At 53.9% G+C, this 114,609-nt stretch carries 113 protein-coding genes and 1 pseudogene (1 of these 114 cut by a window edge); 40 read left to right on the top strand and 74 right to left on the bottom strand.

Going from position 1 to position 114,609, the window contains the following annotated elements:
• The 14 genes from OGV75_RS19400 to OGV75_RS19335 all read right to left on the bottom strand — a co-directional run.
• A protein-coding gene (locus tag OGV75_RS19400; RefSeq protein WP_286481056.1) for a terminase crosses the window boundary here: on the bottom strand, positions 1–73 show its 5' portion. 1,403 nt of this gene lie to the left of the window's left edge; 73 of the gene's 1,476 nt are visible here — the first part of the coding sequence; it begins with the start codon at positions 71–73; its stop codon lies beyond the left edge, outside the window.
• Positions 70–666, bottom strand: a complete 597-nt coding sequence (locus OGV75_RS19395; protein WP_286481055.1) for a terminase small subunit — start codon at positions 664–666, stop codon at positions 70–72. The genes OGV75_RS19400 and OGV75_RS19395 overlap by 4 nt, the downstream gene beginning before the upstream one ends.
• A gap of 56 nt (positions 667–722) precedes the next feature.
• The gene (locus OGV75_RS19390) at positions 723–1,052 is read right to left on the bottom strand and encodes a hypothetical protein (protein WP_286481053.1); all 330 of its coding nucleotides are present in this window, start codon (positions 1,050–1,052) and stop codon (positions 723–725) included.
• Positions 1,053–1,129: 77 nt separating this feature from the next.
• A complete protein-coding gene (locus OGV75_RS19385) occupies positions 1,130–1,468 on the bottom strand; it encodes a hypothetical protein (RefSeq protein WP_286481051.1) in 339 nt (112 codons plus the stop codon).
• Positions 1,461–1,742, bottom strand: a complete 282-nt coding sequence (locus OGV75_RS19380; RefSeq protein ID WP_286481050.1) for an ASCH domain-containing protein — start codon at positions 1,740–1,742, stop codon at positions 1,461–1,463. The genes OGV75_RS19385 and OGV75_RS19380 overlap by 8 nt, the downstream gene beginning before the upstream one ends.
• Positions 1,735–2,481, bottom strand: coding sequence for a hypothetical protein (locus OGV75_RS19375; RefSeq protein ID WP_286481049.1), 747 nt, complete (start codon positions 2,479–2,481; stop codon positions 1,735–1,737). The genes OGV75_RS19380 and OGV75_RS19375 overlap by 8 nt, the downstream gene beginning before the upstream one ends.
• Positions 2,478–2,897, bottom strand: coding sequence for an HNH endonuclease (locus tag OGV75_RS19370; RefSeq protein ID WP_001229302.1), 420 nt, complete (start codon positions 2,895–2,897; stop codon positions 2,478–2,480). The genes OGV75_RS19375 and OGV75_RS19370 overlap by 4 nt, the downstream gene beginning before the upstream one ends.
• A gap of 1 nt (position 2,898) precedes the next feature.
• Entirely contained in the window at positions 2,899–3,285 is a 387-nt protein-coding gene (locus OGV75_RS19365) for a hypothetical protein (RefSeq protein WP_286481048.1), read from the bottom strand.
• A complete protein-coding gene (locus OGV75_RS19360) occupies positions 3,282–3,782 on the bottom strand; it encodes a hypothetical protein (RefSeq protein ID WP_286481047.1) in 501 nt (166 codons plus the stop codon). Before OGV75_RS19360 ends, OGV75_RS19365 begins: the two co-directional genes overlap by 4 nt.
• Positions 3,783–3,843: 61 nt before the next feature.
• Complete coding sequence (locus tag OGV75_RS19355; RefSeq protein WP_286481046.1) at positions 3,844–4,188, bottom strand: DUF1064 domain-containing protein; 345 nt, start codon at positions 4,186–4,188, stop codon at positions 3,844–3,846.
• 117 nt (positions 4,189–4,305) lie between these two features.
• Positions 4,306–5,091 carry a replication protein P gene (locus tag OGV75_RS19350; protein WP_286481226.1) on the bottom strand — a complete coding sequence of 262 codons (786 nt, stop codon included), beginning with the start codon at positions 5,089–5,091 and terminating at the stop codon, positions 4,306–4,308.
• Positions 5,088–5,858 (bottom strand): DnaT-like ssDNA-binding domain-containing protein, encoded by a 771-nt coding sequence (locus OGV75_RS19345; protein ID WP_286481045.1) that lies wholly within the window; start codon positions 5,856–5,858, stop codon positions 5,088–5,090. Before OGV75_RS19345 ends, OGV75_RS19350 begins: the two co-directional genes overlap by 4 nt.
• 15 nt (positions 5,859–5,873) lie before the next feature.
• Positions 5,874–6,074, bottom strand: coding sequence for a hypothetical protein (locus OGV75_RS19340; RefSeq protein WP_052930708.1), 201 nt, complete (start codon positions 6,072–6,074; stop codon positions 5,874–5,876).
• A 147-nt stretch (positions 6,075–6,221) separates the two neighbouring features.
• Positions 6,222–6,455, bottom strand: a complete 234-nt coding sequence (locus OGV75_RS19335; protein WP_001278768.1) for a hypothetical protein — start codon at positions 6,453–6,455, stop codon at positions 6,222–6,224.
• Positions 6,456–6,610: 155 nt separating this feature from the next.
• Between OGV75_RS19335 and OGV75_RS19330 the strand changes: the two genes are divergently transcribed.
• From OGV75_RS19330 to OGV75_RS19280, 11 genes are all read left to right on the top strand, one after another.
• Complete coding sequence (locus OGV75_RS19330; protein WP_286481043.1) at positions 6,611–7,207, top strand: helix-turn-helix domain-containing protein; 597 nt, start codon at positions 6,611–6,613, stop codon at positions 7,205–7,207.
• Between the two features lie 224 nt (positions 7,208–7,431).
• The gene (locus tag OGV75_RS19325; RefSeq protein WP_015971070.1) at positions 7,432–7,581 is read left to right on the top strand and encodes a hypothetical protein; all 150 of its coding nucleotides are present in this window, start codon (positions 7,432–7,434) and stop codon (positions 7,579–7,581) included.
• Between the two features lie 4 nt (positions 7,582–7,585).
• Positions 7,586–7,888, top strand: a complete 303-nt coding sequence (locus OGV75_RS19320) for a hypothetical protein (RefSeq protein WP_286481041.1) — start codon at positions 7,586–7,588, stop codon at positions 7,886–7,888.
• Positions 7,885–8,784 (top strand): YqaJ viral recombinase family nuclease, encoded by a 900-nt coding sequence (locus tag OGV75_RS19315; RefSeq protein ID WP_286481040.1) that lies wholly within the window; start codon positions 7,885–7,887, stop codon positions 8,782–8,784. Before OGV75_RS19320 ends, OGV75_RS19315 begins: the two co-directional genes overlap by 4 nt.
• Before the next feature lie 9 nt (positions 8,785–8,793).
• Positions 8,794–9,816 carry a recombination protein RecT gene (gene recT, locus OGV75_RS19310; RefSeq protein WP_023972301.1) on the top strand — a complete coding sequence of 341 codons (1,023 nt, stop codon included), beginning with the start codon at positions 8,794–8,796 and terminating at the stop codon, positions 9,814–9,816.
• A gap of 48 nt (positions 9,817–9,864) precedes the next feature.
• On the top strand, positions 9,865–10,113 hold the full coding sequence (locus OGV75_RS19305) for a helix-turn-helix transcriptional regulator (RefSeq protein ID WP_015971066.1): 249 nt from the start codon (positions 9,865–9,867) through the stop codon (positions 10,111–10,113).
• A gap of 109 nt (positions 10,114–10,222) precedes the next feature.
• Complete coding sequence (locus OGV75_RS19300; RefSeq protein ID WP_016046630.1) at positions 10,223–10,522, top strand: PerC family transcriptional regulator; 300 nt, start codon at positions 10,223–10,225, stop codon at positions 10,520–10,522.
• Positions 10,515–10,673: a DUF1317 family protein gene (locus OGV75_RS19295; protein ID WP_286481038.1), complete on the top strand. Its 159-nt coding sequence runs from the start codon at positions 10,515–10,517 to the stop codon at positions 10,671–10,673. Before OGV75_RS19300 ends, OGV75_RS19295 begins: the two co-directional genes overlap by 8 nt.
• Positions 10,670–11,320: a hypothetical protein gene (locus tag OGV75_RS19290; protein WP_286481037.1), complete on the top strand. Its 651-nt coding sequence runs from the start codon at positions 10,670–10,672 to the stop codon at positions 11,318–11,320. The genes OGV75_RS19295 and OGV75_RS19290 overlap by 4 nt, the downstream gene beginning before the upstream one ends.
• Positions 11,317–11,964, top strand: coding sequence for an MT-A70 family methyltransferase (locus tag OGV75_RS19285; protein ID WP_286481036.1), 648 nt, complete (start codon positions 11,317–11,319; stop codon positions 11,962–11,964). The genes OGV75_RS19290 and OGV75_RS19285 overlap by 4 nt, the downstream gene beginning before the upstream one ends.
• The gene (locus OGV75_RS19280) at positions 11,961–12,140 is read left to right on the top strand and encodes a hypothetical protein (RefSeq protein WP_000177704.1); all 180 of its coding nucleotides are present in this window, start codon (positions 11,961–11,963) and stop codon (positions 12,138–12,140) included. Before OGV75_RS19285 ends, OGV75_RS19280 begins: the two co-directional genes overlap by 4 nt.
• Here OGV75_RS19280 and OGV75_RS19275 read toward each other — a convergent pair.
• The 3 genes from OGV75_RS19275 to guaB all read right to left on the bottom strand — a co-directional run bounded on the left by OGV75_RS19275 (position 12,137) and on the right by guaB (position 16,690).
• Entirely contained in the window at positions 12,137–13,390 is a 1,254-nt protein-coding gene (locus tag OGV75_RS19275) for a tyrosine-type recombinase/integrase (RefSeq protein ID WP_286481035.1), read from the bottom strand. The genes OGV75_RS19280 and OGV75_RS19275 overlap by 4 nt on opposite strands.
• A 192-nt stretch (positions 13,391–13,582) precedes the next feature.
• Positions 13,583–15,160 (bottom strand): glutamine-hydrolyzing GMP synthase, encoded by a 1,578-nt coding sequence (guaA, locus tag OGV75_RS19270; RefSeq protein WP_016153990.1) that lies wholly within the window; start codon positions 15,158–15,160, stop codon positions 13,583–13,585.
• A 63-nt stretch (positions 15,161–15,223) separates the two neighbouring features.
• On the bottom strand, positions 15,224–16,690 hold the full coding sequence (guaB, locus tag OGV75_RS19265; RefSeq protein WP_019077375.1) for an IMP dehydrogenase: 1,467 nt from the start codon (positions 16,688–16,690) through the stop codon (positions 15,224–15,226).
• A 160-nt stretch (positions 16,691–16,850) separates the two neighbouring features.
• On the opposite strand from guaB, the gene xseA reads away from it, so the two are divergent.
• Positions 16,851–18,224, top strand: coding sequence for an exodeoxyribonuclease VII large subunit (gene xseA / locus OGV75_RS19260; protein ID WP_286481034.1), 1,374 nt, complete (start codon positions 16,851–16,853; stop codon positions 18,222–18,224).
• Here the strand turns inward: xseA and OGV75_RS19255 are convergent.
• The 13 genes from OGV75_RS19255 to OGV75_RS19195 all read right to left on the bottom strand — a co-directional run bounded on the left by OGV75_RS19255 (position 18,221) and on the right by OGV75_RS19195 (position 37,932).
• Positions 18,221–18,436 (bottom strand): zinc ribbon domain-containing protein, encoded by a 216-nt coding sequence (locus OGV75_RS19255; protein ID WP_016157125.1) that lies wholly within the window; start codon positions 18,434–18,436, stop codon positions 18,221–18,223. The two genes, xseA and OGV75_RS19255, sit on opposite strands and share 4 nt — an antisense overlap.
• Before the next feature lie 51 nt (positions 18,437–18,487).
• Complete coding sequence (locus tag OGV75_RS19250; protein WP_286481032.1) at positions 18,488–19,570, bottom strand: Gfo/Idh/MocA family oxidoreductase; 1,083 nt, start codon at positions 19,568–19,570, stop codon at positions 18,488–18,490.
• Between the two features lie 63 nt (positions 19,571–19,633).
• On the bottom strand, positions 19,634–21,175 hold the full coding sequence (locus OGV75_RS19245) for a peptide MFS transporter (protein WP_016157127.1): 1,542 nt from the start codon (positions 21,173–21,175) through the stop codon (positions 19,634–19,636).
• Positions 21,176–21,475: 300 nt separating this feature from the next.
• On the bottom strand, positions 21,476–22,948 hold the full coding sequence (gene der, locus OGV75_RS19240) for a ribosome biogenesis GTPase Der (RefSeq protein WP_046275242.1): 1,473 nt from the start codon (positions 22,946–22,948) through the stop codon (positions 21,476–21,478).
• A 118-nt stretch (positions 22,949–23,066) separates the two neighbouring features.
• Positions 23,067–24,245, bottom strand: a complete 1,179-nt coding sequence (gene bamB, locus OGV75_RS19235; protein ID WP_016153997.1) for an outer membrane protein assembly factor BamB — start codon at positions 24,243–24,245, stop codon at positions 23,067–23,069.
• A gap of 10 nt (positions 24,246–24,255) precedes the next feature.
• Positions 24,256–24,876: a YfgM family protein gene (locus tag OGV75_RS19230; protein WP_016157128.1), complete on the bottom strand. Its 621-nt coding sequence runs from the start codon at positions 24,874–24,876 to the stop codon at positions 24,256–24,258.
• A gap of 13 nt (positions 24,877–24,889) precedes the next feature.
• On the bottom strand, positions 24,890–26,164 hold the full coding sequence (hisS, locus tag OGV75_RS19225) for a histidine--tRNA ligase (RefSeq protein ID WP_016153999.1): 1,275 nt from the start codon (positions 26,162–26,164) through the stop codon (positions 24,890–24,892).
• A 110-nt stretch (positions 26,165–26,274) separates the two neighbouring features.
• The gene (gene ispG / locus OGV75_RS19220) at positions 26,275–27,393 is read right to left on the bottom strand and encodes a flavodoxin-dependent (E)-4-hydroxy-3-methylbut-2-enyl-diphosphate synthase (protein ID WP_286481031.1); all 1,119 of its coding nucleotides are present in this window, start codon (positions 27,391–27,393) and stop codon (positions 26,275–26,277) included.
• Positions 27,394–27,419: 26 nt separating this feature from the next.
• A complete protein-coding gene (rodZ, locus tag OGV75_RS19215; RefSeq protein WP_047358237.1) occupies positions 27,420–28,409 on the bottom strand; it encodes a cytoskeleton protein RodZ in 990 nt (329 codons plus the stop codon).
• Between the two features lie 284 nt (positions 28,410–28,693).
• Positions 28,694–29,860, bottom strand: a complete 1,167-nt coding sequence (rlmN, locus tag OGV75_RS19210; RefSeq protein WP_016154002.1) for a dual-specificity RNA methyltransferase RlmN — start codon at positions 29,858–29,860, stop codon at positions 28,694–28,696.
• 256 nt (positions 29,861–30,116) lie between these two features.
• Positions 30,117–30,548, bottom strand: a complete 432-nt coding sequence (ndk, locus tag OGV75_RS19205; protein WP_003037710.1) for a nucleoside-diphosphate kinase — start codon at positions 30,546–30,548, stop codon at positions 30,117–30,119.
• Positions 30,549–30,684: 136 nt separating this feature from the next.
• Positions 30,685–32,997: a peptidoglycan glycosyltransferase PbpC gene (pbpC, locus tag OGV75_RS19200; protein ID WP_047416426.1), complete on the bottom strand. Its 2,313-nt coding sequence runs from the start codon at positions 32,995–32,997 to the stop codon at positions 30,685–30,687.
• Entirely contained in the window at positions 32,998–37,932 is a 4,935-nt protein-coding gene (locus OGV75_RS19195) for an alpha-2-macroglobulin family protein (protein WP_286453702.1), read from the bottom strand.
• A gap of 207 nt (positions 37,933–38,139) precedes the next feature.
• Here OGV75_RS19195 and sseA point away from each other — a divergent pair, with 207 nt between their 5' ends.
• Complete coding sequence (gene sseA, locus OGV75_RS19190) at positions 38,140–38,991, top strand: 3-mercaptopyruvate sulfurtransferase (protein WP_047358240.1); 852 nt, start codon at positions 38,140–38,142, stop codon at positions 38,989–38,991.
• 222 nt (positions 38,992–39,213) lie between these two features.
• On the opposite strand, the gene sseB is transcribed toward sseA, so the two are convergent.
• From sseB to trmJ, 11 genes are all read right to left on the bottom strand, one after another.
• Positions 39,214–39,990 carry an enhanced serine sensitivity protein SseB gene (sseB, locus tag OGV75_RS19185; protein WP_016157136.1) on the bottom strand — a complete coding sequence of 259 codons (777 nt, stop codon included), beginning with the start codon at positions 39,988–39,990 and terminating at the stop codon, positions 39,214–39,216.
• Positions 39,991–40,060: 70 nt separating this feature from the next.
• Positions 40,061–41,344 carry an aminopeptidase PepB gene (pepB, locus tag OGV75_RS19180; protein WP_016157137.1) on the bottom strand — a complete coding sequence of 428 codons (1,284 nt, stop codon included), beginning with the start codon at positions 41,342–41,344 and terminating at the stop codon, positions 40,061–40,063.
• A 60-nt stretch (positions 41,345–41,404) separates the two neighbouring features.
• On the bottom strand, positions 41,405–41,605 hold the full coding sequence (iscX, locus tag OGV75_RS19175) for a Fe-S cluster assembly protein IscX (RefSeq protein ID WP_003037694.1): 201 nt from the start codon (positions 41,603–41,605) through the stop codon (positions 41,405–41,407).
• Positions 41,606–41,616: 11 nt separating this feature from the next.
• The gene (gene fdx, locus OGV75_RS19170) at positions 41,617–41,952 is read right to left on the bottom strand and encodes an ISC system 2Fe-2S type ferredoxin (RefSeq protein WP_003037690.1); all 336 of its coding nucleotides are present in this window, start codon (positions 41,950–41,952) and stop codon (positions 41,617–41,619) included.
• Between the two features lies 1 nt (position 41,953).
• Positions 41,954–43,804: a Fe-S protein assembly chaperone HscA gene (hscA, locus tag OGV75_RS19165; RefSeq protein WP_047416438.1), complete on the bottom strand. Its 1,851-nt coding sequence runs from the start codon at positions 43,802–43,804 to the stop codon at positions 41,954–41,956.
• Between the two features lie 15 nt (positions 43,805–43,819).
• Positions 43,820–44,335, bottom strand: a complete 516-nt coding sequence (gene hscB / locus OGV75_RS19160; protein WP_016154008.1) for a co-chaperone HscB — start codon at positions 44,333–44,335, stop codon at positions 43,820–43,822.
• A gap of 108 nt (positions 44,336–44,443) precedes the next feature.
• Positions 44,444–44,767 (bottom strand): iron-sulfur cluster assembly protein IscA, encoded by a 324-nt coding sequence (iscA, locus tag OGV75_RS19155; protein ID WP_003835203.1) that lies wholly within the window; start codon positions 44,765–44,767, stop codon positions 44,444–44,446.
• Positions 44,768–44,787: 20 nt separating this feature from the next.
• Entirely contained in the window at positions 44,788–45,174 is a 387-nt protein-coding gene (gene iscU / locus OGV75_RS19150) for a Fe-S cluster assembly scaffold IscU (protein WP_002913991.1), read from the bottom strand.
• A 25-nt stretch (positions 45,175–45,199) separates the two neighbouring features.
• Complete coding sequence (iscS, locus tag OGV75_RS19145) at positions 45,200–46,414, bottom strand: cysteine desulfurase (RefSeq protein ID WP_016154009.1); 1,215 nt, start codon at positions 46,412–46,414, stop codon at positions 45,200–45,202.
• Positions 46,415–46,581: 167 nt separating this feature from the next.
• A complete protein-coding gene (iscR, locus tag OGV75_RS19140; RefSeq protein ID WP_005120405.1) occupies positions 46,582–47,073 on the bottom strand; it encodes a Fe-S cluster assembly transcriptional regulator IscR in 492 nt (163 codons plus the stop codon).
• 217 nt (positions 47,074–47,290) lie between these two features.
• Positions 47,291–48,022, bottom strand: coding sequence for a tRNA (cytosine(32)/uridine(32)-2'-O)-methyltransferase TrmJ (gene trmJ / locus OGV75_RS19135; protein ID WP_016154010.1), 732 nt, complete (start codon positions 48,020–48,022; stop codon positions 47,291–47,293).
• Positions 48,023–48,140: 118 nt separating this feature from the next.
• Here trmJ and suhB point away from each other — a divergent pair, with 118 nt between their 5' ends.
• Positions 48,141–48,944, top strand: a complete 804-nt coding sequence (gene suhB / locus OGV75_RS19130; RefSeq protein ID WP_046275219.1) for an inositol-1-monophosphatase — start codon at positions 48,141–48,143, stop codon at positions 48,942–48,944.
• Positions 48,945–49,028: 84 nt separating this feature from the next.
• Here suhB and OGV75_RS19125 read toward each other — a convergent pair whose 3' ends face one another.
• Positions 49,029–50,009, bottom strand: a complete 981-nt coding sequence (locus OGV75_RS19125; RefSeq protein ID WP_049041547.1) for a nickel/cobalt transporter — start codon at positions 50,007–50,009, stop codon at positions 49,029–49,031.
• A complete protein-coding gene (locus OGV75_RS19120; RefSeq protein ID WP_279262830.1) occupies positions 50,000–50,638 on the bottom strand; it encodes a DUF1007 family protein in 639 nt (212 codons plus the stop codon). The genes OGV75_RS19125 and OGV75_RS19120 overlap by 10 nt, the downstream gene beginning before the upstream one ends.
• Positions 50,639–51,058: 420 nt before the next feature.
• On the opposite strand from OGV75_RS19120, the gene OGV75_RS19115 reads away from it, so the two are divergent.
• From OGV75_RS19115 to csiE, 7 genes are all read left to right on the top strand, one after another.
• Positions 51,059–52,042 (top strand): autoinducer 2 ABC transporter substrate-binding protein, encoded by a 984-nt coding sequence (locus OGV75_RS19115; protein ID WP_003037665.1) that lies wholly within the window; start codon positions 51,059–51,061, stop codon positions 52,040–52,042.
• A 103-nt stretch (positions 52,043–52,145) separates the two neighbouring features.
• Entirely contained in the window at positions 52,146–53,654 is a 1,509-nt protein-coding gene (locus tag OGV75_RS19110; protein ID WP_016154014.1) for a sugar ABC transporter ATP-binding protein, read from the top strand.
• Positions 53,647–54,636 carry an ABC transporter permease gene (locus OGV75_RS19105; protein ID WP_008785467.1) on the top strand — a complete coding sequence of 330 codons (990 nt, stop codon included), beginning with the start codon at positions 53,647–53,649 and terminating at the stop codon, positions 54,634–54,636. The genes OGV75_RS19110 and OGV75_RS19105 overlap by 8 nt, the downstream gene beginning before the upstream one ends.
• A 1-nt stretch (position 54,637) precedes the next feature.
• Entirely contained in the window at positions 54,638–55,591 is a 954-nt protein-coding gene (locus OGV75_RS19100) for an ABC transporter permease (RefSeq protein WP_003037658.1), read from the top strand.
• Between the two features lie 17 nt (positions 55,592–55,608).
• Positions 55,609–57,246 carry an FGGY-family carbohydrate kinase gene (locus OGV75_RS19095; RefSeq protein WP_003847100.1) on the top strand — a complete coding sequence of 546 codons (1,638 nt, stop codon included), beginning with the start codon at positions 55,609–55,611 and terminating at the stop codon, positions 57,244–57,246.
• Complete coding sequence (locus OGV75_RS19090; RefSeq protein WP_047358248.1) at positions 57,243–57,842, top strand: KpsF/GutQ family sugar-phosphate isomerase; 600 nt, start codon at positions 57,243–57,245, stop codon at positions 57,840–57,842. The genes OGV75_RS19095 and OGV75_RS19090 overlap by 4 nt, the downstream gene beginning before the upstream one ends.
• 247 nt (positions 57,843–58,089) lie before the next feature.
• Positions 58,090–59,367: a stationary phase inducible protein CsiE gene (gene csiE, locus OGV75_RS19085; protein WP_047358249.1), complete on the top strand. Its 1,278-nt coding sequence runs from the start codon at positions 58,090–58,092 to the stop codon at positions 59,365–59,367.
• Here csiE and OGV75_RS19080 read toward each other — a convergent pair.
• From OGV75_RS19080 to OGV75_RS19065, 4 genes are all read right to left on the bottom strand, one after another.
• Positions 59,362–60,510 carry a 3-phenylpropionate MFS transporter gene (locus OGV75_RS19080; protein ID WP_016154017.1) on the bottom strand — a complete coding sequence of 383 codons (1,149 nt, stop codon included), beginning with the start codon at positions 60,508–60,510 and terminating at the stop codon, positions 59,362–59,364. The two genes, csiE and OGV75_RS19080, sit on opposite strands and share 6 nt — an antisense overlap.
• Positions 60,511–60,597: 87 nt before the next feature.
• Complete coding sequence (locus OGV75_RS19075) at positions 60,598–61,440, bottom strand: aldose 1-epimerase (protein WP_046275224.1); 843 nt, start codon at positions 61,438–61,440, stop codon at positions 60,598–60,600.
• Complete coding sequence (locus OGV75_RS19070; RefSeq protein ID WP_046275225.1) at positions 61,440–62,879, bottom strand: sugar porter family MFS transporter; 1,440 nt, start codon at positions 62,877–62,879, stop codon at positions 61,440–61,442. The genes OGV75_RS19075 and OGV75_RS19070 overlap by 1 nt, the downstream gene beginning before the upstream one ends.
• Before the next feature lie 72 nt (positions 62,880–62,951).
• The gene (locus tag OGV75_RS19065; RefSeq protein ID WP_286481029.1) at positions 62,952–66,218 is read right to left on the bottom strand and encodes a DUF5107 domain-containing protein; all 3,267 of its coding nucleotides are present in this window, start codon (positions 66,216–66,218) and stop codon (positions 62,952–62,954) included.
• Between the two features lie 114 nt (positions 66,219–66,332).
• Here OGV75_RS19065 and OGV75_RS19060 point away from each other — a divergent pair, with 114 nt between their 5' ends.
• Positions 66,333–67,526, top strand: a complete 1,194-nt coding sequence (locus tag OGV75_RS19060; protein WP_046275227.1) for an ROK family transcriptional regulator — start codon at positions 66,333–66,335, stop codon at positions 67,524–67,526.
• Positions 67,527–67,529: 3 nt separating this feature from the next.
• Here the strand turns inward: OGV75_RS19060 and hcaR are convergent, their stop codons facing one another.
• Positions 67,530–68,423 (bottom strand): DNA-binding transcriptional regulator HcaR, encoded by an 894-nt coding sequence (gene hcaR, locus OGV75_RS19055; RefSeq protein ID WP_046275228.1) that lies wholly within the window; start codon positions 68,421–68,423, stop codon positions 67,530–67,532.
• Positions 68,424–68,558: 135 nt separating this feature from the next.
• Here hcaR and hcaE point away from each other — a divergent pair, with 135 nt between their 5' ends.
• From hcaE to hcaD, 5 genes are read left to right on the top strand one after another with little or no spacing between them, the layout of a single operon-like run.
• On the top strand, positions 68,559–69,920 hold the full coding sequence (gene hcaE / locus OGV75_RS19050) for a 3-phenylpropionate/cinnamic acid dioxygenase subunit alpha (RefSeq protein ID WP_046275229.1): 1,362 nt from the start codon (positions 68,559–68,561) through the stop codon (positions 69,918–69,920).
• Positions 69,917–70,435 (top strand): 3-phenylpropionate/cinnamic acid dioxygenase subunit beta, encoded by a 519-nt coding sequence (gene hcaF, locus OGV75_RS19045; protein WP_016154024.1) that lies wholly within the window; start codon positions 69,917–69,919, stop codon positions 70,433–70,435. The genes hcaE and hcaF overlap by 4 nt, the downstream gene beginning before the upstream one ends.
• Positions 70,435–70,755: a 3-phenylpropionate/cinnamic acid dioxygenase ferredoxin subunit gene (hcaC, locus tag OGV75_RS19040; RefSeq protein ID WP_016154025.1), complete on the top strand. Its 321-nt coding sequence runs from the start codon at positions 70,435–70,437 to the stop codon at positions 70,753–70,755. Before hcaF ends, hcaC begins: the two co-directional genes overlap by 1 nt.
• Positions 70,752–71,564, top strand: coding sequence for a 3-phenylpropionate-dihydrodiol/cinnamic acid-dihydrodiol dehydrogenase (hcaB, locus tag OGV75_RS19035; RefSeq protein ID WP_019077395.1), 813 nt, complete (start codon positions 70,752–70,754; stop codon positions 71,562–71,564). Before hcaC ends, hcaB begins: the two co-directional genes overlap by 4 nt.
• Positions 71,565–71,573: 9 nt before the next feature.
• On the top strand, positions 71,574–72,776 hold the full coding sequence (hcaD, locus tag OGV75_RS19030) for a phenylpropionate dioxygenase ferredoxin reductase subunit (RefSeq protein WP_046275231.1): 1,203 nt from the start codon (positions 71,574–71,576) through the stop codon (positions 72,774–72,776).
• Between the two features lie 78 nt (positions 72,777–72,854).
• On the opposite strand, the gene glyA is transcribed toward hcaD, so the two are convergent.
• The gene (gene glyA / locus OGV75_RS19025; RefSeq protein WP_003835277.1) at positions 72,855–74,108 is read right to left on the bottom strand and encodes a serine hydroxymethyltransferase; all 1,254 of its coding nucleotides are present in this window, start codon (positions 74,106–74,108) and stop codon (positions 72,855–72,857) included.
• A gap of 326 nt (positions 74,109–74,434) precedes the next feature.
• On the opposite strand from glyA, the gene hmpA reads away from it, so the two are divergent.
• Together hmpA and OGV75_RS23690 are read left to right on the top strand one after the other, a co-directional pair.
• A complete protein-coding gene (hmpA, locus tag OGV75_RS19020) occupies positions 74,435–75,625 on the top strand; it encodes an NO-inducible flavohemoprotein (RefSeq protein WP_286481028.1) in 1,191 nt (396 codons plus the stop codon).
• 3 nt (positions 75,626–75,628) lie between these two features.
• A pseudogene (locus OGV75_RS23690) lies at positions 75,629–75,724 on the top strand (hypothetical protein); the annotation flags it as partial.
• Here the strand turns inward: OGV75_RS23690 and glnB are convergent.
• The 5 genes from glnB to purL all read right to left on the bottom strand — a co-directional run bounded on the left by glnB (position 75,721) and on the right by purL (position 84,098).
• Entirely contained in the window at positions 75,721–76,059 is a 339-nt protein-coding gene (gene glnB, locus OGV75_RS19015; protein ID WP_002914032.1) for a nitrogen regulatory protein P-II, read from the bottom strand. The pseudogene OGV75_RS23690 and the gene glnB sit on opposite strands and share 4 nt — an antisense overlap.
• A 60-nt stretch (positions 76,060–76,119) precedes the next feature.
• On the bottom strand, positions 76,120–77,454 hold the full coding sequence (glrR, locus tag OGV75_RS19010; protein WP_304412487.1) for a two-component system response regulator GlrR: 1,335 nt from the start codon (positions 77,452–77,454) through the stop codon (positions 76,120–76,122).
• Positions 77,454–78,197, bottom strand: a complete 744-nt coding sequence (qseG, locus tag OGV75_RS19005) for a two-component system QseEF-associated lipoprotein QseG (RefSeq protein ID WP_049041523.1) — start codon at positions 78,195–78,197, stop codon at positions 77,454–77,456. The genes glrR and qseG overlap by 1 nt, the downstream gene beginning before the upstream one ends.
• 22 nt (positions 78,198–78,219) lie before the next feature.
• Positions 78,220–79,650 carry a two component system sensor histidine kinase QseE/GlrK gene (gene qseE / locus OGV75_RS19000; protein ID WP_049282310.1) on the bottom strand — a complete coding sequence of 477 codons (1,431 nt, stop codon included), beginning with the start codon at positions 79,648–79,650 and terminating at the stop codon, positions 78,220–78,222.
• Between the two features lie 560 nt (positions 79,651–80,210).
• Positions 80,211–84,098 carry a phosphoribosylformylglycinamidine synthase gene (purL, locus tag OGV75_RS18995; protein WP_200014408.1) on the bottom strand — a complete coding sequence of 1,296 codons (3,888 nt, stop codon included), beginning with the start codon at positions 84,096–84,098 and terminating at the stop codon, positions 80,211–80,213.
• A 257-nt stretch (positions 84,099–84,355) separates the two neighbouring features.
• On the opposite strand from purL, the gene mltF reads away from it, so the two are divergent.
• On the top strand, positions 84,356–85,906 hold the full coding sequence (gene mltF, locus OGV75_RS18990; RefSeq protein ID WP_200014406.1) for a membrane-bound lytic murein transglycosylase MltF: 1,551 nt from the start codon (positions 84,356–84,358) through the stop codon (positions 85,904–85,906).
• A 48-nt stretch (positions 85,907–85,954) separates the two neighbouring features.
• Here mltF and tadA read toward each other — a convergent pair whose 3' ends face one another.
• From tadA to murQ, 4 genes are read right to left on the bottom strand one after another with little or no spacing between them, the layout of a single operon-like run.
• Complete coding sequence (tadA, locus tag OGV75_RS18985) at positions 85,955–86,452, bottom strand: tRNA adenosine(34) deaminase TadA (protein ID WP_200014404.1); 498 nt, start codon at positions 86,450–86,452, stop codon at positions 85,955–85,957.
• Positions 86,453–86,509: 57 nt separating this feature from the next.
• A complete protein-coding gene (gene yfhb, locus OGV75_RS18980; protein WP_200014402.1) occupies positions 86,510–87,145 on the bottom strand; it encodes a phosphatidylglycerophosphatase C in 636 nt (211 codons plus the stop codon).
• Positions 87,146–87,148: 3 nt separating this feature from the next.
• Positions 87,149–88,513: a PTS transporter subunit EIIC gene (locus OGV75_RS18975; protein WP_016157168.1), complete on the bottom strand. Its 1,365-nt coding sequence runs from the start codon at positions 88,511–88,513 to the stop codon at positions 87,149–87,151.
• A gap of 9 nt (positions 88,514–88,522) precedes the next feature.
• The gene (gene murQ / locus OGV75_RS18970) at positions 88,523–89,416 is read right to left on the bottom strand and encodes an N-acetylmuramic acid 6-phosphate etherase (protein WP_016154044.1); all 894 of its coding nucleotides are present in this window, start codon (positions 89,414–89,416) and stop codon (positions 88,523–88,525) included.
• Positions 89,417–89,533: 117 nt separating this feature from the next.
• On the opposite strand from murQ, the gene OGV75_RS18965 reads away from it, so the two are divergent.
• Entirely contained in the window at positions 89,534–90,382 is an 849-nt protein-coding gene (locus OGV75_RS18965; protein ID WP_016154045.1) for a MurR/RpiR family transcriptional regulator, read from the top strand.
• Between the two features lie 55 nt (positions 90,383–90,437).
• The gene (locus tag OGV75_RS18960) at positions 90,438–90,698 is read left to right on the top strand and encodes a YfhL family 4Fe-4S dicluster ferredoxin (RefSeq protein WP_003037590.1); all 261 of its coding nucleotides are present in this window, start codon (positions 90,438–90,440) and stop codon (positions 90,696–90,698) included.
• Positions 90,699–90,738: 40 nt separating this feature from the next.
• Here OGV75_RS18960 and acpS read toward each other — a convergent pair whose 3' ends face one another.
• The 12 genes from acpS to rseD all read right to left on the bottom strand — a co-directional run bounded on the left by acpS (position 90,739) and on the right by rseD (position 100,377).
• Positions 90,739–91,119: a holo-ACP synthase gene (gene acpS, locus OGV75_RS18955; protein ID WP_016157171.1), complete on the bottom strand. Its 381-nt coding sequence runs from the start codon at positions 91,117–91,119 to the stop codon at positions 90,739–90,741.
• Positions 91,119–91,850 (bottom strand): pyridoxine 5'-phosphate synthase, encoded by a 732-nt coding sequence (pdxJ, locus tag OGV75_RS18950; protein ID WP_016157172.1) that lies wholly within the window; start codon positions 91,848–91,850, stop codon positions 91,119–91,121. The genes acpS and pdxJ overlap by 1 nt, the downstream gene beginning before the upstream one ends.
• Before the next feature lie 15 nt (positions 91,851–91,865).
• Positions 91,866–92,594 carry a DNA repair protein RecO gene (gene recO / locus OGV75_RS18945; protein WP_016154047.1) on the bottom strand — a complete coding sequence of 243 codons (729 nt, stop codon included), beginning with the start codon at positions 92,592–92,594 and terminating at the stop codon, positions 91,866–91,868.
• 132 nt (positions 92,595–92,726) lie between these two features.
• Positions 92,727–93,632 carry a GTPase Era gene (gene era / locus OGV75_RS18940; RefSeq protein ID WP_003037581.1) on the bottom strand — a complete coding sequence of 302 codons (906 nt, stop codon included), beginning with the start codon at positions 93,630–93,632 and terminating at the stop codon, positions 92,727–92,729.
• Entirely contained in the window at positions 93,629–94,309 is a 681-nt protein-coding gene (rnc, locus tag OGV75_RS18935) for a ribonuclease III (protein ID WP_003037579.1), read from the bottom strand. Before rnc ends, era begins: the two co-directional genes overlap by 4 nt.
• Positions 94,310–94,578: 269 nt before the next feature.
• Positions 94,579–95,553, bottom strand: coding sequence for a signal peptidase I (gene lepB, locus OGV75_RS18930; protein ID WP_016154048.1), 975 nt, complete (start codon positions 95,551–95,553; stop codon positions 94,579–94,581).
• 15 nt (positions 95,554–95,568) lie between these two features.
• Positions 95,569–97,368 (bottom strand): translation elongation factor 4, encoded by a 1,800-nt coding sequence (gene lepA / locus OGV75_RS18925; protein WP_286481026.1) that lies wholly within the window; start codon positions 97,366–97,368, stop codon positions 95,569–95,571.
• Positions 97,369–97,583: 215 nt separating this feature from the next.
• Positions 97,584–98,048 (bottom strand): SoxR-reducing system protein RseC, encoded by a 465-nt coding sequence (gene rseC / locus OGV75_RS18920; RefSeq protein WP_094761041.1) that lies wholly within the window; start codon positions 98,046–98,048, stop codon positions 97,584–97,586.
• A complete protein-coding gene (gene rseB / locus OGV75_RS18915) occupies positions 98,045–99,001 on the bottom strand; it encodes a sigma-E factor regulatory protein RseB (RefSeq protein ID WP_016154050.1) in 957 nt (318 codons plus the stop codon). Before rseB ends, rseC begins: the two co-directional genes overlap by 4 nt.
• The gene (gene rseA / locus OGV75_RS18910) at positions 99,001–99,651 is read right to left on the bottom strand and encodes an anti-sigma-E factor RseA (RefSeq protein ID WP_019077408.1); all 651 of its coding nucleotides are present in this window, start codon (positions 99,649–99,651) and stop codon (positions 99,001–99,003) included. The genes rseB and rseA overlap by 1 nt, the downstream gene beginning before the upstream one ends.
• A 31-nt stretch (positions 99,652–99,682) precedes the next feature.
• Entirely contained in the window at positions 99,683–100,258 is a 576-nt protein-coding gene (gene rpoE / locus OGV75_RS18905; protein ID WP_003037573.1) for an RNA polymerase sigma factor RpoE, read from the bottom strand.
• Positions 100,255–100,377: a rpoE leader peptide RseD gene (gene rseD, locus OGV75_RS18900; RefSeq protein WP_223306697.1), complete on the bottom strand. Its 123-nt coding sequence runs from the start codon at positions 100,375–100,377 to the stop codon at positions 100,255–100,257. Before rseD ends, rpoE begins: the two co-directional genes overlap by 4 nt.
• A gap of 305 nt (positions 100,378–100,682) precedes the next feature.
• On the opposite strand from rseD, the gene nadB reads away from it, so the two are divergent.
• Complete coding sequence (gene nadB, locus OGV75_RS18895) at positions 100,683–102,305, top strand: L-aspartate oxidase (protein WP_047358259.1); 1,623 nt, start codon at positions 100,683–100,685, stop codon at positions 102,303–102,305.
• On the opposite strand, the gene trmN is transcribed toward nadB, so the two are convergent.
• Positions 102,290–103,027: a tRNA(1)(Val) (adenine(37)-N(6))-methyltransferase TrmN gene (gene trmN, locus OGV75_RS18890; protein WP_016154053.1), complete on the bottom strand. Its 738-nt coding sequence runs from the start codon at positions 103,025–103,027 to the stop codon at positions 102,290–102,292. The genes nadB and trmN overlap by 16 nt on opposite strands.
• A gap of 130 nt (positions 103,028–103,157) precedes the next feature.
• Between trmN and srmB the strand changes: the two genes are divergently transcribed.
• Positions 103,158–104,486 (top strand): ATP-dependent RNA helicase SrmB, encoded by a 1,329-nt coding sequence (srmB, locus tag OGV75_RS18885; protein WP_016157176.1) that lies wholly within the window; start codon positions 103,158–103,160, stop codon positions 104,484–104,486.
• Positions 104,487–104,598: 112 nt separating this feature from the next.
• On the opposite strand, the gene grcA is transcribed toward srmB, so the two are convergent.
• Complete coding sequence (gene grcA, locus OGV75_RS18880; protein ID WP_003037563.1) at positions 104,599–104,982, bottom strand: autonomous glycyl radical cofactor GrcA; 384 nt, start codon at positions 104,980–104,982, stop codon at positions 104,599–104,601.
• Positions 104,983–105,299: 317 nt separating this feature from the next.
• Here grcA and ung point away from each other — a divergent pair, with 317 nt between their 5' ends.
• Positions 105,300–105,989, top strand: a complete 690-nt coding sequence (gene ung / locus OGV75_RS18875) for a uracil-DNA glycosylase (protein WP_016154055.1) — start codon at positions 105,300–105,302, stop codon at positions 105,987–105,989.
• A 33-nt stretch (positions 105,990–106,022) separates the two neighbouring features.
• Here the strand turns inward: ung and OGV75_RS18870 are convergent, their stop codons facing one another.
• On the bottom strand, positions 106,023–107,102 hold the full coding sequence (locus tag OGV75_RS18870; protein WP_080860011.1) for a tRNA/rRNA methyltransferase: 1,080 nt from the start codon (positions 107,100–107,102) through the stop codon (positions 106,023–106,025).
• A 207-nt stretch (positions 107,103–107,309) separates the two neighbouring features.
• Here OGV75_RS18870 and trxC point away from each other — a divergent pair, with 207 nt between their 5' ends.
• From trxC to OGV75_RS18840, 5 genes are all read left to right on the top strand, one after another.
• Positions 107,310–107,729, top strand: coding sequence for a thioredoxin TrxC (gene trxC, locus OGV75_RS18865; protein ID WP_003037559.1), 420 nt, complete (start codon positions 107,310–107,312; stop codon positions 107,727–107,729).
• A 69-nt stretch (positions 107,730–107,798) separates the two neighbouring features.
• The gene (gene tapT / locus OGV75_RS18860; RefSeq protein WP_286481025.1) at positions 107,799–108,497 is read left to right on the top strand and encodes a tRNA-uridine aminocarboxypropyltransferase; all 699 of its coding nucleotides are present in this window, start codon (positions 107,799–107,801) and stop codon (positions 108,495–108,497) included.
• A gap of 36 nt (positions 108,498–108,533) precedes the next feature.
• The gene (locus tag OGV75_RS18855; protein WP_016157179.1) at positions 108,534–111,194 is read left to right on the top strand and encodes a bifunctional acetate--CoA ligase family protein/GNAT family N-acetyltransferase; all 2,661 of its coding nucleotides are present in this window, start codon (positions 108,534–108,536) and stop codon (positions 111,192–111,194) included.
• Positions 111,195–111,308: 114 nt separating this feature from the next.
• Positions 111,309–112,664, top strand: a complete 1,356-nt coding sequence (pssA, locus tag OGV75_RS18845; protein ID WP_003835350.1) for a CDP-diacylglycerol--serine O-phosphatidyltransferase — start codon at positions 111,309–111,311, stop codon at positions 112,662–112,664.
• Between the two features lie 44 nt (positions 112,665–112,708).
• Positions 112,709–113,032, top strand: coding sequence for a YfiM family lipoprotein (locus OGV75_RS18840; RefSeq protein ID WP_016157180.1), 324 nt, complete (start codon positions 112,709–112,711; stop codon positions 113,030–113,032).
• On the opposite strand, the gene OGV75_RS18835 is transcribed toward OGV75_RS18840, so the two are convergent.
• Positions 113,029–114,327, bottom strand: coding sequence for an MFS transporter (locus tag OGV75_RS18835; RefSeq protein WP_016154060.1), 1,299 nt, complete (start codon positions 114,325–114,327; stop codon positions 113,029–113,031). The genes OGV75_RS18840 and OGV75_RS18835 overlap by 4 nt on opposite strands.
• Between the last annotated feature and the right edge of the window lie 282 nt (positions 114,328–114,609).

Genomic DNA, 114,609 nt, shown 5'->3' with positions numbered 1-114,609 from the left:
CCAGCGGGTCATACGTAAACGAGGCAATATCCTCTACTAGCTGCTCTTCCGGCGACATGGCTGCGGCTGTCATTCTTCACCACCAGCCTGCTCTTTGACGCGGCGGCGCGCGGCAGCCATGCGGTCGGCGATGGTTACGGTGCCGGAAACCTCCAGGCGCTCTTTGAACGCATTGACGTCGACGTGCTTACCAATCAGCTCGAGATTCTTAACCTTGTCAGGCCATTTGATTTTTTTGAGGATGGTCTCTATCGAATCCTCGTTCATGTTCATGATGGTTGAGGAAAGGTCGAACCCACTGAGCGTGGTACGCCAGATTTTCGGCCACTCGCGGATAGGTTTCAGGCTGCCGTCGTCGTTCAGGATATCCAGCACATCCATCTGGTCGATCTCCACCAGGCGCATGAGGACATAGTCAGCGCTAACACGGTTTCGCTTGTTGCGCTCCTCCATCAGTTCAGCGATTCGTTTCTGGATTCTTTCATCCCGCATCATCACGCTGGCTTTGACGGCTGCCGTATTAGGCGAAAATCCTGCGTCAATCGCCGCCTGAGACTGATTTTCAGGTGACTTAATGTAGGACTGGCAGTAAGCCTCCTGCATCGCTGTAAGAGGCTTATATTGCGTTGATTTGCGTTTGTGGTTTTTTGGTGTCGCGGGCATCATTACCACCTGAGTAATTTTATTACCATGAAGGTAATACTATCACGCCCGCGCAGATGTTACATGACTGGTATCGGGTCTGACCGCTGATTGTCCACGCGGTTCAGAAAGTGGGTCACCACGCCGTGCACTGTCGTGTCGTCCAGAGCTTCTCCTTCCAGTGCTTCACCATCAGGAGTGATCAGCGCCTTGCCCTGCACAATGGCGAACTCCGTGCGGCCGCAATATGAAATCAGCACGGTGTCACCCGGATGTGGTTTATGCGAAACATTGATGATTGCGTATCCAGCTGACGTCTCGATGGTGCGGCAGTTGCCGTCGTAGCCGCAAAGGCTGGTAATGGTTAGAGTTGCTTCTGCGTAGTCTTTTGCCGGAGATGGAAAGCCCATAATGGAACCTCACACAAAAATACTGTACATTTAAACAGTATAACCATGTGAGGATTTAGTCAATATGCCGTGACCTGTCACACAGAAAGTTTCGTTTCATGCCAGCCCTGCGTTACCCAGCACGCCGAATCACCGGAGCACGGGCAGGACTTAACCGGCAGCGCGTCGCCGCACTTCCCGCACTGGTTGGCGCTGATAGCTTTGATGCGGTTACGCACCCGGGCATCATCCTGGCGGATCAGCAGCGCGATATACTCGCTCAGTTCGTATGGCTCCCGGCCCGGGCGGCGAACGGCGCAGTTCCGCGCCAGCATCTCCATTTCCTGCTCGTCGATAACAAGTTCCAGCTTGCGTTCACCAGCTTCCGCCTGGCGTGCGCGCTGCGCGGCTTTGCGTTCTGCTGCGGATTTAGGCATCGATATTCACCTTGATAGCGAACACTTTCACAGGTTTGTCACCGAAGTGAGGATGCGTTATCACCTTAATTTCGTATCCGTCATACGGGACGTCAATTCTGCGACTGAAGTCGTCGCGATTCGGATATCCCTTTGTGATAATCAGGCGGTCATACTCGCGGAACATAATTCGCTTATTCCAGTAGTCATTACACAGGCGATACTCTTCCGTTTTCTCTCCTGACTTCATCTGGTCGAAGTATTCACCGTTAACTGCCAGTTGCAGGTTAGCCATTCTTCACCTCCTGCTGTGGTGCTGCTGGATATGCGCTACCAATCTGTCCCGGATCGTTGCTTCTGGCGCATGCATTCTGGTGGTCATTGGCATGCGGACAGCGCTTGTTTCCGCAGTCAGGGCAAACGACAAATCGCATGTCACTCATCGTCACAGGGCGGCAAGTGCGACACCAACAATCTGGAGTTGCCGGGGAGTTGCCAGCCTGAAGCATGGCGGCGCGGCAGGCGTTAAATCCATAGATATATGCACCTTCTTTCGTCAGCGCTTTGACGTATGTAGGAGATTCTTTGCATTCATCCGGCACTACCGGCTCTCTAGGCTTTCCCTGGCTATCTGACGGCGCTAAAGGTGCATTTCTCAGTGCAGAGGACAGCATTTCAATATCTGGCTTCGGCAACATGGATTTGAATGCTGCGATATTGGCATCATGCTCTGCTCGCTGTTCCGGCGTCATGGATTCCAGTTCAGTGTAATAGTCAGAACGGCGTCGCAATGCGTCCAGCACGCACTGAGTGCGCACGCCTTTACCGAATTTAAGACCGGGTTCCAGAAATACTGGGCATGGCAGCGTTTCAGGTATTTCCAGCACCCCAGCAATCACCTTCACAGCATCAGCAATTGCGTAGCCGAGATTACCCCCGTCGCTTTGTGCTACTGCTTTGCTGAGTATTTCGCTTATCTGGTGCAGGCGTTGGAGTGATACAGGACCGTGCGCCGGGTGGTTGTTAGTTGTCATGCTGACGCTCCTTCTTGATATTTTTCAAACCAGAACACAACCGGCTTTTCGACAACTTCAACCAGGCCAAATCGTTCAGCGGTGCGGAAGTTGACGCTATATGCGCGAGCACGTTCAGCCTGCCGCGTAATTTCTTCCCGGAACAAGTCCACGCTGAATGTAGCTTTAAACAGGTTGCACGGCGCACAAGCAGGGAACAGATTTTCGATAGCATCATTCTCAGGTCGCCAGAATTCCCCCGTTGCAACAGTACGCCGGGTTCCATTGGTCTGGCGTTCGCCGAATTCCCACTTCCGCAATGCAGCCTCAACATGGTCAGCATGCCAGCCTTTCTCTGGTAGTTCGCATCCGCAATAAGCACAGCGGCCGCCAAACTTCATGCGTAGCTCTGCTCGTTGTTTTTTCGTCAGTGCCATCTCACTCCCCCTTCACGCTAATGCCAGCGGCGATTGCTGATTCGTCATATGCGCGTTTAGCAGCGTTAAGGATTGCTGCCAGTGGCGTATAGCCGCCATCCATTCGGATTGTGTTGTGGATGGTCGCCATTGTGTCACGCAATTTGCTGTGGCTCGCTGACAGTTCTGCTATGCGCTTCTCATAGCGAGCACCAACCGATACGGCTTTATGGAAGGCTTCGCACCACGCGGACGATTGCGCTTGCGCCTTCTCCAGCTCATCCAGCAGCGCAAGCACAGCTTCTGGGCTAGCTTCATCCTGCCATGCGTCGGACGTATCACTGACTGAGCGAAGCATGATTTCTTCCTGCGCCGCTTCACGCAGCGCCTGTTTGTTGAGTGCTGTCATTGGGATGCCTCCAACTTCAATTCGTCAGAAAATTTCTGCAACTCACTGATGATTGCTTCTGTTTTATCCGGATTACATTCGTTACGAATAATCCACTCTATGCGACCGATGAAGTCAGTACGCGCCTGATACCGCACTTCAGCCAGGAAAGCATCGGTAGCTGGGCAGATTGTTTTGAGTTCTTCCTCACAGGCGTCGATAGAGTCATGAAAAATCTCTCCATGCTCCTCAAACAGGCGGTCATCGGTTGCATTGGCCCAACCCCTTGCCAAAGCCTTCAGCCCCGCATTCTCCGCAGCCAGCTCCCTGCACTTGCTCTCGGCGTTAGCGAACTGTACTGCCTGCGCGTTACCTAGCACCAGTTGCACTTCAAGCTGCGTCGCCAGATCGCTAATCAGTTGCGCCAAACTGCGCGCGTCGACAGCACCGCATGATGCTTTCAGTTCAGCAGCGCGCTCATGTCCTAACTTCGCTAACTCAATGATATTGCTTCCCATTATTACCCTCGCTTACCCGTATAAGTTATTGATTAAGTTGATAACTAAAAGGATCATCGATTTAGAATTCTTCGATGCTCCAGCCGCCACCCGATTTCTTTGGCTTAACCGTTACCCCGATGATGCGAAACGGGTACTGGTCTGCTGCGACTTTGGTTTTCACCCTGGCGTCGTCGGTCCAGAAACCTTTCACCTCGTGCAGTTCCATCTCACCGGTGGTTAGCATCACTGCGAAGTCCGGCGTGTAGAACGTGTTATCAGCCAGGCGCAGCTTGATACCTTCGAACCGGTACCAGGCGATTTCCCCTGCGTGCTTACGCATCTCAAGGTGCTGGCTGTATGCCGATTCGGTTTTATTCATCTGGCCTGTCTTGAGCCTTCCGAGCGCCTGCAACTGCCTTTTCATGATTTACCTCTCAGGTAATTTAAAACCACAAATGAGTTAATTTCAATAGCAATGCGCATATTTTATTACCTTTTTGGTAATTCAATAGATGTAAAAAAATGCGCTACTGCGCCGGTATTACTTGATGAGTCCTGCTTCCTTCCCTCGCCTGTATTCCTCCATAAGCCACTGCGCCGGTGTTATCCCTCCCAGGGTGGCTGCGTTCGGCATGCATCCAAAACTTCGCCCTGGTGGATGGTAGGCGTTACCTGATACTGTCGGTGGTGTGCTCATTGGTTCTGGCTTGGCCTGTATGCTGAGTATTGGATCCGGAATCTGGTGACCGGATGCCACTTTTGCCGACCATTCATCCAGCAGCTTGCGAGCATGCTTCTCAACTTCAGCCTCACTCAGCTGGCGCTGGTACATCGCTCGGCGGGTATCGCAAACTATCCAGTACATGACAGGGTGGCGCCACGGGAATCTCTCTGGCCCACCAGGCTGGAGACTTTTCTCTTTGGCGTAGCGGTGAAACTCACCCATCACGTCATCGATGCTGATCCCCAGCACCATCTTGCTGTCTTTGCACCACTTGATGAATTGCCCGGGCGAAGGCCAGAACGGTGATTCACTGGCGCGGGCATGGCGCATTCCTGCAGATACCTGCTCACGGGTACGCACTCCACCCTCTGCAAATGCAGCGATCCACTGCTGCTTTGCTGCTGTCTCCTGTGCCGGAGTCTTCAGGTTGGTCTGCTCAGCTGCCGGGAATAGCTGCTTAAGCTGTTTAAAAAGGGCATCCACAAGGCGCTCTGCCGTGATGTTCACAACGTTGTCGCTACCTGCATATTGACGGTCTGAACCGGTTAAGTGAGCGATAGCCTCACCGTCTCGGTTCTGGATGGCGGTAAATACGTTATTCACAGGAAATCCTCCCACGCCTCTGGACTGTTCCAGTGCGGTACGTTGTTTTCAGGTGATGTCAGTTTGTTCTGTCTGCTGATTTGCAGTCGTCTGGCAAGTTTTTGCTCCCATTGCGCATGGTGGAAAGCCTTACCCTCGGCCATCCAGTAAACCCTGAACTCTGCAAGCTCCTGCGGTGTTGGCTGGTAATCCAGGTTAATACCCTGCAGAGATGACACCCGGAGAAAATCATCCGATGGTGACCAGTGCTCATGCATGACAAATTTCCCGAATTGCCCCAGTCCACCAGGAGGGACAAAGTTGTTAATCACGGCGTTGTTGGCGTCAGTCCTCTGAGGCACTAACCCCCCAGTTTTATCGCCCCTCTCCTTCTCTTGGTTATATGACTGGTTAACTGATAGGTTCTGCATCCCGTTTTTGGGATCATTCAACTTCCCGTTTTTGGGATCATTCAACTTCCCGTTTTTGGGTATATTCCCAATTTTGGTAACATTACCGTTTTTGGGTATGTTTAAAGAGAAAACCCGGACCCTTCTTGTTGCCCCTTTTCTTTCTCCTGTATCTGAAATTAACCCCATACCGATGAGCGAAATCAGCCCTGCCTGAATAGTTTTTTTATTCAGGCTTGTATCAGTAACGAGTCGTTCGATGCTTGGATAACACAGGTTATATTCATCGGCTCGATCAGCCATCGAGAGCAGGATGAGTTTCAGTGATGAGCTGCCTGGATTTGTTTTCCATGCCCACTCTGTTGCGTGTCTGCTCATGGTAAATACCTATCGTCAGCTTGAATGTTGCAGGCTGGCTTCAGCCATGAGCTGCTTTATTTCTGCCTGGCGGCGCAGGCTTGTGTTGATTGCGCACGTAACGCAGTGCCCGTTGTAAACGTAGCGCTCACTGTCATGACCATGCTTACACTGTTTGCCGGTGTAATAACGCTTAAGACCTGCCTTTGCAGCGTCAAGGCGAGTAATAATCTCCATTGCACAACCTCATTAACGTTTACTATTACGATGATTTTGATGCAGGAAGAAAAAAAGATCAACCGTATATGGTTTTTTATTACCAGAAAGGTGTTTTATGCAGGAAGGAGCCGCCAGGGGATGACGGCATTGATGGGTTCAGAGGGATTATCGGTCGTAGAAGAAGAGCACTAATTCAGGTTTAGACTTTGTCCATTCACGGGAGCGACATGCTTTAAAAAGACCTTCCATCAGACGCTTACCAGGCATCTTACGGCGTCCAGTCAGGTGCGTCTGGATGTAATGACTGGTGGTACCGGCTTCAACTGCAAATGCTTCACGCTCATCAGGAGACAGCCCCAGCCAGTGCTTTTTGAAATCAAATTTTTTTTCGTCACTCATATTTTGCTTATCTCAGCCTGTCTATTCATATCTGAATTATTACCTTTCTGGTGAAAAAATCAATGATTATTACCATTATGGTAACTTTACCTTTATGGTAATATTCATTTAAATTTAGAAGGTTAGGTAATAATAAATGGGCAAATACAATAGCTATGAAAAGTATTTATGACATAAGACGCAAAAACCTTAACGAAATCATTCGCAGGGATTTCGATGATACCCAGTTACGTTTTGCAGAACGGGTGAAGCGTTCGCAGAACCTGGTAAACAGATGGTGTACTGGTATCAAAAATATCGGACCGAATGCCGCGCGTATTATCGAAGAAGCAGCCCGCAAAGAAAAGTTCTGGCTCGATGTTGATCACGAACTGGACGCAGTACAGGCTGATATCTTTATTCCGTCCGCTGAAGATGGCGAATGGACTGTAGAGAAGCAGGCCGCCGCCACGCTCAATGCCTGGATGAGAAAGAACAGTGAAATGACATCCGAAAAGAAAGTTGCTGTTGCAGCTGGCATTGGCCCGGCCACAGTTAACCGGATTATGAAAGCGGAAGTCAGCACAACTATCGGCGTTCTTTCCTCCCTGGCGCGCGCGTTCGGGCATGAAGCATACGAGATGATTATTCCCGTCGGCGCACCTGGTGTTATCGACTATGACCACCGGATGTATGCAGCTCTGCCACAGGAAGAGAAAAACAAGATCACCTCATTCATCAACTTCGTGTTTGAGCAGAACAAAAGCAAGTAATCCCCCGCCATTCTGACGCTTTACCAGCCCAATGGCGGTAGGCTCACGCCTCACTCAATTACCAAAATGGTAATTTTTTCTCGTCATACCTATTGACACAATCACTTTTTGATCTGATTATTACCAAAAAGGTAATACAAGAGCGCATTGCTCAGGCAGAAACCACCACTTCGTGGCTTTCCTGTATCTACAAGTATTACCAAAATGGTAATAGAGAGGTTCATATGCAGTGGAAAGTCATTAACGGTTGGTACTGCGTTACAGCTTGCGGGCTGATGAGCTGGAAGTTTCGCACGCTGGGTGAGGGCATGAAATGGGCATTTACCAACAAGGTTGCGCACGAAGTCGCCAACGATAACGGGATATGGGGGTGAGCAAGTGAACACACAACAGATTAACAATCTGAACAATATCGCGGCCATGTTCAGCAATGACTATCAGTTGTCATCTGAACTGTATGACCGCCACGTTGAGCTGATTGATGCAGTCAGCCTCTCCGACATGGATGAGACGTTCGATCGTTCGCTTCTTCGTGCTGGCGTTCGACGTGAAATTCTGGAAGCGGCAAAAGAAAGTTGCGAGTTCGAAGAACTGATGTCGTCAGTCAAGCGTGAGCTAACCGGCATCATCGCCAGGATGGATATGGCTGACAAAATCGACAGCGCGAGGACAGCGGCATGATGCAGAACGCCGGAAACATGGACAGAACCAAATACCTCGGCGGCAGCGATGTCGCCGGTATTCTCGGGATTAGCCCGTGGCGCACTCCGCTTGAGGTTTATCTGGATAAGGTTCAGCCACGCATCAAGCCAGTAGATCATTCAAAGCAGAAAGTTTTCACGCGTGGACAACGTATGGAGCCATACGTTATCGACCTTCTTTCTGAAGAGACAGGCCTCGAAATTATTCATCGTGGCAACCGTTACATCCACCGCGACTACGGTTTTATCGCAGCAGAGATCGATGCAGAAACGGCTACCGGCGAAAACATCGAGATAAAAACGGTTAGCCCGTTCAAGGCTAAGGAATGGGGGGAAGTTCAGACAGATGCGATCCCAGTTCATTACACGGCTCAGGCCATGCATGGCCTGATGGTTACCAATAAACAGGTATGCGTCTTCGGTGTGCTGATTGGCGGTGATGATTTCCGTATCTATCGGGTTGAGCGGGACGAAGAAACTATCCAGGCCATTCTGGAGAAAGAGGTCGCTTTCTGGGACCGGGTGAAAAACCTAAACCCGCCTGAGGCCACTACCGTAAGCGATATCTCTCTGATGTTTGAGAAGGATGCCGGATCCAGCATAGAGGCTGATGGAAAGGCACTAGCGCTGTTCAACGACCTCCGCGACATGAAATCACGCTACAAGTCGCTGGGCGAAGAAATTGCCGTTTCAGAAGAGAAGTTGAAGTTGTACATGCAGGAGCACTCAATTCTGACGCTGGACGGTAAGACGATCTGCACATGGAAATCTCAGGTAAGCAATCGATTCGACCAGAATTTATTCCAGGTTGAGCACCCTGAACTGTACGAAAAATTCAAAACATCAACGACATCACGCGTATTCAGAATGAAGTAAGGAGAAAAAATGTCTACCAACGCACTTAAGGCAGCAGCGACAGGAAATCAGGTTGCACAGCATAACGAGAAACCAACCACACTGGCAGGACTTCTCGCAGATCCAAAAATTAAGGCTCAGATGGCGCTGGCTCTTCCAAAACACATGACCGCTGACCGCCTGGCGCGCATCGCCACCACTGAGATCCGAAAGATTCCAAAACTGGCAGCATGTGACCAAGCAAGTTTTCTCGGGGCAATTATGCAATGTGCTCAGCTTGGACTGGAACCGGGCGGCGCTCTTGGCCACGCGTACCTGATACCGTTTGACAAGCGCCAGAAAGTTAATGGCCGCTGGGAAACAGTATCGACAGAAGCGCAGCTGATTATCGGATACCGCGGGATGATTGACCTTGCCCGCCGCTCCGGGCAGATCCTGAGCATCTCAGCGCGTACCGTCCATGCAAACGACAAATTCAGCTACTCATACGGCCTGGATGAAACTCTCGAGCACTCACCCTGCGAAACTGGTGACCGCGGTGAACTGACTCATGTTTACGCAGTTGCGCGACTGAAAGATGGCGGTGTCCAGTTCGAAGTAATGAGCCGGGCAGACGTTGAAAAGGTTCGCGCCCTGAGCAAAGCAGGAAGTAGCGGACCATGGGTTGACCACTTCGATGAGATGGCAAAAAAGACGGTGATCCGCCGCCTGTTCAAATACCTGCCCGTCTCTATCGAACTGCAAAAAGCTGTTGTGATGGATGAACGCGCGGAAGCCGGCCTGAGCCAAGATAACGCAGCAGTTATCACCGGTGAGTATTCCGTTGTTGATGATGAGCAGCATAGCCTGGCGGTAGTTTCTGACTCTGATCGCGAAGAAGCTCGGGAATACGTTAGCGCAATCCTGAACAGCCTGGATTCTTCCGCAGCAGATGCCAAGGCGATGTTTAAGCGTGCCGAAGAAGAGATCAACGCCATGGCTGAAAAGCTAGGTGACGAATACCACCAGGGATTCATGACGACGCTTAACGATATGCGTCCCGAATTCGAATAACACCACCGTGGCGCCGCGGCGCCACACCTGCAACAAAGAGAGGTATTTATGAAAGGTGCATTAGGCAAGAAGGAACTCCTGGCGGTGGTGCCATTATCAATGAGCACTATCGACAGGCTGGAAAGCGCGGGCGAATTCCCTAAGCGCTGGTACATCACAGATAAACGCTGTGCATGGACACAGGAAGAAGTTGAACACTGGCTGGAAGAAAGAAAAGCGGCAAGTCCTGAAAAATTCCAAGGAAAAAAGCCGCCGGTTGATCAGCGTGTTTACCGCCCAGTAAGTAACGCCGCATGACAGCGCTGATCAGGCACTGGGAAAAATGGTCAGGATGGTACTTATTCCTGACCGCCGTTTCCGCCTGGCTGTATCTGCTGGCGGTAATTTTCAGAGAAGGCTGGATCCGATGAGCAAATTAACCCGTCTTGAAAAGTATCACCTGAACTATGTGTCTCAGCGTCAGGCTTCAAAGGTTGTCGCCGTAACTCCGGCAGCGATGGAGGTAGAAAAGCGCGCTGTTGAGCGTGAATCGAAAGGCCAGTACCGCATTGCAGCCAGACTATGGTTGCTGTGTATGGATGTAGCGGTCGGTGAAGTGGAGCGCGCCAGAATAGCGATACGCCGTGATCAGTGCATATCAAAAGGTAACGGCCTGCGCCGTGGCGAATATGCAGGGATCGGATGTCGCGGGGTAGTGTATGACTAACCCGCACGACAATATCAGCGTCGGAAGTATCACACTGGTTTATTCATCTCTTCGTTGCGGATGGATTGTGCCAGGAAGAAAGGTTATCAAAAACCCATTAAAGGCTCAGCGCATTGCTGAGCTGATGAACAGTAAGAAGGTGGCGGCATGAAAGAGCGCGGAATGATTTTTAACGCTGAAATGGTGAACGCGATTTTATCCGGCCGCAAGACGCAGACGCGCCGCCCGGTGAAGCCGCAGCCAGAACTGACTGAGAGATCCGGTTTTTCGTGGAATGGCGCTGTGTTTGGTTCTGGCAGCGATGACCGTGAAACCAATCGCAATTTTGCTCATGTTAAATGCCCGTTTGGTAAACCCGGCGATCGCATTTGGGTTCGGGAAACTTGGTCCGAAGCTGGTGCTGGCGCGCCAGAGTTAAAACTTTACCGCGCAAACTACCCGGATCACGTCCCGGCACACTACGAAAACGTACCTGCCGCCGAGAATATCCACTGGACCCCATCAATCCACATGCCGCGCTGGGCAAGCCGAATTCTGCTGGAAATTACCAACGTGCGGGTAGAGCGGTTGAACAGCATTAGCGAGCAGGATGCGTTAAGCGAGGGAATAGATCGCGAGAGATTGGAAGAGTCCCAGGATAATTACGACTGTATTGCTGACCACAATATGACAGGAAGACCAACGGCAACAGGCGCATTTAAGTACCTGTGGGAATCAATCTACGGAGAAGAGAACTGGCAGGCCAATCCATGGGTCTGGGTAATCGAATTTAAGCGCATTGAAGGCGGTGCGGCATGAACGGTAAATACACTCTTATTTATGCTGATCCTCCCTGGACATATCGCGACAAAGCAGCCGACGGCGAGCGCGGCGCCGGGTTCAAATATCCGGTTATGAACGTGCTGGATATCTGCCGCCTGCCAGTGTGGGATCTGGCTGCCGAAGATTGCCTTCTGGCTATGTGGTGGGTTCCGACTCAGCCGGTTGAGGCGTTGAAAGTGGTCGAAGCGTGGGGATTCAAGCTGATGACAATGAAGGGGTTCACCTGGCACAAGACGAACAAGCACAAAGGCAACAGCGCGATCGGAATGGGCCACATGACCAGGGCGAACAGCGAAGACTGTCTGTTTGCAGTTCGCGGAAAACTTCCTGCCCGCATGGATGCTTCTATCTGCCAGCACGTCACGGCACCGCGCATGGAGAACTCGCGGAAGCCGGACGTGATCAGGGAGAAACTGGTGCAACTGCTGGGCGATGTACCGCGTATTGAGTTGTTCGCTCGCCAGTCGTCGCATGGTTTTGATGTTTGGGGCAATCAGTGCGACGGTCCAGCGGTGCAACTGCACCCTGGATATGCGATGGATATCGCAGGAATGGCGAATTCATTAAAAAACGCCCCGCTATCACCATCAGATAATCAGGGGCGGGAGCGTGCAGCATGACCATGTTCAATGAGGCGGAGTTAATCCGCCAACTGGAAGAGCAACGCGCTGTGATTGTGCAGAAAAGTGCTCAAGTTAACTGGTTGCAAACTGAAAACAGTGTCTTGCACAAGAAATGCGAAGAACTGCAAATGACAGTTGATCTACAGCGAGAATTTATACAATCCAGAAATTAATCACCTTCACTCATCCATCGCTCAAACTTCGAAGGGGAGAACGGAACCAGATCGGTGTGCTCCCCGTTAATCCATGAATCAACCATATCCGCCCACTGCTGCAACATGTAGGCGCGCTGCCTGGCGTACTCCGCTTTGTTGTATACCGCACGCACTCCCTTTTGCTCATGCGCCAGCGCCTTTTCAATCCAGTCAGATGGATAACCAGCCTCATGCAACAGCGTGCTGGCTGTGCGGCGAAGATCGTGCACAGAGAATTCATCAAGATTCCCGCCAGCCTTGCTTACCGCTTCGACGGTGGTATTGATCAGCCTGTTCAGTGCGCCATTGGATAACGGCTTGCTAACCGAATAGCGACCGGGCAAAAGGTAATCACTTCCACCAGCGCACATCTGCAGGCCAACAATGAGATCCTGCGCCTGCTTTGGCAGATAGATAACGTGCGCCCGGCTTCCCTTCATACGGTCTGACGGTATGGTCCACGTCCATTTTTTGAAATCAACCTCTTCCCATGTGGCGTGGGTGAACTCACTTTTGCGAACCAGGGTAAGCAGCACCAGTTTTAATGCCAGTTTCATTGTGGCCATAGCCCCGATATTATCCAGCGCCCGGAAGAATACGCCGATCTCTTCAGGTTGCAGCGTGCGGTCGCGCGGCTTGAACATGGCTATAGATGAAGGCTTGATATCAGCAGCAGGATTAAACAGACCATGTCCGCGATCATTAGCGTGACGGTATACACTGCTGATTATTTCTCTGGCTTGCACTGCCGTAGCCCGGCCGCCACGTTCAACAATGCGATCGCACAGGTCACGCACCATGCCGGTGGTTATCTCAGCCATCATTTTGTTACCCAACACCGGCATGATGTCGCGTTCGATAACGGCCTGTTTCATCGCCCGGGTACTGTCAGCCAGAATAACGTGCTTCATATAGCTGTCGGTATGTACCGCGAATGTCTCAGCACCACGGATCTTTTTGATACCGTCACGTTTCGCCGCGGCTGGCGACTGCCCTGCCTTTAACAGTTTTTTGGCAGCAATGAGTTCTTCTCGTGCTTCTGCCAGGCTGATACCGTCACGACCGTACTGACCGATGACCAGCGTTTCCCGGCGCCCGTTAATGCGGTAGTCGTACCGGAAAGAGACAGAGCCGGAAGTAAGCACAGCAACATACAGCCCGTCACGATCCGAAACCTTATACAGTTTGTCCTGCGGCTTGAGGTTTTTCAGTTTGGTATCAGTAAGCACAATTCACCCGTAAAGCATCCATGGTTTGACGGTATGAAGAGTATACCTTTAAGGTAATACCGTCACCTGTACCGATGAAAAAAGTGAGATAGAGTGAATAGATATGATGTGATATAAAGAAAAACCCTCTGTAAAAACAGAGGGTTGATTGCATAACTGAATAGAAATGATTAGCTGTGAGTTAGCTGTACATCATTCCCACTCAATCGTAGCTGGCGGCTTACCGCTGATGTCATACACCACGCGGGAAATACCGTTAACTTCGTTGATAATGCGGTTAGAGACGCGGCCTAAGAAGTCATACGGCAGGTGCGCCCAGTGCGCGGTCATAAAGTCGATGGTTTCAACAGCACGCAGGGAAACAACCCAGTCGTACTTACGGCCATCGCCCATGACGCCAACGGAACGTACTGGCAGGAACACGGTGAACGCCTGGCTCACTTTGTTGTACAAGTCAGCGTTGTGCAGTTCCTCAATGAAGATAGCATCCGCACGGCGCAGCAGGTCACAGTACTCTTTCTTCACTTCGCCCAGCACGCGTACGCCCAGACCCGGACCCGGGAATGGGTGACGGTACAGCATGTCGTACGGCAGACCCAGTTCCAGACCAATCTTACGCACTTCGTCTTTGAACAGCTCACGCAGCGGTTCAACCAGACCCATCTTCATCTCTTTCGGCAAACCGCCCACGTTGTGGTGAGATTTGATGACGTGCGCTTTACCCGTGGCAGAAGCCGCGGATTCGATCACGTCCGGATAGATGGTTCCCTGCGCCAGCCACTTAACGTCTTCCAGCTTCAGCGCTTCTTCGTCGAAGACTTCCACGAACACGCGGCCGATGATTTTACGTTTAGCTTCCGGATCGTTCTCGCCTTTCAGCGCGTCCAGGAAACGCTTTTCACCTTCAACATGAATGATGTTCAGGCCGAAATGGTCGCCGAACATATCCATCACCTGCTGAGCTTCGTTGAGACGCAGCAGACCGTTGTCGACGAACACACAGGTCAGGTTTTTGCCAATCGCACGGTGCAGCAGCATCGCGGTGACGGAGGAGTCAACGCCGCCGGAGAGGCCGAGGATCACTTTATCAGTGCCAACCTGCTCACGAATGCGGGCAACGGCGTCATCGATAATTTTTGCCGGGGTCCACAGCGCTTCACACTGGCAGATGTCGCGCACAAAACGCTCCAGCATGCGCATCCCCTGACGGGTGTGGGTAACTTCCGGATGGAACTGCACACCGTAGAAACGTTTTTCCTCGTGCGCCATGATGGCAAACGGGCAGTTGTCGGTGCTGGCAACGGTCACGAAACCTTCCGGAATAGCGGTCACTTTGTCGCCGTGGCTCATCCACACGTCCAGCAGTGGTTTGCCGTCTGCGGTCAGAGAGTCTTCAATACCGCGGATCAGCGCGCTGTCGGTCTGAACTTCAACCTGCGCATAGCCGAATTCACGTTCGTTAGAACCTTCAACATGACCACCGAGCTGCATTGCCATAGTCTGCATGCCGTAGCACACGCCGAACACAGGCACGCCCGCAGTGAAAACGTATTCCGGCGCACGCGGGCTGTTTTCTTCAGTGGTGCTTTCCGGACCACCGGAAAGAATGATACCGCTTGGGTTGAATTCGCGAATTTGTGCTTCCGTAACATCCCACGCCCACAGTTCACAATAGACGCCCAGTTCACGTACGCGACGAGCAACCAGCTGAGTGTACTGAGATCCGAAATCAAGGATGAGAATGCGATGTTTATGAATATTGTCTGTCATTGACGCTAATTCCGAGGCAAGTGAAACAAATTCGCCCGGCATATAGCCGGGCGCGGAAACTTATCAGGAGCCCATGCGGTAGTTAGGGGACTCTTTGGTGATGGTCACATCGTGAACGTGACTTTCCTGAATACCCGCACCGCTGATACGTACAAACTCTGCTTTTGTTCGCAGCGCGTCGATAGTACCACAGCCGGTCAGACCCATACAGGAGCGCAGGCCACCCATCTGCTGGTGAATGATCTCTTTCAGGCGACCTTTATACGCAACGCGACCTTCGATACCTTCCGGGACCAGTTTGTCAGCGGCGTTATCGCTTTGGAAATAACGGTCGGAAGAACCTTTGGACATCGCGCCCAAAGAGCCCATACCACGGTATGATTTGTAAGAACGGCCCTGATACAGTTCGATTTCGCCCGGAGATTCTTCAGTCCCCGCCAGCATAGAGCCAACCATCACTGCAGAAGCACCCGCAGCGATCGCTTTTGCGATGTCGCCGGAAAAACGAATACCGCCATCGGCAATAACCGGAATACCAGTGCCTTCCAGCGCTTCAACGGCGTCAGAAACGGCGGTGATCTGCGGTACACCTACGCCGGTAACGATACGGGTAGTACAGATGGAGCCTGGGCCGATACCGACTTTAACAGCGCTGCAGCCGGCTTCCGCCAGCGCGCGAGCGCCTGCACCAGTCGCAACGTTCCCCCCGATGATCTGCAGATCCGGGTATTTAGCACGAGTTTCACGGATACGCTGCAGTACGCCTTCTGAGTGTCCGTGAGAGGAGTCAATCAGCAGAACATCCACGCCAGCGGCAACCAGCGCGTCAACACGCTCTTCGTTACCCGCACCTGCGCCTACAGCAGCCCCTACGCGCAGACGACCATGCTCGTCTTTACAAGCGTTAGGTTTACGTTCCGCTTTCTGGAAATCTTTAACGGTGATCATGCCGAGCAGATGGAAGCTGTCGTCAACAACCAGCGCTTTCTCGACGCGTTTTTCGTGCATTTTGGCAAAGACAACATCGCGTGCTTCGCCTTCACGAACGGTCACCAGACGCTCTTTCGGCGTCATGTAGACGCTAACCGGCTGATTCAGATCAGTCACAAACCGTACGTCACGACCGGTGATGATGCCGACCAGTTCGTTATCTTCAGTCACTACCGGGTAGCCTGCGAAACCGTTACGCTCGGTCAGTTCTTTTACTTCGCGCAGAGTGGTGGTTGGCAGTACGGTTTGTGGGTCGGTCACGACGCCAGATTCGTGTTTCTTCACGCGACGAACTTCTTCCGCCTGGCGCTCAATAGACATGTTTTTGTGGATAAAACCGATGCCGCCTTCCTGAGCCAGGGCAATTGCCAGGCGCGCTTCCGTCACGGTGTCCATTGCTGCGGAGAGCATAGGAATGTTCAGGCGAATGGTTTTCGTCAACTGGGTGCTGAGATCAGCAGTATTCGGCAGAACGGTAGAATGAGCGGGAACGAGGAGGACGTCGTCAAACGTCAGGGCTTCTTTTGCGATACGTAGCATGGGCAATATCTCACCTGGGAGGTTATTAAATATTGCCGCGGCATTATACAGAGCGTAACCGATTGCATCCACACTTTTTTGCAAAAAAACCTTGCGCTCCTCTGTGAGCATGTTACTTTCGACTGAATAACTTGCTGATTTAGAATTTGATCCCGCTCACATGTTATCCTCTCAGACCACCTCAATTTTTACCGTAAGCCGCCTGAATCAGACGGTTCGTTTGCTGCTTGAGCAGGAAATGGGACAAGTGTGGATCAGCGGTGAAATTTCGAATTTCACTCAGCCGTCCTCCGGTCACTGGTATTTCACGCTCAAAGATGACACCGCTCAGGTACGCTGCGCGATGTTTCGCAACAGCAATCGCCGTGTAACGTTCCGACCACAGCACGGTCAGCAGGTACTGGTACGCGCCAACATTACATTGTACGAGCCGCGCGGCGACTATCAGATAATTGTTGAAAGCATGCAGCCAGCGGGCGAAGGATTGCTGCAGCAAAAATATGAGCAACTCAAGGCCAAACTGCAGGCTGAAGGGCTATTCGATCAGCAGTTCAAAAAAACGCTGCCTTCACCGGCCCACTGCGTCGGGGTAATCACCTCTAAAACCGGCGCCGCGCTGCACGATATCCTCCACGTCCTGAAGCGTCGCGACCCTTCCCTGCCCGTTATTATCTACCCGACCGCAGTCCAGGGTGATGATGCGCCAGGGCAGATCGTTCGGGCCATTGAACTGGCGAACGCGCGGGGCGAGTGCGATGTGCTGATCGTCGGGCGCGGCGGCGGCTCGCTGGAAGATTTGTGGAGCTTTAACGACGAACGTGTTGCACGGGCGATCTTTGCCAGCCGCATTCCAGTCGTCAGCGCCGTCGGCCATGAAACCGATGTCACTATTGCCGATTTTATTGCAGATTTACGGGCACCTACGCCGTCGGCGGCGGCAGAAATTGTCAGCCGTAATCAGCTTGAACTGCTGCGTCAAATACAGCATGGTCAGCAGCGTCTGGAGATGGCGATGGACTACTACCTCGCCAATCGTACTCGTCGATTTACCCAGCTTCATCACCGCTTGCAACAGCAGCATCCGCAACTGCGTCTGGCCCGTCAACAGACCGTGCTGGAACGACTGCGTCAGAGAATGAACTTCGCACTTGAGAATAAGATTAAACAGGCAAATCAGCGTCAGCAGCGCATGCTGCAGCGTCTGAATCAGCAAAACCCGCAGCCGCGTATTTACCGTGCGCAAACACGCATTCAGCAACTGGAATACCGCCTGGCGGAAAATATCCGTGCGCGTTTAAGCGAACAGCGCGAGCGTTTTGGCAACGCGATTACCCATCTTGAGGCAGTCAGCCCACTGGCCACGCTGGCCCGCGGTTATAGCGTGACGACCGCAAAAGAGGGTGAAGTGCTGAAACAGACTAAACAGGTTACAGCAGGTGATGTGCTCACCACCCGCCTGTCTGACGGATGGGTGGAAAGCGAAGTGAGAGCTGTCACGAAGACAAAGAAAACACGCAGGAAAAAACAGGATTAAAGCGGCACAAACGCCACGCGTTTCTTCGAGATAAGGCCATGACCGTTCTGGCAGAAATAATCCACCGCGCCACAGGCTTTAAGCACCTGCAGCGGCTGATTGCACTCCGGGCAGTGCGCTTCTAACTGAATATCTTTATTACAGTTATCACAGTGCGCCATACCGTTTTGCGGCTCCAGCTCTGCATGACAATCCGGGCAAATAATAGACATAGCGACTCCAGTACAGGGATCCATTACTGCGCTGAGTTTAACACGATGCGTTTAATGCCGCCCGCGTAACTGCTGCTGTAACGTTAACAGGCACTCCACTTCCTCCAGCCTGCGCTGCGTCGTGCGGCTCACTTCCTGTGGGCTGCGTTCAAACAGACTTTGCGCGCCCAGAATATGCTCCGCCAGACAATGGGCATATACGCTACCAGGCAGACTCCAGCGTTGTACAACATCACCGTCAATCAATTCGAGCACATCCTCGACACCACGGCGATCATGGCTAATGACACGACCATCGCGCAGACAAAGGCGCAAGCCTTTTTGTCCGCCAGCCGGCCCCGCGTATTTATTCAGCCAGATGTCCAGCGGAATGCCGCTAATCTGTCCCTGCAGATGCGCCTCTCCTTCTGCTGTGGTCAGGTCGCCCTCTACAATATTACGTCCCAGACAGTCTTTAGCGCTTTTCACCTGCAAGGTCATACTGTCATTACCGCCCAGGTAACGCACTGTTTCACGCAGCATTGCCAGTACATGTGTGCCAATGTCCAGAATCACACCGTCCGGATGACGAAGCTCACGGGTATCCGGCTCACCGGTGGCAAAGTTTAGCGCAATAGGTTCTCCAACAGCGTTAAACCCGCTCGGTTCCTGCAAAAAACCGTCGATTTTAGCAATGTGTGAAAAGTGAGAGACAAGTGCCTGTTGTGGATTATCGCCCTGCCACTGCGCTCCGAGTTTGCCCAACGCCAGCTGCATTGCGCCATTGCGTGCCATCCAATGGTCGAGTGCCAGCACGCGGTTGGCAGCATCCGGTTGAGCCAGCAGCGTTTTCAGTTTTTCAATTTGGGAAAGCGTGGCGACAATAGGCTTTTCGACCACGATACGAGCGATGGGAGCCGCCAGCGCCTGTTCAAGCACATCGAGGTGATGCAGGGATGCGGTGGTAATAAACAGGGTATCAAGCGGCATTGCAAGAAGTTCAGCGAGCGACGCACAGCGTGTCACATCTGCGGGCTGCTTTGCGGGTTGAACATCAAATCCCACACAGCGTAGTGTATCACCGAACATATTACGTAATGCGGGCAAGTATGCCGTTTCAACGACTGCACCAAGCCCAACAAATCCTAACAGCATGCTCTTACCTCGTTAATTGAATAGCCGGGACATAACGTCTGCCCCGGCACAATCGAGGTGTTATCAGGCGCTAGTTGCCGGTTTAGTTTGCGTATTTTCCAGCATGCGACGAATCGGAACAATGAGGATGATCAGTACCGCAGCGCAGATCAGCAGCGCAATCGAGCAACGTGCGAAGAGATCCGGCAGCATATCCAGTTGGTCAGCCTTCACATGACCGCCAATCAAACCTGCGGCCAGGTTGCCCAGCGCACTGGCGCAGAACCACAGGCCCATCATCTGCCCGCGCATTCTTTCCGGCGCCAGCAGCGTCATTGTAGCCAGACCGATCGGACTCAGGCACAGCTCGCCAAGCGTCAGCATCAGGATACTGCCCACCAGCCAAAATGGAGAAACGCCTGCCCCGCCGTTACTGAGAACGTTTTGCGCCGCCAGCATCATCAGACCGAAGCCTGCCGCCGCAAAGAGGATACCGATAACAAACTTGGTGATACTACTCGGGCGAATATTCATGCTTGCCAGCTTCGGCCATGCCCAACTGAATACCGGTGCCAGCAGGATAATAAACAGCGCGTTTATCGACTGGAACCAGACCGCCGGGATTTCAAAATCACCGATCATACGGTTAGTGTAGTCGTTGGCGAACAGGTTGAATGAGGTTGGCTTCTGCTCAAACGCGGACCAGAAGAACGCGGCGGAAACCAGCAGGATAAAGCAGACCAGCAGTCTGGCGCGCTCTTTACGGTTCAGACCGGCAAAGATGAACAGGTAGATAAAGTAGAGCGCAACGGAGGCTGCAATCACGTACACCAGCATGCTGGCAACCGCGACCGGATTAATTACAATCACGCCTTGCGCTATCAGCGTAACGATAACCGCCGCACCGACAGCCAGCGCCAACAGCCACGCTCCCACGCCGTTACGTTTCACTACCGGGCTATTCCAGGTGGAGTCGAGCCCCACTTCGCTGTCGTAGCGTTTCATTGATGGAACGGCAAATACACGGAAAATGATCAACGCCACCAACATCCCGATACCACCGATGCCAAAGCCCCAGTGCCACCCATGGGTTTTAATCAGCCAGCCGGAAATCAGCGGCGCGATAAACGACCCCATGTTGATGCCCATGTAGAACAGCGAGAAACCGCCGTCGCGACGCGCATCGCCTTTTTTATACAGCGTGCCAACCATGACCGAAATACAGGTCTTAAACAGACCGGAGCCGAGCACGATAAACATCAGACCAATAAAGAACAGGTTGTTCCCCATAATGGCGGAGAGCGCAATTGACAGATGGCCGAGGGCAATCAGGATGGAACCGTACCACACCGCTTTCTGTTGGCCGAGCCAGTTATCAGCCAGCCAGCCACCCGGCAGCGCAGCGAGGTACATCGTACCGGCAAAGATACCCACAATCGCCGAGGCATTTTCACGTGCCAGCCCCATGCCGCCGTCATAAACGGTAGCAGCCATAAACAGGATCAGTAACGGGCGAATACCATAAAACGAGAAGCGCTCCCACATCTCTGTGAAGAACAGCGAGCCGAGCGGATAAGGATGGCCGAAGAAAGTTCGGCTTTCTTTTTGATTAACAGAGGATTGCATAATTCTCCCGAAAGTTATGTCGTCGTGTGTGTAAACACCGCGATGTACGCCAGCCAGTTACGTATCTGACCGATTTTTTACATACGGCGAAAATTTATTTAACCATTTGATAACCTAAGGCTAGTTTTGTCTAGTACCAGCCCCCGGACTTTAAGACGAAAACTCGACAAATGTCTACTTTCTTAGATTTAAACTTGGTAAAAAATGAATAGTGATTGACATCGCACGGGCTGAGGCTGGCGATGAAACTTCGAAAAAAAACCCGCGACAAGCACGGGTTTTTATCAGCATCAGCAACGGTTACTTGCTTTTTTTGATGTGTTTTATCAAACGCTTACGTTTACGCATCTGCGTCGGCGTCAGCGTATTGCGTTTGTTCGCAAACGGGTTTTCCCCTTCTTTGAACTGAATGCGGATCGGCGTCCCCATCACATCCAAAGACTTACGGAAATAGTTCATCAGATAACGCTTGTAGGAATCCGGCAGGTCTTTGACCTGGTTGCCGTGAATCACCACGATTGGTGGGTTATAACCACCAGCGTGGGCATATTTCAGCTTCACACGACGACCACGCACCAGCGGCGGCTGATGATCTTCTGCCGCCATAGTCATAATGCGCGTCAGCATCGCGGTGCTGACGCGACGGGTGGAGCTGTCATACGCTTCGCGGACCGATTCAAACAGATTACCCACGCCGCTTCCGTGCAGCGCAGAGATAAAGTGTACACGCGCAAAATCAATAAAGCCCAGACGGAAGTCCAAAGTCTCTTTGACCTGCTCTTTCACTTCCTGCGTCAGGCCATCCCACTTGTTGACCACAATTACAAGTGAACGCCCACTATTGAGGATAAAGCCCAGCAGCGACAGGTCCTGATCGGAAATACCTTCGCGCGCATCAATCACCAGCATCACCACGTTGGCATCTTCAATCGCCTGCAGCGTTTTGATAACTGAGAATTTTTCTACTGCTTCGGTAATTTTGCCGCGCTTACGCACGCCCGCGGTATCGATGAGCACATATTCGCGCTCATCGCGTTGCATCGGGATATAAATACTGTCACGCGTGGTCCCCGGCATGTCGTATACCACTACGCGGTCTTCGCCGAGAATACGGTTAGTAAGCGTGGACTTACCTACGTTCGGGCGACCAACAATCGCCAGTTTGATCGGCAGGTCCTGCGGATTGAAGTCGTCTTCAGGTTCTTCTTCGCCGTTCTCTTCGGCTTCCAGTTGCGCCCAATATTCTGCATCTTCATCCACTTCTTCCAGAGGAGCAACGTCATCCATCCACGGCAGCAGAACATGCTCCAGCAGGCTGAGAACGCCACGACCATGGGATGCCGCGATCGGATAAATTTCACCCAGACCCAGCGAGTAGAAATCGACGACCGCCTGATCAGGATCGAGTCCGTCAGTTTTGTTGGCTACCAGGAACGTCGGTTTCTGGCGCGAACGCAGATGTTTCGCAATGGCTTCATCCGCAGGCATCAGGCCAGCACGCGCATCTACCATAAACAGCACAACGTCTGCTTCTTCGATCGCCAACAGCGACTGTTCCGCCATGCGGGTTTCTACACCGTCTTCGGTGCCATCAATACCGCCGGTATCAATACAGATAAACTCGCGGCCTTCAATTTCCGCACGACCGTACTTACGGTCACGAGTCAGACCCGGGAAATCCGCAACCAGCGCATCTCGGGTGCGAGTTAGACGGTTAAATAACGTGGATTTGCCAACGTTAGGGCGCCCGACAAGCGCGACCACAGGTACCATGTTTAAAGCCTCATTTAATAAATCATCAGACAACGGGCACATTTTTTGCGCCGTTGTTAAAAACAGTAAAACGGCCCCTGCACCAGGAGCCGTTTTTCAAAGCGAGCGGCCGGGACGATTAACGCGTAATAGAGTACAGCGTACCGTCTTTCGCCTGGATCAGCAGTTTACCATCAGCAGAGACCGGCTCGGTCAGGAAACCAGAGCTGTCAACTTTCTGCTGGGCGACAAAGCGGCCATCGTCAACGTTAATCCAGTGCAGGTAGCCTTCGCTATCACCCACGACCAGATTGCCGTTATACAATACCGGGGACGTCAGCAGACGGTGCAGCAGATCGCTTTGCGTCCACAGCGTCACGCCGCCATCGGTGGTTAGCGCCAGTACACGGTCGTTCTGGTCAACCAGGTAGATACGGTTACCGTCGACGATGAAATCATTCACTGAGCCCAGTTCACGTTTCCACATGATCTGGCCGCTGCGCAGATCCAGCGCCGTCAGGTTACCATTATAAGCCAGCGCGTAGACAACGCCATTGACGATAACCGGCGTGGTATCAACGTCGCTCAGACGATCGATTTCCGTTGGACCTGTCGCCTGAGAAATACGCTGCTGCCAAATCATCTGGCCCTGCTGCATCAGCACGGCGCTTACGCGGCCGTTATCACCGCCAACGATAGCTGCGCCAAAGGCGGTCGCTGGGGCAGATTCGCCGCGCAGAGACAGAGAAGGCATGTCGAGGTTAACGGTCCATTTGATGGCGCCGTCTGCTTCGTTCAAGGCCTGCAACTGACCGTTACTGGTGTGAATTAATACCACGCCATCGCTCACAACAGGACGAGACAGCGCTTCACCGGCAACTTTCGTCTGCCATGCGGTGGTACCATCGCTGGTGTTCAGCGCATAAACCTGCGCTTTTTCGCTGCCAATGTAAACATGGCCACCGGACACGGTTACACCGCCAGAAAGCTGTGCAGATGCGCGGGAGAACCAGCCGTCTTTCTCACCCAGATTAACAGACCAGACTTCTTTGCCGTCGTCCGCATTCAACGCCTTAACGACGCCGGCGCGATCGGCTGCATAGACAACGTTATCCGCCAGCGCAGGATGAAGATTGGAATAGAAATCACCAATACCGTTACCTACAGAGGTGCTCCAGTCCGTAGACGGAGTAAACTGGTTTTCAACCACCGGTAATGGGGACATCTTAACGACATCTTCTTCGCCACTAAACAGTGAACAGCCGCTCAATAGGGTAACGGAAAGCAGCCCTGGCAGAAGTAATTTACGCAATTGCATCGGGTCCCTCTCAGATGGACAAATTATTGATTTTCATCTGCATCATTTCGCTCAGAGCAGGAGAGGCATCGCTTTTCACGCCCGCTTCCCATGCGCTACGCGCACCTTGTTTATCGCCTTTGCTCAGCAATGCTTCACCGCGCAGGTCGGCAACAATGGCCGTCCACCCTTCACCTTTAATGGTGTCGAGTGTTTTCAGCGCGGTATCAGCCTGTTTAAGCTGAACCTGAACACGAGCCAGACGCAGATTAATCACCGCTTTGAGATTCTCATCGCTGGTCGCTGCTAAGCCTTGTTGCAGCTGGCTTGCGGCTTTCTCAAGTTCATTTTGGTCAACAAACTGCTGCGCCAGTTCCAGTGAAGCTAACGCGCCGTAGGTATTTTTGTTTTCTGCGGCAAATTTCTCTGCAGCAGGAAGACTATCCGGTTTACCCGCGCTAACCGCAGTCACCGTATTTTGATATGCCAGAGAAGCAGAGCGTGCGGACTCCGTCTGATGGCTGGTCCAGTAACGCCAGCCAACCAGCGCGCCAACCCCTAAAATGACCCCAACAGCCAGCGCTTTGCCGTTTTCAGCAAAGAAGCGTTTTACTGCATCAATCTGGTCGTTTTCGTTCTCGTAAATTTCCACGCTGTCCTTCTCCTTAGCCCAGTAGAGTGCGCAAATGCGCGGCAACGCTATCCTGCGCTACTGCCGTTTGCTCACCAGAGCGCAAATCCTTCACTACAACAGTACCGTCAGCCACTTCGGACTCGCCCAGTACCAGTGCAACGCGGGCGCCCCACTTGTCGGCGCGGGCGAACTGTTTCTTAAAGTTGCCGCCACCGTGGTTTGTCATCAGTTTCACACCAGGAACTTCATCGCGCAGACGTTCTGCAAGCCGCATTGCCACCGACTGCGTATCCGCCCCCGAAGCGACCAGGTATATATCGACAACAGGATCAGCGTTAAATTCCGGATTAACTGCCTGAACTAACAAAACAAGTCGTTCCAGACCCATGGCAAAGCCTACGGCCGGCGTTGCGCGACCGCCAAGTTGCTCTACCAGACCGTCGTAACGCCCACCGGCACACACGGTACCCTGAGAGCCCAGACTGCTGGTAACCCACTCAAATACGGTGCGGTTGTAATAATCAAGACCACGAACCAGACGCTGATTGACGGTGTAGGCAATACCTGCGGATTCCAGCAGTTTGCACAGGCCCGCAAAGTGCTCGCGAGAGTCGTCATCAAGATAGTCGCCCAGCGCAGGTGCGTCGTTGAGCAGCGCCTGTACTTCCGGGTTTTTGGAGTCGAGAACGCGCAGCGGGTTAGTGTACATACGGCGCTTGCAGTCTTCGTCCAGTTTCTCTTTGTGCTGTTCCAGGTAGGCGACCAGCGCATCACGGTAGTTAGCGCGGGCTTCAAGCGAACCAATTGAGTTCAGCTCAAGGCTGACATGCTGAGAAATACCCAGCGCGCGCCACCAGCGAGCGGTCAGCATAATCAGTTCAGCATCGATGTCCGGGCCTTGCAGGCCAAACACTTCGACACCCAGCTGATGGAATTGACGATAGCGCCCTTTTTGCGGACGTTCGTGGCGGAACATCGGCCCGATATACCACAGACGCTGTTCCTGATTGTACAGGAGACCATGTTCGATGCCGGCGCGTACGCAGCCCGCAGTCCCTTCAGGACGCAACGTCAGGCTGTCGCCATTACGGTCCTCAAAGGTATACATCTCTTTTTCAACCACGTCAGTGACTTCACCGATCGCGCGTTTGAATAACGGGGTCTGCTCTACAATCGGCAAGCGGATTTCACTGTAACCGTAGCTGCCGAGCACGTTTTTGAGAGTGCCTTCAATGCGCTGCCAGATGGCGGTTTCGCCAGGCAGATAATCGTTCATGCCGCGAATGGCTTGAATGTTTTTTGCCACGTTTATTCTCTTTATGAATATAAAAATGAACCCTCAGCGCTAACCCGAACAATGCGGGCGCCATGCGGGTTCAATCATACACGGGAAGCACGCCGCTTCCCATCACGTTGTTATTTTTCAAGCTGCTGTACGTCAATACGACGCGCTTCGTCCAGGATACTCGCTTTGGCGCGAATGCGGGCTTCAAGCTGCGTAATCATATCGTCGTTATCGAGTCGATCCTTACGCACGCCGTCTTCATACAGACCGCTTTTCTTGTTACCGCCCGTCACGCCCAGCGTAGAAACCAGCGCTTCGCCAGGACCGTTCACCACGCAGCCGATGATCGAAACATCCATTGGCGTAATGATATCTTCCAGACGTTGTTCCAGCGCGTTCACCGTACCGATAACGTCGAACTCCTGACGCGAGCAGGTTGGGCAGGCGATAAAGTTGATCCCGCGGGCACGAATGCGCAGCGATTTCAGGATATCGAAGCCAACTTTGATCTCTTCCACCGGATCCGCCGCCAGAGAGACACGCAGCGTATCGCCGATCCCTTCGGACAACAGCAATCCTAAACCGATCGCTGATTTTACCGCCCCATTGCGTGCACCACCGGCTTCGGTGATCCCCAAATGCAGCGGTTGATCGATCTGTTTCGCCAGCAGGCGATAGGATTCTACGGCGAGGAAAACGTCAGACGCTTTAACGCTGACTTTGAATTGATCGAAGTTCAGACGATCGAGGTGATCCACATGGCGCATAGCGGATTCCAGCAGCGCCTGCGGCGTCGGTTCACCGTATTTTTCCTGCAGATCTTTTTCCAGCGATCCGGCGTTGACGCCGATACGAATAGGAATATTTTTATCACGAGCGCAGTCCACTACCATGCGAATACGCTCTTCATTACCGATATTGCCTGGGTTGATACGCAGGCAATCGACGCCGTATTCCGCCACCTTCAGCGCGATACGATAGTCGAAGTGAATATCGGCAACCAGCGGGACATTAACCTGCTGTTTGATAAGCTTGAACGCTTCTGCGGCATCCATTGTCGGTACAGAGACACGAACAATATCTGCGCCGACGCGTTCCAGCGCTTTGATCTGATTAACCGTCGCTTCCACATCTGTGGTACGCGTATTGGTCATAGACTGTACGGCGATGGGCGCGCCATCGCCGATCGGCACGTTCCCAACGTAAATGCGTGTCGATTTTCTACGTTGAATTGGAGCCTGGTTATGCATTAAAAAATCTCCCGCATTGCCGTCTGTTACTGAGCCGGTGATTGTTCGGCATTAACGGTCAGACGCGCAACCTGGTTAGTTCTGATAAAACGACTCAGATCGACAGGTTTACCCTGGAACTGAATCTGCACTGCCGCCGGAGCGCCAATTTTCAGTTTGTACGGCGCCTGACCCGTCAGATTCAGATTGCCGTCCTTACGCTGCATACCACTGAACAGTTTTTTTCCGGTCGCATCGGTCACTTCCAGCCAGCAATCGGCGGTAAAGTTCATTACCAGTGCGTTAGGATCGGCTGCTGGGGTAGTGACACCCGCCTGGTCAGTCGGCAGCGGCGCCGCGGTCGCTGGCGCAGCAGTTGCGGTATCGACGTTAGCCTGAGAAGGTGCCACAACGGCATTCTGCTGCGCATCAGCGGCAGGTGCCGGGGTTGCAGCAACATCTGGCGTAGGCGCTGCGTCCGCCACCGCGCCATCGTCTGGAGCCGGAGTAGTACCCTGGCCCGCTGCGGCGCTGGTATCTAACGGTACGTTCTGCGCACCATCTTTACCGGCATTCAGCTCAGCGGAGGATTGATCGGCCATGGTGGTGATCTCTTCCTGCTGCGCTTTATGGTTCTGCCACCACCAGGCTCCCGTCAGTCCGACAACGACAAACAGCACCAGCCAGGTAAAGGTCATTAACCAGCCGTCGCGTTTTTTACGACGCTTACCGAGCGAGAAGCTCTGCATCGGTGCGACTTTGGCTGGGCGAATCGGAGCCTGTTTTTCCAGCCCTGGCAACAGTTCTTCTTCAGGAATATGCACCAGACGCGCATAAGAACGGATATAACCGCGCAGGAATGTTGAAGCGAGATCGGCTGGCGCCTTATCTTCTTCAATATCACGTACCGTGGAGACCTTCAGGCAAAGTCGCTCCGCGACTGCCTGCTGGCTGAATCCGAGTTGTTCACGGGCATTGCGCAGACGAACGCCGGTGGATAGTGCTTCATTTTTGTCGTGCGTGGCTTCAGTATTCATTCGCTACAGCTGCGTAAATTTGGGTTCTGATGCCGGCGAGCCACAATGCTCACCCACACCGCGAAACATCTGGTCAGTTAACCTTCGTCAGACAGTATAAAACGGTCAGACTATCAAAGACAAAACAACGTAAACCTGAGGGCTAAAGGCTTGTTGCGCCGTTACATACTGCCTTAAAGTCGACAAAAACGCACCGTTATTATTGACCTCACGAAAACAACAAAGAACCTCATTTGGCTTACGTTGCACTACGGTACATGAATTATACCGTAGTGCACTCAACATCAAACGGTCTTGATATCGATAGCGTCGCCCTGCATACGCTTACGCAGAGTACGCTTGGTACGGTCGATAACGTCACCCGCCAGCTGACCGCAGGCTGCATCGATGTCATCGCCACGTGTTTTACGCACGATGGTAGTGAAACCATAGCTCATCAACACTTTGGAGAAACGATCGATACGGCTGTTAGAGCTACGGCCATATGGCGCGCCTGGGAACGGGTTCCACGGGATCAGGTTAATCTTACACGGCGTATCTTTCAGCAGCTCTGCCAACTGATGCGCGTGTTCAGTACCATCATTGATGTGATCTAACATCACATACTCAATGGTCACACGACCCTGGTTAGCGTTGGACTTCTCCAGATAACGACGAACCGCGCCAAGGAATGTTTCGATATTGTACTTTTTGTTGATAGGTACAATTTCGTCACGAATTTCATCGTTCGGCGCATGCAGAGAAATCGCCAGCGCGACATCAATCATATCGCCCAGCTTATCCAGCGCAGGGACAACGCCTGAGGTGGAGAGCGTGACGCGACGCTTGGACAGCCCAAAACCGAAGTCATCCAGCATGATTTCCATCGCTGGCACCACGTTGGTCAGGTTGAGCAGCGGCTCGCCCATCCCCATCATCACCACGTTAGTGATAGGACGCACGCCCGTTGCTTTCACCGCACCGACGATTTTCGCCGCACGCCAGACCTGACCAATGATTTCCGACACCCGCAGGTTACGGTTAAAGCCCTGTTGCGCCGTAGAGCAGAATTTACACTCTAATGCGCAACCGACCTGTGAAGAAACACACAGGGTCGCGCGATCGTCTTCCGGGATATACACGGTTTCTACGCGCTGATCGCCAACCGCGATGGCCCATTTGATCGTACCGTCAGAGGAACGCTGCTCTTCCACCACTTCCGGGGCGCGAATTTCAGCCACTTCTTTCAGCTTGTTACGCAGCACTTTATTGATGTCAGTCATGTCATCAAAGTTGTCGCTGCAATAGTGGTACATCCACTTCATGACCTGATCGGCACGAAACGGTTTTTCACCCATATCTTTGAAGAATTCGCGCATTTGCTGACGGTTCAGATCCAGCAGGTTAATTTTTCCATTTTTATTTGGAACCGCAGGAATGACGACTTCAGAGGTGTTAACTAATTCAGACATAATTTTTTCCGGCCTCGTTGTTACACGTTGTGGCCCGTGGAGGGTTAAAAAGAAACGCCCCGGCAAGCGTTCTGCTCTTCCGGGGCGTTGCATTGTACAAAGTCTGGCGCAGGGATGCCACGTTTGCACGAAGCATTAGCGAAAATAATATGTAAATCGCTAATTCCTCTCCAAAGGATTTCGCATCGCAGGAAAGCGGCACGTTCGAGCCTCCCCGAAAGCATAGAAAACTATGCGATGTGAAAGACGCAGGAGATTAGCGCGTGCGCGGGCAAACCTCGCCTTCACCGAAGAAATAGGCGATTTCACGCGCGGCAGATTCAACGGAGTCGGAACCGTGAGTACCGTTCTCGGTGAAGCTATCAGCGTAGTCTGCACGCAGAGTACCCGCCAGCGCATTCGCCGGGTTGGTTGCACCCAGCAGATCACGGTGACGCTGCACGGCATTTTCGCTTTCCAGAACAGAAACAACGATAGGACCGGAGGTCATGAATTCAACCAGACCGTCAAAGAACGGCTTGCCATCATGCTCAGCATAGAAGCCACGCGCCTGCTCAACGGTCAGGTGCAGCATTTTAGTACCGACAATTTTGAACCCTGCTGCTTCAAAGCGCGCAAAGATGCTCCCAATAACGTTTTTTGCCACCGCGTTTGGTTTGATGATGGAAAAAGTACGTTCAATAGCCATGATTACCTCTGAAAAAGATGTTTTGTTGTTGTTTACCTGGCGCGGATTATAAAGAGCATCCCGGCAATTGACTATTGACGAGGATAACATTTCTTTAAAATAAGATGAATTTTAGCAACAAAAATCACCTGGTGGTCTACTGCAACGAAAATCTCACCGTCGCCACCTGTCCGGCGTCATCCATTACCAGCAGTTGATAATCCCCTTTGGTCGCCAGCCGTAGCGTAAGACGGCGTCCGCGTTCATCCAGCCGTTCACCGTTAAGAAACCACCAGCGATCGCCAGTCCCACCGCTGGTTTGTACCGGCAATGAGGCCAGCGCAGAACCGGGTAAACGCTTCACGATCGCGCCATCACGAACCCCTGTCAACTGCAACGGCAGCGAAGCATCCTGCCCCAGCGGCGGACACGTGGCAGAAACCGGCGGTAATCTCGCCCCACGGCGCTCTGACTCCGGCAGCCATGGCTCCAGCGGTAAAGGCCAGACGATTAACGTTTGTTCGCGCGCCTGCGGGCAATCCGCCGCCACACGTTTGCCTTCATCATCCAGCCAGACGGGGAAACGAATGCCACTCACACCCTCCTGTTCGGGCAATAACAACGTGGGCGGCTGGCTGCCCTCCAGCAGCCAGGTTGCCAGACGGCGTCGACAGTTGCTGTCTCCGGGCGCAAGTGACTGCCCGCCCGGCCAGCACACTACGCCGCGGCTAACGGATTCAGGGCGCGGATCCTCCGGCTGATTTGTCCCGCGAGAGAGCAAAAGATTGTTGACCTGATTGAGCAGCGGCACGGCGCTGGCAAAACCAAACTGGCCCACCACCGGCGTACCGTCGGGTCTGCCGGTCCAGATCCCCATCACATAACGGGCGTTAACGCCAATCGCCCACGCATCGCGATAGCCATAACTGGTACCCGTTTTCCACGCCAGCGGAACCACTCTGCTCAGCGCGTTATCCGGCAGCGGTTGCGCTTCGTCAGCCATAATGCGGCGAATAATCCACGCCGCGCCTACCGACATCAACGGACGCTCCAGCAGTGGATCGTCTGGCTGCAGGCGCAGTTTTCCCGCTTTTCCCTGACGGGCAAAGGCACTGTACGCCGCCGCCATGTCTTCCAGTCTGGCCCCTGCCCCACCCAAAATCAGCGACAGATTCGGTGCGGCACCTGCGGGCAGATACAGCGGTAAGCCAATGTTACGTAACGATGCGGCAAAACGCTTCGGGCCATAGGCTTCAAGTACCTGCACGGCGGGTAAATTCAGCGAGCGCACCAGCGCTTCGCTCATACTGACCGGGCCATGAAAACCACTGTCAAAATTCCCTGGTCGATAATCTCCGGTTCGACGCGGCACATCCTGCAACAATGAAGCAGGATGAATTAATCCGTCATCCAGCGCCAGACCATAGATAAACGGCTTCAGCACCGATCCCGGCGAGCGGATCGCATTCACCATATCCACATGGCCAAAGCGGGAGTCGTCATTCATATCTACCGACCCCACCCAGCCACGCACGCTCATATCAGTGTGATCGACCACAATCATCGCCAGCGAACTGCGCGCAGGTAAGCGGCCCTTCCAGTTTTGCGCCAGCTCTTCCAGTTGGCGCTGCAATCCGGCGTCAAGGGTGGTCACGATTTTATCGCTCCGGCTTTTTCCCAGCATCATGCGCGAGAATAACGGCGCTAACTGCGGCATTTGTCTGGGCGCCAGCCAGACCGGTTCTTCGCGTGACTCCTGCACCTGTCTGGCAGGCCAAACGCCCTGCGTCGCCATGCGTTCAAGCACTTTATTGCGCGCCGCTTCAGCGCGGTCCGGCCAGCGGTCCGGGCGCAGACGGCTCGGTGCCTGCGGCAACACGGCCAGCAGCGCGGCATCGGAATAACTCAACTGTGCGGGTGATTTACCAAGGTAGGCCCAGCTCGCAGCACCCACGCCCTGCAGCGTGCCGCCAAACGGCGCACGGTTAAGATATAGCGTCAGGATGTCGCGCTTAGAAAGATGCCATTCCAGCTGCAATGCACGCCAGAGCTGGCGGAACTTGCCGCCGAAAGTTCGCGGGTGGGGATCGAGCAATCGTGCGACCTGCATGGTGAGCGTACTGCCGCCTGAAACGACGCGACCTGAGGAGAGGTCCTGCCATGCCGCGCGCAGCACTGAAAACGGATTGACGCCGGGATGTTTCCAGAACCAGCGGTCTTCGTAGTTGATTAACGCCTCAAGGTAACGGGGGGACACCTCATCAATAGTCACCGGATAACGCCAGATGCCGTCCGCGTCGGCGAAGCGCCATAGCGGCGTACCATCGTAAGCCACCACGACACGTGCCGGATCGACTTCGTGAAGCGGCAGCGGCCAGATTTTATCTGCCGCCCAAACCCCCGCTACCAGCAATAGCGCAACGGCTGCCAGCCAGAGCCAGCAGCCGCGTTTCCCCAACCCGCGCATCATTTACGGTCTGACAATCAAAAGCCCCTCTGTCGCACCGGTCGCGCGCCACTGCGGAACATACATTGACTCCACCTGCGGCACAGGAACCTGATAGGTCCCCGGCGTTACCGCCCGCGCCAGATAGACCAGCGTCACCGGCTGCCCTTCGTTGACCGCTACCGCGGCGACAAAGCGATCGTCACGGAACTCAACGTGCTGGATATCCGCCTGCTGCATCTGATTGAGCAAATTCGCTACCTCGCTGCCGCTGTCCTGCAGGCTGGCGCTGCCGTTGGCCAGATTCTGGTTTTCCAGCTCCAGGCCGGCTGGCAGTAAGTCGACCACCAGCGCATCCGGTACGTTCTGGCTGGCTTTCACCTCCAGCCAGACCAGTACCAGCTCGCCGCTGCGCAGAGAATCCAGCGCTTTGCTGTTCCCGTCGAGCCCCAGGATCTGACGCTCAATGTGCAGGACGTTGCTGGCAGGCGTCGGCGAGGTTTGCGGGTAACCACTCACATCCAGACGCAGCCACAGCGGCAGATTACCGGTATTGATGACGTTCAGCGTAGACAGCGCGTCAGCATCCAGATTACGCGTTTGTGATTTCTCCCCGGCTAACGCCTGTTCAGAGAGTGACGTTTGCGCCTGCCACGAGCCAGGCAAGTCCTGTAACGTACGCGCGGCAAGGAACAGCGCATTGTTTTCCTGAGTAGAGAGCCAGCGCTGCCCAAAGGCCTGTTCTGACAAAGTGTTCAGCAGCGTATTCTGCACGTCAGGTTTAAGCTTGTTCTCTTCCAACAATGCCAGCATCAGCGCGTTGTCACGTAGCTGACTGCCGTAATCCGCCATCCACTGCTGCGCATCACGGCGTGGCGTATTCAGCGCCAGCGTCAACGCTTGTTCACTGCGGTTGGCGTCGCCCATGTTTTTCAGCGCTATCCCCAGTTGCAACAGCGGTAAACCGGAAGCCGCCTGTGCACGACGCTCCCAGATCTCACGCAGCGCGCCGAGCGGGGCTTTCTGCTGACGAGCCAGCACCAGCGCGGCGTAGGCCTGTACGGCAAACCGGCTTGCTGATGCGTCGTCGGTATAGCGAATCGACATCATGCCCGGATCCTGCAAATAGCGCAGCAGCCGCTCGTTACCCCGGTTAATCACCTCTGCCGGAACGCTATAGCCCTGTTCATTCGCGCGAACGAGGAAATCCATCACATACGCGGTCAGCCAGTACTCTTCCGACCCGTTCTTATCCCACAGCGCAAAACCGCCGTTATCACGCTGCATTTGCAGTAAACGAGAGATGCCAATCTCTACTGCCGCACGGCGTTTTTCATCGCTGTCGCCCGCGATACCTAACGCCTTCAACTGCGCGGCATTGGTGTATAAGGATGGGAACAACCCGCTCGCCGTTTGCTCGAGGCAACCGTAAGGGTAAGCTTTCAGTTCACGGATATAGCGCGCCAGATTCAGCGGTGGTTTACCGCTGAACAGCAGTTGTCCCTGCATCGTCACAGGAGAGAAATTCGTCAGTTCTTCGCCCGGAAGCTGCCAGGTTGCGCCCGGCTGAAGTGCGACGCCGTAATTAACAGTTTGCGCCGGGAACGCCGGTCGCACGCCAATTTTCCACTGTTTATGCTGAACAGGCAGCGTTTCACCCGGTAGATTCAGACCGCTAATTTGCGCCTGAATTTCGCCATCGCCAAAGCCCTCCCGCGCACGCACCGGAATAAACAGCGTAGTCCGTACGCCTGGCGCCAGATTCACCGGGGCGGGATCTTGCCCCATCAGCTCCAGTAAACCGCTGGCCGCGAGATTAATAATCAGCGTTTGCGGTTTGTCAGTCAGGTTGGTCACGTCCAGCGTCAGGCGCGAGGTATCGCCCCCCGCCAGAAAGCGCGGCATGTTCAGTTCAGTAATTACCGGCGCGGCGACAATCACTTTGCTTTCGCTACTGCCAAAGTCATCCGCCGTCCAGGCTTGCGCCATTACCCGCAGCTCGCCGTTGAAATCACCAATTGGTAACTTCACCGTACCTTCGCCCTGCTCGTTAAGCGTCACCGGCAGCGCCTGTTGCGCCACGATATTGACGTGATTAACCGGTGGCTTGCCGCCGCGTTTTAACTCATCGCCATCACCACCAAAGCGCAGCGCCGCCAGACGTCCTTGCCCTTCGATCACCTGGCCGTAAATATCATAAATATCCGCGCCATAGCGTTTTTGCCCGAAAAACGCCTGCCACGGATCTGGCGTGGCGTAATCGGTAATGTTCAACACCCCGCTGTCAACGGCTGAGACCAGCACGTTAACCTGTTTTGGCACGTCGCCATTTTTAACGCTGGCTTTAATCTTGACGGTCAACGGCTGATTTGGACGCATTTTCGCCGGACTTTCCAGCTCCAGCGCCAGACGACGGTTTTCATCGCCTAACGGCAAATGCAGTAAGCCGACTGCCCGCTTTGGCGTTGCCGAACGAGACTTGTCGCCAGGACGAACCACCAGCGCGCTGAGATACAAGTCATGGCGATTCCAGGTTTTATCGACCGGGATGGAGATATCAAGACCATCCGTCGGTACGTCTATCTCTTGCCACCACAGCGGGCCTTCGCTGGACTCCACCATCGCGTAACCTTTGCCTGCAGCGGGTGCGGCAATGTGTAGCTTCATGGTATCGCCGGGACGATAGCCGGGTTTATCCAGTTTCAGGGTCACGCGATCGGGACGTACTGTCCCGCTGCCGTCGCTGTTATCCTGCCAGCTATAACCAGCCCAGAAGCGCACGCTGCTCACCGCATCATTCGGAGCTTTCACTTCCAGGCGATAGGCACCCCACTCGACCGGGAAGCTGACTTTACCGGTCTCATCGGCCTTCAGATCCAGGGTCTGCTCACCCTCAACCAGATCTTTTTGATCGAACTGCGATTGCCAGCCCTCGCCTTCAGACCAGTTCCAGTAATAATCACGGCGTTCACGGATCAAACGCACCTGTAAACCGGACACCGCTTTTTTCTCACCTTGCGCATCGGCATACACAATATCAAAAGCGGCATTGCTGTTTTCATCAACGCCAGGCTGATTGACGGTAGTATCGGTGCGGTAGTCATAAACGGCTCTCGCCGCAAACTGCGGACGAATACCTGGCAGCGTATCCGCAGGCCAGATGGCTTGTTCAACCCGACGCGTCACCGGACGGCCACCCGACTCCAGCAGACTGGCTTGCAGAATCACCTGTAACGGAGAATGCGTCTCCTGCCATTGGCTGCTGGTAGTCACTTCGCCGCGACCGTGGTCATCCAGCGTCAACTGAACCTCATCGAGGCTGCGAGAAAGATTTTCTTCAGCAATATTACCAAACTGGAACCCCGGTAATGCCTGCACCGCTTCCCGCAACGGGCGCAGGAAAAGCTGCCCTTGCAGAGCATTACCGTTGGCGGGCGCGCCGTACAGGTAGTAGCCCACCACCGAGAACTTCACTTCATCAGTTGGAGCCAGCGGCATCTTATTGGCGGTGAGATTGAGCGCCATCCGCTCAGGCATGAAATCTTCGACGTGGAAATCCCACATCCGCGACTGGTTGTCGCCAGTATTGGCACGAATATGCCACATGCCGGTTGGCGCGCTGCTGTCCAGCGGCCAGCTAAAGCGATACAGACCGTTTTCCGGCTGGCTCACTACCGAGCGTAACACCTGTCCGTCGGGCTTAACGACCTCCAGCTTCACCGGCTGGTCAGGCAGCGTTTTGCCGTCGCTATCTCGCAGTAATCCGTTGAGGATCACCGTTTCGCCAGGGCGATAGAGGTCACGGGGGCCAAACATAAAGAACTGCTTGCTGTATCCCGGCGCGCCGGCAATATCAAATTCAGCCAGATCCAACGCCGGGAGCTTCAGGTCCAGCAGCGTGGTTTGCCCGTCTTTACGGGCCAGCAATAAGGCCGCGTCTTTATCGGTTTCCAGCTTGACGTGACCCTGCGCGTCGCTGGTAGCCTGCGCCAGTGTCTGCCCTTTTTCGTTGAGTAACGTGACCTCAATACCCTGCTGCGCAGCGCCGTTTTCCAGACTCTGCGTAAAGACATCCAGTTGATTGTAGTAACGGTGCGCAGAGACACCAATGTCACTGAGCGTAAACAGCGTAGCAGCATTGCTGTAGTTATAGTGTCCGGCCTGATTCATCACCGCAATGTAAACACCTGCTTGCTGCAACGGCTTGATATCGCTCAGTGGCAGTAGCAGCTTCTCTCGGGTGTTACGCTCAGGATTGAGGTCAAAGCGTCCGGTATAAACCAGCTCCGCCATTTTCAGCAGATTGTCTGACTCCCAGTTTGACAACGAATTACGGTATTCCCACTGGCTGACAAACGCACCGAGCGACTCAGGCTTCACGCGAAAGAAGTTCACATCCACGCTATTAACGTTAAGGGCCATCACCGGTAACCCTTCAATCACTTTTCCCGGCAGCAGCGAGCCGCGACTAGCGAACCCTACGCTTGGCTGGACGTCGCGGGTGGTAATGTTTTTTTCATAATCGATAGCGAACGTCGCTTTATTCAGCGCCAGTAAATCACGCTCAATGGTAACCACCAGTTCCCGGTTAGGTTCGAGATGGCGTAAGCGTAGCTCTTTTAGATTTGGCGCCAGCTCCCAGGCACCATCCACTTTTCCGCTTTTTTTATCAACAACGTGCACTACGCGAGAAAAATCTTGTTCCGGATCGAGGGGAATGGAAAAGGTCAAAACGAGCGTTGCCACGCCGTCGAGTTGGACCTCTGAGGCATCAAGCAGCGTCAGCGACTTGCCCTGGCTTTGCTGAATCAGCTTTTGTAATTGGGCCTTATCTTTTGCTGGCGCAGTCTGCGGTGCAGGCGCATCAGGCTTCGCAGCCGTCGGTGATTTTTCGTTATTATTATCGCACCCAACCAGTGCCAACATCAGCATACAGGCCGCTACGCGTAAATGTTTCATTTTTCATCCCTGGCCGTAGTGGCCCGTTAGCTACGTAGAACAACTATTATGCGTCAGATTTTCGGCGTTGGAAGCCAGTAACTGTCCTACGTTGTCCTATTTTTTCGTGATTAATGTGGATTCGCCTGACAAATCAGCCTCTTTTACTTGTCGCATTGCACTAAACATCCGACAATTTGCCAAAACCTGGTAAAAATGGAGATGCCTATGACCACCGCCTTTTTTGTCGCTGCCGACTGGCTTGCCGAACACATTGACGATCCGGAAATACAAATTCTTGATGCCCGGATGGCACCTCCAGGACAGGAAGATCGCGATGTTGGCGAGGAGTATCGCGCGGGCCATATTCCTGGCGCAGTCTTTTTTGATATTGAAGCGCTTTCCGACCATACGTCACCGCTACCGCATATGATGCCGCGACCGGAAGCCTTTGCCGTAGCGATGCGCGAATTGGGCGTTCATCAGGATAAACACCTGGTTGTCTACGATGACGGCAACCTGTTTTCCGCGCCACGCGCATGGTGGATGCTGCGGACATTTGGTGTCGAGAATGTCTCCATTCTGGCGGGCGGTCTGGCTGGCTGGCAGCGCGATGAGCTAATGCTCCAAGAAGGAAATGAGGATTTACCGGAAGGTGAATTTAACGTGGCATTTACGCCTGAAGCGGTTGTGCGCGTTACCGACGTACTGCTGGCCAGTCATGAAAAAACGGCGCAGATCGTCGATGCCCGACCGGCTGCGCGTTTTAATGCCGAAGTTGACGAGCCGCGTCCGGGCCTCAAGCGTGGCCATGTGCCTGGTGCGCTTAACGTACCGTGGACAGAGCTGGTTCGTGACGGTGAACTGAAAACTACCGACGAACTGGATGCTATTTTCTTCAGCCACGGCGTAAGCTTTGACCGTCCCATTATTGCCAGCTGCGGCTCAGGCGTCACGGCAGCGGTGGTTGTGCTGGCGCTTGCCACGCTGGGCGTTTCTAACGTCGCATTGTATGACGGCGCATGGAGCGAATGGGGCGCGCGTAACGATTTACCGGTAGAACCGGCTGAGACTCAATAAAATCTGATTTACTCATCTTTTTCACCCACAAAAAAACCGCTCAATGAGCGGTTTTTTTGTGCCAGTCCGGTTCGCGGCCTTTCCAGCAGGCTGTGCTGCTTTAGCAACGCAGGCTCATCGTAGCGAACTAATACTCCCTTTTGAGGGAGAAAAAGCCAACTGAGTTAGCGGCAAAATTATTCAGTGCGCGAGGTATTATCCTTCGTGGCGGATTTCCTTCACTCAGATAATCCGGTTCTGTTTGAAATCGCGCAGGAAACCGCCCCAGCGGCGTTCGTAGAACGGTGCGATGTGCTCAGTGATAAAGTGACTCACGCCCTTCTCACCTTTCTTCACCTGGCAGATATCAATGGGTTCATCACCCGGCAACGTATCGGTCGCGACGCTACCCGCAGCATGGATGATCTCTTCAATATCACCTTCAGCTTCAATACCAATCAGCAGATTCGGCTGGGCTTCCGCACTTTCTTTGATTGAGCAGAGAAATGCGCGTTTTACCGGCTTAATGGTTTTAAACAGCGTGGTCAGTGAGTCAATCATCTGCGCCGGAGGTTCGGCGACTTCAGAAAGGATCAGCGATTCACCACCTTCCAGTACTTCCTGGGTGCTTAGCGGATTACCCTCTTCCCCCATCAGCAGGCTGATTTCACGCGGCATAAACTCTTTGCCGGTCGGCAGTTTAGCGTTGAGAAAGAGCGTTTCGCCAAGCGTCATTTCAAATAGCGTACGCACCGGCATAACGACAAATGCTTGCTCATCTTCAACCGCCTGTTGCAGGGCTTCCAGGGAGGTGAAGAACGGGATCACGGTCGTGCCGTCTTCTTTTTCCCAGTGTTGAAGGTCGAGGGCACTGTCTTCTACTACCGCCTCGCCTTCTGCGGCAGTACCCGGCACCCAGACGGTGGATTCCAGTAAAGTACGGAAAAATGCCGGACGATGCGCAGGCTCTGTCGCTGCTTGCTCCAGCAACGTTTCTAATTCATTTTTTGTTTCGGACATAAGTATCACAAATTGGATGAATACATGTAAGCCGGATAAGCTTAGCGCCATCCGGCAATACAGTCGTGAATTATGCGGTCAGCAGATTCGCGATGGTGCGCACACCCAGACCAGTTGCGCCCGCAGACCACTGCTCAACCGGCGCTTTGCGATAGGTTGCAGAGCAATCGATGTGCAGCCAGCCTTGCTGGTAATTTTCCACGAAATGAGACAGGAAGCCCGCCGCGGTGCTTGCACCCGCTGGGTAGGCCGCACTGCCGGTATTATTCAGCTCAGCAAAATTTGACGGCAGTTGACTACGGTGGAACTCTGCCAATGGCAAACGCCAGAACGGCTCGTTTTCTTGCGCCGCACTTGCCAACAAACGCGCGGCCAGTTGGTCATCAAAGCTAAACAGCGCGTGGTAATCGTTGCCCAGTGCGGTTTTCGCCGCGCCGGTCAGCGTGGCAGCATCAATGATCAATTCAGGTTTTTGCGCGCTGGCATCGATCAGGCCATCGGCCAGTACCAGACGCCCTTCAGCATCGGTATTCATCACTTCAACTTTTTTACCGTTGCGATAGTGAATGATATCGCCAAGCTTAAAGGCATTGCCGCTGATCAGGTTATCCGCGCAGCACAGATACAGCTTCACACGCTTGTTCAGGCCACGGGTGATGGCAAAAGCCAGCGCGCCGGTGACCGTTGCTGCACCGCCCATATCGGACTTCATTGAGTCCATAAATGCGCTTTGCTTGATGCTGTATCCGCCGGAGTCAAAGGTAATTCCCTTGCCAACCAGGCAGGCATAAACTGGGGCTTCTTTGTCGCCAGTCGGGTTGTAATCCAGCGCCAGCAGCACCGGCGGGCGTTCAGAGCCTCGACCCACGGTATGCAGCCCCATGTAGTTCTGCTCGCGCAGATCTTCACCTTTGGTAATACGGTACGAGACGTTGTCGCAGGCCACGCCGCACAGCAGGTCTACCGCGCGTTGCGCCAGCTGTTCCGGGCCCAGCTCTTCTGCAGGTGCGTTAATGGTATCGCGCACCCAGTCAATAATCTTCAGACGGTTATCCAGCTCTTTGCGCTGCGCCTCGTCCAGAGCGGCCCACTCAACTTTGCGGGTGCCTTTTGGTCCTTTGTAACCCTGCCAGAACGCCCAGCTACGTTCGGTATCCCAGCCTTCACCATCCAGTTGGACATGTTTAATACCCAGGCCGTCAATTTTACGCGCGGCGCGCTGGATAAGGCTGAGATCATCTTTTCCGTTCAGGTGCAGGGTAATACCGTCATTATTAATGCTGTATGTCGCCTTTTCACCCCAGCGAGCGTCAGCGGGTTGCGTGGAAAGCGTAATTTTCATGGCTTCTGTCATTTTATTTATCCTTATTTCGCGCATACAGGAAAACGGGCCACCCGTGGGCAGCCCGTTGACTTATTCGGCTTCGTCCAGCCAGACCAGTAAAATGGCCTCAAGGATTTTTTCGTTCGATGCCTGTGGATCATCATCGAACTCTTCCAGGTCACAGATCCATTGGTGCAGATCGGTGAAACGAACGGTCTTGGGATCGAGATCGGGGAACGCGTCGTACAGCGCCTCGCCGATTTCGCGGCTATCGGTCCACTTCAGTCCCATACTACCCTCTGTTAATGCTCACGTGCATGATTGATTGTGTAACGTGGGATTTCGACCACTAAATCGTCCTCGGTTACCCGTGCCTGACAGCTTAAACGGCTCTCCGGCTCCAGTCCCCAGGCTTTATCCAGCATGTCGTCTTCTTCTTCTGTGCTTTCCGGCAAAGAATCAAAACCTTCACGTACGATGCAGTGGCAGGTCGTGCAGGCACAGGATTTTTCACAGGCGTGTTCAATCTCGATACCGTTACGCAGGGCAACGTCGAGAATGGTTTCGCCGGTCTCAGCTTCCAGAACTGCGCCATCGGGACAGAGATCCTGATGAGGCAAAATAACAATCTTTGGCATATTAAACCTCGTCCACGGAATGGCCTTTCAGCGCGCTACGGACGGATTTGTCCATACGGCGAGCGGCGAATTCCTGGGTTTGTTTGTCTACGTTTTTAATGGCTTGTTCTATCGCGTCAACATCGTCACCCTGTGCTACCTCGCTCAAGTGCGCGGCGGCGGTGTCGATAGCCTGACGTTCTGCGGCGCTTAACAGCGCGGCATCAGCGTTCAGCGCACCGGATAAACTCTCCAGTACGCGTGCCGCTTCGACTTTCTGTTCTGCCAGCATACGAGCTTTAACGTCCTGCTCGGCAAAACTCATCGAATCCTGAATCATGGAGGCGATTTCACTGTCGGTCAGACCGTAGGACGGTTTGACCTGAATCGAGGACTCAACGCCGGTGGATTTCTCCATAGCAGTGACGCTCAGCAGCCCATCAGCATCGACCTGGAAGGTCACGCGGATATGCGCGCCGCCTGCCGGCAACGCCGGGATACCGCGCAGCGCAAAACGCGCCAGTGAACGACAGTCCTGCACCAGCTCACGCTCGCCTTGCATCACGTGAATGGACATCGCGGTTTGGCCATCTTTAAACGTGGTGAAGTCCTGCGCGCGCGCCACCGGGATAGTGGTGTTACGCGGGATCACTTTCTCCACCAAACCGCCCATGGTTTCCAGTCCCAGAGACAGCGGGATAACGTCCAGCAGCAGCATTTCGCTGTCCGGTTTATTCCCGACCAGAATATCCGCCTGGATTGCCGCACCGATAGCGACCACTTTGTCCGGGTCGATAGAGGTCAGCGGCGTACGGCCAAAGAATTCACCGACGCGTTCACGTACCAGCGGCACGCGCGTTGAACCACCGACCATTACCACTTCCAGCACATCCTGCGGCTCAACGCCCGCATCTTTCAGCGCACGGCGGCAGGCCAGCAGCGTACGTTTAACCAGTGCGGAAATGAGTTCATTAAAGGTTTCACGGGTGATTTCACCCTGCCATCCCGCCACGTTAACCGTCACAGAATCGGCGTCGCTGAGTGCGATTTTCGCTGCAATCGCGGCATCCAGCAGTTCGCGCTGTACGCGGTTATCGCTGCGATCGGCAACGCCCGCCTGCTCGCGAATATAGTCGGCCAGCAGATGGTCAAAATCGTCGCCGCCCAGTGCGGAATCACCGCCGGTCGCCAGCACTTCGAACACGCCGCGACTCAGGCGCAGAATAGAAATATCAAAAGTACCGCCGCCAAGGTCATAGACCGCGATCACGCCTTCCTGACCGGAATCCAGGCCATAAGCGATCGCCGCAGCGGTCGGTTCGTTCAGCAGACGCAATACGTGCAGGCCCGCCAGACGCGCGGCGTCTTTCGTCCCCTGACGCTGTGCATCGTCAAAGTAAGCCGGAACGGTGATCACTACGCCATCCAGTTCGCCGGACAACGATTCGGTTGCCCGCGCGGCCAGCGCTTTCAGAATGTCAGCGGATACGCGCACCGGATTAAGCAAACCGGCAGCGGTTTCAATCATCGGCAGGCCGTTTTCGCTCGCCTGGAATGAATAAGGCAGATGCGGGTAACGCGCCTGGATATCCGCCAGAGAGCGGCCCATCATGCGTTTTACCGAGCTGACGGTGTTTGCCGTATCCTGCGCTGCATTGGCGCGGGCATCGTAACCGACCGAGTAGCCCTGTTGCTGATAGTGAACCACTGACGGCAACAGGTGGCGACCTTCATGATCTGCCAGCGTTTCGGCCTGGCCGCTGCGTACGGTCGCAACCAGGGAGTTGGTGGTGCCTAAATCGATACCGACCGCCAGACGACGCTGGTGCGGCGCGGCGCTCAGACCAGGCTCACTAATTTGTAATAAGGCCATTTTCGCTTCCGGAAATTAAAAATCGAGCAGTTTTTCTTCGAGTTGTTCTGCACTGCTTCGCAGTTTATCGAGAAAACGCAGCTTACGCACGGTATCTGCCGCTGCGTCCCACGTCTCGCTATCCAGCTGTTCCACCATCAGTTGATGGCGAACGTTGTACATTTCGCTGACGCGTTGCATAAACGCATCCAGCCGTTGATTGTCTTTTGCCTGTTCAATCTCGTCCAGCTCTTCGCGCAGCTCCAGCTGTTCCATCAGAAACGCGGTATCGCGCACCGTGTGCTGCTCGCTGCGGATATCAAAGCCGTGTAAAGACAACAAGTATTCGGCGCGCATCAAAGGATGACGCAGCGTTTGCCAGGCCTGGTTGATAGTGGCGGACTGCGAAACCGCAGCAAGTTGTTCCGCCTGAGAACCGCTGGCGAATTTATCAGGATGATACTGACGTTGCAGATCCTGAAAACGTAGGCTCAGCGCCTGAGTATCGAGCTGATAACGGGCCGGTAAGCCAAAGAGGGTGAAGTAGTCCATAACATTCTCAGGGCATCGATTCTCTGTTGTTCGATGAGGCAAAACCAGAGAGTCAGGTAAAACAAACCCCACGCGCAGGCGACCACGGTGGGGTTATCAGTAAGCGCGTTACACGTGGAAGCTTTCGCCGCATCCACATTCGTCTTTCACGTTCGGGTTAGTGAACTTAAACCCTTCGTTCAGACCTTCTTTGACGAAGTCTAACTGCGTACCGTCGAGGAATTGCAGGCTCTTACCGTCGATCACGACTTTTACGCCTTTGTCTTCAAACACGGTATCTTCAGCCGCCGGCTCGTCAACAAATTCCAGTACATAAGCCATACCTGAGCAGCCGGAGGTTCTCACGCCCAGACGCAGACCAAACCCTTTACCGCGGTTTGCCAGGAAGGTATTTACACGCGCTGCTGCACTGTCGCTTAAGGTAATCGACATAATAAAACCTCAACTCTTAATTATTTTGCTTCACGTTTGCTTTTGTAATCCGCAATCGCGGCTTTAATCGCGTCTTCAGCCAGAATAGAGCAGTGAATTTTCACCGGTGGCAGTTCAAGCTCGTCGGCGATATCGGTATTTTTGATCGCCTGTGCTTCGTCCAGAGATTTCCCTTTTACCCATTCGGTAACCAGAGAGCTGGAGGCAATAGCGGAACCGCAGCCGTAAGTCTTGAAACGCGCGTCTTCAATGATACCCTCATTGTTGACTTTGATCTGCAACTTCATCACGTCGCCACAGGCCGGTGCACCCACCATGCCGCTGCCCACGTTCTCGTCGCTGTTGTCAAAAGAGCCCACGTTACGTGGATTCTCGTAATGATCGATTACTTTTTCGCTGTAAGCCATGATGAATTCTCCTTATCGGTACCGATTAGTGATGTGACCATTCAATACTGTTCAAATCCACGCCCTGTTTGAACATTTCCCACAGCGGGGAAAGGTCGCGCAGGCGGCCAATGGAGTTGCGAACCAGATTGATGGCGTAGTCAATCTCTTCTTCGGTAGTGAAACGACCTAAAGAGAAACGAATTGAGCTATGTGCCAGCTCGTCGGTCATCCCCAGCGCGCGCAGCACGTAGGATGGCTCCAGGCTTGCAGAGGTACATGCAGAACCGGAGGACACAGCCAGGTCTTTCAGCGCCATAATCAGCGACTCGCCTTCAACAAAGTTGAAGCTAACGTTGAGAATGTTCGGTGCGCCCTGCTCGAGGTCACCATTGAGGTACACCTCTTCCATATCTTTCACACCGTTCCACAGACGGTTACGCAGAGTGCGCAGGCGCGCCATCTCGGTTTCCATCTCTTCTTTGGCGATACGGTAAGCTTCACCCATCCCGACTATCTGGTGCACAGGCAGCGTACCGGAACGCATACCGCGCTCGTGACCGCCGCCGTGCATCTGCGCTTCAATACGAATACGCGGTTTACGACGAACGTACAGCGCGCCGATACCTTTCGGGCCATAAATTTTGTGGCCGGAGAAGGACATCAGGTCAACTTTCAGTTGGCTCAGATCGATAGGCAGTTTGCCCACGCTCTGAGTCGCATCAACGTGATAGATGATACCGCGGGCACGGCACATTTCGCCGATGGTTGCGATATCCTGTACCACGCCGATTTCGTTGTTAACGTGCATGATGGAGACCAGAATGGTGTCGTCACGCATTGCCGCTTCAAGTTCTTTCAGGTCGATAATGCCATTACGCTGCGGGGCGAGGTAGGTCACTTCAAACCCTTCGCGCTCCAGCTGACGGCAGGTGTCCAGCACGGCTTTGTGTTCGGTTTTGCTGGTGATGATGTGCTTGCCTTTTTTCTGGTAAAAGTTGGCTGCACCTTTAATCGCCAGGTTATCGGATTCCGTCGCACCGGAAGTAAAGACGATTTCACGCGGATCGGCACCGACCAGATCAGCGATCTGATTGCGGGCGATATCTACCGCCTCTTCAGCTTGCCAGCCGAAACGGTGTGAACGGGAAGCTGGGTTACCAAAGTTTCCGTCCAGGGTCAGACACTGCATCATTTTCTCGGCAACACGCGGGTCCACCGGCGTGGTTGCGGAGTAGTCGAGATAGATCGGTAATTTCATTGCTCTATAAACTCCGTACATCGCTTCAATGCAAGGAACCAGGCAACCGGCTGGATGTACGACCGAGTTAACGGGGCGTCTGGCACCCCGGCCTGATTCTGAAATACTTTTTACGCTTCATCTTTCTGGCTGCCTTGATGCAACCAGAAGATATTGCGTAATTTTTATTAGGCACGCAGTTTGACGTCGATAGCGTCTTGCGTGCGAGTGCTGCGTGGAGCGTCATGTGTGTGCTGGCGACCAGACACATCCAGGACTTCCTGATTATTCACCAGTTCGCCCAACGTAATGTTGTTGAGGAAACCGGTCAGACGATCGCTCAGATCGCGCCACAGCGCGTGAGTCAGGCATTTATCGCCGCCCTGACAACCGCCTTTGCCCTGGCAACGGGTCGCGTCTACAGACTCGTCAACAGCGCTAATCACTTCACCTACTGCGATGCTGCCGGCATCTTTACCCAGCAGATACCCGCCGCCTGGTCCACGTACGCTGGAAACCAGACCGTTTTTACGCAAACGGGAAAACAGCTGCTCCAGATATGACAGGGAAATTCCCTGACGTTCAGAAATATCAGCCAACGGTACCGGGCCCGTTTCGGAGTTGAGCGCAACGTCCAACATTGCGGTCACGGCATAACGCCCTTTTGATGTCAGTCTCATGTCTTACTTAGCCTCAAACTCGCCCCTGCCCGGGGTTTTTTATTGTAAAATGGGGGTATTGCATAGCAGGGGCAAGTCTGACATTCCCGACTAAATCAGTCAACTATTTACTTGACTAATTTAGTCAGGTATTTAACCTTCAGTGCCATTTTCACTTACCGGATGGCGCTTCGCTAATCCGGCCTGGAAATCGTGCAGCCATCCGGCATCAAGACGCTTACTTGCTTTTATTCTGCTGCTCTATAGAAGCTAAAATTCCGCGCAAAATGTTCAGCTCCTGGCTCTCAGGACGCGCACGAGTGAACAGACGGCGCAGCTTGTTCATCACCTGCCCCGGATGTCCTTCGCGGATAAACCCGGTCGACAGCAGCGTTTGTTCCAGATGACCGTAAAAACGCTCTAAATCATCGACCAGCGGATACTCAGCTTCTTCGTATTCTGCGGTCTTGTCGCTTTCCTGCGTTGCCAGCCAGGCCATGCGAACTTCATAAGAGATGACCTGCACCGCCATCGCCAGGTTGAGCGAGCTGTATTCCGGGTTTGCGGCAATGGCGACGTGATAATGGCACTTCTGCAGCTCTTCGTTGGTCAGGCCAACGCGTTCACGTCCAAACACCAGCGCCACCGGCGAGTTCGTTGCTTCAGAGACGCTTTTTAAACCGCATTCACGCGGATCCAGCATCGGCCACGGCAGCGTACGGGAGCGCGCGCTGGTACCCACCACCAGGCTGCAACCCGCCAGCGCTTCATCGAGAGTATCGACGATCTGCGCGCTGCCGATCACATCGCTGGCACCTGCCGCCAGGGCGATGGCCTGGGAGTCCGGTTTAACCAGTGGATTTACCAGCCACAGATTAGTTAAACCCATGGTTTTCATTGCGCGGGCCACAGAGCCCATGTTGCCAGTGTGAGAGGTTTCCACCAGCACGATTCGAATATTTTGCAGCATTGTATTTCTTCGGCTAAAGATTATTCGGGCATATTATCATAAAACGAAGACATATTCCGAACTCGCTGCTATACTCTGCGCCGTTTTCCCGTTCTTTAACATCCAGTGAGAGAGACCGATGCATCCGATGCTGACCATCGCCGTGCGCGCAGCGCGCAAGGCGGGTAATGTAATTGCCAAACACTACGAAACGCCAGACTCTGTAGAAACCAGCCAGAAAGGCAGCAATGATTTCGTGACTAACGTCGATAAAGCCGCCGAAGCGATTATTATCGAAACAATTCGCAAATCTTACCCACAGCACACCATCATCACCGAAGAAAGCGGTGAGCATGTTGGTGAAGATCAGGATGTTCAATGGGTTATCGATCCACTGGATGGCACCACCAACTTCGTAAAACGTCTGCCGCACTTCGCGGTTTCCATCGCAGTACGCATTAAAGGCCGTACTGAAGTCGCCGTTGTTTACGATCCAATGCGTAACGAACTGTTCACCGCAACCCGCGGCCAGGGCGCACAGCTGAACGGCTACCGTCTGCGTGGCAGCACCGCACGCGATCTGGACGGCACCATCATCGCCACCGGTTTCCCGTTCAAAGCGAAACAGCACGCCGCGTCTTACATGAAAATTCTTGGCAAGATGTTTACCGAGTGCGCTGACTTCCGCCGCACAGGTTCTGCTGCGCTGGATCTGGCTTACGTTGCCGCTGCACGTGTTGACGGTTACTTCGAAATCGGTCTGAAACCATGGGATTTCGCCGCAGGTGAGCTGATTGCTCGTGAAGCAGGCGCACTGGTTTGCGACTTCACCGGCGGTCATAACTACATGGCGACTGGCAACATCGTTGCAGGTAATCCGCGCGTAGTGAAAGCCATGCTGGCTAACATGCGTGACGAACTGAGCGACGCGCTGAAGCGTTAATTCAGTACAGCCCGGTGGTGTCATGCTTACCGGGCTTACGTGTTGATACAGGCCGGATAAGGCGAAGCCGCCATCCGGCTTTGATTAAAACGGTCTAATCCCTCGCCCCACCGGCACCGCGCTCACCCACATCACTACCGCAGCAGCAATCAGCACCGCACCACCGGCTAATGCCAGCGTCGTCCAGCCAATCTGTCGCCACAGCACCGGCGCTTTATGTCCGCTAAGTCTCACCGCCAGCGAGCGGAAACTGTGTACCAGCAAAGCCAGTGACGTAATCGTCAAAGAGGTTCCGGCCGCCATCGCCAGCGCCGACGCCATGCCCCAGCTAAAAACGCCAACCACTTTGCTAAACAGTAAAACCATAATTGCCCCGGAGCATGGCCGCATTCCCATAGACAAAACGATCATCAGCCGGGCGCGCCAGTCATCACCGCTTTGCAGCTGTTCAGGATCAGGCAAATGCTGATGCCCACAGCCACAGCCCTCGTGATGCACATGGTGCGGCGTGAAGGCGATAAATTTCGGGCGACGCAGCAACTGGCGCAATTTCTTCAGCGCACGGACGCACAATAAAACGCCCAACACGCCAACCAGCGCATAACTCCCTTTCTCCAGCCAGAAACTACTCATATGTAGCTGTCGCGCAGGCAACTGCAAAATGGTGAGCACCACAACCACCAGCCCGATGGCGACCAGTCCCTGTAATAAAGATGAGGCCAGCGTCAGGCCAATACTCGACCTCAGCTTCGAGGGATGCGTTGCCAGCCAGGTGGTAATGACGACTTTTCCATGTCCTGGTCCCAACGCATGCAGCACGCCATAGAGAAAACTAAACAGCAGCAGCGATCCCCCGGCCTGGGCCGGATTGGCGGCAACGGCTTTCAGCAAACCGCTCATCTGCTGGTTAACGTCGCGCTGCCAGACGACACTCTTCATCATCACCTGCGGCCAGGCCTGCCATAGCCACAGTATGCCGACTGCAGCCAGCAGTAAAAACACCGCCAGCGGCCATAGCGTGAGCCAGCGGCGTCTGGCGGCGCGTTGTTGATAAACTACGGACATTGCAGCGTCACCGTCTGTGCAAACTGTTTACCCAATTCCATATCCTCCGGCGGTGCGTCTTCTTTATCCAGCGACTGCGCAAAGCTCAGCATTTGTTCATTCGGCGTCGGCGTATGTACTGAAATACGGCATTGCTGACTTATGGCCTGCGCCAGCCAGGCATCGCTGTCTTTGTCATAGCTCATATCAACGTAGTAGGTGGGGTCGAAGGTTGAAATGGTATATTTTTGACCGCTCAGCGGCTGAGCTTCCGCCAGCGGCAACACGAACGTCAGCACTGCCTGATGTTCTTCACGCTCCATGCCATATTCCGTCGGCCTGTTTTTAAACTTTACCTTTTTCCCGTCGTGCCACACTTCGGTGAAATAGTGTTGCCCGAGGACGTTGGCCATCACTTCTGCCGCCAGTTTTTTCCAGATCTCATCACCAGGCTTGGCATTTCCCGCATCGTAAAGCAGATCTGCCGAGGTGATTTCATCCATCGTCCAGCGCATTTTTAGCGCGACGAACTGGTCATTCTCGCTCACTATCTCGGTTTTCAAATGGATAAAGCTGTGGGGATGCGCACCTGCGCCAAAGGGCAGGATCGCGAGAAACAACGTCATAATGATACGTTTAACGCCTTGCATGAGTTCTCCACGAGAAAAATCTACACCGCCACAAATAATGATGCCGTGTTTGGCGAAAGTGTGCTGAGGATACCATTGAACGAAAAAATGTTGAGCCCCCTTTTCCGGTATCGATTCAGTTCTCAATTTCAACAATTTCTTCTTCAGCAACATCCTCCCAAATACCTTTTCGTCGCCACAACTTAAGTAAAATGATAACAATTTGTTAATTTATGGTTTCATTTTAATGTTTTGTTAACACTAAATTTAAATCCCTGAGTGTATTTCCGTGCAAATTTAACTAATATTTAACCGTTTATTTTCCATAAAATTACAATAATGGGCATCGATCACATTCACCAAACTTGTAATTCATTCCCTCTTCCATTCGTTGTTAACTTCACGCCGTGACATGTCCTGCCCCCTACGAAAGGTACAACTATGAAATTCAAACTCGCATTACTCAGTGCAACCCTGGTTTCTGCATGCATGTTGTCCGGCACGTCCTTTGCGGCGGAAAAATATGAAATTGCTGTGGTTGCCAAAGTCACCGGGATTCCGTGGTTTAACCGGATGGAAACCGGTGTTAATGAAGCAGCAAAAAAACTGGATGTGAATGCTTACCAGACCGGGCCTTCCACGCCGGATCCGGCACAGCAGGTCAAAGTGATTGAAGATCTGATCGCCAAAAACGTCAATGCCATCATCGTGGTACCGAATGACGCCAAGGTCCTTGAGCCAGTACTGAAAAAAGCGCGCGATAAAGGCATTGTCGTTCTGACGCACGAATCCCCGGATGAGCAAATTGGCCAATGGGATATCGAAACCATCGATAGTGAAAAATACGCGCAGGCCAACGTCGATGAGTTAGCAAAAAATATGGGCGGCAAAGGGGGTTACGCCATCTATGTCGGTTCACTGACGGTGCCGCTGCATAACGCGTGGGCGGATTATGCAATTAAGTACCAGAAAGAAAAATATCCGGAAATGTTTGAGGTCACTTCACGTCTGCCGGTCGCGGAAAGCATCGATAAATCCTACGCCACGACGCTGGACCTGATGAAAACCTATCCACAGATGAAGGGCATTATCGGTTTCGGCTCGCTGGGTCCAATCGGAGCGGGTCAGGCTGTGCAGAAAAAACGCGCCAAAGATAAAATCGCCGTCGTCGGGATCGCAATGCCAGCACAGGCTGCACCTTACCTGATGCGTGGTGATATCAAAAAAGCGCTGCTGTGGGATCCAAAAGACGCGGGCTACGCGCTGGTAACGGTTGCCGATCAGCTGTTGCAGGGCAAAGAAGTTAACGCCGACCTGAGTATCGATGGTTTAGGGAAAGCCGATATCGACACGGAGAAGAAAGTGATCCGCTTTAACAAGATCCTCGAAGTCACCAAAGACAACGCACAATCACTTGGTTTCTAAGGCTTTAGCCAACACCAGGGAACCTTAACGCCGGCCGTCTGGCCGGCGCTATCAACCAAACTAACACTCAGCGTCCATCCGGGCGCTCGCAGGGGTATTGTCCATGGCAGACACCACCGCATTTATCACTCTTGAGAATATCAGCAAACAATTCCCGGGCGTGCTGGCGCTGGATAACGTGAATCTGACGCTGAGAAAAGGCGAAGTTCACTGTCTGGCGGGTCAAAACGGCTGTGGTAAAAGTACCATTATTAAAGTGATCTCCGGAGTTTATCATCCGGAAAAAGGCGCGCAGATTTTACTCGATGGCAAATTGTTCCATCACCTGACGCCGCAGCTCTCTTCCCATTATGGCATTCAGGTTATTTATCAGGACCTGTCGTTGTTCCCTAACTTTAGCGTCGCGGAGAATATCGCGGTCAACCGCTATCTGCCCGGTGGCGATATCTGGGTACGTCGTGGCGCCATGAAGCAGCAGGCGCTGGCAGCCATGAAGCGCATCGGTGTGAACATCGATCCCGATAAAAAGGTTGAAAAACTCTCGATTGCCGACCGACAACTGGTCGCCATTTGCCGGGCGATTGCCGCCGACGCGCGTCTGGTGATTATGGACGAGCCTACCGCCTCACTAACCCGTCAGGAGGTTAATGGCCTGCTACGGGTCGTTAACGAACTAAAAGCTGCCGGAATTTGTGTAGTGTTTGTCAGCCACCGTCTGGATGAAGTGATGGAAGTGGCTGACCGCATCAGCGTGATGCGCGACGGCAAACTGGTGGGCACTTATCCTGCCAGCGAACTCGACAGCCACGAGCTGGCTTTCCTGATGACCGGACAACGCTTCCACTATAGCCCGCTGCCGGAAAGACCCGCTATTGAGCAAGAGCCCCTGCTGGAGCTGCGCAACCTCAGCCGCAGAGGCAAATACCAAAACATTAATCTGTCGCTGCACGGCGGCGAGATTGTCTCCATTGTGGGCCTGCTGGGCGCCGGACGCACCGAACTTTGTCTGAGCCTGTTTGGCATGACGCACCCAGAAAGCGGTGAGATTCGCATTAACGGCCAGCCGGTCACTCTTCGCAATAACCATGATGCCATCAAACATGGGATCGGCTACGTCTCAGAAGATCGCCTGACGCAGGGGCTGATCATGGAGCAGTCGATCTACGACAACACCATCGTCACGGTGTTTGATCAACTGCATACTGGCAGCGGCCTGCTCGATCACCGTAAAGCGCAAAAGCTGGTCGCCGATTTGATCCGCGAGCTGAATATCAAAGTGTCCGATCCACACCTGCCGGTTAAAACCCTTTCCGGCGGTAATGCCCAGCGTATCGCCATTGCCAAATGGGTGGCGACTAATCCCCGCATCCTGATCCTCGACTCCCCTACCGTAGGCGTAGATATCGCCAACAAAGAGGGTATTTACCAGATAGCCCGCGATCTGGCGGAACAGGGTATGGCGGTGCTGATGATTTGCGATGAAATCCCGGAAGCGTATTACAACAGCCACCGCGTGCTGGTGATGCGTCGCGGCAGGCTGGTGGCGGAATTTAATCCTCATCAGTGCCGTGAAGAGGAGATTGCTGAAGTGGTCGAGGTAATCAATGAATAAGATGCATCTCTCCCGTTTAATCGGGCAACATGAGTTTTGGCTGGGCCTGCTGGTTGTGGCCCTTGCCGTTGGGCTGAGCATCAGCACCGATGAGTTCTTGTCTTTGGGGAACCTGACGGATGTGGCTACCAGCTATGCGATTCTCGGCATCCTTGCCTGCGGGCTGTTTGTGGTACTGATTTCCGGCGGGATCGACATCTCATTTCCGGCGATGACCGCGATAGCCCAGTATGCGATGGCCAGTTGGGTTATCGGCCACGGCGGCAACTTCGCGCTGGCGTTAATCATCGCGATTGCGGTGGGCCTGTTGCTTGGACTTATTAATGGCTTCCTGGTCTACTGGCTGCGCGTTCCGGCCATCATCATTACCATCGCCACGTTGAACGTTTACTACGGTCTGCTGGTGTACGCCACCAAAGGCACCTGGCTGTACGGCTTTCCGGACTGGTTTATGAACGGCATCAATTGGTTCTCGTTCACCGCGGCGGATGGCTACGACTACGGCTTGACACTGCCTCTGCTGTGCCTGGCGGCTGTGATCATCTTTACCGCCGTGCTGATGAACTATACCCGTCTTGGCCGTCAGGTTTACGCCATGGGCGGTAATCGTGATGCGGCTTCGCGCCTGGGGCTGAATCTGCTGAAGCTGCATTTCTACGTGTATGGCTACATGGGCATTCTGGCAGGCGTTGCCGCCGTGGTTCAGGCGCAAATCACCCAGTCAGTTGCGCCCAATTCGCTGCTCGGCTTTGAGTTGACGGTACTGGCGGCGGTCGTGCTCGGCGGAACCAGCATGAGCGGCGGACGCGGCACATTAACCGGAACCCTGCTCGGCGTGGTCCTGCTGGCCTTCTTACAAAATGGCCTGACGCTGCTCAGCGTCTCCTCTTACTGGCACACCGTGTTCAGCGGCGCCATTATCCTGGTCAGCATTAGCGCCACGGCCTGGAACGAAAAACGCAAACTGGCAAGGGAGCTTTGAGATGAAAACAATCGCCAGATTTTTACCCGGTGATGCCATCATTCGTCTGCAATGCGTCATTATTGTGGTCGTCGCCCTGGTCTTCTCGGCCCTGCTCGGCAGCCGTTTTTTCAGCGTCGCTAACTTCCAGTCGATTGGCTCGCAGCTGCCAATCCTTGGCATGCTGGCCCTCGGGATGGGCATGACCATGCTGACCGGCGGCATAAACCTGTCGATAATTGCAGGAGCGAATGCCTGCTCGCTGGTAATGGCGGCGATTATCGTCACCCATCCGGATAACCCGTTGTTTCTGGTGCTGGCGCTGCTGGCAGGCGCTGCCGTGGCGGTCGCAATCGGTACGCTCAACGGCGCGCTGATTGCCTGGGTCGGGGTTTCGCCGATTCTCGCCACGCTCGGCACGATGACGCTTATCTCCGGGCTGAATATTCTGCTTTCCAATGGGACAGTGATTTCCGGTTTCCCGACCGCCATTCAATATCTTGGTAACGCCACGATTGCCGGTATTCCGGTAGCGCTGCTGCTCTTTTTCCTGGTGGCAATCCTGCTGTGGGTACTGCTGGAGCACACCACGCTTGGGCGCAGTCTGTATCTCGTGGGTTCCAATGAACAGGCTACCCGCTACAGCGGCGTAAATACCGTCCGGGTACAAATTTCCGTGTACGTGATTTCTGCCCTGCTCGGCTGGGTCGCCGCCATTCTGATGATGGCGAAATTCAACTCGGCAAAAGCCGGATACGGTGAGTCATACCTGCTGGTCACCATCCTTGCCTCTGTCCTCGGCGGCATCAACCCGGATGGCGGTTTCGGGCGCATTATCGGCCTGGTACTGGCGCTGATTGTGCTGCAAATGCTGGAAAGCGGCCTTAACTTGCTGGGGGTCAGCAGCTATCTGACGATGGCGCTGTGGGGCGCGGTGCTGATCCTCTTTATCGCATTACAGAATCGTAAAGCCTGATTTCAGGAGAAAAAATTATGGCAAGTTACTTTATTGGTGTGGATGTCGGAACCGGAAGCGCCCGTGCCGGCGTGTTTGATCTCAACGGCAGAATGGTCGGCCAGGCCAGTCGGGCTATCGAGATTTACCGCCCGCAGGCCGATTTTGTTGAGCAGTCTTCCGATAACATCTGGCAGGCGGTGTGTAACGCGGTTCGCGATGCGATTAACCAGTCAGATATCAACCCAATCCAGGTGAAAGGTCTGGGCTTTGACGCTACCTGCTCACTGGTGGTGCTGGATAAAGAAGGTAAACCGCTGACCATCAGCCCGTCCGGGCGCAGCGAACAGAACATCATTGTGTGGATGGATCACCGCGCCATTACCCAGGCTGAACGCATTAACGCCCTGCATCATCGGGTGCTGGACTACGTTGGCGGCATTATCTCCCCGGAAATGCAAACGCCAAAGCTGCTGTGGCTGAAGCAGCATATGCCCAATACCTGGGCCAATGCGGGTTACTACTTTGACCTGCCCGATTTTCTGACCTGGCGCGCAACAGGCGATGACACACGCTCATTGTGTTCGACAGTGTGTAAATGGACCTATATGGGCCATGAAGACAAATGGGATGCCAGCTACTTCCGCCAGATTGGGCTGGAAGACCTGCTGGAACATGATGCTGCCAAAATTGGTCGCTACGTGAAAACCATGGGCGAACCGCTCGGTCACGGGCTGTCCGCGCGCGCCGCCAGCGAAATGGGACTGATTCCGGGGACCGCGGTCAGCGTCTCGATAATCGATGCCCACGCCGGCACACTCGGTACGCTCGGCGCAAGCGGAGTTTCCGGCGAGGTGGCGGATTTTGACCGTCGTGTCGCGCTAATTGGTGGCACCTCCACCGGACACATGGCAATTTCCAAAGAGCCGCGTTTTATCGGTGGCGTCTGGGGCCCTTACTACTCAGCCGTACTGCCGGAATACTGGCTCAATGAAGGCGGGCAGTCAGCAACCGGGGCGTTAATCGACCACGTTATTCAGTCGCATCCGTGTTACGAAACCCTGCTAACGCAGGCTAAGTCTCAGGGGCAAACCATTTATGAAGTGCTGAATGCGCTGCTGCGTAAAATGGCAGGTGAGCCGGAAGATATCGCCTTTTTGACCCGTGACATGCACATCCTGCCCTATTTCCACGGCAACCGCTCGCCGCGCGCTAACCCCACGCTCACGGGAGCAATCACCGGACTGAAGCTGTCCCGCACGCCGGAAGATATGGCGCTCCAGTACCTCGCAACCATCCAGGCCATTGCGCTGGGAACGCGCCATATCATTGAAACGATGAACCAAAGCGGCTACACCATCGATACGATTATGGCCAGCGGCGGCGGGACGAAAAACCCGATCTTCGTTCAGGAGCATGCCAACGCCACCGGTTGCGCCATGCTGCTGCCTGAAGAGAGCGAAGCCATGCTGCTGGGCGGCGCGATGATGGGGACTATCGCCGCAGGCGTGTTCGACACGTTCCCGGAAGCGATGTCGGCGATGAGCCGTATTGGTAAAACGGTCACCCCGCAGACCAATCGCATTAAGCAGTACTACGATCGCAAATATCGGGTATTCCACGAGATGTATCAGGATCATATGAAATACCGCCAACTGATGCAGGAGGACGCATGAGTGACTCCTGGTCTCAGGCCACCGGCGTATTTCAGCTCTATAGCGATGCCCTCGCAGGTCTGGGACAACATCTGACTGAACCGGTCTGGCAGTCGCTAATGGCGGAGCTGCGCGGTTGCCAGGGGAAAATCGTCGTCACTGGCGTCGGTACATCCGGTATTGCGGCGCGTAAAGTCGCGCACATGCTCGCCTGCGTGGAACGTCCGGCGATTTACCTCAACGCGACGGATGCGGCGCATGGCGATCTCGGTTTTTTACGCGCCGACGACCTGGTCATTATGCTATCACGCGGGGGAAATTCGGATGAACTCACCCGACTGCTGCCCGGACTGGCTGCGAGAAATGTGCCCATCCTGAGCGTGACTGAAAACGCCGACTCAGCCATTGCTAAAGCGTCGAGGCTGGTGATTTCCACCGGCGTCCAGCGTGAGGCCGACCCGTTGAACATGTTGGCCACCACCTCAATTTTACTGGTCCTGGCTATCTTTGACGCCGCCTGCGCCTGTCTGATGAGCGAAAGCGGTTACTCAAAAGAGACGCTATTGTCTGTACATCCTGGCGGTGATGTGGGATTAACGCTGAGCCGCGAGCAGTAACACCAGACCGCGCATTTCCACTCGTCTTCTCAACCCGTCACCCTCAGGCGGGTTTTTTTATGTCTCAATAGAAGATAAAACAGTGAAAAAGCCAGTTAACGCGCTGCGTTCCACTCCTGCTATCTGTTCCGCACGTTAAAAATTCTGTGACGCTCTCCAGCATTCCTGGTGGAAAGCATTCCATTCTCCAAATCTATGAGCAAACTTTAGCTATTCTTATCAAACATACTTACGGGAGATCCTACAGATGATGTCAACGCTTGCTCCACCATCTGTACTTTCCGCTCCCCAGCGCCGTTGCCAGGTGCTGCTGACGCTTTTCCTGCCAGGGCAAATCGCTACAGCTCAAACCTTCAGTAGCCTCAATGGCGTTGATGATGCCACTGTTGAGGAAGATATTATTGGCGCAGGACTCGAAATCCAGCGCTATCACCGACTCGCGATTACCACCGCGCTGAATGGCGGCTATACGATCGAAGGGACCCCGCTAAATCAGCGCCTGTGTCTGTTGCAGTGGCTGCGCCGCGGTCTGCGGATCTGCCCGACTTTCATCGCCCAGCATTTCACACCCGCATTAAAAATGGCGCTGAAACAACAAGGTATCGCGCGTACGCTGTATGACGACACCAATCTGCATGCGCTCATTAATCTGTGCTCCCGGCGCTTGCAGAAGCCGTTTGAGTACCGTGACATCCAGTTCCTGCGCCTGTATTTACAGTATTGTCTGCTACAGCATCACGCGGGAGTCACCCCGGAATTTAATCCGCTCCAGCAACGCTGGGCGCAATCCTGCGCAGAGTATCCGCTCGCGGAGGAAATTGGCCGCCACTGGCAGCGCCACGTCATGCAGAGTGCGCCGCCGGGCGAATCGCTGTTTATGGCGTTGCTGTTCTCAATGCTCCGTATCCCCGACCCAGTGCGCGATAACCACCAGCAGGATCGTCGCCTGCGCCTTGCTATTGCACGGCTGGTGCTGCGTTTTCGCGAGTATGGCAATGTGCGCTTCAGCGATGAGCAAGGACTGAACGATCAGCTGTATATTCACCTTGCCCAGGCGCTTAACCGCAGCGTGTTTGCCATTGGCATTGATAACACGCTGCCGGAGGAGTTCAGCCGACTTTATCCCCGTCTGGTTCGTACTACCCGCGAGGCGATACATGGCTTCGAAGCGGAGTACGATGTGCAGTTTTCAGAAGAAGAGATCGGGCTGGTCGCCGTTATTTTCGGTGCCTGGCTGATGCAGGAGAAGGATTTGCACGAGAAGCAGATTATCCTGCTGACCGGCAACAATGAACAACTTGAAGCGCATATTGAGCAACAGCTGCGCGAACTGACGCTGCTGCCGCTCAACGTAAAACATATGCCGATGCAGGACTTTCAAAAACAGGGTTCGCCGCGCGGAGTCACGCTGATTATTACGCCGTATACCACGCCGCTGCCGCTGTTTTCACCGCCGTTGATTCATGCGGATCTGGCACTTACGCCGCATCAGCAGCAGCAGATCCGCAAAATCCTCGAATCATAACGTTGCAGGCTGCGCCACCACCTTCGGGCGCAGAAAGATTGCCGGTAGCGCCACCAGCGCCATCACCCAGAATACGCCGTTGCCCAGATTCTGGTACAGGTAGCCTGCGAATACGGTCATGATGGCGATGCTGCCGCCCATCGCCACCGCAGAATACACCGCTTGCAAACGTATCACTTCGCTGCCCTGGCGCGTCGCGATATAGCGCATTGCCGCCAGGTGGCAGACGGTAAAGGTTCCGCAATGGAGGATTTGCACCACAATCAGCCACGGTAGCTCAGTGCTCCAGCCCATCAACCCCCAACGGGCCACGCCGCAAACGGCGGAAAGCAGCAGCAAATCGCGCGCGCTAAAGCGGCGGAATAGCTTGTGACTGAGCGCAAAAATAATCACTTCCGCCACCACACCTAATGACCACAAATAGCCCACCGCCGAAGCGGAATATCCGGCAGACTGCCAGTAGATGGCGCTGAAACCGTAATAAGCGGCATGCGCACCTTGCAACAGACTCACGCAGGCCAGAAAACGCCAGCTTTGGGTTATCAACACGCGCCAGGCGGGCCATCCCGCGCTCTCCTGCTGACGGTTTTCCCCTGCTGGCTGCACGCTCGGGCGGATCATCATCCCCAATAGCATCGACGCGACGCCAAGCGACAGCAGGACCAGGATCACCCGATAGTCAAACAGGCTCACCAGCTTGCCGGTCAGCGCAGAGCCAATCACAAAGGCAACGGATCCCCACAGTCTTACCCGACCGTAGTCCATGGTTATCTGTTTTTGCCAGGTGTTGGCCAGCGCGTCGGTCAACGGCACCAGCGGCGAGAAAAACAGGTTAAAGCCGACCATCACCACCATCAGCCACGCCACGTTGGTGCCCGCCCAGAAGGCCAGCGCAAACACCAGCGTCAACAGGGCCAGAATACGTAAAGCGGAGATCAGACGAGAGGGATCGCTTACGCGCGGCGCAATCAGCAAACTGCCGAGAAAACGGGCAATCAGCCCCGCGCCCAGCAGTAAACCGATGGTTTCCGGCGTCAGCCCCAGCCCTTCGAGCCAGACGCTCCAGAAAGGCAGAAAAATACCGTAGCTAAAGAAGTAGGTAAAATAACCGAGCGCCAGCCAGCGCGTGGAATGCAAAGCCATGAATCCCTCCCGTTTGGAGGCGATAGTCTGGCGACAAACGCAGGCTGGCGCAAGAGAGCATTAACAGGCAGATAACATGATTTTGCCCTATTCGACGCAAATCTGCATCGCAAAATGGCAGCGTTCTCCCTGCGCTAAAACCTGCAATCCCGGCTGCCCCTGCATGTGGTGGGCATTCACCGGATGCGTTTGCGGCTCCAGGCACAAGAACTCCTCACCCGACATTCTGAACAGCATCAACCATGGAGTTTGCGCTAAAATCGTGACTTTCATCACATCTCGCTGAATAACGGCCCGCCCGCTCCAGCCAGAATATCCAACGTTCAGCCAGCTATCCTCGCCGTATTGCGCGTACATGAAATCCGCCGCTGGAGGGATTTCACGTTGCCATTCCAGCGGCAGATGCTGTTCCCCCTCCGGCCAGTAGCCGCCGGTGGTGAATTGCGCCGTGCTGTGCTTATCAAAAGCGAAAAACGGATGGAACCCACAGCCATAAATCATCGGCTGTTCACCGCAATGGGTGAGCGTCAACGAGACGTGCAGGCTTGAGGTTTCCAGTTGATAGCAAAGTTGCGCCGTATAGTCATAGCCACAGGGATGCCAACTGCGCAACTGCAGCAAACAACCGCTTTGGGTCACGGTGATAACCTGCCAGCGTTGCAGCCAGCCGTCACCGTGCAGGAAAAAGGTGTCATCTGCGCCATGTTGAGGTAACACCACCTCTTCACCGCGCAGCATAAAACGATTTCCCGCCACCCGATTCGCGACCGGCAGCATCGGGAACAGGCCGCAATCACCGGGCTGCTGACCATGACCTTCGCGTAAAATTGCCTGTTGATGTTGTAACGAAACCAGACTTAATAGCGAACCGCCCTGCGGATCTACGCACATCCGCAGATGTGCGTTTTGTAGCATCAGCAGACCATCCATTAGCGAGCGCTTCGTTGTTGGGCTGATGCGCCAACTTTCGTATGCTGCGCCGCCAGCTGCTCTTCCAGCGCTTCCAGCGTCACGCCTTTGGTTTCCGGAACATTACGCAGAACATACATGAATCCCATCGCGCAAATCACACCGTACAACAGGAAGCTTCCCGACGCGCCCAGACTCGCATTGAGCAGCGGGAAAGTATAGGTCAGCAGGAAGCAGGCAATCCACAGCGCTAGCGTACCGAGCGACATCGCCAGCCCGCGGACGCGGTTAGGGAAAATTTCAGACAGCAGCACCCAGGTCACCGGGGCCAGCGTCAGGGCATAAATAGCGATCGCCGCCAGCACCAGAACCAGAACCGGCCAGCCCATAATGCCCAACCCGTACGCCCCGGCAATCAGCATATAGATAACCGTTAATCCTGACGCCCCGAACAACATCAGTTTACGGCGACCAATTTTGTCTACTAACGGCAGAGCGGCAAGGGTAAAGACCAGATTGATGATCCCTGTCGCCACGATCGATTTTAACGTACCGTTGATGTCGAATCCGGCAGAGGCGAAGATCTCCTGCGCATAGTTGAAAATAACGTTGATCCCACACCACTGCTGGAACACTGCCAGCACCATTCCAATAATCACAATCGGTTTGATCTGCGGTTGTAACAGCGTTGACCACGCGACCTTGTGATTATCTTTTTGCAACGTATGTTCAATCTCTTTCAGCGTTTGACCAGCATATTCCGCCGAACCAATGCGCTGCAGCATGGTACGCGCACGATCGGCTTTGCCTGCTTTCACCAGCCAGCGCGGCGATTCAGGTACAAAGAACATCAGTACCAGGAAAATTATCGCGGGCACTAATTCAGCGCCAAACATCCAACGCCAGCCCGTCTGACCGTTCCAGCTTTCCACAATCGCCTGCTGCGTAGCGCCTGAGGCTACTGGTTCGGCAATCATCAGGTTGATAAGCTGCGCCGCCAGTACGCCAATCACGATAGTGAGCTGGTTAACGGCAACAAAGCGCCCACGCTTTTCAGCCGGACTAACCTCGGCGATATACAACGGGCTTAGCGCAGACGCCAGACCAATCCCCACGCCTCCAACGATGCGATAAACAATAAACATGTCGAAATTACTGGCGACGGCAGTTCCCCAGGCGGAAGCGCTAAAGAGGATCGCCGAGAGAATCAGCGGCATCTTTCGGCCAAACTTATCGGCGCACCATCCGGAAATCAGCGCGCCAAAGATACAACCGACCAAAGCCGAACTCATCGCCCAGCCGGATTGCGCCGGATCGGTAATCGAGAAATAGGCTTCATAGAAGGGTTTTGCCCCACCGATCACCACCCAGTCATAGCCAAACAGTAAACCACCGCAGGCCGCAACCAGGCAGATAGTCCAGACGTAACCAATCTTTAAATGTGTCTGCGCGTTATTCATTATGATTCCTCTTTCAGGGAAACGCAGGGGACAGTAGGTTTCGGGTGAGGTTGCCCCCACCCATTTCGGGTGTTACTGGAAAAGCCTTACGTTAATGGCGTGACGCAGCAGTAATGCCTTGTCATGCGCCGGATTGAGCTGCAGGAGTGCGTCAAGATCGCGCTGGCAAGCAGCACTATTTCCCAACCCCAGATGCCCGAGCACACTGATAAACAGGCAGTGTTGCTGGTGTTTTGCTTGTGCTGAGGTATCCAGTACCACCAGATCGGGTAGCGATACGGCAAAGAAATCGACATCCGGGACATTGTCGCGATGCGATTCAACCCATTGCAGGAAGCTATTAAATAGAGCGTTCGCCTGAGCATCATCGCCAAGTTTTCTCTGCGCCATACCCTGCCAGAAGAGATAATCCACAGGCTGGTCGTTGTAGTAACGGCCAGCATCCAGTGTGCTACCGCCGCGTGTCGCACGGGAGAAGTAACGCTGGGATTCATCAAAACACCCCTGCTGCTGCGCGCAATGTCCCAGTAAATACCAGATATCGTTATCCGTTTGTCCGGGTAAACGCCCCTCCCCGAGGTTTTGCGGGTAGTGCAACGCCTGTTGCAACTGCGCGATGGCGGTTTGCGGGTCGCCGGACTGAATGGCAGCCAGCGCACGATGCATCTGATTCAGCAGATATTGCCCGGTGGCTTTGCCTTCACCACCTTCCCACGGATGGAACACGCGCTCACGTAATACTGCTGCGGCATCGTCGTAACGCCCTAATCCATTCCACAGACTGAGCAGTTCCACCGTCAGATCGTCACGATGGAAGACAATCTCTTTGCTGGCTTCCAGTCGCTGCAGGCGCAGCTCAGCCGGTTGCGCCATCAGCTTCTTGAGATAGTCGAGTTCAAACAGGAAACGGGCATTTTGCGGCTCCAGTGCCACGGCCTGCGACAGATACTGCATCGCCCGCTGCGCATCATGCAGTTTGTTCCAGGCATAGATCCCCAGTAAGCGGTGTACAGGAGCGAAATCCGCTTCCTGCGCAAGGGTAAACTGCCAGCAGGATACCGCTTCGGCATAACGCCGTTTGCTGTACCAGAAACAGCCAAGTAAATAGCGGGCAAAAGCGCTCTGTTCGAGGGTTTGCAGCATCTGCACTTCATCCAGCGTATTGGGGAAACGAACGCGGTTTTGCAGGCATTCGCGGGCACGTTCGATGAAGGGTTGTGGGTTGTCACTTAGCGAGGCGCGCCACAGCATAGGCAGCGTTTCCTGGCTGTCGAGCAGTTCCAGCACGCCACGGGCAGCATCCTTTTGCCCCAATGAGATCAACCAGCCTGCCAGTTCACACGCGTTGGTACCGCGCCGCCCGGTAATCGAGATCAGCGCTTGCGCCGTCGCCTCGTCCTGACAGATGGCCCAGCGCGCATAGTGCAGGGTGTAGCTCAGAGGATAATCAACCAGCTGTTGGCGAATGTAGTCCAGGGCTTGCGGAATGCGATCAAGTTTTGCCAGCGCCAGCGCTTTCAGTCCCATCGCCAGGTTATTACTGCCGTTAAAGCGCAGGCTCTGCTCGACTTTTTCCAACGCGCCAACGTAGTCCTGACGCTTCATCGCCAGACGCGCTAACGACCAGAAAGCCGCATCCCGACAGTTGCCGCTCCAACTGGCCTTATAATAATTATCCCAAGCGCTGTCATTGTCGCCCTGACGTTCCTGTGCGGCGGCCAGCAGCATGCTCGCCTCGCCATCACGCGGATTTTTATTGAGCTTATGCGCCCGTTCCAGCGCCTTACCCGCACAATGCGCCGCCAGCGCCCAGTCTGCGCGGTTTAGCGCCAGCGTCCCCAGGGCCACATTATTGCGGTAATCCAGCGGATCAACATCCAGCGCGCGGCGATAATAATCTTCAGCATAGCGGCTGGCATGGTTGTACTGCTCCAGATGCTGACCAATAAAATAGAGTTCATCGGTATTAGAGAGTGCTTCTGGCTGTGCTGGCGCGACGGCCGCCGAAGGCAGCGGTAACTCTTGCGCGATGTGCTCTTCGTACTGCAAAAGCGTAGCACCATCGGCGTTAGTGACGGTCATTGTCACCCGGGTATGGCCATTGTCTGACACATCAGTCAGCCAGCTCTGTCCCGGCTCCAGAGTGAGTGTATTTTCATAGAATGGCTGCCCGTGTGCGGCAAGCGTAACCTGAACATCGCGTAACGGCGCAATCGCATAAATGCCCACAGAAAGCTGGCGACTCTCACGCACCAGACGAAGCGCCAACTGCGTGCTGGCGTTTTGCACCATACCCAGTTCGCTGTAAGGCAGGAAGTTTTGCACGAAGACTTTCTCTTCGTACGGCGCAAGCCAGGTGAAATCCGGCTGGTTATCGGTAAAGACCCCGGTCATAAGTTCGATATACGGACCGTTGTCATCAGTGAGATTACGATCCCAGGCAACACCAAAGTCGCCATAACCCCAAGTCCACTGTTTTTTCCCTGGCGAAACGTGGTGATCGGCCACATGCAGCAACCCACCGCGCTCGCCGTGATGCCAGGCACCAACAAAATCATAATCAGATTTTTCAGCCATATAGGAGGTCGGCACTGGTACGTTTTTGTAGCGCGAGATATCCACGCCAGCCGAATAGTCCACTTTGTAGTATGTGCCGGTGGCGATGGGAAACGCAGAGACATCGCGCTTACCGTGGTCGAATACCGCCGTCACATCCGGTGGAAACACGCTTTGGTGATCGTCGCCGCCCTTCACCGCCGGATTCGCCCACCATAAGAAGTGGCGCGGGGTAGCGTTACCGTTAAAAACCTTCCCGGTTATCTCGATCAACGCGCGATCCGGATACAGCGTGAATCCGGTCATGACCTGTAAACCACGCATGGGCTCTACCTCGCCCATCCAGACGGTGTATTCGCCCTGCTCACCCTGCTGTTGCGTAAAATCCACCGGCATAAAGGTGGTCGGGCGATGATGTTGCGGCCAGTTAAACTCAATGCCGCCAGAGATCCACGGCCCAAGCAGACCGACCAGCGCAGGTTTTACCACTTCGTTGTAGTAGACGAAGTCGCGCTGCTGCACTTTGTCATACGCTCGATGAATGCGTCCGCCTAACTCCGGCAGCAGCATGATGCGAATGAAGTCATTCTCCATCCATACCGCCTGATAGTCGCGCATTTCACGTTTGCCGGTCAGCGTATCAATCACGCCATAGGGATAAACCGCTCCTGAAGACCCCTGATAAACTCGCTTTTCCAGAAACATTGGGTTGGCGTCTTCTTCACCCGCTGTCCACGTGGGGAGGGTGATCGTTTCCTGCCAAACTTTTACTGAACCGTACATGCCGCGCTCCACTTAATAAACAAAAGTAAAAATTCAACTTGATGCTATTCTGCGGCAGTTAAGTGGCGTTAAAATGCGCAATGCTCACGCAATATAGTTAAGGGAGTTAAGTGAATGCAGCGTTCGGGGTTCAACAACGCCAGGGTACGTCAGGCGAATAAACAGATTTTTTTGTCACATCTGTGGCGAGAAAAGCAGCTCAGCAAGTCACAGCTGGCGCAGCTCACCAGCCTGTCGATCCCGGCGGTTAGCAATATCCTCGAAGAACTGATGGATGAAGGAAGAATCAGCCATTCGCGAGAAACTTTAAGCCAGCGCGGTTTGAGCAGTGGCAGCTATCATTTGCCAGAGAAAGGTGCCTGGACGCTGTGTATCAACGTCACCCCCACCAGCATCACCAGTCAACTGGCGGATGCTCGGCTGGTTGCCGTCGGCGACTGGCAGCATGAAGTCATCAACCCCGAATCGCCAAAAGCGCTGCTGACAGCATTGGCGGCGCACTGGCGGGAATATCGTCGACAATTTCCCGAGGTCACGATTAATCTGGCGCTTGGCGTTCACGGTCAGGTTGATCCGATAACCGGCGCATCAAAAACCATGCCTCAGGCGCCGTGGAAAACACCGGTGGAAATAAAATATCTGCTGGAGGAGATGCTCGGCGTACAGGTCCGGCTGGATAATGACTGCGTGATGCTGGCGCTGGCGGAAAAATGGCAAAACCCGGCGGCTAACGGTGATTTTTGCGTGATTAACGTTGATTACGGTATTGGCTCATCGTTTGTGATTAACGATAACATCTGGCGCGGGAGTCTGTATGGCAGCGGTCAGATTGGGCATACCATCATTCATCCCGATGGGATCGCCTGTGACTGTGGCCGTTATGGCTGTCTGGAAACAGTGGCGTCATTGAGCGCGTTGAAAAAGCAGGCCCGCGTGTGGATGAAATCGCAGCCGACATCCCTTTACGACCCGGAAACGCTCACCACCGACCAGCTTATTACTGCCTGGCAACACGGAGATGTTCGCATTCAGGCCTGGGCCGAACATGCCGCCAGCGCCATCGGCCTGAGTCTTTATAATTTTTTGAATATACTGAACATTAATCAAATATGGTTGTATGGTCGTAGCTGTGCATTTGGCGATAGCTGGCTCAATACGCTGGTACAGCAAACCGGGTTTAATCCGTTCGATCACGGCGATAACCCGCGTGCCAGAGCAACTCAGATAAGCTTCGGTCAGCTTAATCGCCCTCAGCAACTCATGGGAATTGGCTATCTTTATGTCGAATCACAGCTTAGCGAGCTGTAGTCATTACTCCGCCAGGCTCACGGCTAAACGTTCATGCACAGTGGCGATAAAATCGGTCAATGCCGGTTTGATTGGCCCTTTTTTCCACGCCATCAGCAGGGCAATGGTCGGAACATCGCCAACAATAGGCCGAAAAACCACCTGCCCGGTATTAAAATTATTCATATAACCGGGTATCAAAGTCACCCCCAGCCCCATGCCGACCAGATTCATGGTCACCAGAATATTGGTCGCTACCTGCACAATATTGGGCTGGCTTTCCTGCTGCTGAAACCAGTTTTTGACAATCATCGCTAGCGCCCCGGAATAAGCGGGATCGGTACTGACAAAATTTACGCCGTGTAACTGTTCTGCGGAGATCGCTTGCTCATTGGCTAACGGATGGTTCACCGGTAACACCACGACCAGCGGCTCATGAATCAGCTCCAGATAATCCAGCTCCGGGCTGTACACCGGGTGACGCATTAAGCCCACGTCCAGTTCTCCGTTGAGGATCCTTTCTTCCTGTTCGGTGGTTATCAGGCTTACCAGCTCAATGTGTGTATCCGGTTGTTTTAAACGAAATAAGGGCAGCACTTTCGGGAGCAAATTCACCTCAGCGGAAGGGACAAAACCAATAGCGAAATGATTATCTTCCTGCCCCGTTTTACGGGCGCGAACTTTGGCATTTTCCGCCTGCTCAAGGATCGCCAGCGCGTCCTGTAAAAAGCATTCCCCCGCCGCCGTCAGCGCAACTTTTCGCTTATCCCGCACCAGTAACGGAACGCCCACGCAGGTTTCCAGATCGCGGATCTGGCTGCTTAACGACGGCTGAGAGGTATGCAGCTTTTCTGCCGCCCGGGTGAAATTCAGCGCCTGCGCCACCGCCACAAAATAGCGTAAGTGCCTCAGTTCCATGCCCTTCTCCTTGTTATCGAAAAAATGTCTCAACTGGTAGAAATTTACTATTTCACAGATTGATAACTAATCAGCAACATCCTTATGGCACAAAAATAGAAGGTCAATACATCTTATCTTTCAGGATTAAAAAATATGACCACACCCTCAAATTTAGACATCTACCAACTGATCGACACGCAAAACGGTCGTGTAACCCCACGGATTTATACTGACCCAGAAATTTACCAACTGGAGCTGGAGCGCATCTTCGGGCGCTGCTGGCTATTTCTCGCCCACGAAAGCCAAATCCCCAAAGCCGGTGATTTTTTTAACACCTACATGGGCGAGGATGCGGTCGTGGTGGTTCGCCAGAAAGACGGCAGCATCAAAGCGTTTCTCAACCAGTGCCGCCACCGGGCGATGCGCGTCAGCTACGCCGACTGCGGGAACACTCGCGCCTTTACCTGCCCGTATCACGGCTGGTCGTACGGTATCAATGGCGAGCTGATCGACGTCCCGCTGGAGCCTCGCGCTTACCCGCAAGGGCTATGCAAATCGCACTGGGGACTGAACGAAGTTCCTGGCGTAGAGAGCTATAAAGGGCTGATTTTCGGCAACTGGGACACCACCGCGCCCACGCTACGCGATTATCTCGGCGACATCGCGTGGTATCTCGACGGTGTGCTTGACCGCCGCGAAGGCGGCACAGAAATCGTCGGCGGCGTACAGAAGTGGACCATCGACTGTAACTGGAAATTCCCCGCCGAACAGTTTGCCAGCGATCAGTATCACGCATTGTTCAGTCATGCCTCCGCTGTGCAGGTGTTGGGGGCAAAAGACGACGGTAGCGATAAACGCCTCGGTGACGGACAAACCGCTCGCCCGGTGTGGGAAACCGCCAAAGATGCACTACAGTTCGGCCAGGACGGGCACGGCAGCGGCTTCTTCTTTACCGAAAAGCCGGATGCCAACGTGTGGGTCGACGGCGAAGTCTCCAGCTACTACCGCGACACCTACGCGGAAGCTGAACAGCGTCTGGGTAAGGTTCGTGCCCTGCGTCTGGCCGGTCACAACAACATTTTTCCAACGCTTTCCTGGCTCAATGGTACCGCTACGTTGCGCGTCTGGCATCCGCGCGGTCCTGATCAGGTTGAAGTGTGGGCGTTCTGTATTACCGATAAAGCCGCCTCTGATGAAGTGAAAGCCGCATTTGAAAACAGCGCTACGCGCGCTTTTGGCCCCGCCGGATTCCTTGAACAGGACGACTCGGAAAACTGGTGTGAAATTCAAAAACTGCTGAAGGGTCATCGGGCGCGTAATAGCAAACTGTGCCTGGAAATGGGGTTAGGTCAGGAGAGACGTCGTGAAGACGGCATTCCGGGGATCACCAACTACATCTTCTCAGAAACCGCCGCCCGCGGCATGTATCAGCGCTGGGCTGATTTACTCAGCAGCGAAAGCTGGCAGGAAGTGCAGGAAAAAACCGCCGCTTACCAGCAGGAGGTGATGAAATGAGTGCTTTAGTTTCCCTGGAACTGCATCACCGCATTACGCAGTTTCTCTACCATGAAGCCAGCCTGCTGGATGACTGGCAGTTTCGCGACTGGCTGGCACAGCTGGATGACGACATTCGCTATACCATGCGCACAACAGTCAATGCCCAGACGCGCGATCGTCGCAAAGGCGTGCAGCCGCCAACCACCTGGATTTTTAACGACAATAAAGATCAGCTTGAACGCCGTATTGCGCGACTGGAAACCGGAATGGCCTGGGCAGAGGAGCCGCCGTCGCGTACCCGGCACCTGATCAGCAACTGCCAGGTCAGTGAAACCGAAGTGCCGGATGTATTCGCCGTGCGCCTTAACTATCTGCTGTATCGCGCGCAAAAAGAGCGCGATGAAACCTTTTACGTCGGCATGCGCATGGACAAAGTGCGCCGTTTACCGGGCGATGAGTGGCGCTTACTGGAGCGTGAGATCGTGCTGGATCAAGCGGTGATCACCTCCCATAACCTGAGTGTATTGTTCTGATGAGTCGTATTTATGCCTGCCCCGTAGGGGATTTGCCGGAGGGTGAAGCGCTCCGGCTCGACACCTCGCCCGTCATCGCACTGTTCAACGTTGGCGGCGAGTTTTATGCCATTAACGATCGCTGTAGCCACGGTAATGCCTCGATGTCGGAAGGTTATCTGGAAGACGATGCGACGGTGGAATGCCCGCTACATGCCGCCAGTTTCTGCCTGAAAACCGGTAAGGCGTTGTGTTTACCTGCCACCGATCCGCTGACCACCTACGCGGTGTACGTGGAAGGTAGTGATGTGTTCGTTGATATTCCAGAGGACGCGAGATGAGCGATTTACGCGATAACGTGGTCTTTATCACCGGCGGCGGCTCCGGTCTTGGCCTGGCGCTGGTCGAGCGTTTCATTGAGGAAGGCGCGCGGGTCGCCACGCTGGAACTTTCGCCAGCCAAAGTCGCCAGCCTGCGCCAACGTTTTGGCGAACATGTGCTGGCAGTAGAAGGCAACGTCACCTGCTACGCCGACTATCAGCGCGCGGTGGATCAAATTCTGGCGCGCTACGGCACCCTGGACTGTTTGATCGGCAACGCCGGGATATGGGATCACAACGCCTCGCTGGTCAATACGCCAGCGGACGCGCTGGAGAGCGGCTTTCATGAGCTGTTTAACGTCAACGTGTTGGGCTATCTGCTGGGCGCAAAAGCCTGCGCCCCTGCGCTTATCGCCAGCGAAGGCAACATCATCTTTACCCTTTCCAACGCGGCGTGGTATCCCGGCGGCGGCGGTCCGTTGTATACCGCCTCTAAACATGCCGCCACCGGGTTGATTCGCCAGTTAGCCTACGAGCTGGCGCCAAAGGTGCGCGTCAACGGCGTCGGTCCGTGCGGCATGGCGACCGATCTGCGCGGCCCACAGGCGCTGGGCCAGGGCGATACGTCGATTATGCAGTCGCTGACGCCGGAAAAAATCGCCGCCATTTTGCCGTTGCAGTTTTTTCCTGAGCCAGCGGATTTTACCGGCCCGTATGTGATGCTGGCGTCAAAGCGCAACAATCGCACATTGAGTGGCGTGATGATCAATGCCGATGCCGGTTTGGGCATTCGCGGTATTCGTCACGTTGCCGCCGGACTGGATCTCTGAGGAGGCGTTATGAGCCATAAAGTTATCGCTATCGTCGGCGGTGGTCAGGCTGCGGCAATGGCCGCCGTCGCACTGCGTCAGCAAGGATTTAACGGCGAATTGCATCTGTTTTCCGATGAGCCGTATCTGCCCTATGAACGCCCTCCGCTCTCCAAAGCGATGCTGCTGGACGAAAATCCACAGCGACAGCCGATCCTGAACGCTGACTGGTGGCTGGAGAACAACGTACAGCTGCATCTTGGCGTCACGCTGCGTCAGATTGACCGCACCTCGCGCACGCTGATGCTCGCCGATGGTCAGTCATACCGCTGGTCGCAGTTGCTGTTGGCGACCGGGGCCGCCGCCAGACCGCTGCCGCTGCTGGATAAACTGGGCGAACGTTGCTTTACCCTGCGTCACGCCACAGATGCCGAACGTCTGCGCGGTGTCTTGCTGCCGGGCAAGTCGATTGTGATTGTCGGTGCGGGCACCATTGGCCTGGAATTAGCGGCCAGCGCGATCCAACGCGGCTGTCGGGTAACGTTAGTGGAGCTGGCCTCAACGGTAATGGGCCGCAACGCCCCTGCTCCGGTGCGCGACTATCTGCTAAACCGCCACCGACAGGCAGGGGGGCGGGTGCTGCTCAACAGCGCCATTGAGCACGCTGAAGCGGGAGAGTTTCTCTCGCTTACCCTGCAAAACGGCGAGACGCTACAGGCCAATGCGCTGGTTTATGGCATCGGCATCGTGGCGAATGATGCGCTGGCTCGCGAAGCGGGGCTGGAGACGGCTAACGGTATTATCGTTGACTCCGCATGCATCACCTCCGATCCCGCGATTTTCGCCGCCGGTGATGTGGCGATAACGCGCCAGCCCGACGGTTCGTTAGAACGGGTAGAAAGCTGGGAAAATGCCAATAACCAGGCACAGATTGCCGCTGCCGCAATGCTTAATCTGCCGTTGCCGGAGAAGACGCCAGGCTGGTTCTGGACCGACCAATTTAATGACAATCTGCAATTTGTTGGCGGTATGCAAGGGCAAACATGGTTATGTCGTGGCAATCCGGATGACGGCAAGGCTATCTGGTTCCACCTGCGTGATGGGAAGCTAATTGGCGCAGTAGCGCTCAACAACGGACGCGAAGTGCGCGCACTGCGTAAGTTAATTCATTCAGGACGAGTAGTAAGCGAGGAAGCGCTGTGCGATGAAGGCGTAGCGCTGAAGTCGTTGTGATAGCAGCCTGATAAGCGCAGCGCTATCAGGCATTAAAAAAGGCCGCATCAGCGGCCTTTCGTTTTGCGTTAAGCAGAATTACGCGTAAACCGGGAAGCGTGCGCAGATATCCAGAACTTTACCTTTGACGCGCTCGATAACGGCTTCGTCATTGATGTTGTCCAGAACGTCACACATCCAGCCAGCCAGCTCTTTCACTTCCGCTTCTTTAAAGCCACGGCGAGTCACAGCCGGAGAACCGATACGGATACCGGAAGTCACAAACGGGCTCTTCGGATCGTTCGGCACGCTGTTTTTGTTAACAGTGATGTTAGCGCGGCCCAGTGCGGCGTCAGCTTCTTTACCGGTCAGGTTTTTATCAACCAGATCCAGCAGGAACAGGTGGTTTTCAGTACCGCCAGAAACCACTTTGTAGCCACGGTTCAGGAACACTTCTACCATCGCTTTAGCATTTTTAGCAACCTGCTGCTGGTAAACCTTAAACTCAGGCTCCATCGCTTCTTTCAGCGCCACGGCTTTCGCCGCGATCACGTGCATCAGCGGGCCGCCCTGCGCGCTTGGGAACACCGCGGAGTTCAGCTTTTTGTACAGCTCTTCGTCACCGCCTTTCGCCAGGATCAGGCCGCCGCGCGGACCCGCCAGGGTTTTGTGGGTGGTGGTGGTCACTACGTGTGCGTGTGGAACCGGGTTCGGGTAAACGCCTGCGGCGATCAGGCCCGCAACGTGCGCCATGTCAACGAACAGGTATGCGCCAATGCTGTCGGCGATTTCACGCATTTTTGCCCAATCAACAACGCCGGAGTAAGCAGAGAAGCCGCCGATGATCATCTTCGGCTTGTGCTCTTTGGCCTGCTTAGCCATATCTTCGTAGTCAATTTTACCAGACTCATCAATACCGTAAGGGATGATGTTGTACAGCTTGCCAGAGAAGTTAACCGGGGAACCGTGAGTCAGGTGGCCGCCTTGCGCCAGGTTCATACCCAGAACGGTATCACCCGGTTGCAGCAGAGCGGTGTAAACAGCGAAGTTAGCCTGGGAGCCGGAGTGCGGCTGTACGTTAGCGTAGTCAGCGCCAAACAGCTCTTTTGCACGATCGATAGCCAATTGCTCAACGATATCAACGTACTCGCAACCGCCGTAGTAGCGCTTGCCCGGATAACCTTCAGCGTATTTGTTGGTCAGCTGAGAACCCTGCGCCTGCATAACACGCGGGCTGGTGTAGTTTTCGGAGGCGATCAGTTCGATGTGCTCTTCCTGACGTACTTTTTCCTGCTCCATAGCCTGCCACAGTTCGGCATCATAATCGGCAATGTTCATTTCACGCTTTAACATCCGCATCTCCTGACTCAGCTAACAATAGAATTTCGGCCTAAAAAGGCAGTCCCGTTGGACGACGGCGAACAGTATAACCGAATCATTCTTCGATAACAGGTCTTGACAAAGGATTTTACGCAAACGATTACCTTCACGGCACGCAAGGCTTTGGAGAACAAAGGTCTGCTGAATTTCAACGGATTTCTTTTCAGGTTTGTGATGCATATTTTTCACGATGTAACCTTTACAACGCAAAGTTACAAAGAACCATTTACAATGCAGGGGTATTTTTTATAAGATGCATTTGACATACATCATTAAAATTTCAGATAAAGGAAGACCGTATGCTTGACGCACAAACCATCGCTACAGTGAAAGCCACCATTCCCCTGCTGGTTGAAACAGGCCCGAAGCTGACCGCCCATTTCTACGATCGCATGTTTACGCATAACCCAGAGCTGAAAGAAATCTTCAACATGAGTAACCAGCGTAATGGCGATCAGCGGGAAGCGCTGTTTAACGCTATTGCCGCGTATGCCAGCAATATCGAGAACCTGGCGGCGCTGTTGCCTGCCGTTGAGAAAATCGCGCAGAAGCATACCAGCTTCCAGATTAAACCGGAGCAGTACAACATCGTAGGTGGCCATTTGCTGGCAACGCTGGACGAAATGTTCAGCCCGGGCCAGGAAGTTCTGGATGCATGGGGCAAAGCATACGGCGTGCTGGCGAACGTTTTCATCAACCGTGAAGCGCAGATCTACAGCGAAAATGCCAATAAAAATGGCGGCTGGGAAGGTACCCGTCCTTTCCGCATCGTGGCAAAAACCCCACGCAGTGCGCTTATCACCAGCTTTGAATTTGAACCTGTCGACGGTGGCGCAGTGGCTGAATATCATCCGGGGCAATACCTGGGCGTCTGGCTGAAGCCGGAAGGTTTCCCGCATCAGGAAATTCGTCAGTACTCACTGACCCGTAAACCCGATGGCAAAGGCTACCGTATTGCCGTGAAGCGTGAAGACGGTGGTCAGGTTTCCACCTGGCTGCACAACCATGCGAATGTGGGCGACGTCGTTCACTTAGCTGCACCTGCGGGCGATTTCTTTATGGACGTTGCGACCGATACCCCAGTGTCTCTGATTTCAGCAGGCGTGGGTCAAACCCCGATGCTGGCGATGCTGGATACGCTGGCAAAAGCGAATCATACGGCGCAGGTTAACTGGTTCCACGCGGTAGAAAATGGCGATGTACATGCCTTTGCCGATGAAGTGAATGAACTGGGCAAAACGCTGCCACGCTTTAGCGCACACACCTGGTATCGTGAGCCAACCGAAGCCGATCGCGCGAAAGGTGCGTTTGATAGCGTTGGTCTGATGGATTTGAACAAACTGGAAGGCGCAATCAGCGATCCGGCGATGCAGTTTTATCTGTGCGGTCCGGTTGGCTTTATGCAGTTTGCCGCGAAGCAGCTGGTCGGCCTGGGCGTGAAAAACGAGAACATTCATTACGAATGCTTCGGCCCGCATAAAGTCTTGTAATTACTCATGCCTGATGGCGCTGCGCTTATCAGGCCTACGGGATATTGTAGGCCTGATAAGGTGTTTACACCGCCATCCGGCAAGCACGGCGCGGCTTAGATTGCCGCGTCGTCTTCTTCACCGGTGCGAATACGAATCACGCGTGCCACGTCGAAGACAAAAATCTTACCGTCACCGATTTTACCGGTCTGGGCAGTACGAATAATGGTGTCGACGCAGGTATCGACGATGTCGTCGGTGACCACAATTTCAATTTTTACCTTCGGCAGAAAATCCACCATATATTCCGCACCACGGTACAGCTCAGTATGGCCTTTCTGACGGCCAAACCCTTTCACTTCTGTTACAGTCATACCGGTAATGCCGACTTCAGCCAGCGCTTCGCGGACGTCGTCCAGCTTGAAGGGTTTAATAATCGCATCAATCTTTTTCATGCTATTCCTTGAAAAGGTCGCCTGTCTTTTGATCGAATAAAACTAACATAATCCGCAGATTTATTCTTTGAAATCGTTTGCATCCAGCTCATGGCGAGAGAGCAACTTGTAGAATTCGGTGCGGTTGCGCCCCGCCATTCGCGCCGCATGGGTCACATTGCCCTTGGTGATTTGCAACAGCTTACGCAGGTAGTTGAGTTCAAACTGGTTACGCGCTTCAACAAAGGTCGGCAGCGCGGTGTTCTCCCCTTCCAGCGCCTGCTCCACCAGCGCGTCGCTGATCACCGGCGAAGAGGTCAACGCCACGCACTGCTCAATCACGTTAACCAACTGACGCACGTTACCAGGCCAACTGGCGGTCATTAACCGTTTCATGGCATCGGTCGAAAAGGCGCGCACGAACGGTTTGTGTCGTTCAGCAGACTGGCGCAGCAGATGGTTTGCCAGCAGCGGAATATCTTCCGTACGCTCGGCCAGCGCCGGGATCTTCAGGCTCACCACGTTGAGGCGATAGTACAAATCTTCGCGAAATTCCCCCCGTGCCATCGCTTTGGGTAAATCACGGTGGGTCGCGGAAACGATCCGCACATCAATATCGATATCGCGGTTACTGCCCAGCGGCCTGACTTTTCGCTCCTGCAATACACGTAGCAATTTAACCTGCAACGGCGCGGGCATATCGCCAATCTCATCGAGAAACAGCGTCCCGCCTTCCGCGGCCTGAAATAGCCCTTCACGATTGCTCACCGCGCCGGTAAATGCGCCGCGCGCATGACCAAACAGCTCAGACTCCAGCAGTTGTTCCGGCAATGCGCCACAGTTAATGGCAATAAAAGGCTTGTGGCTGCGCGGGCTGGCGTTATGAATGGCCTGGGCAAAAACTTCTTTCCCGGTTCCGCTTTGGCCGTTGATCAATACGCTTACGTCCGATTGCGCCACCATGCGCGCCTGTTCCAGCAGGCGCAGCATCAGTGGGCTGCGGGTGACGATGGACTCACGCCAGCTGTCATCAGCGGCAGGTGCAGACTGTTCCAACGCCCCGTCGATCGCATGGTATAACGCGTCTTTATCCACCGGCTTAGTGAGAAAGCTGAACACCCCTTGCTGAGTCGCCGCAACGGCGTCGGGGATGGAACCGTGAGCGGTGAGGATAATAACCGGCATTCCCGGTTGCACTTTCTGGATTTCAGTAAACAGCTGCATGCCGTCCATTTCATCCATGCGCAGATCGCTAATAACCAGATCCACTTTTTCACGGTTCAGCACTCGTAGCCCTTCCTGCCCGCTTTCTGCGGTTACGACGCTGTAGCCTTCGCTGGTCAGGCGCATTCCAAGTAATTTCAACAGGCCGGGATCGTCATCCACCAGCAGCAGATGCGCGGGCTTACGGCTTATCATGGCGTGACCTCATCGGCAGACGGCGCTGCGCCTTCCTCGTTATCAGGTGGGGTGAGTTTATCGTTCCCGTGCGGCGCATCAGGGTTGTAACTACCGGCAGGTTTGCGCGTGGAAAGCTGGCGTTCAATATCGGTTAGATTCTCCAGCTTGCGGGTCGTGAGATCGAGCTGAGACTGCAAATGTTGCTGCTGCTGACGTAGCGTATCAAGATCGCTGTCTGACGCCTGCTGAAGCTTGCTGTAGCGCATACGCTCTTCGGCCAGTTGCAACTGCAACGTCTGACTGCTGCGCCAGACCTGATACAGCGGGCGTACCTGTGGCGGAATTTGCGGGCTTAATGCGTCGAGGCGCGTAACCGTCTCCCGCCTTTCAGGCGGCGTAATGTTGGCGTTATCAAGCAGGATCCCGCGCCTGAAAGCCCCCTGCCAGGTATCAGGCATCATCGTGCTGGCTTCACTACGCGCCTGTACCGGCATCAGGCGATTGGCGCAATCCATCGCCCGCAGCCAGTACAGCGGATTGGTCTCTGTGGGCTGACCAGACAGCGACCAGATATCGCTACAGTCGGTTGCAAGGTAGTCCGCCAGTTGATGAGGCGGAATTTTCTCCTGCGAGGGGTCGCCGATAATATGATTCACCGCGTTCGGGACGCAGCCTACCAGCGCCAGACACGGCAGGCTTGCGAGGATGACGCGACGGAAAAAATGTCGTTTAAGCATTCGGACAACAACGTATGGCATACTCACCAGACTTAGGTTTATTTTAGTGATTTTTCGCTGCAGATAGCGGCAGTTCTATGCGAAAACAAACGTTTTGCGCATGCTCATCAACCAGATACAGTTTGCCCCGCATACGGCGGATGCAATCTCTGGCAATGCTCAGCCCCAACCCGCTTCCTTTTACCGCCCCTTTTCGCTGATGGCTACCCTGGAAAAAAGGCTCGAAGATCATGGTCTGTTCTGCTTCTGGAATCGGTGTGCCGGTATTCATTACATCAATGTATACCATTGAGCCATGCAAACTGCTGCGGATCCAAATGTTACCGGATTCAGCGCCATAGTGCACCGCATTGGAATAAAGATTGTCCAGCACGCTCATCAATAGCATCGGTTCTGCCAGGCAGGCGTTCACCGCAAGCGCAACATCAGTATGTATCATTTTGGCGCGAGCCGGCAGGCTATGTGCAGAAACAACGCTTTCCACCAACGGCGCGATTTCCACACGTTCAAGCTCAACCTCGTCATCCGCCAGCTTGCGGTTGTAATCGAGCAGTTGCTCAATCAGTTTTTGCAGGTTGCGGCTACTGTCATCGAGAATACCGACCACCTCTTTTTGCTCTGGCGTTAACGGCCCAACGACCTGATCGGCTAACAGCTCGGTACCTTCGCGCATGCTCGCCAGAGGCGTTTTTAGCTCATGGGACAGGTGGCGTAAAAACTGATGTCGTTGCGACTCCAGCCAGGAGAGACGTTCGCTCAGCCAGATAATGCGCTGTCCCACGGAGCGCAGCTCCCGGGGTCCCGTAAATAATACGCTATCGCCCAGCGAGCGCCCTTCCCCCAGACGATTGATCATTTTTTCTATGCCCTTCACCGGACCGATTATCATGCGGGTAAACAGCAACACCATCGCCAGGCTGACAAGAAACAGCACCAGCGCCTGCCAGCCAAAGAACTGCCCACGTTCGGCTATTTCCTGCTGTAGCTGCTGCCCACGAGAAAAGACGACCGTGCGCGTCGCTTGTACCATTTCAGTATTGGCACTGGCGAAAGCGTCCAGCCGCGCCGCCGCCACGCTATCAGGACCACTGTTGGTGCACTGTAACTGCGCGAGATCGTTGAGGTCCTGACGCAGTGCCTGATAAAGCTTGGTATCCGGCAACACACCCGCATGCGCATCCAGCATGTCGCTGTAGCGTTTACGTTGGCTCTGGTAAACCTTAGCCAGCGTTGGGTCATCAAGCACACAGTATTGCCGGTAGCTACGCTCCATTTCCAGCGCGGCATTGGTCATCGCTTCACTGCGTCTGGCGTCAATCAGCGTGGTTTGGTTCGTCAGCGCCGCCTGTGCGCTCAGGGCATTCAGACTTTGCCACGCCTGCCAGGCCAAAACTAACAACGGCAGCAGGATAAGCAAAAATGCCAACGTAACCAATTGACGTAAAGATCGGGGGAAAACAGACCAGCGCTTCAAGGCGTTACTCTCAATGGACAGGAATAGGTTGATGCTAACTGAGGGGAACGTCAGATACAACAAAGCCGGGATTAACCCGGCTTTGTTGTGGAATAAGGCGGTGCCTAACTCGACGTTTCGCCCGAAGGTTGATATGAGCGATGCTAATATCAGATGTTGGACGGCAGGCACCTTGTTGTGCGTCATTCGAAGTTTATGTAGCACGTCCCGAAGGGGCTGACATAAGAAGGTGAATGAGCCACTGGGCTATATTATGCAGCATCTGTGCCAATATTCAAAACACTTTATTAACACAATGATAAATATAGAAAATGTTCTTATTCATATGAAAAATGATTTTGGCTATTTTTCACCCTTACTGTCGCCAATCAGCAACACCTTCAGCACTTAAAAACAAATTCATTGTAAATCATATAATTAAGTGTCTCTTATTGACGACAGCGTCACCCCGCCTATGTCGGGATTTCCCGACACTTAAACGCATTGTCGGATAGCGGCATACAAAATGACAGACAAAAAAAAGCCCCTCACGCAGAGGGGCTTAAGGGTTATCGAGCTGATTACCCGAGCTGTTTACGCGCGTTGCGGAAGATACGCATCCACGGGCTGTCCTCGCCCCAGTTTTCCGGGTGCCAGGAGTTGCTCACGGTACGGAATACGCGTTCCGGGTGCGGCATCATAATGGTGACGCGACCATTTTCAGTAGTAACGGCAGTAATTCCGTTCGGCGAACCGTTCGGGTTAGCCGGGTAGGTCTCGGTCACCTTACCGAAGTTATCAACGTAGCGCAGCGCCACCAGCCCCTTACTCTCCAGCGCGGCCAGATGCGCGCCGTCACGCACTTCCACACGACCTTCACCGTGAGAAACGGCAATCGGCATCATCGAACCAACCATATCGGCAAGCAGTAAAGACGGGCTTTGCGTCACTTCGACCAGGCTGAAGCGGGCTTCAAAACGATCGGAGTGGTTACGCACAAAGCGCGGCCACAGCTCGCTTCCCGGGATCAGTTCACGCAGGTTAGACATCATCTGGCAACCGTTACACACCCCGAGCGCCAGCGTTTGCGGGCGATGGAAGAAGGTTTCGAACTCATCACGGACGCGGTTGTTGAACAGAATCGACTTCGCCCAGCCTTCCCCTGCGCCGAGCACATCGCCGTAAGAGAAACCGCCACAGGCTACCAGCGCCTGGAAGTTACCCAGACCGATGCGTCCGCCCAGCAGGTCGCTCATATGCACATCGATGGCGTCAAAGCCCGCACGGTGGAAGGCAGCCGCCATTTCGACGTGGGAGTTCACGCCCTGCTCGCGCAGCACGGCCACTTTTGGACGCGCGCCGGTAGCGATGTACGGGGAGGCAACATCTTCGTTGATATCAAACGACAGTTTAACGTTGAGGCCAGGATCGGCATCGTTGGTTTTAGCGTCGTGTTCCTGATCGGCACACTCCGGGTTGTCGCGCAGACGCTGCATCTGCCAAGTGGTTTCCGCCCACCACATGCGCAGCGTGGTGCGGCTTTCGCTGAACACCGGCTGACCGTTGGCGCTCAGGGTGAAACGGTCACCCGTTACCGCCTGGCCGAGATAGTGCACGCAATCTGCCAGGCCATGTTGTGCCAGCAACACCTCAACCGCTTCACGGTCAGCAGCGCGAACCTGGATCACTGCGCCCAGCTCTTCATTAAACAGCGCCGCCAGACGATCGTCACCCAGAGAGTGGATATCAGCGTCAATACCGCAGTGACCGGTGAAGGCCATTTCCGCCAGCGTAACCAGCAGTCCGCCGTCGGAACGGTCATGGTAGGCCAGCAGCTTACGCTGCGCGACCAGCGCCTGAATGGCGTCGTAGAAGCCTTTCAGTTGCTCAACGTTACGCACGTCGGCAGGCTTGTCGCCCAGTTGACGATAAACCTGTGCCAGCGCCGTCGCGCCCAGCGCGTTGTGACCAAGACCGAGGTCAATCAGCAGCAGGGCGTTGTCTTCAGTAGAGAGCTGTGGGGTTATCGTGTGGCGCACGTCTTCCACGCGGGCAAAGGCGGTGATCACCAGCGACAGCGGCGAAGTCATTTCACGCTGCTCATTACCTTCCTGCCAGCGGGTTTTCATCGACATAGAGTCTTTGCCCACCGGAATAGTCAGGCCAAGCGCCGGACATAATTCTTCCCCAACGGCTTTTACCGCTTCGTACAGCCCGGCATCTTCACCGGGGTGACCCGCAGCCGCCATCCAGTTAGCCGACAGTTTAATGCGTTTGATATCGCCAATCTGCGTTGCCGCAATGTTAGTCAGCGCTTCACCTACCGCCAGACGCGCAGAGGCCGAGAAATCCAGTAGCGCAACTGGCGCACGCTCACCGATAGACATCGCTTCACCGTAGTAGCTATCCAGGCTTGCGGTGGTGACCGCGCAGTTGGCTACCGGGATCTGCCACGGACCAACCATCTGGTCACGCGCCACCATGCCGGTAACGGTACGGTCGCCGATCGTCACGAGGAACGTTTTCTCAGCGACAGTCGGCAGATGCAGCACGCGGTTAACCGCATCTGCAATCGAGATTTCGCCACGATTCAGGGCGTCGCCTTTGGCTTTCAGCGTCTGCACATCGCGGGTCATTTTCGGGGTTTTACCCAGCAGCACATCAAGCGGCATGTCGATCGGCTGGTTATCGAAGTGGCTGTCGCTTAGTGTGAGATGCTGTTCTTCGGTGGCCTCACCGATCACCGCATACGGCGCGCGCTCGCGCTTACACAGTTCGTCAAACAGCGGTAGCTGGTCAGCGGCAACCGCCAGCACATAGCGCTCCTGGGATTCGTTACACCAGATTTCCAGCGGGCTCATACCCGGCTCGTCGCTAAGGATATCGCGCAGCTGGAATTTACCGCCGCGACCGCCATCGCTTACCAACTCCGGCATGGCGTTAGACAGACCGCCCGCGCCAACGTCATGGATAAACAGGATCGGGTTCGCATCGCCCATCTGCCAGCAGCGGTCGATAACTTCCTGGCAACGACGTTCCATTTCCGGGTTGTCGCGCTGTACCGAAGCGAAATCAAGATCGGCATCAGACTGGCCGGAAGCCATAGAGGAGGCCGCCCCGCCGCCAAGCCCGATGTTCATCGCCGGGCCGCCGAGGACGATCAGTTTGGCGCCAACGACGATCTCACCTTTTTGCACGTGATCGGCACGGATGTTACCGATCCCGCCCGCCAGCATGATCGGTTTATGGTAACCGCGTAGCTCTTCGCCGTTGTGGCTGTTGACCTTTTCTTCGTAGGTGCGGAAGTAGCCGGTCAGCGCCGGACGACCGAATTCGTTGTTAAACGCCGCGCCGCCCAACGGACCTTCGGTCATGATATCGAGCGCGGTAACAATACGGTCCGGCTTACCAAAGTCTTCTTCCCACGGCTGTTCAAAGCCAGGAATACGCAGGTTGGAAACGGAGAAGCCCACCAGCCCGGCTTTCGGTTTTGCACCACGACCGGTTGCACCCTCGTCGCGGATTTCGCCGCCGGAGCCGGTAGCCGCGCCCGGCCACGGAGAGATAGCCGTCGGGTGGTTGTGGGTTTCAACTTTCATCAGAATGTGGGCTGGCTCCTGATGGAAATCGTAGCGGCCGGTTTTGTGGTCGGCAAAGTAGCGGCCCACTTCAGAACCTTCCATTACCGCGGCGTTGTCTTTATAGGCAGACAGCACGTGGTCCGGCGTAGTTTCGAAAGTGTTTTTAATCATCTTGAACAGCGACTTGGGCTGCTGTTTACCGTCGATAACCCAGTCGGCGTTAAAAATTTTGTGGCGGCAGTGCTCGGAGTTAGCCTGCGCAAACATGTACAGTTCAATGTCGTTCGGGTTGCGTCCCAGTTTGGTAAACGCATCCTGCAGATAGTCGATTTCGTCTTCCGCCAGCGCCAGACCGAGACGCTGGTTAGCGTCGATCAGCGCCTGGCGTCCCTCACCCAGCAGATCAACACTGGAGACCGGCGCAGGCTGGTGATGGACAAACAGTTTTTCGGCATCGTTCAGCGCAGAGAAAACCGTTTCCATCATGCGGTCGTGCAGTTCGTCAGCAACCATCTGCCACTGCTCAGCGGTCAGCGTAGAGGCTTCTACATACCAGGCAATGCCACGTTCCAGACGGCTAATCTGTTGCAGGCCGCAGTTGTGGGCAATATCAGTCGCTTTAGAAGACCACGGGGAGATGGTGCCAGGGCGAGGCGTAACCAGCAGCAGTTTGCCTTCAGGGGCATGGCTGTGAAGAGCAGGACCATATTTCAGCAGGCGTACAAGCTGGGCGTGCTCATCCTCATTCAACGGTGCATTCAGATCGGCAAAATGGACGTACTCGGCGTAAATATTGTGGACCTGGAGGTTGGCAGCCTGAAAACGTGCCAGCAGTTTGTTAATACGGAATGCAGACAGTGCAGGTGAACCACGCAGAATTTCCATCATAAGTCTCTCGTCTTCTAAGCTTTCGGTGTGCCCAAGTGGGGGAAACGGGCGTCATTATAAAGAATCTACCGCGCCGACGAAACCGTTTGCGTCGAAATAAAATCACGACCGTCTCTTATCATCAAATGCGGTCTGGTTTCTGAATAAGTTGCCAACTGACGCAAGTTTAAGCAAAATGCCGCTCATTAATGACGATTTCACTTCTTAATCATCACCACAGCAGGCAGAGACAACGTACGGTTCAGAGAATTAACTAATTGAAAAAATTAAAGATTAATTATCTGTTCATCGGCATATTAACGCTGTTGTTGGCAGCGGCCCTCTGGCCATCTATTCCCTGGTTCGGTAAAGCCGAAAATCGTATCGCCGCCATTCAGTCGCGGGGAGAACTGCGCGTCAGTACCCTCGACTCGCCGTTAACTTACGCGACCCTCAACGGTAAGAAATTCGGCCTGGATTATGAACTGACTCAGGCATTCGCCAACTACCTGGGCGTGAAGTTAAAAGTCACCGTGCGCCAGAACATCAGCCAGCTTTTTGACGACCTGGATAACGGCCATGCCGATCTGTTAGCCGCAGGCCTGGTATATAACAGCGAGCGGGTGAAAAATTACCAGCCCGGCCCAACCTACTATTCGGTTTCACAACAGTTGGTGTATCGGGTTGGGCAATACCGCCCGCGCACTCTTGCCACTGTGAACGAAAATCAGCTGACCATCGCCCCGGGACACGTGGTGGTTAACGATCTCCAGTTACTTAAAGAGAATAAATTTCCCGATCTGAGCTGGAAGGTGGATGACAAAAAGGGCACTACTGAACTGCTTGATGATGTTATCGCCGGGAAGCTGGATTACACCATTGCCGATTCCGTCGCCATCAGCTTATACCAACGCGTACATCCTGAACTGGCCGTAGCGCTGGACGTATCTGACGAACAGCCGGTGACCTGGTTTAGTCGCCTGGACGATGACAACACGCTGTCTGCCGCCCTGTTGGATTTTTTTAACACCATGAATGAAGACGGCTCTCTGGCGCGACTAGAAGAAAAGTATCTCGGACATGGCGATGATTTTGACTATGTTGATACCCGCACCTTTTTACGCGCCGTAGACAGCGTATTGCCGGACCTTAAGCCGCTGTTTGAGAAATATGCTCAGGAGATAGACTGGCGACTGCTCGCCGCAATCTCTTATCAGGAGTCACACTGGGACGCGCAGGCCACTTCCCCGACCGGCGTACGCGGGTTGATGATGCTGACCAAAAATACCGCTCAAAGTCTCGGACTGACCGACCGTACCGATGCCGAACAAAGCATCAGCGGCGGCGCACGGTATTTGCAGGATATGATGAGTAAAGTGCCCGATACCGTCCCCGAAGGGGAACGCATCTGGTTTGCGCTCGCAGCCTACAACATGGGTTATGCGCACATGCTGGATGCACGGACGCTGACCGTGAAAACCAAAGGCAATCCGAACAGCTGGTCCGACGTAAAACAGCGTCTGCCGCTGCTCAGCCAAAAGCCGTATTACAACAAGCTGACCTATGGTTATGCGCGTGGCCACGAAGCCTACGCTTATGTGGAAAATATCCGTAAGTACCAGATTAGCCTGGTGGGGTATCTGCAGGAGAAAGAAAAACGGGCGCTTGAAACGCAGCAACTGGCGCAGGATTACCCGGCGGTGACGCCGGCAGAGCTAATAGGTAAAGATGAATTGCCGCTTTCGGCGTTTCTGTCTCAGACGTCGTCAAATTACCTGTCGCACTCCCCTTCCCTGCTGTTTTCACCGCAGAAAAAAGAGGGCAAGTAGCCTCGGAAGCCTGATAAGCGCAGCGTCATCAGGCAATCAGACCGGCATTTACAAATTGGCGTTTTTTTTCAGCGCTTTGATTTCCTGACGACGCATGCGAAAGAAATCACTGAGCAACGTAGCGCAGTCATCCCGTAGCACCCCTTCGGTCACCTCCACCCGATGATTCATTCCAGGGTGATGCAGTACATCCATTAATGACCCGGCAGCCCCCGTTTTCGCATCGCGCGCGCCAAAAACGACATGGCCGATACGGCTGTGCACCATCGCGCCTGCGCACATCACGCACGGCTCCAGAGTGACATACAGCGTGGTATCCAACAGACGGTAGTTTTGCAGCACCAGGCCGCCCTGACGCAGCGCCATAATTTCAGCGTGGGCAGTCGGATCATGGTGACCAATCGGACGGTTCCAGCCTTCGCCAATCACGCGGTTGTTATGTACCAATACCGCGCCCACCGGGACTTCACGCTCATCCCAGGCGCGCTTAGCCAGTGTTAAAGCATGACGCATCCAGTATTCGTGGCTAAATTCAACTTCAGACAAAGGGGGTAACTCCAGTAATCAAAGCGGGCGCATTATACACAGACGCTATCGTTTACTCTATTCGAGTTGTTGCAGCTCTCCGCGCGGCGTGACGCGCCAGCGATGCTGGCAAAAAGAGAGCAGAGGATTGTCCTGATTACTGTCGCTGTAGCCACTGTAAAGCCGAAGCGGCGCACCAATGTGGCGTTCCAGTTGCGTCACTTTCTCATGGCCCAGACAGCGCAGAGGCAGCACCCACCCGCCGAATCCCCGCGCCATTTTACTGGCGATCAGATTGACACGCGGTAGCCACGGCGTGTCGAAGTACACCTGCTCGACCAGCGACTGCGGGGAGCCAGTGATAAGCCAGATTTCGGCGTCAGAGCTTAACAGGTAGGTTGTCAGCCGCTGCTGAACGAGCGGAAAGGCCGTCACGTTACTGCGAAACCAGCGCACAAAGTCAGCCTGATGCCCTTTCAGGCGCGCCTCGCTACGACCAAAAGTACATCCCCATAACAGCAGGCTCATTGGCCAGCGGGCGGCGCGCCCTTGTATCAGCAGCGCCAGCGCAATCACCGGTAGCAGAGGCAGCACAAGCAACGCGTTCAGCGGCTGGCGACGCAGCAGATAACGTATAAAGCTACCGAACATATCTTGCTGGTGTAACGTGCCATCCAAATCAAAAAAAACAACGCGGCGCTGGTGATTGGTCAAACCTTATTCCTCTGGATCGTTGAACCCCAATAGCCAGGTAAACAGGAACCCGGCGATAACTGCTACCAGATAGCCTAACAGATAGAACATCACTTTTCCGGCAACAATCGTTAGTGCCAGCGGCAAACCGGAGATGCCAAAGGTGATAACCGTCGCCACCTTCCAGTAGCTAATCAGCGCCCCGCCTACCGCTCCGCCAAGGCAGGCACCGATAAACGGTTTACCCAACGGCAGCGTGACGCCAAAAATAAGCGGCTCGCCGATGCCCAGCAGCCCGACCGGCAGCGCTCCTTTGATCACTTTCTTTAGCCGCGCATTGCGGGTTTTCATCAACACCGCTATCGCAGCCCCTACTTGTCCAACGCCTGCCATCGCCAGGATAGGAAAGAGCGCGTTATAACCGTGCGCCTGTACCAGCTCAACGTGGATGGGCACCAACCCTTGATGAAGTCCGGTGAGCACCAATGGCAGGAAAGTTCCCGCCAGTATGGCACCAACCAGGAACCCGCCGCGGTCGATAGCCCAGGATGCGCCGTGAGCGATAGATTCAGAAATCCAGCCTCCAAGTGGTTGCAGCGCCACAATCGCGATGGCCCCGGTAATGATGGTGGTCAGCAGCGGGTTAAGAATAAGCTCCAGCGATTCCGGCAACAGCTCGCGGAATTTGCGCTCGATCCAACACATCAGCGCAACCACCAGCAGCACTGCGATCACCCCGCCGCGCCCCGGCTGCAACGCTTCGCCAAACAGGGTAATCTGCGCCAGCTGCGGACTGGAGAGGATCCCCGCCATCACCCCGCCCATCGCCAGAGAGCCGCCGAAGACTTTGGCGGTATTCACCCCAACCAGAATATTCATGATGGCAAACACGGCGCTGCCAAATATGCCCATCAGCCCCAGCATATTCGGATAATGGGTCGCAAAATCCCCCACGATATCCGGTCGCTTAAGGATGTTTATAATGCCGGTGATCAAACCGGAGGCGATAAACGCAGGAATAAGAGGGATAAAGACGTTCGCCAGCTTGCGCAGCGCATCGCTCATTGGCGCTTTGTACTTCGCTTTGGCCTCTGATTTGGTGCGCTCGATATTATTCACATCTGCACGCTCGCCGCCACCGGCAATCAGGGAGCGCATGGCATCCACCACCTTGGCAGCTTTACCGGGGCCGACGATTATCTGATGCTGCGCGCCCTGCTTCACGTAACCGCTAACACCGGGCAGTTGCCTGAGACGGGGAATATCAATCTGATCGTCATCCTGAACTTCCACCCTGACGCGGGTCATACAGTTTTCCAAGCGCAGAATATTTTGCTCTCCGCCTACGCCCAGCAGAATGTCGCTGGCCAGCACCGCCGTCTTATCCATATACACCTCTTAGTGTTCTAACGCCGCGCGTAAAAAACCCTGGTGAGCGGCAAGCTTTTCGCGGGCGGCAGCGGCATCCAGGCCGGTGAGCGCCATTAAAATCGCTGGCTTAACATCAAAATCAGTCTGCTTTAGCAGCGCTTGCGCCTGTTCACGCGCAATGCCGGTGGCTTCAACCACCATACGGCACGCTCGATCGACCAGTTTGACGTTGGTTGCCTGCATATCCACCATCAGGTTCTGGTACACCTTGCCAAATTTCACCATCGCACCGGTGGAGATCATATTGAGCACCAGTTTTTGCGCGGTGCCGGATTTCAGTCGCGTTGACCCGGTCAACGCCTCCGGCCCCACCACCGGGGAGATAGCAATATCCGCTTCATGCGCGACAGGAGAATCCGGATTGCAGGAAATAGCCGCCGTCGTACAACCCACCGAACGCGCATATTTCAGCCCGCCAATCACATACGGCGTGCGACCTGAAGCCGCCAGACCAACCACCAGATCCTGTGCGGTAAGGTTGAGTGCGCGCAGATCGTCCTCGCCTAACTGCGGGTTATCTTCCGCGCCTTCTACCGCCTTGAGCAGCGCGCCCGGCCCCCCGGCAATCAGCCCAACCACCAGACCATGCGGTACACCGAAAGTCGGTGGGCACTCAGACGCGTCCAGCACCCCAAGACGCCCGCTGGTCCCTGCGCCCATGTAAATAATGCGTCCACCGGCTTTTAACGCGTTGGCTGCCGCATCGACCGCGCACGCAACTTGAGGCAGAGTTGCTTTTACTGCTTCCGCTACCAGCGTATCCTGTTGATTAAATCGATGAACCAACTCCAACGTTGAGAGCGCATCCAGATCCATGGTCTGTGGATTGCGGGTTTCTGAAACTAATGCACCGAGATTCATTTTTTGTTCCTTAGGAATTTTTAATTCATAATAATCTGTCATAATGGAATATTATATTCATCCAGGCGAGTGAAATTTTGTTTTGCAATCGCCATCACGTTTTCGCCAGGAGACAGCATGAACTGTTTAATTCGCATTCGTCAGCGTTACCCGGACCTCGCGCAAAGCGATAAAAAACTTGCGGATTATCTTCTTGCTCAGCCGGATACCGCGCGTCATCTCAGCTCACAGCAGTTGGCCTTTGAAGCAGGCGTCAGCCAGTCCAGCGTGGTGAAGTTCGCGCAAAAGATGGGCTTTAAAGGGTTTCCGGCGCTGAAACTGGCGATTAGCGAAGCGTTGGCCAGCAATCCCAACCCTCATTCCATTCCGGTGCATAATCAGATTCGCGGTGACGACCCCATGCGTATGGTGGGCGAAAAACTGATTAAAGAGAACGTGGCGGCGATGCATGCGACGCTGGACGTCAACAGCGAAGAGAAACTGATAGAGAGCGTCACGATGCTGCGCTCAGCCCGGCGCATTATCCTGACCGGGATTGGCGCATCGGGTCTGGTAGCGCAGAATTTTGCCTGGAAACTGCTAAAGATTGGGTTTAACGCGGTGGTTGAACGCGATATGCACGCCCTGCTGGCGGCGGTGCAGGCGCTTTCACCCAACGATCTGCTGCTGGCCATTTCGTATACCGGAGAACGCCGCGAACTCAACCTGGCTGCGGATGAAACGTTGCGCGCCGGAGCCAAAATTCTCGCCATCACCGGATTTACCCCTAACGCCCTGCAACAGCGCGCAACTCATTGTCTGTACACGATAGCTGAAGAACAGGCCACGCGCAGCGCAGCGATTTCCTCTACCCATGCGCAAATGATGCTCACTGATTTACTGTTTATGGCGCTGGTGCAGCAAGATCTGGAGCATGCTCCGGAACGCATTCGCCACAGCGAAGCACTGGTAAAAAAACTGGTCTGAGCAAAGAATGCGCGTATAATGCCCGCCCGATTTGTGATGTTTTGAGAGTTTCCTGATGGCCCTGTTAATCACTAAAAAGTGTATCAATTGCGATATGTGCGAGCCCGAGTGCCCGAATGAGGCGATTTCGATGGGTGACAGCATTTACGAGATTAACAGCGACAAGTGTACTGAATGCGTAGGCCATTACGACACGCCAACCTGCCAGAAGGTGTGCCCGATCCCTAATACTATTTTGAAAGATCCGGCACATGTCGAAACGGAAGAGCAGCTGTGGGATAAGTTTGTACTGATGCACCACGCCGATAAGCTGTAACGTTGCCTGATGACGCTATGCTTATCAGGCCGATGAAACGTTAGCTCTCGATAATCACCGTGGCGCAGGCGTAGTGACGCTCATCGGCCAGCGTCACATGCATATGTGCGACGCCGAGTTTTTCCGCCAGTTTTAACGCCTCCCCCCATAACCGCAGACGCGGCTTACCGAGTTCGTCGTTAAAGACCTCAAACTGATTAAACGCCAGACCGTTGCGAATACCGGTACCCAAGGCTTTTGCTGCCGCCTCTTTGACCGCAAAACGCTTCGCCAGAAAGCGCACCGGTTGCTGATGCGTCTCCCAGATTGCCCATTCGTTGTCGCTGAGCACGCGTCTTGCCAGACGGTCGCCGGAACGGGAGATCACCGCTTCGATGCGGGCAATCTCCACGATATCCGTACCTAATCCCAGAATCGCCATTAGCCACGCGCTTCCAGCATCAGGCGCTTCATTTCGACTACTGCATCTTTCAGACCACTCATCACCGCGCGGCCGATAATGGCATGGCCAATGTTCAACTCGTGCATTTCCGGGATCCGGGCGATGGCTTTAACGTTATGGTACGTCAGGCCGTGACCCGCATTCACCTTCAGGCCAAGGCTGGCGGCAAAGGTCGCCGCTTTGGCGATACGCGCCAGTTCGCTGGCCTGTTCAGCGTCGGTTTTCGCATCGGCGTAACAGCCGGTGTGAATTTCGATGTACGGCGCGCCGACTTCAGCAGCGGCCTTAATCTGTTCGTCATCAGCATCGATAAACAGCGAAACCAGAATGCCTGCGTCCGCCAGGCGTTTGCAGGCATCACGCATCTTGTCACGCTGACCAGCGACATCCAGGCCACCTTCAGTCGTCACTTCCTGACGTTTTTCCGGCACCAGGCAGCAAAAATGCGGCTTAGTCTCAACGGCAATCGCCAGCATCTCTTCGGTTACCGCCATTTCCAGATTCATACGCGTATCCAGCGTCTGGCGCAAAATGCGCACGTCGCGATCGGTAATATGGCGACGGTCTTCACGCAGGTGCACGGTAATGCCGTCTGCGCCCGCCTGCTCAACGATAAACGCCGCCTGAACCGGGTCAGGGTATGCGGTGCCACGTGCATTACGTAAAGTGGCAATGTGGTCAATGTTGACGCCTAACAGTAATTCGGCCATGGCAATCCATCCTCGTTAATCATTTTTTGTTTTTACTGCGCGTTTTGGCATAAATTGCCGGAACAGTTCCCGGCTTTTTAACGGCTTACCACCAAGATACGGCTTTAACGCCATGCGGGTAAAGCGTTTCGCGGCGCGAAGCGTATCAGCATCCGGAAATTCCCGCGATTCGAGTGCTTTCAGATGGCGTCCGGTAAAGGTGGCGTTATCAATCACTACGCTTGCGATAAACCCTTTTTCTTCCCGGTAACGATAGGTCATGGTGTCGTCCACCGGCTCGCCACTACCCGCACAGTGGGTAAAATCGACGCCGTACCCCAGATGTCCAAGTAAGGCCAGCTCAAAGCGACGCAGCGCAGGCTCTGGCGAACCCGTCGCGCCAGCCAGCGCCTGAATACAGTTCAGGTAGTCGAAAAAGAGTTCAGAAAAGCGGGTCTCATACTCAAGTACGCGAGAGATAAGCTCGTTGATATACAAGCCACTGTACAGTGTGATACCGCTAAGGGGGAGAGCCAGAGAAACGGCTTCGGCACTGCGTAAGGTTTTGACCTCACCACGTCCACCAAAGCGAAGCAACAACGGAGTAAAAGGCTGGAGCGCGCCTTTGAGATTAGAACGTTTGGAGCGCGCGCCTTTAGCCACCAGGCGCACACGACCCGATTCTTCCGTGAAGACGTCCAGCACGAGACTGGTTTCGCTCCACGGGCGGCTATGCAGGACAAAAGCGCGTTGCCATCCTTCCATCATACCCGCCGTCTTTCAAGCTGCAGGTGTGTTGGCTGCGCCCACTCACCCCAGTCACTCACTTGAGTAAGCTCCCGAGGATCTGCGGTCTTGCCGCCTTCCTGCACCTCGAAAGCCATAACCTATGAAAAATTAGACGTCGTCGCCGTAACCGAGGCTACGCAGCGCGCGCTCATCATCGGCCCAGCCGGATTTCACTTTCACCCACAGCTCGAGGTGAACGGGCGCTTCGAACATCTCCTGCATGTCTTTACGCGCTTCGATGCCGATGGTTTTAATTTTGGCCCCTTTGTTGCCAATAACCATCTTCTTCTGCCCTTCACGTTCAACGAGGATCAGACCGTTAATATCGTAACCACCGCGTTCGTTAGAGATAAAACGTTCAATCTCCACGGTAACGGAGTACGGCAGTTCAGCCCCCAGAAAACGCATCAGCTTTTCACGGATGATTTCAGACGCCATAAAGCGCTGAGAACGGTCGGTGATGTAATCTTCCGGGAAGTGATGAATGGCTTCCGGCAGGTGCTTACGCACGATGCCCGCAACGGTATCAACATTCAGGCCGGTTTCGGCAGAAATCGGGACAATATCAAGGAAGTTCATCTGGCTTGCCAGGAACTGCAGGTGCGGCAGTAAATCGGCTTTTTCCTGAACGTTGTCAACTTTGTTCACAGCCAGAATAACCGGGGCTTTACCGTCGCGCAGCTTGTTGAGCACCATTTCGTCGTCCGGCGTCCAGCGGGTGCCTTCCACAACGAAAATAACCAGTTCAACATCACCAATCGAGCTGCTTGCCGCTTTGTTCATCAGGCGGTTGATCGCCCGTTTTTCTTCCATATGCAGGCCCGGGGTATCAACATAAATCGCCTGATACGCACCTTCGGTATGGATGCCAACAATACGGTGACGTGTTGTCTGAGCCTTACGTGAGGTAATGGAAATCTTCTGCCCAAGCAGATTATTCAACAGGGTGGATTTGCCGACGTTCGGGCGACCGACGATGGCAATAAATCCGCAGTAAGTTTTCTCTTCGCTCATTCCAGCTCCAGTTTTTTCAACGCCTGTTCGGCGGCAGCCTGCTCAGCCTTACGACGGCTCGAACCTGTGCCAACCACCGGTTCACTCAGGCCGCTGACCTGGCAGTGGATAGTAAATTCTTGATCGTGTGCTTCACCACGAACCTGCACCACCAGATAGGACGGTAGCGGCAGGTGGCGCCCCTGCAAATATTCCTGCAGGCGCGTTTTCGGATCTTTTTGTTTATCGCCTGGGCTAATTTCATCCAGACGAGTCTGATACCAGTTCAGGATCAGTTGTTCAACGGTTTGAATATCGCTGTCGAGGAAGACGCCGCCGATCAAAGCTTCAACGGTATCTGCCAGGATCGATTCACGACGGAAACCGCCGCTTTTCAGCTCGCCTGGCCCCAAACGTAAACATTCACCGAGGTCAAACTCACGGGCTAATTCAGCCAGCGTATTGCCGCGAACCAGCGTCGCGCGCATGCGACTCATATCACCTTCATCCACACGCGGAAAACGGTGATACAGCGCATTAGCGATAACAAAGCTCAGAATAGAGTCGCCTAAAAATTCTAAACGCTCGTTATGTTTGCTGCTGGCGCTACGGTGAGTTAATGCCTGCTGCAACAGCTCCTGATGATTAAAAGTGTAGCCCAGCTTCCGTTGAAGCCGATTAATTACGATGGGGTTCATGCGATACCAATAAATGAATGCGTCAACAATTCAGCACACGAAACAGACCTGATATACGCATTTCGCTTAGCTATCCCGCTTCGGCTGAATGCATTTATACACAAACCAACGCTGTTTCGTGTGCCGTGGCAACCTGTCGGTGCCAACCTCAAACTTCGGGGGAATATTCTATACACAACGACAAGGGATGTCGTTAGTCTGCGGGAATTTATCCGAGAAATAATTCACGCTGTCGCCATAATGACGACAACGTGAACGATTATCAGCGATTAGTGAATGCCACCAATACGGCTTAAGCGCACACCGGTCGGCCATTCGCCTTCTTGCTTATCGAAACTCATCCAGATAGCGGTTGCTTTACCAACCAGATTCGCTTCCGGCACAAATCCCCAGTAACGGCTGTCCGCGCTGTTGTCACGGTTATCACCCATCATGAAGTAGTGTCCCGGCGGGACGATCCAGGTTGCCAACTGCTGGCCTGGCTGGCGGTAATACATCCCCACCTGATCCTGCGCGATTGGCACGGTCAGAATGCGGTGCGTTACCTCACCCAGCGTTTCTTTACGCTCGGAGAGGCGAATACCGTTATCTTTCGTTTCATTCAGCGGAACCTCAAAGAAGCCGCTGGTCGCTTCACCGCCGTTACGACGCGCAAATGTCTGCACAAAATCACTTGGCTGAACATCAGAGTACGTTACCGGCAGCGCGTTTTCACACGCCTGACCAGAACTGCATCCTGGCTGAATAGTTACCTCTTTCGCCACCGGATCGTACGTCACTTTGTCTCCCGGTAAACCGACAGCACGTTTGATGTAGTCCAGACGCGGATCTTCCGGGTATTTAAACACCACGATATCACCACGTTTCGGATGGCCGGTTTCGATCAGCGTTTTCTGGTAAATCGGATCTTTAATCCCGTAGGCAAATTTCTCCACCAGGATAAAGTCACCGATAAGCAGTGTCGGCATCATCGAACCAGACGGGATCTGGAACGGCTCATAAATAAATGAACGCACCACCAGCACAATAGCTAAAACCGGGAAAACGGATGCCCCGGTTTCCAGCCAGCCTGGCTTAGGGGCCACTTTTTTCAGCGTTGCTTTATCCAGTGAATCACCTGCAGCAGCTTGCGCTGCTGCCTGACGCTCCCGGCGTTTAGGCGCGAAGATGAATTTATCTACGCACCATAAAATGCCCGTCACCAGTGTGGCAATCACCAGAATCAGGGCAAACATGTTCGCCATGCCAACTCCTTAAGATTATTTGCTGTCTTTACCGACATGCAGAATGGCGAGGAAGGCTTCCTGTGGCAGTTCGACGTTACCGATCTGCTTCATGCGCTTTTTACCCTCTTTCTGTTTTTGCAGCAGCTTTTTCTTACGGCTGATATCGCCACCGTAGCATTTCGCCAGAACGTTTTTACGCAGCTGCTTAACCGTTGAACGCGCGATGATGTGCGTACCAATGGCCGCCTGGATCGCGATATCAAACTGCTGGCGAGGGATCAGATCTTTCATCTTCTCGACCAGTTCACGACCACGGCTCTGGGAGTTGTCGCGGTGGGTAATCAGCGCCAGCGCATCGACACGTTCGTTGTTGATGAGAACATCAACGCGCACCATGTCAGACGCCTGGAAACGTTTGAAGTTATAGTCCAGCGACGCATAGCCGCGAGAAGTTGACTTCAGACGGTCGAAGAAATCGAGTACCACTTCCGCCATCGGAATTTCATAGGTCAGCGCCACCTGGTTACCGTGGTAAACCATGTTGGTCTGTACGCCGCGCTTCTCGATACACAGCGTGATGACGTTACCGAGGTAAGCCTGCGGCAGCAGCATATGACACTCAGCAATCGGCTCACGCAGTTCGTAAATGTTGTTCAACGGCGGCAGCTTGGACGGGCTATCGACGTAGACCGTCTCTTTCGCCGTGGTTTCGACTTCGTAGACTACGGTCGGCGCGGTAGTGATCAGATCCAGATCGTATTCACGTTCCAGACGTTCCTGAATGATCTCCATGTGCAGCAGACCGAGGAAGCCACAGCGGAAGCCGAAGCCCAGCGCGGTTGAGCTTTCCGGTTCATAGAACAGGGAGGCATCGTTGAGGCTCAGCTTGCCGAGCGCGTCACGGAAGTTTTCGTAGTCGTCAGAGCTCACCGGGAACAGACCGGCGTAAACCTGCGGCTTCACTTTTTTAAAGCCTGGCAGCGGCTTGTCCGCCGGGTTACGCGCCTGCGTCAGGGTATCGCCAACCGGTGCACCCAGGATGTCTTTAATCGCACAAACCAACCAACCCACCTCGCCGCATTTCAGCTCGGTACGGTCAACCTGTTTTGGCGTGAAGATGCCCAGACGGTCAGCGTTATAGACCTGACCGGTGCTCATCACTTTAATTTTGTCGCCTTTACGCATGGTGCCGTTTTTAATACGCACCAGTGACACGACGCCCAGGTAGTTATCGAACCAGGAGTCGATGATTAGCGCCTGTAACGGACCTTCCGGGTCGCCTTCCGGCGGCGGGATGTCGCGCACCAGACGTTCAAGAACGTCAGTGACGCCTACGCCGGTTTTCGCCGAACAGCGAACGGCATCCGTCGCATCAATACCGACGATATCTTCGATCTCTTCCGCCACACGCTCAGGATCGGCGGCTGGCAGGTCAATTTTGTTCAGTACCGGCACCACTTCCAGATCCATTTCCATGGCGGTATAGCAGTTAGCCAGGGTCTGTGCTTCGACGCCCTGTCCGGCATCAACCACCAGCAGTGCGCCTTCACAGGCGGCAAGCGAGCGGGAAACTTCATACGAGAAGTCAACGTGGCCCGGGGTGTCGATAAAGTTAAGCTGATAGGTTTCACCATCAGATGCTTTGAAATCGAGCGTCACGCTCTGCGCTTTGATAGTAATACCGCGCTCACGCTCAAGATCCATCGAGTCGAGAACCTGCGCTTCCATTTCACGGTCAGACAGGCCACCGCAGATCTGGATAATACGGTCAGACAGCGTCGATTTACCGTGGTCGATGTGAGCTATGATTGAAAAGTTACGTATGTTCTTCATATAGTGTAATTATTGTGCCTTACGCCCGCCTGAGCAGGCTCTGAGAAGTCGCTGATCTGAGCTTAACGTCTGTTTAAGTGAAACGCCGCATTCTACACTACAACGCTGAGGCGAGGAAATGTTCATAGAGCAAGGATAGCGGGAACTGGAAACAACTTTGCAAAGTCGGTGAAACTTTTGCCGGATGGCGACACAAGCGCCATCAGGAAAAGCTATCACTGATGGGTTTCGACGCGAATGAGATCGGGTGGAAGAGCAACGTTCAGAATGACCGGCTGCCAGGCTTCGCGCTCAGCAAGCTTACGAGAGTATCCACGGGCAATCAGGAATCCGCCCACGCCCCCCAGCACGGCACCACTTAATGCCGCAAGGTCGGAACCAAACAGCACCTGGAATAACGCCGCGAAGAGAAAGAGCCCCGCCAACGGAGACATGTAGACCAACATCGCTGAACCCAGCAGGCTACCCTCGGCAATACCCAGTTCAACTTTTTGACCGGGCGCTAAGGGTTCGTCGCTGGGCACCACGATGGTATGCGTGGTCTGCGGCCCAAGTTTGTTCAGCACGCGGCTCCCGCATCCGGCCCGCGAAGCACAGCTGCTACATGATGCTTTAACATCACAGCTGACCGTCGCCAGACCATTTTGCCAGGAGACGACTGTCGCCCACTCTTTAATCATTGTGCAGCCCTGAACTTAATATTGTCCGCGATACGCTTCGCCGTTTGCGGTGGAAGCTCGCCCACAATCGTAATTTCTGCGTTATCACGCACGCTGGTGCTAACCGTTCTACGCCCGGTTCGCAACAGCTGATCGGCGCTGTTTTGCATCGCACGGTTTACGTTCACGGAGAAACTGAACAGGCCATCAGAATATAGGCGCGATTCGATCGGCATGTTATCCATCGTCGGCAGCGGACGTCGACTGCTGGAAACTTCGCTGAAGCCTTGCGGCAACCACGACGGACTCCAGTTGAAGTTGGTTTTCTCACCCGCAGGAACTGACAGCAACGGCGGTAGATTGGCTTTCGCCAGCGCCTGCATGCTATCGCTAACGCCGTTGTTTACGGTAAACGCGATAACACGGAACTGTTCCAGCGTCTCACCATCACGGTCGAGAAGATCGACGCGCATCGGCAGCTTAGTCTCCGTGTCCATCCAGACGATATAGCTGTAACGCGTACCGTCACGGGCGACTACGCGGATCACTTCACAGAGCCGATCGGCAATGCGGGTGCGACCTACTGAGATAAAGTCATAGTAGGGAGCAAGACGTTTGAAGTCGGTGTAAATCAGAGAGGGCAGAGAGTCAACGATATAGTCGCCGTTCAGCGTGAACGGTTCGAGACCAGGCTCAAAATAGCTAATTTCATTGCCACGCTGCACCACTTCCCGGCGCGGTCCATCCATTTGCAACAGTTGCGCTAGCGGACGGTTATCCAGGCGGGCATGGCGATAACGTAGGGATTCAACACCCTGCTTATTGATGCTGACAAATGACAGCTCATAGGTTAGCGACTGGCTGGCCAGATTCATCTGCTGCAACAACGCCCCGGACGCAGGATTGGCCGAGGCGTTTACAGAGAAAAACAGGCTACCAGCCACAAGTGACATGGCAAACCAAAGTTGCTTCATTACTGCGATTGCGTTCCTAAAGTTTGAATTCCTGGCACCTGCACAGCGGCTTGCTGTGTTTGGGCCTGCTCAAACTGAAGCTGTTCAGAGTGCAGTCGACGTTGCAGTTCGTAGTCCTGCAACATGGCATTAATACGACGACGCTGCTCCTGTACCTGCTGTTGCTGACCGCCGCTGGCCGTCGCGTCAGAGGGTACACCCAGGCTTACCGGACTGGCTTTACCCATCATCGGTAATGTATTAAATACCGGCGTTTCGGGCTGCTGGGACGTTTCAGATTGCCCATTATAGTGCTGGACGCCAACAATAACTGCAAGTGATACACACGCGGCCACACCCATTTGGGTAAGCTGCGCGGCCCATGGACGCATTTTTTTCCAGAATGGCATTTTCTGCCACTGGTGCGGTGCTGGCTGGGCCTCAGGAATCAATGGCACCGTCTGACGTACTGGCTCATCCTGGATGGCAGCCATTACGCGGGCGGAAATATCGAAATGGAGAACGTCGGCGGTATCACCTCGCATGGAATCGCGAATCAGGTGATAACTCTCCCAGGTTTTTTGCATTTCCGGGTCCTGAGTCAGCTCTTTGAGTAACTCAGTATCCAGCGTTTCGCCATCCATTAAAGCGGAAAGTTTTTCTTTCTGCATGCCTAATACCTTTTCCAGTATCCCGCTATCGTCAACGCCTGATAAGCGGTTGAACTTTATTATCAATAGCTTCCCTCGCTCGGAAGATACGTGAACGCACCGTACCTACCGGACAATCCATGATAGCGGCTATCTCTTCATAGCTCAGGCCATCCAGCTCCCGCAAGGTTATTGCCATGCGTAAATCTTCCGGGAGGGACTCAATAGTCCGGAAAACTATCTGTCTCAGTTCTTCTGACAACATTAAGTTCTCAGGGTTCGAAATTTCTTTCAGCGCACCGCCACTTTCGTAATTTTCTGCTTCAATCGCATCAATATCACTGGAAGGTGGACGACGCCCCTGAGCGACCAGGTAATTCTTCGCTGTATTGACTGCAATACGATACAGCCAGGTATAAAAAGCACTATCTCCCCGGAACGAGTCCAGCGCACGATAGGCCTTGATAAATGCTTCTTGTACTACATCGGGTACATCGCCCGACGGTACATAGCGAGAAACCAGACTCGCCACCTTATGCTGATAGCGCACTACCAGTAGGTTAAAGGCTTTCTGATCTCCCTTCTGGACCCGTTCTACCAGGACCTGGTCCGTTAACTGCTCGCTCATCCGAGGTAAAGTCTCCCCAAACCAAATTTCCACGCGCCTTCGAAACGCCACTCCATCAGCTTCACTATGAGCAAGCAAATGCTTAGAGTGCTCAAGTTTCGTAAAGTTCCGTTACGCATTGTTTTTTGTTTGTCATGTTGTAGACAGGTCTTATCTCTCATTATAAGTCTACATAATCCGATCGACGCACTATCTGTTTAGAAATGCCCATTTCACCGCTTGCAGAGTAACCCAACGGCCACTTAATTTCATCACATAATCTGGTGCTAACGGCCTGCTTCACAAAATATTTTTGCTCATTTCGTCCTCGTCATGCTTTTTTTTCATGTTTAGTCACTGCAACACATTTAAAAATAAAACGTGCAGTATCGCGCAATGTGGTGCTATGGTGACCAAATACTGTTTAGTAAATTAAACAAAAATCATGAATACGACTCCTGAATTATCCTGTGACGTGCTGATCATTGGCAGCGGGGCTGCCGGACTCTCACTGGCGCTGCGCCTGGCCGAAAAACATCAGGTTATTGTCCTGAGCAAAGGTCCGGTAAGCGAAGGCTCGACATTTTATGCCCAGGGCGGTATTGCCGCGGTGTTTGATGAAACCGACAGCATCGACTCCCACGTTGAAGATACTCTGATTGCCGGGGCCGGCCTGTGCGATCGCCATGCGGTTGAATTTGTCGCCAGCAATGCCCGCACCTGCGTTCAGTGGCTTATCGATCAGGGTGTCTTATTTGATACGCAGGTTCAGCCCAACGGTGAGGAGAGCTATCACCTGACCCGTGAAGGTGGTCATAGCCATCGACGCATTCTGCACTCTGCGGATGCCACCGGTAAAGAAGTCGAAACCACCCTCGTCAGCCAGGCACAAAATCACCCCAACATACGGGTTCTTGAGCGCAGTAATGCCGTCGATCTGATTGTCTCCGATAAAATCGGTCTGCCGGGAACGCGTCGGGTTGTCGGAGCCTGGATCTGGAACCGTAATAAAGAAGCCGTAGAAACCTGCCATGCCAAGTCAGTAGTGTTGGCCACCGGCGGCGCGTCAAAGGTGTACCAATACACCACCAATCCAGATATTTCCTCGGGTGATGGGATTGCGATGGCCTGGCGCGCGGGATGCCGTGTCGCCAATCTGGAATTTAACCAGTTTCACCCGACGGCGCTGTATCATCCGCAGGCGCGCAACTTTCTGCTAACCGAGGCGCTGCGTGGCGAAGGCGCACATCTGAAGCGCCCGGACGGTTCGCGCTTTATGCCCGATTTTGACGAGCGTGGCGAACTGGCTCCCCGCGATATTGTTGCCCGCGCCATTGACCACGAAATGAAGCGCCTGGGCGCTGACTGCATGTTTCTCGACATCAGCCATAAACCGGAAGAATTTGTTCGTCAGCATTTCCCGATGATTTATGAAAAATTGCTGGGACTGGGCATCGATTTGACCAAAGAGCCGGTTCCCATCGTTCCTGCCGCGCACTATACCTGCGGCGGCGTGATGGTGGATGACTTTGGCCGTACGGATGTCGACGGGCTGTATGCGATCGGCGAAGTGAGTTACACCGGCCTGCATGGAGCCAACCGGATGGCGTCAAACTCATTACTGGAGTGCCTGGTTTACGGCTGGTCCGCGGCTGAAGATATCGACAGGCGAATGCCTTATGCTCGCAGCGTCAGCACCCTCCCGGATTGGGATGAAAGCCGGGTAGAAAACCCGGATGAACTGGTTGTGATTCAGCATAACTGGCATGAGCTGCGGCTATTTATGTGGGATTACGTCGGTATCGTGCGCACAACTAAACGTCTGGAGCGCGCCCTACGCCGTATCACCATGTTGCAACAGGAAATCGACGAGTATTACGCTCATTTCCGCGTGTCGAACAACTTGCTGGAACTGCGCAATCTGGTGCAGGTTGCTGAGCTGATTGTCCGCTGCGCGATGATGCGTAAAGAGAGTCGGGGCCTGCACTATACGCTGGATTATCCAGAACAGCTTCCAGAGGCGGGCCCGTCCATTCTCTCGCCGCTAAGTCATCACATGAACAGATAAAACGCCTGGGTCAGCGCCGTGTAACCTTCAGAGTAACGTTGGTCTGGCCCACGGATCACCAGCCTGTCACTAAAGCACTCCCCGGCCTGCGGGGAGAATGCCAGCAGTACCCGATTCGGTAGTCGGGCCTCGGTTTCTGCTACATCCGTGCGCAATCGCAGATGCCAGCCCATGCCCAGTGCCTGCTGGGAAAATGCGTTACCAATCTGTTCGGGCAGCACCACACAGAAAAAACCTTCTTCCGTAATGCTGTCTGCCGCCAGCGTCAGCAATACTTGATGATCGAGCGTGGTGGTGTAGCGAGCCTGCTCGCGCTGCGGCGTGGCACATTCCACTCCCTGTTCATAATAGGGAGGGTTGCTGATGATCAAATCAAAGCGCACGGTCTGGCGCGGTACCCACTGCTGCACATCTTCCGTATGAACGTTCACGCGATGCATCCACGGGGATTGCGCGATGTTCTCCTGCGCCTGCTGCGCGGCATCAACATCAAGCTCCACAGCGTCAATGATGACGTTTTCATCTGTGCGCTGGGCCAGCATCAGCGCCAACAGGCCGCTCCCGGTACCAATATCCAGGATCCGCTTTACGCCAGCAACAGGGGCCCAGGCCCCCAATAAAATGCCGTCCGTTCCGACTTTCATTGCACAACGATCGTGTGCCACAAAAAACTGCTTAAAAGTAAATCCATTACGTCTAAGTACGGATGTAGACTGGGGCATGAAGAACAACCTTCCTGGAAAAAAAACGATAACATAGGATAAAAACAATACCTGAGAAGGTATATCCATACAAACAGATGAAGATTGCAGCCGTAACGTCTATAATCAGCGCCCCACTCAGAGGTAGAACATGACTGTAACGACTTTTTCCGAACTTGAACTCGATGAAAGCCTTCTGGATGCCCTCCAGGAAAAAGGTTTCACTCGCCCGACCGCCATTCAGGCTGCCGCCATTCCGCCTGCGCTCGATGGCCGTGATGTACTCGGTTCTGCGCCGACAGGCACCGGTAAAACGGCGGCATATTTGCTGCCAGCGTTGCAGCACCTGCTCGACTTCCCGCGCAAGAAATCTGGCCCGCCGCGCATTTTGATTTTGACACCGACGCGCGAACTGGCGATGCAGGTTGCCGAACACGCCCGTGAACTGGCGAAGAATACGCATCTGGATATCGCCACGATTACCGGCGGCGTGGCTTACATGAACCACATGGAAGTCTTTAGCGAAAACCAGGACATCGTGGTCGCCACTACCGGTCGTCTGCTGCAGTACATTAAAGAAGAAAACTTCGACTGCCATGCGGTTGAGACACTAATCCTCGATGAAGCAGACCGCATGTTGGACATGGGCTTTGCCCAGGACATCGAGCATATCGCTGGAGAAACCCGCTGGCGTAAGCAAACTATGCTGTTCTCCGCCACGCTGGAAGGCGATGCGATCAAAGATTTTGCTGAGCGTCTGCTGGAGGATCCGGTCGAAGTTTCGGCGGATCCGTCTACGCGCGAACGCAAGAAAATTCATCAGTTTTACTACCGTGCCGATGACATCGAGCACAAAACTGCTCTGCTGATCCATTTGTTAAAACAGCCGGAAGCGACTCGCTCGATTGTCTTCGTACGTAAACGCGAGCGTGTGCACGAGCTGGCAGGCTGGCTGCGCCAGGCGGGCATTAATAACTGCTATCTCGAAGGCGAGATGGTGCAGAACAAACGTAATGAAGCGATCAAACGCCTGACCGATGGTCGTGTGAACGTGCTGGTAGCAACCGACGTTGCCGCTCGTGGGATCGATATTCCTGACGTCAGCCACGTGTTTAACTTCGACATGCCGCGCAGTGGCGATGCCTATCTGCACCGCATTGGCCGTACCGGTCGTGCAGGCCGTAAAGGTACTGCGATCTCTTTGGTTGAAGCCCACGACCATCTGCTGCTCGGCAAAGCGAGCCGCTATATTGACGAGCCACTGAAAGCACGCGTCATCGACGAACTGCGTCCAACCACGCGCGCGCCAAGTGAGAAATCTAACGGTAAGCCATCCAAGAAAGTGCTGGCGAAGCGCGCCGAGCAAAAAGCAAAAGAGAAAGAGAAACCGCGGGTGAAAAAACGTCACCGCGACGCCAAAAATGTCGGCAAACGCCGTAAGCCGAGCGGAGCTGCTACCCAGCAGTCCGACAAAGAGTAAACCGAATGCCGGGCCGTTTAGCCCGGCATTTTTTGTGCACAAAAAAGCGGAAGATACGTTGGCATCTTCCGCTTTCAGATTCTCTGCCAGACGGGGTTATTCCCCGTGAGCCTTACAGGCTCTCAGTAAAGGTACGAGCAATAACGTCGCGCTGCTGTTCTGGCGTCAGAGAGTTGAAACGCACGGCATAACCAGAAACACGGATGGTCAACTGCGGATATTTTTCCGGATGCTTAACTGCATCTTCCAGAGTTTCGCGGCGCAGAACGTTCACGTTCAGGTGCTGACCACCTTCCACACGGACTTCCGGCTGTACGTCTACCGGTACTTCACGGTATTCGATTTCACCCAGTTTGCTGACAGCAACGACTTCATCAGCATTGAAACCTGCTTTCGCAACGATGCAGCGTGCTTCGCCTTTTTCGCTGTCCAGCAGCCAGAAAGAGTTCAGCAGGTCGTCATTTGCAGCTTTAGTAATCTGGATACCTGTAATCATTTGATGCCTCCCCGGCAAAATTATTTGATCTCGGTTGGCCGTCATCCGGCCAATTGGTAAAACCATTGTTGCTTGAGTGTATATATACCCCTCACACACCCTTGAATCTTTGATTTAAATCAATAAAAACCACACATGAAAAGTGGTGATAGGTGGATTTTATTGTTTTACATCAACTTACGCCACATGCGCAGCTAAACTTTTTACATAAATTTTCAACTATCTTTAAGGGGTAGCCCCTTGAGAAACGTACAGAATTTTGCGACGTCGAAAGAAGCAGTTAAGCTAGGGGGATTGAAAATTCGCAGGAGAGCGAGATGGCCACCGAATTAACCTGGCACGATGTGCTGGCAGAAGAGAAACAGCAGCCTTATTTTGTTAACACGCTGCATACTGTGGCGGGCGAGCGTCAGTCAGGTATGACAATTTATCCGCCACAAAAAGATGTATTCAACGCTTTTCGCTTTACCGAACTTGGCGACGTGAAAGTCGTCATCTTAGGGCAGGATCCATACCACGGTCCGGGCCAGGCACACGGTCTCGCGTTTTCTGTCCGCCCCGGTATTGCCACCCCGCCCTCGTTGCTGAACATGTACAAAGAGCTGGAAGCAACGATTCCTGGCTTCACACGCCCAACGCACGGATATCTGGAAAGCTGGGCACGCCAGGGTGTGCTGTTACTCAACACCGTGCTTACCGTCCGTGCCGGGCAGGCACATTCGCACGCCAGTCTGGGATGGGAAACATTTACCGATAAAGTCATCAGCCTGATTAACCAACATCGGGAAGGCGTGGTATTCCTGCTCTGGGGTTCACACGCACAAAAGAAAGGTGCGATTATTGATGCGCAGCGTCACCATGTATTGAAAGCGCCGCACCCATCACCGCTCTCTGCGCATCGCGGTTTCTTTGGCTGCAATCATTTTGTACTGGCTAATGAGTGGCTGGAACAGCGAGGTGAAAAGCCGATTGACTGGACGCCGGTATTGCCAGCAGAAAGCGAGTAAAAAAATGCCAGCGAATCGCTGGCATTTTTATTATCAGGCTTTGTTCTGACGCCACCACTCCGCGAGCAGCACGCCGGTCGCGACAGAAACGTTGAGCGTTTCTACGTTGCCCGTACCGTTTATCGCCACGCACAGGTCGTCGGCTGAGCATGCTGCTTCTGGCAGAGCCTCACGCTCACGCCCTAATACCAGCACCATTTTTTCCGGCAACGTGGTAGTAAACAGCGGCTTGCCTTTCACGCTTGAGGTCATCACTACCGTGTAACCCGCTTTACGGAAGTCGTCCAGCACATCGACAATACTGTCACCGGTGATCGGCTGAACGTGCTCAGCTCCGCCTTCAGCAGTGCGGATAGCCGCACCTGATTCCAACAGCGCCGCATCCTGTACCACTACGCCTTTCACACCGAAGTGCGCGCAGCTACGCATCATGCCGCCCAGGTTGTGCGGGTTAGCAATGTCTTCCAGGGCCAGCACGCAATCCTGCGCCCCGGCCTGACCAACCCACTGCTTAACAGTGGTACCGTTACGTTTCTTGATCAGGAAACAGACGCCGCCATGGTGTTCAGTGCCGGAGGCTTTCGCCAGCTCGGCTTCGTCAACCACGTGGTAGGCTTTGCGGTTCGCCGCCATCCAGCGTAATGCTTCTTTAAAGCGCGGGGTTACGCTCTGAACAAACCAGGCGCGAACAATAGCGTCCGGACGACTCTGGAACAGAGCCTGACAGGCATTCTCACCGTAAACGCGGGTTTCTTCCGCGCGCTGACGACGTAATACTTCAGGATCGATAAAGCTTTTGCCGCTGATACCACCGTGATCGGCTTTGTCTGCTGCATCCTCATTCGGTGCGCGGGACACGGTACGCCATGGTGAATCTTCACGTCCACGGTCGCGTTCTACATCGCGGCCACGACCACGTTCACGACCACGTTCGCTGTTCGGACCCTTTCTGTCATCACGGGCAGGGCGACGACCGCCTTCGGCTCGGGAAGTACCGGGGCGACCGCCGCCTTTACCAGTACGTGGATTTTGGGTGCGTTTGTCCGAGTCATCGTCACTGCGGACGTACATCACTTTGACCTTGCCGTTTTTATTCTTCAGTTCGTCGCTCATGTTTTTCTCCACCTGCTCTGCGCGAAGCGCGAAGATTACCCGATGTGCACGTCGTTAGCCATTATTTCATTTAAAAGCTAAGGACTATTGTACTCATTGAATAAAACGCATTGTTGTTTAGAACAGACTCCCCGATAATATGTAACATAATAGAAACATATTGGCGTTACTGCCGTGAAGTCCACTCCACTCATCCAGAGGTTAGTTATGAATACCGTTTGTACCAGCTGCCAGGCTATCAACCGCATCCCCGACGATCGTGTCCAGGAAGCGGCTAAATGCGGACGCTGTGGTCACGACCTGTTTGATGGGGAGGTGATCAATGCGACCGGTGAAACACTGGATAAACTGTTAAAAGACGATCTCCCGGTGGTGGTTGATTTTTGGGCCCCCTGGTGTGGTCCATGCCGTAACTTCGCCCCGATTTTTGAAGATGTCGCGGAAGAGCGTAGCGGTAAAGTGCGTTTTGTTAAAGTGAATACAGAAGCCGAGCGTGAACTCAGCGCCCGTTTCGGTATCCGCAGCATCCCGACCATTATGATCTTCAGAAAAGGTGAAATCGTCGACATGCTTAATGGCGCCGTACCTAAAGCCCCGTTTGATAGCTGGCTTAACGAATCATTATAATCTCTACGGGGCGCATCTTGTGCCCCGTTTTCACCTCTGCGACAATAGCGTTTTTCAACGTGTTCTCCCATGACCGATAACGCTGTTCTTCAGTTACGCGCTGAGCGCCTCGCGCGCGCCACGCGTCCTTTCCTTGCCCGAGGTAATCGCATTCGCCGCTGTCAGCGCTGCCTGCTGCCTCTGAAGCTCTGCTTGTGCGCAACGCTGGTGTCGTCTGAGGCCAAAAGCCGCTTTTGTCTGGTGATGTTTGATACCGAGCCGATGAAGCCCAGCAACACGGGACGTTTGATTGCCGATATTTTACCCGATACCACGGCTTTTCAGTGGTCACGCACCGAACCGCCACAGGCGCTGCTCGAACTGGTGAAAAATCCGGATTACCAGCCGATGGTTGTATTCCCGGCATCCTATGCGGGCGAAGAGCGTGAAGTGATTTTCGCGCCTCCAGCCGGTAAACCGCCGTTGTTTATCATGCTTGATGGTACCTGGCCTGAAGCGCGTAAAATGTTCCGCAAAAGCCCGTACCTTGATAACCTGCCGGTGATCTCCGTTGATTTATCGCGACTTTCCGCTTACCACCTGCGTGGCATTCACGCCGAAGGGCAATACTGTACTGCCGAAGTGGCCATCGCGTTGTTGGATCTGGCGGGCGATACGCAAGCCGCGGAGGGATTGAGCGAACATTTCACTCGCTTTAAAACCCGCTACCTGGCAGGAAAAACGCAACATCAGGGAAGCGTCACAGCAGACTCGCCAGAAAGCGTTTAAAATCATTCGGTCACTGGTGTCATTAAGGAAGCCGATATGAGTCAGCGTGGTCTGGAAGCACTACTGCGACCGAAATCCATTGCGGTGATTGGGGCGTCAATGAAGCCTAATCGCGCAGGTTACCTGATGATGCGTAACCTGCTTGCTGGCGGTTTCAATGGACCTGTTTTACCAGTGACGCCAGCATGGAAAGCGGTGTTGGGCGTCCTGGCCTGGCCCAATATCAACAGCCTGCCTTTTAGCCCAGACCTTGCCGTGTTGTGCACCAATGCCAGCCGCAACCTGGCATTACTCGAAGCGCTTGGCGAGAAAGGCTGTAAAACCTGCATTATTCTTTCAGCTCCCGCATCGCAGCACCTGGAATTGTTGGCCTGCGCCGCACGCTACAACATACGTCTGCTAGGCCCCAACAGCCTAGGACTTCTCGCGCCCTGGCAGGGGCTTAACGCCAGCTTTTCCCCCGTTCCCATCAAGCGCGGTAAGTTGGCATTTATTTCCCAGTCAGCGGCGATTTCCAACACCATTCTGGACTGGGCGCAGCAGCGCGACATGGGTTTTTCCTGGTTTATCGCGCTGGGCGACAGCCTGGATATCGACGTTGATGAACTACTGGATTACCTGGCGCGCGACAGTAAAACCAGCGCGATATTGCTATATCTCGAACATTTAAGTGATGCCCGGCGCTTTGTCTCCGCCGCCCGTAGCGCCTCGCGCAATAAACCCATTCTGGTGATTAAGAGTGGTCGCAGTCCGGCTGCACAGCGTTTACTGCATACCAGTGCAGGGATGGACCCTGCGTGGGACGCAGCTATCCAGCGCGCCGGTTTATTACGCGTACAAGACACTCACGAGCTGTTCTCTGCGGTAGAAACCCTGAGCCACATGCGTCCACTGCGCGGCGACAGGCTGATGATCATCAGCAATGGGGCCGCGCCTGCCGCACTGGCATTAGATGAGCTGTGGTCAAAAAATGGCAAGTTGGCGACATTGAGTGAAGATACCTGCCAGAAATTACGCGATGCGCTACCTGAACATATTGATATCGCCAACCCACTGGATCTGCGTGACGACGCCAGCAGCGAACACTACGTTAAGACGCTGGATATCTTGCTCGCCAGCCAGGATTTCGACGCACTGATGGTGATTCACTCACCCAGCGCAGCCGCCCCGGGAACAGAAAGCGCGCAAGCGTTAATCGAGGCGGTAAAACGTCATCCCCGCGGTAAGTTCGTCTCGTTACTGACCAACTGGTGCGGAGAGTTTTCCTCCCAGGAAGCCCGTAGACTGTTTAGCGAAGCCGGATTACCTACCTACCGCACGCCAGAAGGCACCATCACCGCGTTTATGCATATGGTGGAGTACCGGCGTAACCAGAAGCAACTGCGGGAAACCCCTGCGCTGCCCGACTACCTGACCACCAATACCGCCGAGGCGCATAATCTGTTACAGCAGGCGATTGCTGAAGGAGCAACGTCGCTGGATACCCATGAAGTGCAGCCGATTTTACAAGCCTATGGCTTACACACGCTGCCGACGTGGATCGCCAGCGACAGCGCTGAAGCCGTACACATCGCGGAGCAAATCGGTTACCCGGTGGCGCTAAAGCTGCGTTCTCCTGATATCCCGCATAAATCAGAAGTTCAGGGGGTAATGCTCTACCTGCGAACGGCAACAGAGGTGCAGCAGGCAGCCAATGCGATTTTTGATCGGGTAAAAATGGCCTGGCCGCAGGCGCGCATTCACGGTTTATTAGTTCAAAGTATGGCGAATCGCGCTGGCGCTCAGGAGCTGCGCGTCGTCGTTGAACACGACCCGGTATTTGGCCCGTTGATTATGCTTGGTGAAGGCGGAGTTGAGTGGCGACCAGAAGAGCAAGCCGTGGTGGCGTTGCCGCCATTGAACATGAATCTGGCGCGTTATCTGGTGATCCAGGGGATCAAAAATAAAAAGATCCGCGCTCGCAGCGCATTACGCCCATTGGATATCGCCGGGTTAAGTCAGCTTCTGGTGCAGGTCTCCAATCTGATCGTCGATTGCCCGGAAATTCAGCGTCTGGATATTCATCCGCTGTTGGCCTCCGCCGGTGAATTTACCGCGCTGGATGTCACGCTGGACATTGCCCCTTTCACGGGCGATAACGAAAGCAGACTGGCTATACGTCCCTACCCCCATCAGCTTGAAGAATGGGTGGAGTTGAAGAACGGCGAGCGTTGCTTGTTCCGCCCTATTTTGCCCGAGGATGAACCTCATCTGCAGCAGTTCATTTCTCAGGTAACAAAAGAAGATCTTTATTATCGCTATTTCAGTGAGATCAACGAATTTACCCACGAAGATTTAGCCAATATGACGCAGATCGACTACGATCGGGAAATGGCCTTTGTTGCGGTACGCTGTAAAAACAATCAGCAAGAGATCCTCGGCGTAACGCGAGCAATCTCGGATCCTGATAACATTGACGCCGAGTTCGCCGTGCTGGTTCGTTCAGATCTCAAAGGGCTTGGACTGGGTCGCCGGTTGATGGAAAAATTAATTGCATATACCCGAGATCACGGACTTAGACGTTTGAATGGTATTACGATGCCAAACAATCGTGGGATGGTCGCCCTGGCCCGGAAACTCGGGTTCGCTGTTGACGTCCAACTCGAAGAGGGAATTGTTGGGCTAACGCTTAATCTGGCCCAATTTGAGGAATCGTGAGTAAGGTACTGGAAATGTTGACCACATTAATAGGTACTGGTGGTATCATTACCCGCTTATGTCGTCTGCATAGCACAGAGGACCCTTCAATGAACAGAGAAGAAATGCACTGTGATGTTGTCAAAATTTAAGCGTAATAAACATCAACAACACCTTGCCCAACTACCCAAGATTTCTCAGTCAGTTGATGATGTAGATTTCTTTTATGCTCCCGCTAATTTCAGGGAGACTCTGCTGGAAAAAATAGCCAGCGCGACGCGACGGATCTGCATTATTGCGCTGTACCTGGAACAGGATGACGGTGGCAAAGGCATACTCGACGCGCTCTATGCGGCAAAACGGCAGCGTCCTGAACTGGATGTCCGGGTGCTTGTCGACTGGCACCGAGCCCAGCGCGGACGTATTGGTGCTGCGGCATCGAATACCAATGCTGACTGGTATTGCCGAATGGCACAAGAAAACCCAGGTATTGATATTCCTGTCTACGGTGTTCCGATTAACACCCGAGAAGCGCTTGGCGTCCTGCATTTTAAAGGCTTTATCATCGATGACAGCGTCCTGTACAGCGGAGCCAGCCTGAATGATGTTTATCTGCATCAGCATGATAAATATCGCTATGACCGTTATCAGTTGATTCGCAACGCGCAAATGGCCGATATCATGTTCGATTGGGTCACGCAGAACCTGATGAACGGTCGCGGCGTTAATCGCCTTGATGATATTAATCGCCCTAAAAGCCCGGAAATTAAAAACGACATCCGCCTTTACCGTCAGGAACTGCGCGATGCGTCATTCCATTTTCAGGGTGATGCGGATAATGAACAGCTCTCGGTAACGCCTCTGGTAGGCCTTGGAAAATCCAGTCTGTTAAATAAGACCATTTTCCACCTTATGCCCTGCGCGGAGCACAAGCTCACAATCTGTACCCCTTATTTCAACCTGCCCGCTATACTGGTGCGCAATATCATTCAGCTGCTGCGTGAAGGCAAAAAGGTCGAGATCATTGTCGGTGATAAAACCGCCAACGACTTTTTCATTCCAGAAGATGAGCCATTTAAAATCATCGGCGCGCTGCCCTACCTGTATGAAATTAACCTGCGCCGTTTCCTGAGCAGACTGCAATATTACGTGAATACCGACCAACTGGTCGTGCGCTTATGGAAAGATGATGACAACACCTATCATCTGAAAGGCATGTGGGTTGATGATAAATGGATGCTGCTCACCGGCAACAACCTTAACCCTCGCGCCTGGCGTCTGGATCTGGAAAACGCCATCCTTATCCACGATCCGAAGCAAGAGCTGACTCCCCAGCGCGATAAAGAACTGGAGCTTATTCGCACGCATACCACCGTCGTTAAGCACTATCGCGACCTGCAAAGCATTGCCGACTATCCAGTCAAAGTGCGTAAGCTCATCCGTCGACTACGCCGTATCCGTATCGACAGACTAATTAGCCGTATTCTGTAACCAAGACCCCGTCAAGTGACGGGGTTTTTCCTATGGAGGCAACGGTGCGCTTGTTTATTCTTTTCAGTATCCTGGCTATTTCTGGCTGCAGCCACATGGCAAACGACCGCTGGAGCGGACAAGACAAGGCTCAACACTTTATCGCCTCCGCTATGCTCTCCGCAGCTGGAAACGAATATGCTCAACATCAGGGCAACAGCCGCGATCGCAGCGCGGCTATCGGCCTGATGTTCTCTGTCAGCCTGGGCGCATCAAAAGAGTTATGGGACAGCCGTCCCGCTGGGAGCGGCTGGAGCTGGAAAGACTTCGCCTGGGATGTTGCAGGTGCGTCTACCGGCTATGCGGTCTGGCAACTGGCACATCACTAGAGGCGCAGACCTTTCCCCTTCCCATGCAGCATCAGCGATACCAAAAATGCGACTATTGCCAGTGCTGTAACGTACCAGAAGAATGTTGTTTCCATACCGACAGACTTCAGGGATAACGCAACATATTCGGCTGAGCCACCAAACAGAGCATTGGCCACCGCATAAGATAATCCAACCCCCAGAGCGCGCACCTGTGCCGGGAACATCTCGGCCTTCAGAATACCGCTGATTGACGTATAGAAACTCACAATTAGCAAGGCACACATCACCAGAGCAAACGCCATATACGGAGACGTCACGCTTTGCAACGCTGTCAGAATGGGGACGGTGAAAATCGCGGCCAACGCGCCAAAACACAGCATTGAAGTACGTCGGCCAATTTTATCTGACAAGGCACCGAACAACGGTTGCACCAGCATAAACACACACAGTGCCGCCGTCATAATCCCACTGGCTACGTTGGCATGCATACCGGCAGTGTTAACCAGGTACTTCTGCATGTAAGTTGTGAACGTGTAAAAACACAGCGAGCCAGCAGCGGTAAAGCCAAGCACCATGATGAAGGCTTTGCGATTACGCCACAGACCTTTCAGAGAGCCAGCTTCTTTCAGCGCACGAACGTCCTGTTTCGAGGTTTCATCCAACTGTCGACGCAGCCATAACGCAACAATAGCCAGTACGGCACCCAACGCAAATGGAATACGCCAACCCCACGATCTTAGCGCTGAGTCTTCTAACGTTTGCTGTAATATGACCACAACCAGCAGTGCCAGTAATTGCCCGCCGATTAACGTCACGTACTGGAAGGAAGCATAAAAACCTTTCTTACCTTCAACGGCTACTTCACTCATATAGGTAGCGCTGGTCCCGTATTCACCACCCACAGACAGCCCCTGAAATAACCTAGCCAGCAGCAATAGAGCAGGAGCCCAGGTACCGATGGTTTCATATCCCGGAAGACAAGCGATCACCAGCGATCCCATACACATCATACAAACTGACAGCAGCATCGACTTTTTACGCCCGTGCTTATCCGCGATGCGACCAAACAGCCAGCCGCCAATCGGTCGCATCAGAAAGCCTGCAGCAAAAACTCCGGCTGTTTGTAAGAGTTGCGTGGTGGTGTTTCCTGATGGAAAAAAGATATGAGCAAAATAGAGAGAGCAGAAAGAATAGATATAGAAATCAAACCATTCGACCAGATTCCCTGATGATGCTCCGACAATCGCCCATATACGACGCCGAGTATCGCCGTCTGCCAGCGCCCCGTTCTCAGTTACACTGCTATCAGCCATTAGAATTGTACCCCTGCCAACGATTGCATTAATTTATCAATGGTGGTTGTGTCTTTTTTGGTGAAATAAATGTTATATAATTGTTATAACTTATTATGAGAGAAAGATCACGGTTTTCATTAGCAGAGAAAGGATTCAGATATGTTCGAGAAAGAGAAAAATCGGTTTGAAATAGAGTGGGCTTTTATGGGCTGGATAAAATGGTACGCTGCATCGGCAGTTCTCATTCCCTGCAGACGCAAAAAAGCCCATCCGGCAGGATGGGCTTCTTCACTTGTTTGA

It is taken from the genome of Citrobacter sp. Cb028, from assembly GCF_030336705.1.
Classification (GTDB): domain Bacteria; phylum Pseudomonadota; class Gammaproteobacteria; order Enterobacterales; family Enterobacteriaceae; genus Citrobacter; species Citrobacter braakii.
The sequence above is the reverse complement of the archived record's forward strand: the minus strand, read 5'-3'. Positions and strand labels throughout refer to the sequence as shown.

What these genes read in the sequence shown, in the direction of transcription:
- OGV75_RS18835 (WP_016154060.1), bottom strand. Translation starts at nt 114,327, where the DNA reads ATGGCTGATAGCAGTGTAACTGAGAACGGGGCGCTGGCAGACGGCGAT.
- glnB (WP_002914032.1), bottom strand. Translation starts at nt 76,059, where the DNA reads ATGAAAAAGATTGATGCGATTATTAAACCCTTCAAGCTGGACGACGTC.
- OGV75_RS19365 (WP_286481048.1), bottom strand. Translation starts at nt 3,285, where the DNA reads ATGACAGCACTCAACAAACAGGCGCTGCGTGAAGCGGCGCAGGAAGAA.
- OGV75_RS19290 (WP_286481037.1), top strand. Translation starts at nt 10,670, where the DNA reads ATGAAAGAGCGCGGAATGATTTTTAACGCTGAAATGGTGAACGCGATT.
- pdxJ (WP_016157172.1), bottom strand. Translation starts at nt 91,850, where the DNA reads ATGGCCGAATTACTGTTAGGCGTCAACATTGACCACATTGCCACTTTA.
- OGV75_RS19100 (WP_003037658.1), top strand. Translation starts at nt 54,638, where the DNA reads ATGAAAACAATCGCCAGATTTTTACCCGGTGATGCCATCATTCGTCTG.
- OGV75_RS18855 (WP_016157179.1), top strand. Translation starts at nt 108,534, where the DNA reads ATGAGTCAGCGTGGTCTGGAAGCACTACTGCGACCGAAATCCATTGCG.
- iscR (WP_005120405.1), bottom strand. Translation starts at nt 47,073, where the DNA reads ATGAGACTGACATCAAAAGGGCGTTATGCCGTGACCGCAATGTTGGAC.
- OGV75_RS19335 (WP_001278768.1), bottom strand. Translation starts at nt 6,455, where the DNA reads ATGAGTGACGAAAAAAAATTTGATTTCAAAAAGCACTGGCTGGGGCTG.
- OGV75_RS19300 (WP_016046630.1), top strand. Translation starts at nt 10,223, where the DNA reads ATGAGCAAATTAACCCGTCTTGAAAAGTATCACCTGAACTATGTGTCT.
- hcaR (WP_046275228.1), bottom strand. Translation starts at nt 68,423, where the DNA reads ATGGAACTGAGGCACTTACGCTATTTTGTGGCGGTGGCGCAGGCGCTG.
- OGV75_RS19385 (WP_286481051.1), bottom strand. Translation starts at nt 1,468, where the DNA reads ATGCCTAAATCCGCAGCAGAACGCAAAGCCGCGCAGCGCGCACGCCAG.
- fdx (WP_003037690.1), bottom strand. Translation starts at nt 41,952, where the DNA reads ATGCCAAAGATTGTTATTTTGCCTCATCAGGATCTCTGTCCCGATGGC.
- iscU (WP_002913991.1), bottom strand. Translation starts at nt 45,174, where the DNA reads ATGGCTTACAGCGAAAAAGTAATCGATCATTACGAGAATCCACGTAAC.
- OGV75_RS19295 (WP_286481038.1), top strand. Translation starts at nt 10,515, where the DNA reads ATGACTAACCCGCACGACAATATCAGCGTCGGAAGTATCACACTGGTT.
- era (WP_003037581.1), bottom strand. Translation starts at nt 93,632, where the DNA reads ATGAGCGAAGAGAAAACTTACTGCGGATTTATTGCCATCGTCGGTCGC.
- OGV75_RS18960 (WP_003037590.1), top strand. Translation starts at nt 90,438, where the DNA reads ATGGCCCTGTTAATCACTAAAAAGTGTATCAATTGCGATATGTGCGAG.
- hcaF (WP_016154024.1), top strand. Translation starts at nt 69,917, where the DNA reads ATGAGTGCTTTAGTTTCCCTGGAACTGCATCACCGCATTACGCAGTTT.
- rlmN (WP_016154002.1), bottom strand. Translation starts at nt 29,860, where the DNA reads ATGTCTGAATTAGTTAACACCTCTGAAGTCGTCATTCCTGCGGTTCCA.
- iscX (WP_003037694.1), bottom strand. Translation starts at nt 41,605, where the DNA reads ATGGGACTGAAGTGGACCGATAGCCGCGAAATCGGCGAGGCGCTGTAC.
- OGV75_RS19070 (WP_046275225.1), bottom strand. Translation starts at nt 62,879, where the DNA reads ATGAATAACGCGCAGACACATTTAAAGATTGGTTACGTCTGGACTATC.
- OGV75_RS19325 (WP_015971070.1), top strand. Translation starts at nt 7,432, where the DNA reads ATGCAGTGGAAAGTCATTAACGGTTGGTACTGCGTTACAGCTTGCGGG.
- OGV75_RS19360 (WP_286481047.1), bottom strand. Translation starts at nt 3,782, where the DNA reads ATGGGAAGCAATATCATTGAGTTAGCGAAGTTAGGACATGAGCGCGCT.
- OGV75_RS19065 (WP_286481029.1), bottom strand. Translation starts at nt 66,218, where the DNA reads ATGTACGGTTCAGTAAAAGTTTGGCAGGAAACGATCACCCTCCCCACG.
- der (WP_046275242.1), bottom strand. Translation starts at nt 22,948, where the DNA reads ATGGTACCTGTGGTCGCGCTTGTCGGGCGCCCTAACGTTGGCAAATCC.
- acpS (WP_016157171.1), bottom strand. Translation starts at nt 91,119, where the DNA reads ATGGCGATTCTGGGATTAGGTACGGATATCGTGGAGATTGCCCGCATC.
- rodZ (WP_047358237.1), bottom strand. Translation starts at nt 28,409, where the DNA reads ATGAATACTGAAGCCACGCACGACAAAAATGAAGCACTATCCACCGGC.
- OGV75_RS19280 (WP_000177704.1), top strand. Translation starts at nt 11,961, where the DNA reads ATGACCATGTTCAATGAGGCGGAGTTAATCCGCCAACTGGAAGAGCAA.
- OGV75_RS19105 (WP_008785467.1), top strand. Translation starts at nt 53,647, where the DNA reads ATGAATAAGATGCATCTCTCCCGTTTAATCGGGCAACATGAGTTTTGG.
- OGV75_RS18965 (WP_016154045.1), top strand. Translation starts at nt 89,534, where the DNA reads ATGAACTGTTTAATTCGCATTCGTCAGCGTTACCCGGACCTCGCGCAA.
- murQ (WP_016154044.1), bottom strand. Translation starts at nt 89,416, where the DNA reads ATGAATCTCGGTGCATTAGTTTCAGAAACCCGCAATCCACAGACCATG.
- rseA (WP_019077408.1), bottom strand. Translation starts at nt 99,651, where the DNA reads ATGCAGAAAGAAAAACTTTCCGCTTTAATGGATGGCGAAACGCTGGAT.
- suhB (WP_046275219.1), top strand. Translation starts at nt 48,141, where the DNA reads ATGCATCCGATGCTGACCATCGCCGTGCGCGCAGCGCGCAAGGCGGGT.
- OGV75_RS19195 (WP_286453702.1), bottom strand. Translation starts at nt 37,932, where the DNA reads ATGAAACATTTACGCGTAGCGGCCTGTATGCTGATGTTGGCACTGGTT.
- iscS (WP_016154009.1), bottom strand. Translation starts at nt 46,414, where the DNA reads ATGAAATTACCGATCTATCTCGACTACTCCGCAACCACGCCGGTGGAC.
- hscB (WP_016154008.1), bottom strand. Translation starts at nt 44,335, where the DNA reads ATGGACTACTTCACCCTCTTTGGCTTACCGGCCCGTTATCAGCTCGAT.
- srmB (WP_016157176.1), top strand. Translation starts at nt 103,158, where the DNA reads ATGACTGTAACGACTTTTTCCGAACTTGAACTCGATGAAAGCCTTCTG.
- sseB (WP_016157136.1), bottom strand. Translation starts at nt 39,990, where the DNA reads ATGTCCGAAACAAAAAATGAATTAGAAACGTTGCTGGAGCAAGCAGCG.
- ispG (WP_286481031.1), bottom strand. Translation starts at nt 27,393, where the DNA reads ATGCATAACCAGGCTCCAATTCAACGTAGAAAATCGACACGCATTTAC.
- OGV75_RS19375 (WP_286481049.1), bottom strand. Translation starts at nt 2,481, where the DNA reads ATGACAACTAACAACCACCCGGCGCACGGTCCTGTATCACTCCAACGC.
- OGV75_RS19095 (WP_003847100.1), top strand. Translation starts at nt 55,609, where the DNA reads ATGGCAAGTTACTTTATTGGTGTGGATGTCGGAACCGGAAGCGCCCGT.
- rseD (WP_223306697.1), bottom strand. Translation starts at nt 100,377, where the DNA reads ATGCGTAACGGAACTTTACGAAACTTGAGCACTCTAAGCATTTGCTTG.
- OGV75_RS19255 (WP_016157125.1), bottom strand. Translation starts at nt 18,436, where the DNA reads ATGTCTATTATTTGCCCGGATTGTCATGCAGAGCTGGAGCCGCAAAAC.
- pepB (WP_016157137.1), bottom strand. Translation starts at nt 41,344, where the DNA reads ATGACAGAAGCCATGAAAATTACGCTTTCCACGCAACCCGCTGACGCT.
- lepB (WP_016154048.1), bottom strand. Translation starts at nt 95,553, where the DNA reads ATGGCGAACATGTTTGCCCTGATTCTGGTGATTGCCACACTGGTGACG.
- OGV75_RS19380 (WP_286481050.1), bottom strand. Translation starts at nt 1,742, where the DNA reads ATGGCTAACCTGCAACTGGCAGTTAACGGTGAATACTTCGACCAGATG.
- bamB (WP_016153997.1), bottom strand. Translation starts at nt 24,245, where the DNA reads ATGCAATTGCGTAAATTACTTCTGCCAGGGCTGCTTTCCGTTACCCTA.
- hcaB (WP_019077395.1), top strand. Translation starts at nt 70,752, where the DNA reads ATGAGCGATTTACGCGATAACGTGGTCTTTATCACCGGCGGCGGCTCC.
- hcaE (WP_046275229.1), top strand. Translation starts at nt 68,559, where the DNA reads ATGACCACACCCTCAAATTTAGACATCTACCAACTGATCGACACGCAA.
- OGV75_RS19345 (WP_286481045.1), bottom strand. Translation starts at nt 5,858, where the DNA reads ATGAGCAGACACGCAACAGAGTGGGCATGGAAAACAAATCCAGGCAGC.
- tapT (WP_286481025.1), top strand. Translation starts at nt 107,799, where the DNA reads ATGACCGATAACGCTGTTCTTCAGTTACGCGCTGAGCGCCTCGCGCGC.
- OGV75_RS19080 (WP_016154017.1), bottom strand. Translation starts at nt 60,510, where the DNA reads ATGGCTTTGCATTCCACGCGCTGGCTGGCGCTCGGTTATTTTACCTAC.
- hcaD (WP_046275231.1), top strand. Translation starts at nt 71,574, where the DNA reads ATGAGCCATAAAGTTATCGCTATCGTCGGCGGTGGTCAGGCTGCGGCA.
- recO (WP_016154047.1), bottom strand. Translation starts at nt 92,594, where the DNA reads ATGGAAGGATGGCAACGCGCTTTTGTCCTGCATAGCCGCCCGTGGAGC.
- iscA (WP_003835203.1), bottom strand. Translation starts at nt 44,767, where the DNA reads ATGTCGATTACCTTAAGCGACAGTGCAGCAGCGCGTGTAAATACCTTC.
- lepA (WP_286481026.1), bottom strand. Translation starts at nt 97,368, where the DNA reads ATGAAGAACATACGTAACTTTTCAATCATAGCTCACATCGACCACGGT.
- OGV75_RS19390 (WP_286481053.1), bottom strand. Translation starts at nt 1,052, where the DNA reads ATGGGCTTTCCATCTCCGGCAAAAGACTACGCAGAAGCAACTCTAACC.
- OGV75_RS19370 (WP_001229302.1), bottom strand. Translation starts at nt 2,897, where the DNA reads ATGGCACTGACGAAAAAACAACGAGCAGAGCTACGCATGAAGTTTGGC.
- OGV75_RS19075 (WP_046275224.1), bottom strand. Translation starts at nt 61,440, where the DNA reads ATGGATGGTCTGCTGATGCTACAAAACGCACATCTGCGGATGTGCGTA.
- purL (WP_200014408.1), bottom strand. Translation starts at nt 84,098, where the DNA reads ATGATGGAAATTCTGCGTGGTTCACCTGCACTGTCTGCATTCCGTATT.
- OGV75_RS19125 (WP_049041547.1), bottom strand. Translation starts at nt 50,009, where the DNA reads ATGTCCGTAGTTTATCAACAACGCGCCGCCAGACGCCGCTGGCTCACG.
- OGV75_RS18975 (WP_016157168.1), bottom strand. Translation starts at nt 88,513, where the DNA reads ATGGATAAGACGGCGGTGCTGGCCAGCGACATTCTGCTGGGCGTAGGC.
- OGV75_RS19355 (WP_286481046.1), bottom strand. Translation starts at nt 4,188, where the DNA reads ATGAAAAGGCAGTTGCAGGCGCTCGGAAGGCTCAAGACAGGCCAGATG.
- OGV75_RS19110 (WP_016154014.1), top strand. Translation starts at nt 52,146, where the DNA reads ATGGCAGACACCACCGCATTTATCACTCTTGAGAATATCAGCAAACAA.
- ndk (WP_003037710.1), bottom strand. Translation starts at nt 30,548, where the DNA reads ATGGCTATTGAACGTACTTTTTCCATCATCAAACCAAACGCGGTGGCA.
- csiE (WP_047358249.1), top strand. Translation starts at nt 58,090, where the DNA reads ATGATGTCAACGCTTGCTCCACCATCTGTACTTTCCGCTCCCCAGCGC.
- rpoE (WP_003037573.1), bottom strand. Translation starts at nt 100,258, where the DNA reads ATGAGCGAGCAGTTAACGGACCAGGTCCTGGTAGAACGGGTCCAGAAG.
- qseG (WP_049041523.1), bottom strand. Translation starts at nt 78,197, where the DNA reads ATGCCATACGTTGTTGTCCGAATGCTTAAACGACATTTTTTCCGTCGC.
- rnc (WP_003037579.1), bottom strand. Translation starts at nt 94,309, where the DNA reads ATGAACCCCATCGTAATTAATCGGCTTCAACGGAAGCTGGGCTACACT.
- sseA (WP_047358240.1), top strand. Translation starts at nt 38,140, where the DNA reads ATGACCACCGCCTTTTTTGTCGCTGCCGACTGGCTTGCCGAACACATT.
- nadB (WP_047358259.1), top strand. Translation starts at nt 100,683, where the DNA reads ATGAATACGACTCCTGAATTATCCTGTGACGTGCTGATCATTGGCAGC.
- rseC (WP_094761041.1), bottom strand. Translation starts at nt 98,048, where the DNA reads ATGATTAAAGAGTGGGCGACAGTCGTCTCCTGGCAAAATGGTCTGGCG.
- guaB (WP_019077375.1), bottom strand. Translation starts at nt 16,690, where the DNA reads ATGCTACGTATCGCAAAAGAAGCCCTGACGTTTGACGACGTCCTCCTC.
- OGV75_RS19060 (WP_046275227.1), top strand. Translation starts at nt 66,333, where the DNA reads ATGCAGCGTTCGGGGTTCAACAACGCCAGGGTACGTCAGGCGAATAAA.
- OGV75_RS19395 (WP_286481055.1), bottom strand. Translation starts at nt 666, where the DNA reads ATGATGCCCGCGACACCAAAAAACCACAAACGCAAATCAACGCAATAT.
- guaA (WP_016153990.1), bottom strand. Translation starts at nt 15,160, where the DNA reads ATGACAGACAATATTCATAAACATCGCATTCTCATCCTTGATTTCGGA.
- rseB (WP_016154050.1), bottom strand. Translation starts at nt 99,001, where the DNA reads ATGAAGCAACTTTGGTTTGCCATGTCACTTGTGGCTGGTAGCCTGTTT.
- OGV75_RS19315 (WP_286481040.1), top strand. Translation starts at nt 7,885, where the DNA reads ATGATGCAGAACGCCGGAAACATGGACAGAACCAAATACCTCGGCGGC.
- OGV75_RS19330 (WP_286481043.1), top strand. Translation starts at nt 6,611, where the DNA reads ATGAAAAGTATTTATGACATAAGACGCAAAAACCTTAACGAAATCATT.
- xseA (WP_286481034.1), top strand. Translation starts at nt 16,851, where the DNA reads ATGTTATCCTCTCAGACCACCTCAATTTTTACCGTAAGCCGCCTGAAT.
- OGV75_RS19245 (WP_016157127.1), bottom strand. Translation starts at nt 21,175, where the DNA reads ATGCAATCCTCTGTTAATCAAAAAGAAAGCCGAACTTTCTTCGGCCAT.
- OGV75_RS18870 (WP_080860011.1), bottom strand. Translation starts at nt 107,102, where the DNA reads ATGAGCGACGAACTGAAGAATAAAAACGGCAAGGTCAAAGTGATGTAC.
- OGV75_RS19250 (WP_286481032.1), bottom strand. Translation starts at nt 19,570, where the DNA reads ATGCTGTTAGGATTTGTTGGGCTTGGTGCAGTCGTTGAAACGGCATAC.
- pssA (WP_003835350.1), top strand. Translation starts at nt 111,309, where the DNA reads ATGTTGTCAAAATTTAAGCGTAATAAACATCAACAACACCTTGCCCAA.
- trmJ (WP_016154010.1), bottom strand. Translation starts at nt 48,022, where the DNA reads ATGCTGCAAAATATTCGAATCGTGCTGGTGGAAACCTCTCACACTGGC.
- grcA (WP_003037563.1), bottom strand. Translation starts at nt 104,982, where the DNA reads ATGATTACAGGTATCCAGATTACTAAAGCTGCAAATGACGACCTGCTG.
- pbpC (WP_047416426.1), bottom strand. Translation starts at nt 32,997, where the DNA reads ATGATGCGCGGGTTGGGGAAACGCGGCTGCTGGCTCTGGCTGGCAGCC.
- glyA (WP_003835277.1), bottom strand. Translation starts at nt 74,108, where the DNA reads ATGTTAAAGCGTGAAATGAACATTGCCGATTATGATGCCGAACTGTGG.
- trxC (WP_003037559.1), top strand. Translation starts at nt 107,310, where the DNA reads ATGAATACCGTTTGTACCAGCTGCCAGGCTATCAACCGCATCCCCGAC.
- hscA (WP_047416438.1), bottom strand. Translation starts at nt 43,804, where the DNA reads ATGGCCTTATTACAAATTAGTGAGCCTGGTCTGAGCGCCGCGCCGCAC.
- hcaC (WP_016154025.1), top strand. Translation starts at nt 70,435, where the DNA reads ATGAGTCGTATTTATGCCTGCCCCGTAGGGGATTTGCCGGAGGGTGAA.
- recT (WP_023972301.1), top strand. Translation starts at nt 8,794, where the DNA reads ATGTCTACCAACGCACTTAAGGCAGCAGCGACAGGAAATCAGGTTGCA.
- OGV75_RS19340 (WP_052930708.1), bottom strand. Translation starts at nt 6,074, where the DNA reads ATGGAGATTATTACTCGCCTTGACGCTGCAAAGGCAGGTCTTAAGCGT.
- OGV75_RS19115 (WP_003037665.1), top strand. Translation starts at nt 51,059, where the DNA reads ATGAAATTCAAACTCGCATTACTCAGTGCAACCCTGGTTTCTGCATGC.
- ung (WP_016154055.1), top strand. Translation starts at nt 105,300, where the DNA reads ATGGCCACCGAATTAACCTGGCACGATGTGCTGGCAGAAGAGAAACAG.
- hmpA (WP_286481028.1), top strand. Translation starts at nt 74,435, where the DNA reads ATGCTTGACGCACAAACCATCGCTACAGTGAAAGCCACCATTCCCCTG.
- OGV75_RS19285 (WP_286481036.1), top strand. Translation starts at nt 11,317, where the DNA reads ATGAACGGTAAATACACTCTTATTTATGCTGATCCTCCCTGGACATAT.
- OGV75_RS19120 (WP_279262830.1), bottom strand. Translation starts at nt 50,638, where the DNA reads ATGCAAGGCGTTAAACGTATCATTATGACGTTGTTTCTCGCGATCCTG.
- OGV75_RS19090 (WP_047358248.1), top strand. Translation starts at nt 57,243, where the DNA reads ATGAGTGACTCCTGGTCTCAGGCCACCGGCGTATTTCAGCTCTATAGC.
- OGV75_RS19305 (WP_015971066.1), top strand. Translation starts at nt 9,865, where the DNA reads ATGAAAGGTGCATTAGGCAAGAAGGAACTCCTGGCGGTGGTGCCATTA.
- trmN (WP_016154053.1), bottom strand. Translation starts at nt 103,027, where the DNA reads ATGCCCCAGTCTACATCCGTACTTAGACGTAATGGATTTACTTTTAAG.